96 protein-coding genes and 1 tRNA gene are annotated in these 113,113 nt (G+C 42.7%); 33 read left to right on the top strand and 64 right to left on the bottom strand.

The genetic code is table 11. The features are described 5' to 3' along the window. The first annotated feature begins 316 nt into the window (after positions 1–316). On the top strand, positions 317–517 hold the full coding sequence (locus tag CWD77_RS15495) for a hypothetical protein (protein ID WP_133120240.1): 201 nt from the start codon (positions 317–319) through the stop codon (positions 515–517). 345 nt (positions 518–862) lie between these two features. On the opposite strand, the gene CWD77_RS13495 is transcribed toward CWD77_RS15495, so the two are convergent. Both CWD77_RS13495 and CWD77_RS13490 read right to left on the bottom strand, forming a co-directional pair. Continuing rightward, entirely contained in the window at positions 863–2,251 is a 1,389-nt protein-coding gene (locus CWD77_RS13495; RefSeq protein ID WP_101074113.1) for a RagB/SusD family nutrient uptake outer membrane protein, read from the bottom strand. Positions 2,252–2,264: 13 nt separating this feature from the next. Then, positions 2,265–5,336 carry a SusC/RagA family TonB-linked outer membrane protein gene (locus tag CWD77_RS13490; protein ID WP_101074112.1) on the bottom strand — a complete coding sequence of 1,024 codons (3,072 nt, stop codon included), beginning with the start codon at positions 5,334–5,336 and terminating at the stop codon, positions 2,265–2,267. 637 nt (positions 5,337–5,973) lie between these two features. On the opposite strand from CWD77_RS13490, the gene CWD77_RS13485 reads away from it, so the two are divergent. Beyond that, positions 5,974–6,657, top strand: a complete 684-nt coding sequence (locus CWD77_RS13485; protein WP_101074111.1) for a hypothetical protein — start codon at positions 5,974–5,976, stop codon at positions 6,655–6,657. Between the two features lie 347 nt (positions 6,658–7,004). On the opposite strand, the gene CWD77_RS13480 is transcribed toward CWD77_RS13485, so the two are convergent. The 9 genes from CWD77_RS13480 to CWD77_RS13435 all read right to left on the bottom strand — a co-directional run bounded on the left by CWD77_RS13480 (position 7,005) and on the right by CWD77_RS13435 (position 26,013). Continuing rightward, the gene (locus CWD77_RS13480) at positions 7,005–7,448 is read right to left on the bottom strand and encodes a Calx-beta domain-containing protein (RefSeq protein ID WP_101074110.1); all 444 of its coding nucleotides are present in this window, start codon (positions 7,446–7,448) and stop codon (positions 7,005–7,007) included. 43 nt (positions 7,449–7,491) lie between these two features. After that, positions 7,492–8,973 carry a RagB/SusD family nutrient uptake outer membrane protein gene (locus tag CWD77_RS13475; protein WP_101074109.1) on the bottom strand — a complete coding sequence of 494 codons (1,482 nt, stop codon included), beginning with the start codon at positions 8,971–8,973 and terminating at the stop codon, positions 7,492–7,494. A gap of 20 nt (positions 8,974–8,993) precedes the next feature. Further along, positions 8,994–12,131, bottom strand: coding sequence for a SusC/RagA family TonB-linked outer membrane protein (locus tag CWD77_RS13470; RefSeq protein WP_101074108.1), 3,138 nt, complete (start codon positions 12,129–12,131; stop codon positions 8,994–8,996). A 2,002-nt stretch (positions 12,132–14,133) separates the two neighbouring features. After that, a complete protein-coding gene (locus tag CWD77_RS13460; RefSeq protein ID WP_101074106.1) occupies positions 14,134–15,630 on the bottom strand; it encodes a SusD/RagB family nutrient-binding outer membrane lipoprotein in 1,497 nt (498 codons plus the stop codon). An 18-nt stretch (positions 15,631–15,648) separates the two neighbouring features. Beyond that, entirely contained in the window at positions 15,649–18,960 is a 3,312-nt protein-coding gene (locus CWD77_RS13455; protein WP_101074105.1) for a SusC/RagA family TonB-linked outer membrane protein, read from the bottom strand. Between the two features lie 814 nt (positions 18,961–19,774). Then, positions 19,775–20,236, bottom strand: a complete 462-nt coding sequence (gene tnpA / locus CWD77_RS13450) for an IS200/IS605 family transposase (protein ID WP_101074104.1) — start codon at positions 20,234–20,236, stop codon at positions 19,775–19,777. 1,473 nt (positions 20,237–21,709) lie between these two features. Beyond that, positions 21,710–22,891 (bottom strand): alanine racemase, encoded by a 1,182-nt coding sequence (alr, locus tag CWD77_RS13445; RefSeq protein ID WP_101074103.1) that lies wholly within the window; start codon positions 22,889–22,891, stop codon positions 21,710–21,712. A 99-nt stretch (positions 22,892–22,990) separates the two neighbouring features. After that, the gene (locus CWD77_RS13440; RefSeq protein ID WP_101074102.1) at positions 22,991–23,701 is read right to left on the bottom strand and encodes a hypothetical protein; all 711 of its coding nucleotides are present in this window, start codon (positions 23,699–23,701) and stop codon (positions 22,991–22,993) included. A gap of 1,181 nt (positions 23,702–24,882) precedes the next feature. Continuing rightward, positions 24,883–26,013, bottom strand: coding sequence for an amidohydrolase (locus tag CWD77_RS13435; RefSeq protein WP_101074101.1), 1,131 nt, complete (start codon positions 26,011–26,013; stop codon positions 24,883–24,885). Positions 26,014–26,564: 551 nt separating this feature from the next. Between CWD77_RS13435 and CWD77_RS13430 the strand changes: the two genes are divergently transcribed. Next, positions 26,565–32,630, top strand: a complete 6,066-nt coding sequence (locus CWD77_RS13430; RefSeq protein ID WP_101074100.1) for a PAS domain S-box protein — start codon at positions 26,565–26,567, stop codon at positions 32,628–32,630. A gap of 147 nt (positions 32,631–32,777) precedes the next feature. Continuing rightward, positions 32,778–33,497, top strand: a complete 720-nt coding sequence (locus CWD77_RS13425) for an SIMPL domain-containing protein (RefSeq protein ID WP_101074099.1) — start codon at positions 32,778–32,780, stop codon at positions 33,495–33,497. A gap of 57 nt (positions 33,498–33,554) precedes the next feature. Here the strand turns inward: CWD77_RS13425 and CWD77_RS13420 are convergent, their stop codons facing one another. The 7 genes from CWD77_RS13420 to tnpA (CWD77_RS13390) form a co-directional block, all read right to left on the bottom strand. Beyond that, on the bottom strand, positions 33,555–34,145 hold the full coding sequence (locus CWD77_RS13420; RefSeq protein ID WP_101074098.1) for a peptidoglycan DD-metalloendopeptidase family protein: 591 nt from the start codon (positions 34,143–34,145) through the stop codon (positions 33,555–33,557). Positions 34,146–34,157: 12 nt separating this feature from the next. Next, positions 34,158–34,463 (bottom strand): type II toxin-antitoxin system RelE/ParE family toxin, encoded by a 306-nt coding sequence (locus tag CWD77_RS13415; RefSeq protein ID WP_101074097.1) that lies wholly within the window; start codon positions 34,461–34,463, stop codon positions 34,158–34,160. Beyond that, positions 34,460–34,648: a hypothetical protein gene (locus CWD77_RS13410; protein ID WP_101074096.1), complete on the bottom strand. Its 189-nt coding sequence runs from the start codon at positions 34,646–34,648 to the stop codon at positions 34,460–34,462. The genes CWD77_RS13415 and CWD77_RS13410 overlap by 4 nt, the downstream gene beginning before the upstream one ends. A gap of 200 nt (positions 34,649–34,848) precedes the next feature. Further along, on the bottom strand, positions 34,849–35,922 hold the full coding sequence (locus CWD77_RS13405) for an alanine racemase (RefSeq protein ID WP_101074095.1): 1,074 nt from the start codon (positions 35,920–35,922) through the stop codon (positions 34,849–34,851). Between the two features lie 59 nt (positions 35,923–35,981). Further along, positions 35,982–36,437, bottom strand: a complete 456-nt coding sequence (locus CWD77_RS13400) for a GNAT family N-acetyltransferase (RefSeq protein WP_101074115.1) — start codon at positions 36,435–36,437, stop codon at positions 35,982–35,984. Positions 36,438–36,509: 72 nt separating this feature from the next. Then, positions 36,510–37,949 carry a sodium:solute symporter family protein gene (locus CWD77_RS13395; protein ID WP_101074094.1) on the bottom strand — a complete coding sequence of 480 codons (1,440 nt, stop codon included), beginning with the start codon at positions 37,947–37,949 and terminating at the stop codon, positions 36,510–36,512. A 570-nt stretch (positions 37,950–38,519) separates the two neighbouring features. Next, positions 38,520–38,984: an IS200/IS605 family transposase gene (gene tnpA, locus CWD77_RS13390; protein ID WP_101074093.1), complete on the bottom strand. Its 465-nt coding sequence runs from the start codon at positions 38,982–38,984 to the stop codon at positions 38,520–38,522. A 725-nt stretch (positions 38,985–39,709) separates the two neighbouring features. Between tnpA (CWD77_RS13390) and CWD77_RS13385 the strand changes: the two genes are divergently transcribed. The 5 genes from CWD77_RS13385 (at position 39,710) to lat (ending at position 43,458) form a co-directional block, all read left to right on the top strand. Further along, a tRNA-Met gene (locus CWD77_RS13385) sits at positions 39,710–39,782 on the top strand. Between the two features lie 60 nt (positions 39,783–39,842). Then, complete coding sequence (locus CWD77_RS13380) at positions 39,843–40,091, top strand: GIY-YIG nuclease family protein (protein WP_101074092.1); 249 nt, start codon at positions 39,843–39,845, stop codon at positions 40,089–40,091. A gap of 109 nt (positions 40,092–40,200) precedes the next feature. Further along, positions 40,201–40,440 (top strand): GIY-YIG nuclease family protein, encoded by a 240-nt coding sequence (locus CWD77_RS15845; RefSeq protein ID WP_206018028.1) that lies wholly within the window; start codon positions 40,201–40,203, stop codon positions 40,438–40,440. A 354-nt stretch (positions 40,441–40,794) separates the two neighbouring features. Next, a complete protein-coding gene (rocD, locus tag CWD77_RS13370) occupies positions 40,795–42,060 on the top strand; it encodes an ornithine--oxo-acid transaminase (protein WP_101074091.1) in 1,266 nt (421 codons plus the stop codon). A gap of 57 nt (positions 42,061–42,117) precedes the next feature. After that, complete coding sequence (gene lat / locus CWD77_RS13365; RefSeq protein ID WP_101074090.1) at positions 42,118–43,458, top strand: L-lysine 6-transaminase; 1,341 nt, start codon at positions 42,118–42,120, stop codon at positions 43,456–43,458. 151 nt (positions 43,459–43,609) lie between these two features. On the opposite strand, the gene CWD77_RS13360 is transcribed toward lat, so the two are convergent. Then, entirely contained in the window at positions 43,610–44,329 is a 720-nt protein-coding gene (locus CWD77_RS13360; protein ID WP_101074089.1) for an SDR family oxidoreductase, read from the bottom strand. A gap of 213 nt (positions 44,330–44,542) precedes the next feature. Between CWD77_RS13360 and CWD77_RS13355 the strand changes: the two genes are divergently transcribed. Next, positions 44,543–45,445, top strand: a complete 903-nt coding sequence (locus tag CWD77_RS13355) for a cytochrome c (RefSeq protein ID WP_101074088.1) — start codon at positions 44,543–44,545, stop codon at positions 45,443–45,445. Between the two features lie 62 nt (positions 45,446–45,507). Here CWD77_RS13355 and purL read toward each other — a convergent pair whose 3' ends face one another. Then, positions 45,508–47,745: a phosphoribosylformylglycinamidine synthase subunit PurL gene (gene purL, locus CWD77_RS13350; protein ID WP_101074087.1), complete on the bottom strand. Its 2,238-nt coding sequence runs from the start codon at positions 47,743–47,745 to the stop codon at positions 45,508–45,510. 204 nt (positions 47,746–47,949) lie between these two features. Here purL and CWD77_RS13345 point away from each other — a divergent pair, with 204 nt between their 5' ends. Genes CWD77_RS13345 through CWD77_RS13330 form a run of 4 tightly spaced genes read left to right on the top strand, consistent with a single transcriptional unit; the run spans position 47,950 to position 50,505 of the window. Next, complete coding sequence (locus CWD77_RS13345) at positions 47,950–49,119, top strand: cysteine desulfurase family protein (RefSeq protein WP_101074086.1); 1,170 nt, start codon at positions 47,950–47,952, stop codon at positions 49,117–49,119. 2 nt (positions 49,120–49,121) lie between these two features. Then, positions 49,122–49,658: an LOG family protein gene (locus CWD77_RS13340; protein ID WP_101074085.1), complete on the top strand. Its 537-nt coding sequence runs from the start codon at positions 49,122–49,124 to the stop codon at positions 49,656–49,658. Beyond that, positions 49,645–50,121 carry a DUF1499 domain-containing protein gene (locus CWD77_RS13335; RefSeq protein WP_133120239.1) on the top strand — a complete coding sequence of 159 codons (477 nt, stop codon included), beginning with the start codon at positions 49,645–49,647 and terminating at the stop codon, positions 50,119–50,121. Before CWD77_RS13340 ends, CWD77_RS13335 begins: the two co-directional genes overlap by 14 nt. Before the next feature lie 12 nt (positions 50,122–50,133). After that, a complete protein-coding gene (locus CWD77_RS13330; protein WP_101074083.1) occupies positions 50,134–50,505 on the top strand; it encodes a hypothetical protein in 372 nt (123 codons plus the stop codon). Positions 50,506–50,554: 49 nt separating this feature from the next. On the opposite strand, the gene CWD77_RS13325 is transcribed toward CWD77_RS13330, so the two are convergent. Further along, complete coding sequence (locus CWD77_RS13325) at positions 50,555–52,438, bottom strand: AMP-dependent synthetase/ligase (protein WP_101074082.1); 1,884 nt, start codon at positions 52,436–52,438, stop codon at positions 50,555–50,557. Between the two features lie 170 nt (positions 52,439–52,608). Between CWD77_RS13325 and CWD77_RS13320 the strand changes: the two genes are divergently transcribed. Next, on the top strand, positions 52,609–53,121 hold the full coding sequence (locus tag CWD77_RS13320) for a Fur family transcriptional regulator (RefSeq protein ID WP_101074081.1): 513 nt from the start codon (positions 52,609–52,611) through the stop codon (positions 53,119–53,121). 65 nt (positions 53,122–53,186) lie between these two features. Here the strand turns inward: CWD77_RS13320 and CWD77_RS13315 are convergent, their stop codons facing one another. Genes CWD77_RS13315 through CWD77_RS13305 form a run of 3 tightly spaced genes read right to left on the bottom strand, consistent with a single transcriptional unit; the run spans position 53,187 to position 57,336 of the window. After that, positions 53,187–54,077 carry a cell division protein FtsX gene (locus CWD77_RS13315; protein WP_101074080.1) on the bottom strand — a complete coding sequence of 297 codons (891 nt, stop codon included), beginning with the start codon at positions 54,075–54,077 and terminating at the stop codon, positions 53,187–53,189. An 11-nt stretch (positions 54,078–54,088) separates the two neighbouring features. After that, positions 54,089–56,053 carry a putative porin gene (locus CWD77_RS13310; RefSeq protein ID WP_101074079.1) on the bottom strand — a complete coding sequence of 655 codons (1,965 nt, stop codon included), beginning with the start codon at positions 56,051–56,053 and terminating at the stop codon, positions 54,089–54,091. Beyond that, positions 56,050–57,336 (bottom strand): competence/damage-inducible protein A, encoded by a 1,287-nt coding sequence (locus CWD77_RS13305; protein ID WP_101074078.1) that lies wholly within the window; start codon positions 57,334–57,336, stop codon positions 56,050–56,052. The genes CWD77_RS13310 and CWD77_RS13305 overlap by 4 nt, the downstream gene beginning before the upstream one ends. 111 nt (positions 57,337–57,447) lie before the next feature. Here CWD77_RS13305 and pgsA point away from each other — a divergent pair, with 111 nt between their 5' ends. The 7 genes from pgsA to miaB all read left to right on the top strand — a co-directional run bounded on the left by pgsA (position 57,448) and on the right by miaB (position 63,594). After that, the gene (pgsA, locus tag CWD77_RS13300) at positions 57,448–58,038 is read left to right on the top strand and encodes a CDP-diacylglycerol--glycerol-3-phosphate 3-phosphatidyltransferase (protein WP_276307525.1); all 591 of its coding nucleotides are present in this window, start codon (positions 57,448–57,450) and stop codon (positions 58,036–58,038) included. Next, entirely contained in the window at positions 58,035–58,514 is a 480-nt protein-coding gene (locus CWD77_RS13295; RefSeq protein WP_101074076.1) for a phosphatidylglycerophosphatase A family protein, read from the top strand. Before pgsA ends, CWD77_RS13295 begins: the two co-directional genes overlap by 4 nt. 113 nt (positions 58,515–58,627) lie before the next feature. Beyond that, on the top strand, positions 58,628–59,296 hold the full coding sequence (gene pyrE, locus CWD77_RS13290; protein ID WP_101074075.1) for an orotate phosphoribosyltransferase: 669 nt from the start codon (positions 58,628–58,630) through the stop codon (positions 59,294–59,296). Further along, positions 59,284–59,763, top strand: coding sequence for a hypothetical protein (locus CWD77_RS13285; protein ID WP_101074074.1), 480 nt, complete (start codon positions 59,284–59,286; stop codon positions 59,761–59,763). Before pyrE ends, CWD77_RS13285 begins: the two co-directional genes overlap by 13 nt. 32 nt (positions 59,764–59,795) lie before the next feature. Further along, on the top strand, positions 59,796–60,653 hold the full coding sequence (locus CWD77_RS13280) for an FKBP-type peptidyl-prolyl cis-trans isomerase (RefSeq protein WP_101074073.1): 858 nt from the start codon (positions 59,796–59,798) through the stop codon (positions 60,651–60,653). A 73-nt stretch (positions 60,654–60,726) separates the two neighbouring features. Then, entirely contained in the window at positions 60,727–62,076 is a 1,350-nt protein-coding gene (locus CWD77_RS13275) for an autotransporter outer membrane beta-barrel domain-containing protein (RefSeq protein WP_101074072.1), read from the top strand. A gap of 156 nt (positions 62,077–62,232) precedes the next feature. After that, positions 62,233–63,594: a tRNA (N6-isopentenyl adenosine(37)-C2)-methylthiotransferase MiaB gene (miaB, locus tag CWD77_RS13270; RefSeq protein WP_101074071.1), complete on the top strand. Its 1,362-nt coding sequence runs from the start codon at positions 62,233–62,235 to the stop codon at positions 63,592–63,594. A 145-nt stretch (positions 63,595–63,739) separates the two neighbouring features. Here miaB and CWD77_RS13265 read toward each other — a convergent pair whose 3' ends face one another. From CWD77_RS13265 to CWD77_RS13245, 5 genes are all read right to left on the bottom strand, one after another. Beyond that, entirely contained in the window at positions 63,740–64,561 is an 822-nt protein-coding gene (locus CWD77_RS13265) for a DUF4382 domain-containing protein (protein ID WP_101074070.1), read from the bottom strand. A 143-nt stretch (positions 64,562–64,704) separates the two neighbouring features. Beyond that, positions 64,705–65,592: a hypothetical protein gene (locus CWD77_RS13260; protein ID WP_101074069.1), complete on the bottom strand. Its 888-nt coding sequence runs from the start codon at positions 65,590–65,592 to the stop codon at positions 64,705–64,707. A gap of 11 nt (positions 65,593–65,603) precedes the next feature. Then, entirely contained in the window at positions 65,604–66,785 is a 1,182-nt protein-coding gene (locus tag CWD77_RS13255; protein WP_133120238.1) for a glycogen-binding domain-containing protein, read from the bottom strand. 62 nt (positions 66,786–66,847) lie between these two features. After that, positions 66,848–67,555 (bottom strand): early set domain-containing protein, encoded by a 708-nt coding sequence (locus tag CWD77_RS13250; RefSeq protein ID WP_101074067.1) that lies wholly within the window; start codon positions 67,553–67,555, stop codon positions 66,848–66,850. Between the two features lie 2 nt (positions 67,556–67,557). After that, positions 67,558–68,124, bottom strand: a complete 567-nt coding sequence (locus CWD77_RS13245) for an RNA polymerase sigma factor (RefSeq protein WP_101074066.1) — start codon at positions 68,122–68,124, stop codon at positions 67,558–67,560. A gap of 232 nt (positions 68,125–68,356) precedes the next feature. Between CWD77_RS13245 and CWD77_RS13240 the strand changes: the two genes are divergently transcribed. The 3 genes from CWD77_RS13240 to CWD77_RS13230 are packed head-to-tail and all read left to right on the top strand — an operon-like array spanning position 68,357 to position 70,803. After that, the gene (locus CWD77_RS13240; RefSeq protein ID WP_101074065.1) at positions 68,357–69,646 is read left to right on the top strand and encodes a sigma-54 interaction domain-containing protein; all 1,290 of its coding nucleotides are present in this window, start codon (positions 68,357–68,359) and stop codon (positions 69,644–69,646) included. Further along, positions 69,633–70,148 (top strand): LptE family protein, encoded by a 516-nt coding sequence (locus CWD77_RS13235; RefSeq protein ID WP_101074064.1) that lies wholly within the window; start codon positions 69,633–69,635, stop codon positions 70,146–70,148. Before CWD77_RS13240 ends, CWD77_RS13235 begins: the two co-directional genes overlap by 14 nt. Positions 70,149–70,176: 28 nt before the next feature. Further along, complete coding sequence (locus CWD77_RS13230; RefSeq protein WP_101074063.1) at positions 70,177–70,803, top strand: hypothetical protein; 627 nt, start codon at positions 70,177–70,179, stop codon at positions 70,801–70,803. Positions 70,804–70,816: 13 nt separating this feature from the next. On the opposite strand, the gene CWD77_RS13225 is transcribed toward CWD77_RS13230, so the two are convergent. The 11 genes from CWD77_RS13225 to CWD77_RS13175 all read right to left on the bottom strand — a co-directional run bounded on the left by CWD77_RS13225 (position 70,817) and on the right by CWD77_RS13175 (position 81,148). Continuing rightward, positions 70,817–71,452, bottom strand: coding sequence for an MBL fold metallo-hydrolase (locus tag CWD77_RS13225; protein WP_101074062.1), 636 nt, complete (start codon positions 71,450–71,452; stop codon positions 70,817–70,819). 68 nt (positions 71,453–71,520) lie between these two features. Further along, positions 71,521–71,733, bottom strand: a complete 213-nt coding sequence (gene rpmE, locus CWD77_RS13220; RefSeq protein ID WP_101074061.1) for a 50S ribosomal protein L31 — start codon at positions 71,731–71,733, stop codon at positions 71,521–71,523. A 158-nt stretch (positions 71,734–71,891) separates the two neighbouring features. After that, a complete protein-coding gene (locus CWD77_RS13215) occupies positions 71,892–74,393 on the bottom strand; it encodes an acyl-CoA dehydrogenase (protein ID WP_101074060.1) in 2,502 nt (833 codons plus the stop codon). A 12-nt stretch (positions 74,394–74,405) separates the two neighbouring features. Next, on the bottom strand, positions 74,406–74,993 hold the full coding sequence (locus CWD77_RS13210) for a TetR/AcrR family transcriptional regulator (protein ID WP_101074059.1): 588 nt from the start codon (positions 74,991–74,993) through the stop codon (positions 74,406–74,408). A 93-nt stretch (positions 74,994–75,086) separates the two neighbouring features. Further along, a complete protein-coding gene (gene trmB, locus CWD77_RS13205) occupies positions 75,087–75,764 on the bottom strand; it encodes a tRNA (guanosine(46)-N7)-methyltransferase TrmB (protein ID WP_101074058.1) in 678 nt (225 codons plus the stop codon). Positions 75,765–75,780: 16 nt separating this feature from the next. After that, positions 75,781–76,425, bottom strand: coding sequence for a pyridoxamine 5'-phosphate oxidase (pdxH, locus tag CWD77_RS13200; RefSeq protein WP_101074057.1), 645 nt, complete (start codon positions 76,423–76,425; stop codon positions 75,781–75,783). Between the two features lie 6 nt (positions 76,426–76,431). Beyond that, positions 76,432–77,013: a thioredoxin family protein gene (locus CWD77_RS13195; protein WP_101074056.1), complete on the bottom strand. Its 582-nt coding sequence runs from the start codon at positions 77,011–77,013 to the stop codon at positions 76,432–76,434. 152 nt (positions 77,014–77,165) lie between these two features. Continuing rightward, positions 77,166–78,215 (bottom strand): PA0069 family radical SAM protein, encoded by a 1,050-nt coding sequence (locus CWD77_RS13190; RefSeq protein ID WP_101074055.1) that lies wholly within the window; start codon positions 78,213–78,215, stop codon positions 77,166–77,168. A 200-nt stretch (positions 78,216–78,415) separates the two neighbouring features. Next, entirely contained in the window at positions 78,416–79,603 is a 1,188-nt protein-coding gene (locus CWD77_RS13185) for an aspartate aminotransferase family protein (protein ID WP_101074054.1), read from the bottom strand. Positions 79,604–79,621: 18 nt separating this feature from the next. Continuing rightward, complete coding sequence (locus CWD77_RS13180; protein ID WP_101074053.1) at positions 79,622–80,248, bottom strand: thioredoxin family protein; 627 nt, start codon at positions 80,246–80,248, stop codon at positions 79,622–79,624. A gap of 21 nt (positions 80,249–80,269) precedes the next feature. Beyond that, a complete protein-coding gene (locus CWD77_RS13175) occupies positions 80,270–81,148 on the bottom strand; it encodes a UbiA family prenyltransferase (RefSeq protein ID WP_101074052.1) in 879 nt (292 codons plus the stop codon). Between the two features lie 71 nt (positions 81,149–81,219). Between CWD77_RS13175 and CWD77_RS13170 the strand changes: the two genes are divergently transcribed. Continuing rightward, positions 81,220–82,119, top strand: a complete 900-nt coding sequence (locus CWD77_RS13170) for a 3-methyladenine DNA glycosylase (protein ID WP_133120237.1) — start codon at positions 81,220–81,222, stop codon at positions 82,117–82,119. A gap of 107 nt (positions 82,120–82,226) precedes the next feature. On the opposite strand, the gene CWD77_RS13165 is transcribed toward CWD77_RS13170, so the two are convergent. The 3 genes from CWD77_RS13165 to CWD77_RS13155 all read right to left on the bottom strand — a co-directional run bounded on the left by CWD77_RS13165 (position 82,227) and on the right by CWD77_RS13155 (position 84,203). After that, positions 82,227–82,541, bottom strand: a complete 315-nt coding sequence (locus tag CWD77_RS13165) for a type II toxin-antitoxin system RelE/ParE family toxin (protein WP_101074050.1) — start codon at positions 82,539–82,541, stop codon at positions 82,227–82,229. Then, entirely contained in the window at positions 82,523–82,765 is a 243-nt protein-coding gene (locus CWD77_RS13160; RefSeq protein ID WP_101074049.1) for a hypothetical protein, read from the bottom strand. Before CWD77_RS13160 ends, CWD77_RS13165 begins: the two co-directional genes overlap by 19 nt. 226 nt (positions 82,766–82,991) lie before the next feature. Then, positions 82,992–84,203: an anhydro-N-acetylmuramic acid kinase gene (locus tag CWD77_RS13155; protein WP_101074048.1), complete on the bottom strand. Its 1,212-nt coding sequence runs from the start codon at positions 84,201–84,203 to the stop codon at positions 82,992–82,994. Between the two features lie 83 nt (positions 84,204–84,286). Here CWD77_RS13155 and CWD77_RS13150 point away from each other — a divergent pair, with 83 nt between their 5' ends. Then, the gene (locus CWD77_RS13150) at positions 84,287–84,538 is read left to right on the top strand and encodes a hypothetical protein (protein WP_101074047.1); all 252 of its coding nucleotides are present in this window, start codon (positions 84,287–84,289) and stop codon (positions 84,536–84,538) included. A 4-nt stretch (positions 84,539–84,542) separates the two neighbouring features. Here the strand turns inward: CWD77_RS13150 and CWD77_RS13145 are convergent, their stop codons facing one another. The 3 genes from CWD77_RS13145 to CWD77_RS13135 all read right to left on the bottom strand — a co-directional run bounded on the left by CWD77_RS13145 (position 84,543) and on the right by CWD77_RS13135 (position 87,339). Beyond that, the gene (locus CWD77_RS13145) at positions 84,543–85,133 is read right to left on the bottom strand and encodes an exopolysaccharide biosynthesis protein (RefSeq protein WP_101074046.1); all 591 of its coding nucleotides are present in this window, start codon (positions 85,131–85,133) and stop codon (positions 84,543–84,545) included. A 171-nt stretch (positions 85,134–85,304) separates the two neighbouring features. Continuing rightward, a complete protein-coding gene (locus tag CWD77_RS13140; protein WP_101074045.1) occupies positions 85,305–86,723 on the bottom strand; it encodes an L-serine ammonia-lyase in 1,419 nt (472 codons plus the stop codon). Between the two features lie 145 nt (positions 86,724–86,868). After that, positions 86,869–87,339, bottom strand: a complete 471-nt coding sequence (locus CWD77_RS13135; RefSeq protein ID WP_101074044.1) for a nuclear transport factor 2 family protein — start codon at positions 87,337–87,339, stop codon at positions 86,869–86,871. Positions 87,340–87,481: 142 nt separating this feature from the next. On the opposite strand from CWD77_RS13135, the gene CWD77_RS13130 reads away from it, so the two are divergent. From CWD77_RS13130 to CWD77_RS13115, 4 genes are all read left to right on the top strand, one after another. Then, positions 87,482–88,321 (top strand): ABC transporter ATP-binding protein, encoded by an 840-nt coding sequence (locus CWD77_RS13130; protein WP_101074043.1) that lies wholly within the window; start codon positions 87,482–87,484, stop codon positions 88,319–88,321. After that, complete coding sequence (locus CWD77_RS13125; RefSeq protein ID WP_101074042.1) at positions 88,321–89,088, top strand: hypothetical protein; 768 nt, start codon at positions 88,321–88,323, stop codon at positions 89,086–89,088. Before CWD77_RS13130 ends, CWD77_RS13125 begins: the two co-directional genes overlap by 1 nt. Continuing rightward, complete coding sequence (locus CWD77_RS13120; protein ID WP_206018027.1) at positions 89,088–89,450, top strand: GntR family transcriptional regulator; 363 nt, start codon at positions 89,088–89,090, stop codon at positions 89,448–89,450. The genes CWD77_RS13125 and CWD77_RS13120 overlap by 1 nt, the downstream gene beginning before the upstream one ends. A 138-nt stretch (positions 89,451–89,588) precedes the next feature. After that, entirely contained in the window at positions 89,589–90,275 is a 687-nt protein-coding gene (locus CWD77_RS13115; RefSeq protein WP_101074040.1) for a hypothetical protein, read from the top strand. Positions 90,276–90,286: 11 nt separating this feature from the next. On the opposite strand, the gene CWD77_RS13110 is transcribed toward CWD77_RS13115, so the two are convergent. Continuing rightward, complete coding sequence (locus CWD77_RS13110; protein WP_240596823.1) at positions 90,287–92,053, bottom strand: ABC transporter ATP-binding protein; 1,767 nt, start codon at positions 92,051–92,053, stop codon at positions 90,287–90,289. A gap of 325 nt (positions 92,054–92,378) precedes the next feature. Here CWD77_RS13110 and CWD77_RS13105 point away from each other — a divergent pair, with 325 nt between their 5' ends. Next, positions 92,379–93,041: a porin family protein gene (locus CWD77_RS13105; protein WP_101074038.1), complete on the top strand. Its 663-nt coding sequence runs from the start codon at positions 92,379–92,381 to the stop codon at positions 93,039–93,041. 62 nt (positions 93,042–93,103) lie between these two features. Here the strand turns inward: CWD77_RS13105 and CWD77_RS13100 are convergent, their stop codons facing one another. The 12 genes from CWD77_RS13100 to CWD77_RS13045 all read right to left on the bottom strand — a co-directional run bounded on the left by CWD77_RS13100 (position 93,104) and on the right by CWD77_RS13045 (position 108,573). Continuing rightward, complete coding sequence (locus tag CWD77_RS13100; RefSeq protein WP_101074037.1) at positions 93,104–93,343, bottom strand: hypothetical protein; 240 nt, start codon at positions 93,341–93,343, stop codon at positions 93,104–93,106. Positions 93,344–93,632: 289 nt separating this feature from the next. Further along, positions 93,633–95,816 carry a S46 family peptidase gene (locus CWD77_RS13095; RefSeq protein WP_101074036.1) on the bottom strand — a complete coding sequence of 728 codons (2,184 nt, stop codon included), beginning with the start codon at positions 95,814–95,816 and terminating at the stop codon, positions 93,633–93,635. Positions 95,817–95,898: 82 nt separating this feature from the next. Further along, complete coding sequence (locus tag CWD77_RS13090) at positions 95,899–96,240, bottom strand: hypothetical protein (RefSeq protein WP_101074035.1); 342 nt, start codon at positions 96,238–96,240, stop codon at positions 95,899–95,901. After that, positions 96,224–98,176 carry a calcineurin-like phosphoesterase C-terminal domain-containing protein gene (locus CWD77_RS13085; RefSeq protein ID WP_101074034.1) on the bottom strand — a complete coding sequence of 651 codons (1,953 nt, stop codon included), beginning with the start codon at positions 98,174–98,176 and terminating at the stop codon, positions 96,224–96,226. The genes CWD77_RS13090 and CWD77_RS13085 overlap by 17 nt, the downstream gene beginning before the upstream one ends. Before the next feature lie 199 nt (positions 98,177–98,375). Continuing rightward, positions 98,376–100,619 carry a TonB-dependent receptor gene (locus tag CWD77_RS13080; RefSeq protein ID WP_101074033.1) on the bottom strand — a complete coding sequence of 748 codons (2,244 nt, stop codon included), beginning with the start codon at positions 100,617–100,619 and terminating at the stop codon, positions 98,376–98,378. 162 nt (positions 100,620–100,781) lie between these two features. Continuing rightward, entirely contained in the window at positions 100,782–101,528 is a 747-nt protein-coding gene (locus CWD77_RS13075) for a DUF5995 family protein (protein WP_206018026.1), read from the bottom strand. A gap of 293 nt (positions 101,529–101,821) precedes the next feature. Next, positions 101,822–102,154 carry a hypothetical protein gene (locus CWD77_RS13070; RefSeq protein ID WP_101074032.1) on the bottom strand — a complete coding sequence of 111 codons (333 nt, stop codon included), beginning with the start codon at positions 102,152–102,154 and terminating at the stop codon, positions 101,822–101,824. Further along, positions 102,151–102,594, bottom strand: coding sequence for a MerC domain-containing protein (locus CWD77_RS13065; protein WP_165779153.1), 444 nt, complete (start codon positions 102,592–102,594; stop codon positions 102,151–102,153). The genes CWD77_RS13070 and CWD77_RS13065 overlap by 4 nt, the downstream gene beginning before the upstream one ends. 62 nt (positions 102,595–102,656) lie before the next feature. Beyond that, the gene (gene scpB, locus CWD77_RS13060) at positions 102,657–103,436 is read right to left on the bottom strand and encodes an SMC-Scp complex subunit ScpB (RefSeq protein WP_240596821.1); all 780 of its coding nucleotides are present in this window, start codon (positions 103,434–103,436) and stop codon (positions 102,657–102,659) included. A 135-nt stretch (positions 103,437–103,571) separates the two neighbouring features. Then, complete coding sequence (locus CWD77_RS13055; protein ID WP_133120236.1) at positions 103,572–104,738, bottom strand: succinylglutamate desuccinylase/aspartoacylase domain-containing protein; 1,167 nt, start codon at positions 104,736–104,738, stop codon at positions 103,572–103,574. After that, the gene (locus CWD77_RS13050; protein WP_101074028.1) at positions 104,735–106,624 is read right to left on the bottom strand and encodes a glutamate-cysteine ligase family protein; all 1,890 of its coding nucleotides are present in this window, start codon (positions 106,622–106,624) and stop codon (positions 104,735–104,737) included. Before CWD77_RS13050 ends, CWD77_RS13055 begins: the two co-directional genes overlap by 4 nt. Before the next feature lie 20 nt (positions 106,625–106,644). Beyond that, positions 106,645–108,573, bottom strand: a complete 1,929-nt coding sequence (locus CWD77_RS13045) for a CBS domain-containing protein (protein ID WP_101074027.1) — start codon at positions 108,571–108,573, stop codon at positions 106,645–106,647. 167 nt (positions 108,574–108,740) lie between these two features. Between CWD77_RS13045 and CWD77_RS13040 the strand changes: the two genes are divergently transcribed. Then, positions 108,741–109,571 (top strand): hypothetical protein, encoded by an 831-nt coding sequence (locus tag CWD77_RS13040; protein ID WP_133120235.1) that lies wholly within the window; start codon positions 108,741–108,743, stop codon positions 109,569–109,571. A gap of 47 nt (positions 109,572–109,618) precedes the next feature. Here the strand turns inward: CWD77_RS13040 and CWD77_RS13035 are convergent, their stop codons facing one another. The 5 genes from CWD77_RS13035 to CWD77_RS13015 form a co-directional block, all read right to left on the bottom strand. Then, entirely contained in the window at positions 109,619–111,283 is a 1,665-nt protein-coding gene (locus CWD77_RS13035) for a serine hydrolase domain-containing protein (protein ID WP_101074025.1), read from the bottom strand. Between the two features lie 292 nt (positions 111,284–111,575). After that, complete coding sequence (locus tag CWD77_RS13030; protein WP_101074024.1) at positions 111,576–111,980, bottom strand: type II toxin-antitoxin system VapC family toxin; 405 nt, start codon at positions 111,978–111,980, stop codon at positions 111,576–111,578. Further along, positions 111,977–112,216, bottom strand: coding sequence for a FitA-like ribbon-helix-helix domain-containing protein (locus CWD77_RS13025; protein ID WP_101074023.1), 240 nt, complete (start codon positions 112,214–112,216; stop codon positions 111,977–111,979). Before CWD77_RS13025 ends, CWD77_RS13030 begins: the two co-directional genes overlap by 4 nt. Before the next feature lie 191 nt (positions 112,217–112,407). Next, on the bottom strand, positions 112,408–112,698 hold the full coding sequence (locus CWD77_RS13020; RefSeq protein WP_101074022.1) for a type II toxin-antitoxin system RelE/ParE family toxin: 291 nt from the start codon (positions 112,696–112,698) through the stop codon (positions 112,408–112,410). After that, positions 112,695–112,928, bottom strand: coding sequence for an addiction module protein (locus tag CWD77_RS13015; protein ID WP_101074021.1), 234 nt, complete (start codon positions 112,926–112,928; stop codon positions 112,695–112,697). Before CWD77_RS13015 ends, CWD77_RS13020 begins: the two co-directional genes overlap by 4 nt. Between the last annotated feature and the right edge of the window lie 185 nt (positions 112,929–113,113).

The following is a 113,113-nucleotide window of genomic DNA, read 5'->3' as shown; positions in this document are numbered from 1 at the left end:
ACGCTCTTTCCCGACTCTAAAACCACAGGTTGAAACCTGTGGCTATGATGTGGATCACGGCCACGCCGTTTGGGTTGGAAAGCAGAACCGTATCGAAATCCCTACCCATTCGTTGTAAAAGGCCCTGAACAAAATCACAGAAGGTTAAACCATATTGAATAATCCAGTGTCATAGACACGCTAACACATCATAGCCCCACAATTTATTGTGGGGATACAAAATGCTAAACAAACCCACAGAGTGCCGTAGGCACGATCCACGTGACCGGGGATTTCCTGGCTAAAGATCATGTTGTAATCCCAGACCTGACAGGGTTTGAATCTTGGTATAATTCATACCAAGCACGTGTTCCATACCTACGGTATTCTGCATTTCGTTAGCCTCACCTACCACAGGTTGAAACCTGTGGCTATGATGTTGGGCATGGCTACGCCATTGGGTGTGGATCGTAATCAATTTCGAATTATTACAGTCGTCTTATCCCAATCATTTTTAACTTTGAAAAATCATCCATAAAAAAAGTAAGATATATATTACACAACCCAGTGTCGCAAACACGATAACACAATATAGCTCCACAATTTATTTTGGGGATACAAAACACAGTCCCTTCATACCCAGTGCCAGATGCACTGCACAACTGATTCCCCTATCAAATACGGAATTTTTGTCATGCAACAAATATGGGTCTCGCTTTACGGGAAGCTCTCTGTCCATTTTTTAAACTCTAAATTTCATCACCCAATAGAGTAAATAAGTATTCAGAAATTCAACCATATCCATCCAGAATTTACAAGACATAAAAAAAACCCGCACCGAGTAATCGGAGCGGGTTTAGCAATTAAGCTTGAATAGATTAGTTTAGTTGTACCCTTCGTTCTGCGTCATTGCCGAATTGGCTCTGATCTCATTTTCCGGAATGGGCAGTGCTAACCGATAATCACCATAGTTTATGGTTTCACCTCTGGCCGAACTTCCGTCGCCCGGTACGATATCTTGTTCGGTTCGCATCAGGTCATACAGACGATGCCCTTCCATGGCCAGCTCCAGTCGACGTTCTAAAAGAACATCGTCCACTGTTGCAGCCGTGTATGGGGAACCATTTTCATAACGCTCATCAGCAAGCATATTCAATGCTTCTGTAGCCGTCATTTCGCCTGGCTCTCCATTTGCAAGAGCTTCTGCATAGTTCAGAACAACTTCTGCAAAACGAATCACTCGAACATTATCTGAACCAAGTTCGTCTGAATATTTGCTCACCATTCTATGGGTATCTCCATCAGAAGAGTAAAGGTCAAGTCTTACATCATCAGCAGCATGCGAACTGATCAGATCGTCACTCGCTTCAACATCACCATAATTTGTATCTCTATATATGCGGGAGATATTATCTGTTCCTAAACGGTCAGTATTGGTAAATGCGAGTTCAAAAAGTGAATTTGGTCCGCTGCCGGATTCCCAGTCAGCAACCAGATCTTCAGCAGATGTAATCTCGGAACCGCTGTTATTGATGATATCTTCAGCGATTTCCACAACCAGGTCATCTTGCCCCGTGTAGAGATAAAAACGGGTTTGAAGTGCCCGAACCGCCCAGTAGTTCATCTCAACCACATCAACTCTGCTTGGATCAATCAAATCAACGGCTGTTTCGAGATCGTCTTCGATATTAGCCAGCACGTTAGCAATCGCTTCACGTTCGGGCAGGAGATAATCTCCATCTGCTTCAGCTGCCGTTCTGTACTCTACTGAGTACGGCACACCATCGGCAGGGTCGCCGGCGTCAACATACTGCTGACCAAATGCCTGCAGCAAATTGAAATGTGAGAATGCCCGCAGTGCATAAGCCTGTCCTTTAAAGTGATCCACATCTGCATCAGATTCCAAATCACTTTGAATGGCCATATTTGCTCCGGCGATCGCCTCATAAAAGACATCCCAGACACCTAACGCATATCCGCTGTTTGTAGTGAAGTTGAATTGATCCTGCCCTACAAATCTACCAGAGTTGGCGTTAGACCATGCGTTATCCGACATCACATCTCCGGATACGTAAAAATCACGTCCGTAGAGTTCAACCCTGTTCAGGTCGTCATATACACCGTAAACTACGGCTTCCAGATCTGATACGCTCTCAACAGCTGTTTCTGTTGGAACGTTTTGATCCACAGAAGGCGACAAAAAGTCGTCACACCCTGTGAATACACCTGCTGCGATGAGCAGTGCTAATATATATTTACTTAGTTTTCTCATTGTTTAATCTCTTTTAGAAATTTGCTTTTAATCCAAAGGTCAATGATCTCATTGGCTGAGCATTCAAGTCGGTAAATCCGTCTGCTTTCTGCTCCGGATCCCATTTCAGATCGTCATCAAAGGCGTAGGTCCATAGATTTCTCCCGTTAAAGAAGAGTGTAGCCGATGATAGACCAACTTGCTCAATAAGCTGAGTTGGAATATTGTACCCAATATTCAGAGACTTCAGCCTTATGTGATCACCGTCATATAAAAATCGTGACGACGCGGCATTTGCCTGATTTGTTGAGAAAAGTACCGGACGTGGATTATCTGCAATGTCACCCGGTTCTTCCCAGTAGTCAGCTGCTGTTCCGTATTGGCCAAAGGCAGCATTAAATCCGCCGTTTCCGTCTGACCTCATATAATTAGCCCAGTTATCAAACACTTTGTATCCTAGTGCAAAGCTCATATTGGCCTGTACATAGAAGTTTTTCACATCTACGCGAGTGTTTATACCACCGTAAGTCGTTGGCTGAGCATTGGCTCCCTGGTAATAGGTATCCGCCTGATTGTAACTATTGGTAGTTGTGCGGCCACCTTCGCCGTCATCCATATACCATAGCGGATCACCGTTATCGGGATCAACGCCGGCCCATTCTCTCATGTACCACGCATTCACTTCATAGCCTTCAACAGCTGTGTATCGTGTTGCGGAAGTAATTTCGATTGGGTCACCGTTTTGATCACGGGGTAACTCTGTAATCTCATTTTCCACCAAAGTTAAATTACCGCCAAGATTCCATCCGAAATCCTGAGTACGGACAATATCGGCACTCAGTTCAAACTCAAATCCTTGATTGTAAAGTTCTCCAACGTTCTGGACCTGTGAATTATGGCCGGATACGCGCGAGAGTGGAACATTAAACAGAAGGTCGTAGCTATCTTTTCTAAAGAAGTTTACACCACCTTCCAGCATCTCAAATGCTTCAAAGTCGACGGATACGTCAAACGAATTCGCTTTTTCCCATGTCAGGTTAGGATTACCAAACTGAGTTGGCTGAATATTCGGCTGATCGTTATATCCGCCAAATCCTACCAGTGTCTGGTAGTTATTTAAACCAATACTTGCATTACCTGTCTGACCGTATGAGGTTCGAACTCTTAGAAAATCGAGCCCCTCAATATCTGCGAAGAAATCCTCTTCCGTAAGGATGTATCCTACACCTAATGACCAGAATGTACCCCATCGGTTATCTTCACCAAAACGGGTATTTCCTTCGTGACGAACACTACCGTCAACAATCACCTTATCGTCATATCGGTAGTTTACCAAACCGATGAACGACTGTACAGCCCAGTCGGTTGTGCTGGATCCTACAAACTGGGGAGATGCCGTTGTATTCAGGTTGTATAGATTTGCAGCAGCAATCCCTTCACCATAGGCTTCCAGAAAGTTATTCTTGTTCTTCTGGCTTTCAGAAATGAATCGGAAATCAAAGAGATTTTGCTCATTTGCCTGATAAATATAATTCAGACTGTTTCTCCAAACATAGTTGAAGTTACGGGTGTTGATGTCATCAACCGCACCTCTTACATCTTCACCGTCTCCGTAGAACGGATTATCATAATATTTCTCTTCCGTTAACAGATAATCCAGAGAGAGGTTTGATGAGAATGCCAGATTATCGGTGATCTCAAAATCCAGATTGGTATTGTTGATCACGCGAATATTACGTTTTCTATCGATATCTGTATCCTGAACATACACAGGGTTGAAAATATTCGAGGATAAACCCAGATTTGGAGAACCGTCTTCATTGTATGCGTTATCAGTCGGCAACATGAAGTATTCAGCCAATACAGGGCTTCCAAAGTAACCGGCACCTTCAAGAATTCCATCCTGTTCAACAAATGAACCGGAGAAGTTATTTGAGAAGGTTAACCGTTCATCAAATTGATGCGTTAGATTTAACTTACCGGATAGTCTTTCCAAACCGGAGCCAATAGCCTGACCCTCCTGTTCAAAAAAGCTGGCAGAGGTATAAAAAGTCGTTCGGTCATTACCACCTTGCGCAGCCAATTGGTACTCTTGCTGTATGGCATTGTCATTTCTAACAACATCACCCCAATCCGTACTTGTCTCACCATCCCAACCGCTTGGGAATAGAAGTGCATCAACTGATGCTCTATCGGAAGGAGCACCTAAAGACTCAAGGTAATTTCCTGCTGAGTCGTAAAACAACTGATCCCATTCATTGGCATTCAAAGTACCCGGCCCGTCTACGGCACGGTTATTCACACCTCTCTGCATAGAGAGAGAGTATTGAACATCGCCGGAACTACCGCTTTTGGTTTCAATAACAATAACACCGTTAGATCCTCTGGCTCCATAAAGAGCGGTAGAAGAAGCATCTTTTAGTACGGTCACTGACTCTATATCATTAGCACTAATGCTTGATAGCACATCCAGTGAACTTGTAGCCGTTGATTGTGCATTACTCCCACTTTGAACAGGTACACCGTCAATTACATACAAAGGTGCTGAGCTGGCGTTAATGGAACTGATTCCTCGAATTCTCGCCTGCTGTACTGCACCCGGGGTACCGGTTGAAGGTGAAATATTAACACCGGCAATATTTCCGCTTAATGCTTCATTAATGGATGAAACAGGTGCATTTTCAAATGATTCTGAACTCACCTGAGATACAGAGCCTGTAAAGTTCCGGTCAGAAAAATTTCCGTAACCTGTTACCACAACTTCATCCAGTCCGGCTGAATCCATGCTCATTTCCAGATCATAGACATTCTCGCCTTCTGAGATTTCAATGGTTTCTGTTACAGTAGTATAACCAACGTATGAAAACCGCACCTCGTAGGTACCGGTTGGAATGTTGTCGATCATATACATTCCTTCAATATCCGTTGGAGCTCCGCGCTCGAGATCCACGATCATTACGGTTGCACCTACAAGCGTTTCACCTGTAGACTCGTCAGTAACGGTACCCGTAAGGGTTCCTGTCTGTGCATGTGCCAGTCCGGCAAATCCGGAAATAGCAACAAGCAGCAACAGGCTCGTTAATGACTGAAGTATCTTCTGAATCATAACTTACCTCATATGATATTTTGATTAGTGCAGAACAGAATCGATGAATGATTAGAGTGAACGATTTGATCACAAATGTTCTGCATTTTGGTTGATTTATATAGATGATTTTTTCCTCCTTATAGCGGAGTGTTTTAATGCTAAAGGGGTATCATTTGATAGATAGATTGATGTAATAATTACAGTTTACAGAACATCAACCTCGAGGCAAGTATAGTTTTCGGTCAACCCTATGTCAAATATAATTCAACTTTTAAGTCCTAAAGAAATATTCAATTCAAACTTGTAAAAGTGTATTAAACAACTACTCAAATATTTGAATTGCAGACAGATAGCTTTTTGAAACGTTCACTTATTTTAAATTTTTACCTGATTTGTTTCACAATCTTTAATGTGAATAAAAGAGAGTAAAAACGAAGTCACAAAAGTTTCTGTGGATAAAACAGAATCACTTTGCTTAACTCCGGATCTATATAGACTCATCCTAATAATTAACTTTTATTTACAGACATTTTACTGCTGTATTAATATGTTACGTCCTGATTTATTGGTAATTTAGCACACAACTATTCAGCAAGGAGCTGGCCAATTCATTATCACAACTCTTACTTTTATATATCTACGATCGAGCATCACTATGAGCATTAAATCTTTCTTCATTTGCGCTGCGGCTTTTCTTTTTATCATTTCCTGCAATAACAACACCACACAAGTTCTGCTTCAAGATGAAACGGATACTCATCTCCAGGCACGGGAAACTTCCGTGTCTTTGCTGATTATTGAACCCGAACCCCTCTACAACTATTTCCCCGATCACGTTTATGGTGCCCTGCGTCCCACTGAAAAAATGATTTTTGATAACGATTTACTTCAACTGTTTCGCCAGCAAACCCAATCTCCGGTAGTTGGCAAAAAAGTAAGTGAAGACCTGGTTCCGGATCAGCTCGAAAGCCGAAGATTTGAACTGGAAGCTGGCCCCATAAATTTAATCAGTCCAAAACAGGGTACAGACTTATCAACATCTAATATTAATTCCAGATTTACAGTGATTCTGGATAAGTATCACTTTTCCTCTTATCAGGTTGAGACGGGTGGAGGATCTTACGCCGGCCATGAAGGAGATCCACAAAACAGGATCAGATTAGACACTGCATACATTATTTGGGATAATGAGCAGAAAAGAGAGATCGGCTGGGGCATGGTGAATGCCAGCCATATTTTATATGGTGATGATGCAACCACCAGTTATCAAAATGTTATCAAATCCGCTTTTCAAAAAATTATTAAAGTAAGTCCATTTATAAAAAGTGATAGTGTTTAAAACCGGATCGGCTTAGCACCATTAAAAATGATGACAGTTCTCTGAATTTTAAAAGCCGGCTTTAGCATTGAATTAAGAAATATCTGCCGGAACCTTCACTGGCAACTTGTGGTAACTCCACAACCATACGAACCAAAGTTTCTTATTTCAGCTTCATTCATCCAGGCGAAACGCCGTCAGCTGTAGTAATCAAAACTCCTTTCAGTCTACTTACAGCCCAGTTGCTATAAAGTATGCGTCCGCACTTCTTCAAATTTCAATTGCTTTAGATAAAAACGTATAAAAAAAGGCTGCACTCAAATGAATGAGTACAGCCTATAGAATTATTCCTTTGTTACGGAATCAGGTCAATCCTGAATAAAGATTCTGGATGACTTGTAGTTTTCAGCAACTTCAACGCCATCTCCACCATCAAGATTGAGAATCAATTGAACTTCTTCTCCGTCAGGTACACTGTCGGCAATCAATTCAATGACGATATCAACCGTGCTGGTTCCGGCCTCTAAAGTAATGGGTGATGGTGTAGACACATTGTAATGTGTACCTGCCACCGCATCACCTTCAGTACTGAAAGAGACTGCTAAGTCGCTGTCACGTTGTTCTCCAATTAATTGGATCTCAATAGACGTTGAACCGTCATCGTCACTCACTTCCCTTTCATCGGGGAAGAAAGCGACCTGTGCCGGTCCGTCATAGGTCTTTTTCGTATCGCCTTCATCGAACAAGTCGTTCATATCACAACTCGCGAATAGAAGCGGCAAAAGTGCGATTATTAATAGTTTTACTTTCATAGGATAAAAAGATTTAGAAATTATCTTTGATGATTATGAGAATTTAGTATCCCGGATTTTCAACAAGAAGCTCATTGACATTACGGAGTCCTGAACCAAGCTGAGGCAAAATTCGATAATTTTCCGCCCTCATTTTAATGGACCCGTCTGGATTCCGGATATCTCTTTGCAGTCTCTTCAGGTCATAAAATCTGTGACCTTCAAGAGCAAGCTCTCTCATTCTCTCATCAAGAATGAAATCTTCAAATGCAGTCATGTCAGTCAATGCAGTAGCCGGTACAGTTCCACCATTTCTGGCGTCCAGCAGATCTTGCAGTGGAGCAACTCCGGCTGCCGGGCTATCTACATCCTTAGCAGCAGCTTCGGCCCAGATCAGGTACATTTCTGCAAGTCTCATAAATGGAAGGTCATCTACATGATTTCCTTTATCTCCATTAAATTTAACCAGTGAAAAACCATTGTCATTAACAGCATCACAACCGGTTGGTTGGTTTAAAGCTATTCTCTGAGCTTCAACACAATCTCTGTACCAGCCAAGTCGGTAGTCACCCGCTTCATACTTATCAATTAAGAATTGAGTAGGGAGCTGTGCCAGGAAGCCGGTAGATGTATAGGTACCGGGTCCGTCGTTATTCCAATCGCCATTCTCTGTAGATGGATCTACCACCACTTTAAATAGGGCTTCCGGATGACCGCCGGTGTTTTCGTTAAACATTTCGGCAACACCGTCATCAGTATTTTCGAGAGATCTGCCGCTATTTGTGATTGCATTCTGAGCAGAAGTGACAGCGTCACCCCAGTTACCGGCATAAAGATGAACTCTTGCCAGCATACCATCTACAAATGCTTCGGTAGCATAACGGTTATCTGAATTAATACCCGATAGCAAAGCTTTTGCATCCGTTAAATCAGTGATAATCTGATTATAAACTTCAGTTACCGAGCTTCTTGGGCGAAGGTCAGCATCAGTTACGTCAAGTACCGGTTCTGTTCTGACGATTACACCTTCTTCCCATGGATCTTCGATTTCACCCTGGCTAAAATTACCCGGATCATATCCGAAAACTTTTACCAGATTGTGCATAGCAAATGCCCGAAGTGCTAATGCCTCACCTCGATACCTATCGTAGGTAGCGGCCGGTAGTACATCGGGTTCTACAGCTCCAATCATAAGATTGGCATCCTGTATCACTTCATAATGTGCATTCCAACTGGCAATGTGTGCCGTACCTACATTTTGAACCGCCTGGTTCAATGCTTGGTAACGGGTAGAACCGGGACGGTTACGGGTTTCGTCCGTAAACGCACTGGGTCCAACAAAGTACTCAGTTTGGTAGGCAAAACTACCGTGAATTTTTCCATACATCGAGGCTCGCAGTCCTTCAACTCCATCAGCAGTTGTTAAGACCTGTTCACCTGATACGGATGTAGATGGCTCTACATTCTCCAGCATATCGTTACAACCCGTATAAGCAAAAAGTAGGGCTATAACTGCAGTAAACTTAATTAGATTACTTAATTTCATAGTGTTCTTCAATTTTTTAATTAAAACCGAATTTCAATTCCAGCATTTACCTGACGCTCGGTCGGATAGGAAGCTGAGGTTGAGTTGTTGTAAATATCTGTCGGGCTAAAAGCTACCTCAGGATCATACCATGGCCATGCCGTCCAAGTCAACAGGTTTACGGCAGAAGCGTAAACTCTCACGTTGTTCAAACCAATCTCTTGCGTGAGATTTGCAGGGATCTGGTAGCTGAGTGATACGTTTTTCAATCGAATATAACTTGCGTTATACATTGACTGTGTACTCAGCTGTGTTCGGTAGTTTGCCGTACCGGGGAAATCGGTTCCTGCTAACATAGCACGTGGGTAGTATGTTATGTCACCGGGTTGTTTCCATCGGTCTTCAACCTCTGTTGTCATGTTCATCAGGAAGTCCGGAGTACGTGTAAAGTAGTAGTCCGTACCGGCAAATGCCCACTGACCAAAACTGAACTGGAAGAATGCATTCAGCGTCAAACCCTTGTAGGAAAGTGTGTTTCCAAAACCACCAACCGTGTTCGCTACACCGTCTTTGTATTCAATGGCGTCATCAGCCTGAACCGGGTTGTATGTGATGTTTCCATCAGCATCATACCACATCGGACGTCCGTCGGCAGGGTTTACACCGGCCCAACGAGGTGTCTGAATCAAACCAATTGGTTTTCCTTCTTGCAGGGAATCAAATGTATTGTCTTCCCGGATAGGTGTACCATCAGGCAGTTCCAGAATTTCATTATCAACAACTGCAATATTGAATCTTGAAGTCCAGCTAAAGTTGTTAGTAGAAACATTTACTGTACTTATTTCAAACTCAATACCGGAGTTTCTGACTTTACCTATGTTTTCGGTAATGGAACCATAACCACTATCGCTCGGAAGTGGCCTACCGAAGAGAAGGTTTTCATTATCTTTCTGGTACCAGTCAAGAGAACCAAAAATTCTTCCTTCAAACAGTTCGTAATCCAAACCTATGTTAAGTTCTCTGGCTTCTTCCCAGCTCAAATTCACGTTTGCAAGCTGAGTAGGTCTGAGGCCGGTATTTCCATTATAGGAACCTGCCGCAGAATAGAGTCCTCTGGATGCAAAGTTACCGATGTTTGAGTTACCGGTTACACCATAACCTGCTCTCAACTTCAACTCATCCACAAATCCAACTTCAAAGAAATCCTCTTCAGAGATTCTCCATGAACCGGATACAGAAGGGAAGAAACCCCATCGTTTCTCATTACCAAAGCGAGAGTGACCGTCGTAACGGGCAACTACGTTCAAGTAGTACTTCTCATCGTAGTTATACTTCGCGTTTGCAAAATAGCTTCCCCGTCTCCATTCAGTTTTAATACCTGAGGCATTTGTCGGAGTAGCCGTTGCACTCAGTACTTTAAAGAATGGGCCCGGAAGTCCTTCACCGGTGGTCAACATACTTTCTGAGAAATCTCGTCTGTACTCAATACCTACAAGACCCGATACATTATGAACTCCATCAAATGTTTGTCGCATGTTTGCTACCAAACTTGTATTGAAGTTTCGCACATTTCGGTTGGCAAAGCTTACCCAGCCACCCTGGCCCGGAGCTGCAATAGCCGATCTCCACTGCTCATCTTCTGTATTTCTGTAGTCCATAGCAGCTAAACCGTTAAAGTTCAGCCAGTCTGTAGCCAAGTATACTACGTTCAAGTTTGAAAGAATCTGAGTTACAGAAACATTTCTTTCTACTTCGTTTTCTTGAACTGCCGGGTTGTTTGGAAGACCAAAACGAGTACCGGGGTTATATTCACCACTTGCAGAATATGGGAAACTCATCGGTGCCTCAAACATCGCCTGTGATGGAGGACAGTTAATAAAGTTACCATCCTGACATACACCAAACTGTGTACTTCTGGAAACGTTTGTACCCACGGATGTGCGGAAACGATCATTAATTTGATGATCAAGATTGGTTCTCAAATTCAAACGTGAGAAGTCACTCTTAAATGCCGTTCCCTCGGTATCTTCAAAACCACCGGAAACACGGAATGTAGTTTCTTCGTTACCACCTGAAACTGATAAATTGTAACGCTGAGTTACACCTTCATCAAAAATAAAATCCTGCCAGTCTGTATCACCCAAATTGGTTGACACTCCGGTAGATTGTAGTGCATCACTTATTGATTGCCCACTATTTCTTGCAGTAAGATAAGCAGATCTGTCTTCGTCAGTCCAATCTGGTGAGAAAAAGAAATCCAGAAGAGAATTCCTTCTATTTTCTCTGTATGCATCAAAGTCAGGCAGTGCACCTGGAAATGCATACTCCAATCCTTCGGCTAAATAGTCTACATATTGATCTGGTGTAATATAATCTACGTTACGAGCCAGTGAACGAACCCCGGTTTCAGCACGTGCAGTAACTTGAGTAGAACCGGCACGACCTTTTTTGGTAGTGATAATTACAACACCGGCAGCTGCTTCAGCACCATAGATAGCTGCAGAAGATGCATCTTTCAGTACCTCAATAGACTCAATATCATCCGGGTTAATTGTGTTTAATGGTGATGTACTGGTCAAACCTGATTGCTGGGCAAACGAGATCTGAACTCCATCAACAATATAAAGAGGTTCAGTAGCCGCGTTTACAGATCCGTTACCACGAATGTTTACACGGAATGCACCCCCGGGGTTACCGGATGTTGATGTAACATTAACACCGGCCGCTCTACCCTGAAGTAGGGATTCGGGGTTCTGCAGTGTAACATCCTGGATATCCTGTGAACGTACACTAGAGATAGAACCGGAAATTTCACGCTTTGTTTGAACCGCGTAACCGGAAACTACCAGTTCATCCAGGCCAATCGCTCCCACTTCCATTGCTATATCGAGAGTGGTTGTTTGTCCTGCATTCACCTGAACGGTTTCTCTATAGGTTCGGTAACCTACAAATGTAGCAGTAATATTATACGTGCCCGCCGGGATATTTTCGATTTCGAATTCACCGTTAATATCACTGGCTGCACCTCGTTCTAGTTCAACGACCAATACACTAGCACCGGGAAGAGATTCCCCAGATTCGGCATCAGTCACTGTTCCTGAGATCGTCCCTGACTGAGCAAGGGCGAGCTGCGAGGAAAGTAAAACCATAATGGATACGGTTAGTAACTTTTTTAACATACGTAACCTCAGTTATTTGATGTTTTAATTAATGGTCAGATTATCAGCCAAACACTCTAAATCAGAGTGAACAACTATTAGTTTTAGAGCGATTGAGCCAAGTAGATCTGTTCACTGTTTTTACAGTTGATGGAATCTAATCGAAGAATTTACAATATCAAAATTTTGTTAATCTTTTTTTAACATGGCAATAAACTTATAATTCCCTTTAAAAGATATATTTAAAGCACTTACAGACTTTACAGTTCTTATTCCCTTAATTATATTTTATTTAATCTTGTAAACAGAGCGTCGCCTTACTCTTTGATTGTTAATCTGTGTAAATGAAGTGAAATCATTAAAATTTTTGGACTTAGTGAACTACAGCCATTGATAGCCAAACAAAATCAAATACAGTCCGGTTGATATGTTCCGGTTTAAGAAGTGCCCCTTGTTTTCAATTGTCACCAGAATATTCACCTCTATAAATATTGGTTAAGAATCACATAAACCATCTGCCTGATTAATGGTTGGGACCATTCATGTTTTAGTTTTACCCATCTCATGGAATCCAGTGTCGTAGTCACGATAACACATCTTAGCCCCACAATTCATTGTGGGGGTTGAATGGCCACCCTAATTCTCAAGTGCCGTAGGCACGGCTTAAATAATGCAAATTGGTTGTTTTTAAAACAGGAATACAACCTTCCTGTATGTCATGCCTACGGCATTCTGAATTGTCTAACCATTTCCCAATCCACAGGTTGAAACCTGTGGCTAAGATGTTTGGTCATGGCTACGCCATTTGGGTTGTGCATGGTAATTCGAATTTCATAGATAATTTAAATTTATGAAGAATGGTAAAAGCATGACTTAACAAACTATCCGAGGTGTTGCATCTATATTTTTAAGCATTATGCTATTTTAAACCCAGTGTCGTAGACACGATAACACATCCTAGCCCCACAATTCATTGTGGGGATTTGAATGAGCACCCTAATTCTCAAGTGCCGTAGGCACGGTGCACATGGCCGGTATCTTCCAAACCCGAGATTATTTATAAATCCCAGACCTGACAGGTTTTTGAAACCCGTCAGGTCTTAAATGAATTAACCCCAAACAAGTGTCTCATGCCTACGGCATTCTAAATATATTTTTCATTTCAAAGACCACAGGTTAAAACCTGTGGCTAAGATGTATAGCCATGGCTACGCCATTTGGGTTTTGCATGGTAATTCAAATTGCCTATATAATTTAAAATTATGAAGAATGGTAAAAGCATGACTCAACATACTTCCCGATGTATTGAATCTATACTTTTAAGCAAAATGCTGTTTTAAACCCAGTGTCGTAGACACGGTAACACATCCTAGCCCCACAATTCATTGTGGGGGTTGAATGGCCACCCCGATTGTTCAGTGCCGTAGGCACGGCTTAAATAATGCAAATTGATTGTTTTAAAGACAGGAATACATCCTTCCTGTATGTCATGCCTACGGCATTCTGAATTGTCTAACCATTTCCCAATCCACAGGTTAAAACCTGTGGCTAAGACGTAGGCCATGGCTACGCCATTTGGGTTGTGCATGGTAATTCAAATTGCCTATATGATTTAAAATTATGAAGAATGGTAAAAGCATGACTCAACATACTTCCCGATGTATTGAATCTATACTTTTAAGCAAAATGCTGTTTTAAACCCAGTGTCGTAGACACGGTAACACATCCTAGCCCCACAATTCATTGTGGGGGTTGAATGGCACCCTAAGTATTCAGTGCCGTAGACACGGTGCACATGGCCGGTATATTTAAAACCCGAGATTGTTAATAAACTTCAGACCTGACAGGTTTTTGAAACCTGTCAGGTCTTAAACCTCATTTTAATTGATTTGAAAAACGAACCCATTCATAAACAAAAAAAAGCCGCCCCGAAATGAATCGGAACGGCTTTTCAATTTAATTACCTTAAACAGAACCCGTTAGGTTTTAAAAACCTAACATGCCTGAAATAAAGGTTTATCCCTTAATCTACATCCCACCAGATTCTGGTATTAGGCGAATCAGGTCCCTGAGCCTGCACAGCAGCTTCGTAGTTTTCCTGATTCAATGTGTTTTCAGAAGATGGGTATGTAAATCTGACCGGAATTTGTGGATCAGTTCCTACACCAAACTGATTAGGTGTAAGTTCTGGTTGACCAAGTCGTCTCCACTCAGCCCAACCTTCGTATCCATGCGGAAAGAGGGCAATCCACTTCTGAGTGCCTATCTGTACGTCCCAGTCGTCTGTTCCATAAGCAACTTCAGTTTGAGCAATGTAGTCTGCAAAATTTGTATCATCATACACGCCCCACTGTTCCCACGATGCTTCAATACCATCGTAGTAGTAGTCTGCTGCTGCTCCTGTAATCCATCCACGCTCTACAGCTTCTGCCATTGCAAAGTGCATTTCTGCCACTGTAATGATAGGAAGCGGCGCGCTTTGATCTCCTACTCCGGGGCCACCCGCACCGATTGCAGATCCCGGGAAGGAGATTTCCGCATTTTCTAATTCTCCTGCGTCTTCAAGGAACGGCATTCCTCGAATCTCATCGAATGTTACCACACCATCATCATTTGAATAATTCGGTGCAGGATTCGCATAGACGAGGATCCGGTCATCTTCCAGTCCCTTCATGTAATCTGCAATTGTTTCACTGATTGCATAGTCTGTTCGGGTCTGAAATCTTGAATACCATGGATTTTCATCATCTGCGTTAGATTGATATGGATATAAAACATCACTGTTTATCAATCCATCATCAACTGCATCCGCAAATTCAGCGGCGGGGTCAACACTTACATCACCGCCAACATCTGCAATTCGCAGTGCAGCTCTGGCTCTCAAGCTATTCGCAAATAGAACCCACTGTTCCATATCACCGCTAAAAAGAATATCACCACTTACTCCGGCTTCAGATAATTCAATCTGATCAGCCGCTTCTTTCAGTTCAGTAATGATGGCTTCGTAAATGTCTTCCTGGGAATCGTAGGCAGGTGAAAAATCTTCTTCCCCCTGCAACGCTTCACTGTAAGGAATCATCCCCCATCGATCGGTCATCATCTGATAAAAATAAGCCTTCAGAATACGAGCAACAGCAATTTGGTTTGCATTGCTACCTAATGCTGATGCTTGATCTCGAGTTTCCTCATCTGTATTGAGGTCTATGATGGTCTGCAAATTTTGTATTGGGTCTGTGTACCAAAAATAAAAACTTGCATTCGTAGTTCGATACTCTTGTGCATCGGTATACTGTGTTTCAGCTATGTACTGAACATAAAGAGTACCGTTCACAGCACCAATCACATCACTCATATTTCGTTGTGAATCTGTCAGCAATTGATCAGGGCTCACTTGAGAAGGATTATTTGGATCATCATTTAAATCTCCAAAATCATCACAACTCATAAAAGATACCCCAATTAGGGTCACCAACATTAAGCGTTTGATCGGTTTCATAAAATTTACTTTTAAATTATTCATAATTCTTTCCCCGTCAGATTAAAAGTTAAGATTAACGTTAAATCCGATAGATCGGGTACCCGGCAGTCCGCCACCTTCCCAGAAACCAAAACCGTTGGCGTTGTTCTGAATGGCAGTTGGGTCAACTCCGCTGGTGCTGGAGTAAATCAACAGTGGATTCCTTAAGTCGAGCGATACAGCAGCTCTGCTGATAGGAGTTCTATCAAGTAGACTTACAGGAAGGTTGTATGTGAATCGAAGTTCACGAAGTTTAATATAGCTCGCATCTTCTAACCACGCTTCCTTGTTGTAGAACTGATCAATACCCCAGTTTGCAGCATTACGCAGGTAAGCCACTTCGTTACCGTCGGTGTCTACACCTTCTATCAATACTCCACCTGTATTAGCGCTTGTTTGATCCAAAGGAAGGGATGTATACGCAACTTCATCGCCATCACCATTGATATATGTTGTATTACCATTTGAATCAACTAAAGGATCACGCATTGGGTTTCCAAGAGCGTTGTTTCCAACGGTATTAGCGGTCAATCCGGAGTAGGTTCCAAACATTCGTGAAATGGAGTAGAATTTACCGCCCTTCTGGAAGTCAATAAAAGCTCCAATTGAGAAATCTTTGTAATTGACACCCAAATTGAAACCACCATTCCAGTCAGGTAAGATATTTCCTAATGGCTTGTTATACTCTAATGCATAAGTACCATTGGAATTTACAATTCTACGACCTTCATCATCCAGTAAATAACCACCATAGGCACCTGTTGTTATTGCCTCACCCCACTCTTCTCCTTCAACCGCAAAGAGTTGAATACCAAATGATGCGTTTTCAAGTAAACGACGCTCAATACCTTCTGTCAACTCATCTACAACAGATTTGCTTGTTGACCAGTTTACGTCAACCTCTACACTCCAATCAGAAGTTTGCACAGGGGTAGCACCTAAAGCTATTTCCCAACCTGTTGTTGTAAATTTACCGGCATTCACTAAAGTTGATTCATAACCACTGGCGCCTGAAACATCCAGTTCTAAGATCTCATTTTCACGTACTGAGTTGTAGTAATTCACATCTGTTCTCAGACGACCATCCAGGAATCTCAAATCAATACCAAACTCATAATCAGATGAGATGGCTGGTTCAAGGTCCGGATTGAAAAGAGTATTAGGAACCGACTGAGTAGGCAAACTACCGAATGGAGTTCCACTATTAAACGTTTGGAACACACGGAAAGGATCCAGGTCATTTCCTACCTGTGCAATCGATGCACGAAGCTTACCGAAGCTTAATATGTCCTGATTTGCAAACATGTCGAACTCAGTAAATACCAAACTACCGGATACACCATAGTAGAAGAATGAGTTGTTGTCTGCAGGCAGTGCAGAAGACCAGTCATTTCGTCCGGTTAGATCTAAGTAAACTAGATCCTGGTAACCGATTGTTGTGGTTCCGAATAAACTTCTTACCTCTTTCTGTTCATTGTAGTTAGAAACCCCAGGACGATCAATAGAAGCATCAATGTTAAAGAAGTTTGGCACAGAAAGGCCACCTTGTGTTTGCTGTTGCAATGAACTGTAGTTTTGGGTAAGAATATTTCCGCCAAAATAACCGCTAACTGAAACATCCTGGAAATCTTCCTGATATCGAAGACCGGCTTCATAGTTCACTTCACGACGTGAACGCTGTGCGGTGTAGAACCAGTCCTGCTCCAGTCCACCTGTGGCAATTCGGTCTTCCACGTTAAAGCTATAGGTATCCAAGTGAAGTTTACCTTGCAGTTCAATATTCTCGTTCACGTTGTATGACAACTGGTAGTTACCATAGATACGATCCCGATCATCATTCTGTTTGTTTTCATTAATGCTGAAAAACGGACTATCCCAATAGAGCGGACGAGTATCCGTATTGGAACGGATGTTCCAGGACATCAGTGTTCCGTCATCTGTACGGTACTGACGTAGTTTATCCATATCCAACTGTCGCTGAAACCACTGGTTAAATGACTGAACAGAGTTACCCTGAACGGCGGAATACCCGGTTGCAGGACGTCCTTCCGTTGCTGTATTAACGTAGTTAAACGCAATTCTGGATGTGAACTTATCTGAGTGGCTTAACGCACCGTTAAAACTCAATGACGTTCTATCGAGCTGTGAATTAGGAACAATACCGCTGTTAGACGTATTGGTCAAACCTGCACGGAAAGATGCGTTTGATGAACCGCCTGTAATAGAAAGGCTGTTCGACATTCTCAAACCTGTCTCAAAAAAATCACGGACGTTGTTTTCTTGTGGTACCAAGGGAACCTCAGTTCCGTAGTCGTTCTGTCCGTCACCGGTAAAGTCGTGGTCAAACCAAGACCACCACGGCCGGTACATCGTACCATCCATTTTTGGTCCCCAGCTCTCATCCGCAGCGTAGTTCAACCCGTTGTAGGTCTGTCCGTCACGCGGGTCGGTATACTGAATAAAGTTTTGAGTGTACCCGCCGGCATATTCATTCTGATATTCCGGTAGGATATACACATCTTCAAATGTGGTATTGTGATTAAACTCAACCTGAAGCGGTATATTTTCACCCATGGATGCATTTTTGGTTGTAATCAAGATTACACCATCGGCAGCACGGTTACCATAAAGAGCCGCGGCGGCAGCACCCTTCAGAACTGATACACTTTCTACATTTTGAAGGTTTAGGTCAGATGCAAGGTTACCCAAATCACGACCTGTTGTTGAACCACCTTGGTTTGTCACAAAAGACTGGTTGGCAATAGGTGTACCATCCACTACAAAGAGTGGCTGGCCATCAGAAAGTCCGTTCGCACCACGAATACGGATTCTTTCAGAACCGCCAAAGCTTGTACTTCCTACAACCTGAACACCTGCAACTTTACCGGCAAGCGCACCAACAATGTTATCCTGTTGAACACGCGCAAGCTTTTCTGCGTTGACGTCCTGAACAGAATAACCCAAAGAACGCTGCTCGCGGCTAACACCGAAAGCTGTAACCACAACGTCGTCAAGCAGACGAACATCCGGGTTCATTTGGAAATCAAAAGTAGTGTTATTTGCATCAACGGTAATTTCCCGTTCCAGCGTAGTGTAACCTACAGAACTGATACGAACGTTATATGTACCGTGTTCAACATTAGCAATGCTGTACTGACCATCCATGTCAGTAGCATCACCTGTTTGCAATTCAACGATGAAGACGTTCACTTGTGGAATCGGTTCATCGGTATTTGCGTCAGTAATCGTACCTGTAACTGTGCTCGACTGCGCAAAGGCAAAAGAGACAGAAACGAGTACCATCAGAGAACTTAATAGTAGCTTTTTAAGCATACCTGTACCTCGTGTTTTGTTTTGGTTTTGATTGACAGGGTTTTAGGGAGGGAGTTACAGTTAATTTATACAGTAACTTAGGTTCTATTTTCCCATAATCAATAGAATTCCATCTTTAAATTAGAGCCTTCCCAACAACCTTAACGATTTTAACAAAGTTTATTTACTTATCAAACGTATAGATGAAATTTATAACGCCGTTATTATAACATGTTAAACATTGGTTTGCAACAATTTAGACCTATTCGGTAAATAGATTATCAAACTAATCATAAAAACCTTACGCGATATTGTGCATTTATGAATGTAAATCTCGGTAAACAGGTTTAGACCTGACGGGTTTTAGAAACCTGTCATGACTGGGATAATGCCCAAACCAAATGGCGTAGCCATGACCCACATCCTAGCCACAGGTTTTAACCTGTGGTATGTGGATTGCGAGATCCAGTTAGAATGCCGTAGGCATGATGCACAGAGATACCTTTTTACGGATTATTTGATTAACCATTATCCTGTGGTCCGTGCCTACGGCACTAAATAATTCGGAGGACTATTGAACACCCCACAATGAATTGTGGGGCTAAGATGTGCTGGCGTGTCTAACGACACTTTAATGCAGTACATAATCCAAATCCATCCTTTACTTCAAAATGAAAATGCATTTGAAAGAATGGCACTTCAATCCAAGTAAGTGCCTAATTAACCAAATGGCGTAGCCATGTCCTATATCCTAGCCACAGGTTTTCAACCTGTGGTATATGGAATACAACATCCAGTTAGAATGCCGTAGGTATGGTGCACAGGATTCACGTATTCAATCCAATCCGGTAAAAATGAATTTATCATCATATTGAACATTGAATGATTTGAGAAGCTTCTCGTACTCCTCCCTAAACGTCATTTTTCGATGGTGCTCTTTTTGATTCCGGACATATCTGTAGACGTCATTTTTTTGTGATTCGCTATACGAAAAACAGCCAAATCCTTTTTGCCAGGAAAATCGACGCACAGACAATCCATTATCATTGATCCATTTTGATGATTTCGCTTTCACCGATTGCATCAATTCTGATTCAGAAATTGATGGCTGTTTTTGGAAAAAACAATGAATATGATCCGGCATACCATTTACTATTAAGGATTTACCACCTGATTGATTTATTAAATTTCCAATAACAGAGTGTAGCTTATATTCCCACTCCGGGCTTATCAATGCTTTTTTATTCTTAACTGCAAATACGGTATGCAGATAAATTTTGTGATATGTATTTGCCATTTCTCCTCTCCCCTTAGGTTAATTGTTTAAAATATCTCTCTTTACCTCTTAATTTTATTGAAAAAAGAGATTATTGTTAAATATATCAATCGTGCCTACGGCACTTTCTACTATCGCCATCTATGAAGAACCCCACAATGAATTTTGGGGCTAAGATGTGTTATCGTGTCTAACGATACTTTAATGTATGATTGCTTCCAATTCTCAATAGATCTTATCTACAACAACTTTATACTGACTACTAAAAAATTCAAGATTAAATCTAAAAACAGGACTCTATCAAGTGACGTGATCATGTCCATATACTTCATTTATAAAGAGACTGGTTGATTAACACAGATCCAATGGCGTAGCCATGAATTACATTTCAGCCAAAGGTTTTAACCTGCGGTATGTGGAATACAACATTCAGCCAGGATGCCGTAGGCATGATGACCAAAGATATCTTTTGCCGGATTATTTGATCAACCTACATACTGTGGGCCGTGCCTACGGCACTAAATAAATTCGGGAGACTATTGAACACCCCACAATGAATTGTGGGGCTAAGATGTACTGGCGTGTCTAACAACACTTATTTTAAATCACGTGTTACAAATATTTAGACTTCAAAAAATGGCAAAATTAAATAACGAATTTAGGTCATCTTCCATTTTAGTACGATTGTTAAACCATACGAATGAGACATCTTCATGAATCTATTATTAAATTAGACAGCTTAATTAACACAACCACAATGGCGTAGCCATGACCCACATCCTAGCCACAGGTTTTAACCTGTGGTATGTGGAATACAACATTCGGTTAGAATGCCATAGGCATGATTCACAGAGATACCTTTTTACGGATTTCTTGATCAACCATCTTCCTGTGGGCCGTGCCTATGGCACTAAATAAATTCGGGAGACTATTGAATACCCCACAATGAATTGTGGGGCTAAGATGTGTTGGCGTGTCTAACGACACTTATTTTAAATCACGTGTTACAAATCTTTAGGCTTCAAAAAAAAGGTAAAATTAAATAACGAATTTGGGTCATCTTCCATTTTAGTATGATTGTTAAACCAATACGAATAAGACATCTTCATGAATCTATTATTAAGTTAGACAGGTAGTTTAACACAGATCCAGTGGCGTAGCCATGACCCACATCCTAGCCACAGGTTTCAACCTGTGGTATGTGGAATACTACATCCATTTAGAATGCCGTAGGCATGATTAACAGGAATATCCTTATCCGGATTATTTGATTAACCATTATCCTGTGGGCTGTGCCTATGGCACTAGAGAATTCGTGAGACTATTGAATACCCCACAATGAATTGTGGGGCTAAGATGTGATTCGTGTCTAGCGACACTTTATTGGAATGAGGCTCAATAGATCTTTCGCATTTGTAAGCTGAATAAATCAAGATCTAAGACCTGACAGGTTTTGGAAAACTGTCAAGTCTGGGAACCCCAATTATATTCTCCTTAATCCACCACAACCCTCGGGATTGATGCCGGCAGGCGAGTCAAAATCTCGTAATTCAGGTTGTTGGTCATCTCACCGAAAGAAGCTACGGTAATCTCATCATCTCCCTGGTGACCGATCAGGACAACTTCATCCCCTTTTTCAACACCCGGAATATCTGTGATATCTACTGTAATCATGTTCATATTTACCAATCCGGATACATTTGCTCTCACTCCTCTAATCAACACGTAACCGGAGTTGGTTAGATTTCTCCCAAAACCGTGAGTATATCCAATGGGAACCGTGGCAATTCGCATATCACGCCCTGCCATATACACATTTCCATAACCGATAAAATCTCCGGCTTTCACCCATTTAGTACTCATCACCTCACTCTTCCAGGTCATCACCCTGCGAAGCGGATCTTGCTCTTCCTCAAAATCATTAGCCTTGGCGTGATGCATGTATGTCTCCCGGCTGGGCCAGAATCCGTACTGGGCAATACCAATTCGAACCATATCGTAATGCATCTTAGGCATGGTTAAAAATGCCGCAGAACTGGAAGCATGAACGGGAGGCATCTGATCAAACATTGATTTGGCCATTTCCACGGCTTCTCGAAAGGTTTCATTCTGTTTCTGAATCCTGAAGTAGTTTGCCACACTTTCAGCCCCCGCATAGTGTGTGCAGATCCCTTTCAAATCAAAAGATTCGGGATTGTCATTAATCTTCTGGAATACTGTTTCCCATTCCGGCTTCTCAAATCCTGTCCGGTGCATACCGGTTTCGATCTGAAGATGTACCCTGGCTTTTTTTCCCAATTTACCTGCTTCTTCAAACGCCCTGTCCAGGCGTTCCATCTCAAAAAGATAGACCTCAATACCATTTTCAATTGCCCAGGATAGTTCCTCATCCCGTATCATTCCCATAATCATAACATCCGTATCGGGATTTGACCTGAACTTCAGCACTCCTTCAGCCTCATCTGCACTGAATACAGAAAAGTGATCAATCCCGCATAATTCAGCCAACGGAATAAATGAGGAGATCCCATGACCATATGCATTCCCTTTGATTACCGAAGAGATTCGCACGCCATTTTTAGCCCTGCTTTGTAAAAACGAGAAGTTCTGTTCGAGTGCGGAACGGCTAAGTTCAATAAGTGACGGCTGAAGGGATTCGGACGGAGATCGTTGCATGTAGAGTGATAGCTGATAAATTTTCAATTCCTTGTACCTGACTGCCTTCCGATTGCGGTCAGGTTTTACATCGATTCGAACAATGCTTTGAGTTTATGGCTATTCGGCCAGCGAGTTGTAATAGTCCACTAAGCGGGCTATATCCAGCCTGTTTGAAAAGTCTAAATTCTGTTGATCTGCAAATTGTTCCAATTCATCTTCAAAACGATCGAAATTTCTCATTACCCTTCTTTGGTTGGGTCTTCGGATTCTGTTAAAATCATCGTTACCCACCTTCAGGTAAAACACCTCGTCCGTTACATATCGATCTTGTTGCGTTGCCTGTCCATAACTGGCAGCGTCTTCGAAGAAATTTGTGTTGTGGCGAACGACAAATGTGGCTTCCCCTTCGGAAACTACTTCAACAAAATCGTCCTCGGAAATCCCGCGCAGATCAAATCCTTTTTTGAATTGGTGCACCTTTTCATTTGCTGTAAATTCAAAAGATTCAATTTGTTCGCCGCTGACATTGAATGCAAGATTACCGCTCATAAAATCGATACTCTGGGTATGTGTATTGTATCGAATTTGCAGTGGACGCGTAGAGTACCCGTTTTCAAGAGAGACAATTCCTTCATAAAAATCCTCGAAAAGATATGGGGATCCTTCGGTATTGGTTGCTCTGTGAACCGGAATTTGATTTGAATCCAGCATATTTCTCATTTCTGATGATGAGATATCAGCTTCATTTTGAACCTGCGAATAAACCGGTGTTGTTAGCATTAGCGTTGCAAATAACAGAGTGGTAAATGTTGTAATAGCTATCTTCATAAGTAACCGATGTTAATCAATATTTTCAGGTGCTTTGGACCTATATAGTTAAGAAGAATTTTTGAATTCTGTAAATGAAACGTTAATAAATCAGATCTTCGTATGAATTTAGTAGTTCCTCGTTATTATGTAGAGTCTAATGTGCGGGACTGATAAATAGAGACCTGACAGGTTTTGGAAACCTGTCAGGTCCGCAATCACTCGTAAACTAAATGGTGTAGGCATGGTGCACAGAAATTTCGTTTCCTGGTTTAAATATCCATCCAATATCTTGTGAGCCGTGCCTACGGCACTTATCTATCCGAGAAACTATTGAAGACCCCACAATGAATTGTGGGGCTAAGATGCGCTGGCGTGTCTAACGACACTTATTTTAAATCATGTGATAAAAATCTTTAGACTTCATAATAATAGCAAAATCAAATATCGAATTTAGGTCATCTCCCATTATTGTTAAACCATAAGATTGAGACACCTTCATGAATCTATTTTTATATTAGATAGCTTAATTAATACAAAACCAAATGGCGTAGCCATGACCCACACACTAGCCACAGGTTTCAACCTGTGGTGTGTAGAAAGCAATATCCAATCAGAATGCCGTAGGCATGGTGCACAGAGATATCTTAATCCAGATGTTTTATCCAACCTACATTCTGTGGGCCGTGCCTTCGGCATTGGACAATTCGGGGGAGATTGAATACCCCACAATAAATTGTGGGGCTAGACCACGTTTACGTGTCTAACGACACTTTAATGCAGCATATAATCCAAATCCATCCTTCACTTCAAAATGAACCTGCTATAAAAGAACGGGGCTTCAATCCAAGTCCATGTCTAACTAACCGAATGGCGTAGTCATGACCCACACACTAGCCACAGGTTTCAACCTGTGGTATGTGGAAAGCAATATCCATACAGAATGCCGTAGGCATGATTCACAGAGATATCTTAACCCAGATGTTTTATCCAACCTACATTCTGTGGGCCGTGTCTACGGCATTTATTTATCCGGGATATTATTGAAGACCCTACAATGAATTGTGGGGCTAAGATGCGCTGGCGTGTCTCACGACACTTGATGGGTATCAGGCATGTCTGATCTTTCATGTTCGAGACCTAACCAAATCTTAATTTAAGACCTGACAGGTTTTGAAAACCTGTCAGGTCTGGAATCCGGATTACTCGACCAGATTTATAAACATCTTAACGCCCGCACTTATCAACTCATCATTAAAATCGTACTTCTCGGAATGAAGCGGGGGATGCTCTTCTCCCGTACCCAAACCAAATAGCGTGATCGAGAACTTCTTCCGGAACTCCCCAAAATCCTCACTCCAGGGGAAAGGTGCCTCCGCCTTCTGCCACTCCAGCCCTGATTTTTCGGCAGCATCAACCACCGCTTTTACACCCTCTGAATGATTCACCGTTGCAGAAAACGGCTCCACCAGATCTACACTGATTTTACCCTCAAATGTTTTTTGAAGCTGCTGAACTTTACTCTTCAGTTTATTCACAGCGCCTTCCAGCTCCTCATCCGATGAAGATCGAATGGTAAAACCAACATTTCCCTCTCCCGGACTGATCCCAAAAGCCCTCTCACCTAGTTGTGTATACGTTGTTACAATTTTATTGATCGAACTTAAACTCCTGAACTCATCAAACTCCTGATCTGCGAACAAAATAAGCTCCGCGATATATGAAGCCGGATTCACACCCTGTTCGGGGTAAGCGGCATGGCTGGACTTCCCCTTAAATTTTACCTCAACACCCGTGGAGGCAGCTGCAAAAACATCCTCTTTTACAACTACCTGGTTCACAGGAAAACCCGGTAGATTATGCAATGCAAATGCTTCATCTGCATTCACTTTTTCAAACTTTGGATCCTTCAACATTCTCTCCGCTCCCTCTCCGGTCTCTTCTGCCGGTTGAAACATGATCCATACCTCCGTTTTACGTGGACGATTTTTCCCGATTTCGCGGGCAAAGCCAAGCAGTATTGCCATATGCCCATCGTGGCCGCAACCGTGCATCACCCCGTTTTTTCCTGACCGGTAGCTCAAGTCAGTTTCCTCATTCACAGCAATGGCATCCAGCTCTGCCCTGAACAGAACTGTTTTTTTTACTTCAGCGATTGCATTGAACCTGGCCACAATTCCCTCCCCACCAATGTTGGTAATCAGTTCATCTGGCTTTAGCTCTTTCAAAAGATGAATAACCCGATTGGCCGTCTCTTCTTCAGAACCAGACAACTCCGGACTTGCGTGTAACTCTTTTCTTACTCTTCTCAACAAATCTAAATCCATGGACATAATTTTGTAATCATTGACACTTCAAGATGATAGCAGTAATAGTATTGAGGAACAATCTTTCACTTTTTTTGTAACAACAGTCCACTTCACTCGTCCTACTTATTAATAAGAAAACCTTGAAAAACTATCATAAATGTAAATAGTGAACATGATAATGATGCAAAAATGTCATTATCATTCATAAGGTTAAACCTTGAGACCTATTATACTGGATTGCTTGTTTTTCAAAGTCGCAGACAAATTAATGCTTTAGCAATCATACCGTTACATAATTGTAATTCTTGCCTTTAGAGATCCGGTAGAGTTATAAATATCGTTCTGAATGTATAATCGTTTTGAATCAAATGGCTGGATCACCATTTAATTAAGTGATCTTCGAATACAAATAATTATCCGTTTAAATCAAAAGGTTTAGTCTAGAGGGATCTCCAATACTTATTATTTTCAAGCTAAAATCAGATAGGTTTATCCTTTATCTTTTTTTAGATTTTCTAATTAAATAAACCCATGATAAGATGTCACTTAATCGACACTATCAATCCTGAAATATTATGAATTCACACCATTTTTATGAATCTGTTTTTGAGGCCTTGCCTATCCCCGCTCTGCTAATTAAGCCGGATGCACCTCAATTCGGGATTCTTGATGTGAATGAAAACTTTTTCCAGATCTACTCCGATCCAGATGCGCAAATTATTGGCCAACCTTTCTTTGATGTTTTCCCGGGTAACCTTAACGACCCCAATGACCTAAACGCAAAAATTCAGCTTAAATCACTCAAAACCGTAATTGAGAGTGGAAAACCACACGATTTAGAAGTTCAAAAGTATGAATTTAAGAACCGGAAAACCGGTGAGAAAAAGTGGGCCTACTATAAAATAAAGAACACGCCCATCGTAGATTTAGACGGCAATGTTGAGTGCATTTTACACTCGGTTCTTGATGTCACTTCAGAAATCAATCATAAACAGAAAACCGAAAAAGATGAGAAGCGTTTCCGTTCATTGGTGGAAAATGGAAGTGATGTACTCTTTATACTGGATAAAGAAGGAAATCCAACCTATATCTCCCCTAACATATCAAATGTTCTTGGATATAGTGTTGAAAGTGCCATGAATTTTAAACCGGGTGAGATAATGCATCCGCAAGATCTTCCTCAAGTGATGAATGAGATTGATGTTGCCCTTTCCAATCCCGCTATGCCGATTACTGTTACACCGGCCCGAATGCGGCATAAAAACGGATCATGGCGCTGGATGGCAGGTACGATCACCAATATGCTCCACGATCCGTCGATTAATGGAATTGTCGATAATTTCCGGGATATCACAGAAAAGGTTGAAGCCGATAAAAAGCTCCGTGAATCTAACGAGAAGTTCCAGTCTCTTGTTCAATCCATTGACGGTATTTTTTGGGAAGCGGATGCCAACACATTCAACTTTTACTACATTAGCCCACAGGTTGAAGAAATTTTGGGTTATACTCCCGAACAGTGGCTAAATAATGAAGGATTTTGGCAGAATAATATTCATCCTGCCGACCGAGATGATGCTATTGAATATTATCGTCTTGAAGCAGATGAGGGACGTAACCATGAATTTGAATACCGTTTTCGAAAAGCAGATGGTAATTATATCTGGATGCGGGATGTTGTAACGGTTGTCTCAAAAAATGGAGAGCCCGATATCATGCGTGGATTTCTTCTTGATATAACCCACCAAAAAGATCTTGAAGCTCGACTGATCGATGCCTATAACCTTGCAAAAATTGGTGACTGGGAGCTAAATCTTATCGAGCACACTCTATCCTGGTCTAAATATGTAAAAGAGCTGCACGATGTCCCAAAGGATTATGAACCGGACCTGGAAAGTGCCATCAACTTTTATGAAGAGGGCGAGAGCCAGAAAAAAATTGAACAGGCTGTTGCATATGCCGTTGAAGAAGGCAAAACATTTGATTTAGAGTTAAAAATCATTACCGCTAAAAGGAATGAAAAGTGGATACGAACTGTAGGAAAACCCATTTTTTCCAATCATGAATGCGTAGCCATCTACGGAACTACACAAGATATAACATCCAGAAAAAAAGCCGAACTTGCAGATCGAAGCAACCGACTGAAGCTACAGAATATTCTGGATCAGGCAATTGATGTGATTTGTATTATTGATGAAGATGGACGCCTGGAAGTTGTGAGCAGTGCTTCTGAACAGGTTTGGGGATATAAGCCGGAAGAATTGATCGGCACCCGGTATATGGACCTGATTTATAAGGATGATAAAGAGCATACCCAAGAAGTTGCCGCCAGTATTATGCAGGGTAACGACGTTACCTACTTTGAGAATCGCTATGTTCACAAAAGTGGAGAAATTGTCCCTATTGTCTGGTCTGCCACATGGAGCGATGCGGATCAGAAAATGTATGCCACAGCGCGGGATGCCCGTGAACTTAAAAAGGCACAAAAAGAACTCAAAGCAACCGAAGAACAGCTGCGGAATATTGTAGAACACAGCACCAACATGTTCTATACTCACGGTGTGGATGGTGTTCTTACCTATGTAAGCCCACAATCCGAACACTTCCTGGGTTACAAACCGGAGGAGACAAAACGCCGGTGGTTAGATTTTATAACCGATCATCCCGACAATCAAATTGGAAGCGAGCGAACTGATAAAGCGATTCAAACCGGTAAAGTGCAGCCACCGTATGAGCTGCAACTCGAAAAATCGGACGGCCAGCTTATTTGGGTTGAAGTAAATGAAGCTCCCCTGCTAAAAGATGGCAAAACCGTGGCAATCGTTGGGTCGCTTACTGATATCACGGATCGGAAGCACTACCAGCAGCAGCTGAAGCGAAGTCTGGAACGATATGACTATGTATCCAAAGCATCGCGCGATGCTATCTACGACTGGGATATTGAATCGGATAACCTGCATTGGGGAGAGGGGTTTCAAAAACTTTTTGGGTATGACATAACTGAGGATTTATTCCCTCTTGGAGATTATACCAAAATGGTCCACCCGTCAGACCACCCTGTAGCGCAAAAAAGTTTGGATGAAGCTCTCCAATCGGATAAAACGTTCTGGAGCTGCGAATACCGCTTTAAGAAAAAAAATGGCACCTATGCATATGTGATAGAGAACGCATATATCATTCGCAACGATTCCGGAAAAGCCATCCGGATGGTTGGGGCTATTCGCGACATCACCGATTCTAAAAGGCAACAGGTTCAAGAGGAACTTAAACAAACAGTTTCTCAATTCTTCAAATCCGGCTTAAAACTGAATGAATTCATGCCCGATCTGCTCGGTAAGTTAGCTCAGGAAGGAAATTACGATTTCGCAGAATTCTGGCTTAGCACATCCGACCAATCATCACTGGTCCTGAGTTCAACTCATAACCGGAATGGAAAAGGCTCAAAGTTTCACGAGCTCAGCAGTGATGTAAAACGCTTTAAATATGGGGAAGGACTGCCCGGCAAAATATGGAAATCTAATAAAGAGATTCTTTGGGATAATATTGGTCAACACCCAAATTTTGTTCGGTCAGATTCGGCAAGTAACGCCGGGCTCCACTCCGCTTATGGCCTGCCACTTTTAAGTAATGATCAATTTATAGGAGTTCTTCTTTTTGGCAGCAATAAACCGGCGTCTGAATTTGAACAGAACATCTACAGGTTCGATGGGCTTTCAGAGTCACTTGGAAAAGAGATTCAACGAAAAATTCAAGAAGAAGAGTTCTTTCTTCTGTTCCAAAGTGCTCCTGAAATTATTGGAGTTGTAGCTCCCGATGACCGTTTTATTCGTGTAAATCCCGCTTTTTGTGAAATTACAGGCTACACCGAAGAAGAACTGACATCCAAACCGTTTACCTCTTTTATCCATCCTAAGGATCTTGAGAACACTAATAATGAGCAATTTGATACTTTTACCGGAAAACACATTGCCAAAAACCTGGTAAATCGGTGGCGTACAAAATCGGGTGAATATCGCTGGATATCCTGGAATTCATCTCATCTTTTTGGTGACGATCATCTGGTATTTGCTTTTGGAAGGGATGTAACAGAAACTAAAAAACTTGAAAAACTTCTTGACCAAACAAGTGAATTGGCAATAATTGGGAGTTGGGAGCTGGATTTTCGTAAAGATGTTGAAACACTGTATTGGTCAAGAACAACACAAGATATACTGGAAGTAGATGATTCCCATACCCCAACAATTGAGGACGGACTGGGATTTTATGAACCTGAAAGTAGGATTCTGATACATAATGCGATAGAAAAAGCAATGCAGGATGGAAGTTCTTTTGACCTTGAACTGCAGCTCAAAACCGCGAAAGGAAATATTAAATGGGTGCGATGTATAGGCGACTCCGAGTTTAAAGATGATAAATGCATTCGAATATATGGCAGTATCCAGGACATCACAGAGAAAGTTATTGCCGAACAAGAGATCTATGAAAGCGAACTACGCTTCAGGTCATTGGTTCAGGACAGTGGAGATTTGATCGGGATTCTGGACGAAAACGCTTTCTATACTTACGTTGCTCAAAACTCAGAAGCCATTTTAGGTATTCCGGCAGATCATTTTATTGAAAAACACGTTTCAGAATTTATCCATCCGGACGACCTTCCACGAATCGCAGAGATTATTGGTACCATAAAGAATCAGCAACGGTTCGAAATCGATCCGTTCCGATTTCGCGACGGATTTGGCAGATGGCGCTGGATCGAAACCGTTATCACAAATTCTTTAGATAACCCGGCCATCAACGGCTATGTGGTAAATTCAAGGGATGTGACACGCCAAAAAGAACGCGAAGAGAAACTGAAAGACCTATCCCTTGTTGCTTCCAAAACAACCGATGTTGTGATTATTACAGATGCAGAGGAGAAAATTACTTGGGTGAACCGTGCTTTCGAAGAGCTGACTGAGTACACACTGAGTGAAGTTGAGGGAAAAATTCCCGGAGATTTTCTACAAGGACCTGATTCAAGTGAAGAAACGATTGCCACATTCCGAAAAGCCATTGACAAACACGAATCAGTAAGCTCCATCATACTAAACTATACCAAGTCCGGTAATCCCTACTGGCTGGAAGTCAACATCGATCCGATTCTGGATGAATCCGGAAACTGCACTCACTTTATTGCTATTGAGAGAGATGTTACTGATAAAATTGAGAAAGAAATTACTCTCCGGGAAAGCCTTGAACGGTATGATATTGTATCCAAAGCCACCAGCGACACCATCTGGGATATGGATTTGTCTACCGGTACGATGCAGTACAACAATAACATCCACAACATGTTTGGGTTTAGCGTGGATGAGGTTGAAAATATATCCGATTGGTGGAGAAATCATATCCACCCTGACGACCGTGCTTACGTTAACCAAATGTTCCGAAAAGCGATTACAGACCGAACCGAAAGATTTCAGCTTGACTACAGGTTTAGATCCCGGGATGGCAGCTATAAATACATATTCGACAGAGCTTTTGTTATGAAGGATGAGTCGGGCGAACCGATTCGAATAATCGGAGCAATGCAGGATATTACCCAGGAAGTAGAAGAGCAGGAGCGACTAAAACTACTGGAGTCCGTCATTACAAACAGTAATGATTCCGTTGTGATATCGGAAGGAGAACCGAGCGATGGGCCCGGCCGGGAAATTATCTTTGTCAATAAAGCTTTTACCAAGCTGACCGGTTACACCAAAAAGGATGTTGAAAGTCATACACTTGAAATACTGAATGGTCCCGAAACAGATCGCGAAAAACTGGCGCTATTAGGGGAGCAGATGAACAATAAGGAGATCTCAAGAATGGAGCTCTTGAACTACAAAAAGTCAGGAGAAAAATTCTGGATCAGTCTTTCAAGCGTACCCGTGTTTGATAATCAGAACAACTGTACCCATTGGGTAACAATTGGGCGGGACATAACTGATGAGAAAAGACGGGAAAAAATTCTAAAAGACTCTCTAAAAGAGAAAGAAACACTTCTCGCAGAAATCCACCACCGGGTAAAAAACAACCTGGCCATTGTTTCCAGCCTGATGCAGATGCAGGCCATGAACAGTGATAGTGAAGAATTGAACCGTCAGCTGCTCGAAAGCGTGCTCCGGATAAAATCAATGGCCGGTATTCACGAACAGCTTTATCAGGCGAATGACTTTACCCGCCTTCAATTCTCTGATAGCCTGAAGAATTTAACACGGAATATTATCGATACACTGCAAACCGATATGGATATTGAGCTGAAGATAGACATTGAACCGATTGAGTTAAATATCAATCAAAGTGTACCCTGCTCGTTGTTAATGAATGAAGTAATTACAAATATTTTAAAACACGGTTTTGAAGGAAGGAAGAAGGGAATCATTCAACTTAAATCGCATGAAGAAGAGGAAATCGTTTCGATTCAAGTGATTGACAACGGTGTGGGATTACCCGATGATTTTGAAACCATGAAAAACAGCTCCCTGGGACTCGAGCTGATCGAATTGTTAACGGAACAACTGGAGGGAGAAAACAGATATTATTCGAATGGAACCGGTACTGTTTTCGAACTCTGTTTCAAAAAAACAGACATTAAAGGTTCAGCAAGTGCGTTTATTGATTAAATTTTAAACGCATTTTATTAAGTCGATATCATCATCCTGAACAAAGTGAAGGATCTGTGATTCATAGATTATGAATGGCTCCTTTTGACGGTTTTATAAAGCCTCTGAAAGGCAACTCTCAAAAATATTTTAAATCGAAATAATCAAATGAATAATAGTAAAGATTTAGGTTTCATTGTTTTAGGGATTTCCATCTTGCTTGGTCTGGCAACTCTGGGTTATCTGTTAAAAGATGCTGCTGTTGAATTCAAAAGTTTTGAGCGAACCGTAACAGTAAAAGGTCTGGCCGAAGAGGAGCACCTGGCAGATATTGTAATCTGGCCCATTCAATTTACAGAAGCAGGGAACAGTTTGGATGGAACTTATCAGGCATTGGAAAACAGTGCTGATAAAGTGCGTAGCTTTTTGACGGATAGCGGAATTGAAGAAGATGAAATCTCATTCTCAACACCGCTATTGACTGATCGATCCGCACAGCTTTACGGTGGCAACGAAAATTTTCAATATCGGTATATTGCATCTCAAACGGCCACAATCTACTCAGAAAATGTAGAACAAGTTCGAGAGATCATGAGTGGATTGGTTGATCTGGGAAAACAGGGTGTTACACTCAGCGGGAATGAGTATGAAATCCGCCCTGAATATATCTTTAACCGATTGAATGAAATAAAGCCTCGAATGATCGAACAAGCGACGAACGAAGCACGTCAGGTCGCCGAAAAGTTTGCCGAGGATTCCAACAGCCGGTTAGGTAAGATTAAAACGGCCTCTCAAGGGCAGTTCAGTATCATGGACAGAGACAACAATAATCCACACATTAAAAAAGTACGGGTTGTTTCTACGATTGTATACTACCTGTCGGATTGAGTTTGGTGGATTTTAAAAAGACCTGACAGGTTTTCAAAACCTGTCAGGTCTGAAGGGTTAGTAAATTTCACCCAATAGAATTCGCGGATCGGGATAGTGTTTCAATGCCTCTTCGAGTTCTTCATCCGAAACGACTCCCGGCATATCCGCCTCACCGGGATCTTCAATACTGATCTGATAATGCAGATGCGGAGGCCAGTTTCCATTCTCCTCTTCGGCTCCAAGTTCGCCAACTTTTTCTCCGGCTTCTACCTTTAGTCCCGGTTTTAGATGTGAGATGCTTTCAGGCGACAGATGGCCGTACAGTGCAAAATATATTTTCCCCTTCAGGGTATGCTTTAGAACCAGCGTTCCTCCATAATTCCCCTGCTGTTCATGATTTGCAAGGTAGGCAACCTCACCGGAAATCGGAGCAAAAACCGGTTCTCCGGCCGCTGCCCAAACATCAATGCCCATATGAATATTTCGGCGATTTTCGTATTGAGGTGCCAGGTACATGTTCTGTCGCTTCTCGCTGTAACCGCCAACTCCCCAACCGCCACTTTGTACAAACCGGGTCATTACCTCGGGATCATATCCGTTTGAAAAATCAAATACTTCATATTCATCCGGCAGGTTCATCACCGGTTTAATTTTTGTTTTAGTCATCAAATACTAAGACTAATCTTCTAATGGTGAGTTTCTATTAAAATCTCGGGCTTGATGAAGCACGCTTAAAACTTCAATTCTTTCTTTCGAAAAGTTTAAATAGTAGATAATTCTATAAGGATGATGAAAAACCTCACGTATTTCTTCCTGATTCATTTCAGGTACAATTCTTCCCGACAGTGGTGATACAGCAGCTTTTTCTGCCTGTGATATAATCTTCCTTAGTGTCTGCCTAGCATAAAATGGAGAATCCAACGCTATGTAAGCATAAATTTTATCAAGTTGATCTTCTGATTTTTCAGTCCAGAAAACCCTCATTTTTTTTCAAGAAATTTTTCTTTAATAACAGAGTGATCAACAACATTACCCTTCATTGAATCCTCTAAGCCATCTTCTATAGATTGGCGAACATAAATGCTGTACATCACATCATTCCAATCTGCATCATCCGGTAAACCATCAAGTAAGTTCGCCATCTCCTTTTTTAATTGAGGTAGATCCATAATTCTATTTTTAACACTTTAAAATGATGATTAGATAGAAATTCACGTCTATTTTAGACATTGTCTTAAATAAACAACGAATTTTAAAATAAAGCTATTACACAAAATAAAATATCAGACAGGGATTTTGGAGTTTCTCCGCATTTTAAAAAATCCATTTTACTTCATTTCTCGCTGAAATACACAAAAAAACATAAATCTCAATCCGCAACTCTTTTTTCGATATAGTCTGAGCTCATCAGACCGAGAGCCCCCATATATTTGAGCTTAAACCGAATTTCATCTCCCACCTTGTACCCTTCCGGATTGGTTCCCACATCCAGAATAAGCATGTCTGAGCTGGCATCCAGTATTCTTATATTTTCATTCACCGGAATCAGATAGTCGGGTTGTATATCAAGTACACCGATATCAATAATGGCTCTGTATGAAGTTTTTCCAAAATCATCCTGAGATACTTCAATCTTTTTCCCCTGAGGATTCACTCCCAGCTCGCCGGATGGGACTACGGGTTTCTCTGAAATTTCAATCACCTGAGTGTAGAGCTCCATCACCTGATCGCTCATACCCTCGATAACTCCGTCAGTGAATAGATCTTTTCCAAAAAAGAGTGCCTCTCCAATCCTGAAGTGGTTAATGCCATCAGGCAGCTGATCTCTCATCAAAAGAGGAATGGTAACCGTTGTTCCGCCCGATACCAGTGGAATATCCTTTTTAAACCGTAATTCAATAATCTGTTTGTAAAGTGCCAGCTGAATCAATTTATCACCATCAGGCATTACACCGTGCATGCAGTTCAGATTTGTACCCAGACCGATCACTGAAATTCCGGGGAGCTTAAACACTTTTTCATAAAAATTAATGAGATCCTCCCGCATCACCCCTTCACGAAGGTCTCCCATCTCGATCATGATGATTACTTTATGAGTTTTATTCTGCCTTTCTGCTTCTTCAGAAAGCTCATAAAGAGTTGAGAGTTCAGTGTTCAGACTCACATCTGCATACTTCACCACATCTGGAATGATATCCTTGGGTGGCGGTTTGATGTAGATGGTCATCGTATTGGAATTGATCTCCTTAATCCTACGAAGGTTGCTGATTCTGGAGTCGTGCACCTCCCCAATTCCCAGGTTAATCACCTCTTCCAGAAAAGCCCGATTCCCGCAGAGAAGTTTGGTTGTTATGCCCCACTTGACGCCATTTTTTTTGAATAGTGAGTCTAGAAACTCAAAATTGTGCTTCAGCTCACTTCGATATAATTTTACGTATGCCATAAATCAGTTCACAAAAATTCAATGTCAACAGTACGTCTTTTACAACAAATCTTACTTAACTATTGATCACTCTTTTTTAGTCTCATCTCAAGATATTTATTGGTGAATCCAAACTTCTCATAGAGAAATTTTGCAGGATTCTCGGGCTCAACATGAAGAGCAATATCGCCCTCAGTCTCTTCGATTATTCGCTTCATTAAGGATTTTCCAACACCCTGTCCCCTGGTTTTTTCATGAACTGCAATATACACCAAAATATGCTCGGGTATATAACCGCCCATGTTGGTATTATTGATGATAACGACACCCAAAATCTCATCTTTATCGTGGGCAACAAGGATAAAACCGCCCTGACCTTGTTTGTCTCCGTAAGCATAGGCGATACATTTCAGAATAGCCTCTCTTTCATCTCCATACTGATCCAGATGATCATAAAGAAAGTCTGCAATCTGATCCCTCGAAAACCGGGGTTCACTGTCTTTATCGTTTTTTATGATGGTATATTCAATGTTCATTTTATAAAATTTTGAATGATGAATTCGGAATGTTGAATTAGATTTTATCCAATTCAACATCCAATTTGAAAATTAATCATTTTTATTTTCATTCGTCATCAGGCTCACAGCAATGAATGAAATTGCCGAAGCTGAAATTCCAAATACGTTCGGGTCTAAATCATACGGCAGTTCTACTCCTGAATATCGTAAACCGATGGTTGTAAAACCTCCCACAAGCATCGCAGTCATGGCGCCGGTCGGTGTACTTTTCGACCAATAGAGCGCTCCAATTACAGGTACAAAAAGTCCCGACACCATAAAGGCATAGGAGTCAAGCATTAAATCGAGTACGTTGGTCATTGTTCCTGCCAGCAATAGCGCCAGTGCACCGATAATAAGTGTAACTACCTGAGAAAGTTTCACAAACTTAGAACTGTTGGGATCAAAAGGGGTAAATCGGCCAATAATATCCGTAACTACATTTCCTGAGGAAGCCATCAAGCAGCTATCCGCAGTGGAGAGAATTGCCGAAAAATATGCGGCCATCATCACACCTAAAAACCCTACCGGTAGCACAGTTCTTAATAACATGGGCAGGCCCGTTTCCGGATCCGTATCTGATATGTCGGCTGCACCCAAATATTCAAACATCCCCTGATCGGCTCCAACTTTTGCGAAAAGTCCAAGCAGAACACCTAAAAATGCCATAATTGGCCATTCGAACACACCGGCGAGATACCAGGCACGTTTTGCTGTTTTTTCGTCGTGGCAAGCATATATCCGCTGATAGAGAGTCATTCCAACAAACCAGATTGGGATGATGGTGACTGCCCAATAAACAAGCTGCTGCCAGCTAACATTGGTAAGTGACAACATCTCCGGATCAACAGTGGCACGGATCGCCTCCAAACCGCCAATTTCTATATAGGCAAAGGGAATCCCAACGAATATCAGCCCAATCATCAAAAGAGCCCACTGGATTGTATCGGTGTAAATGACCGCTTTCAATCCGCCCAGTACAGTATAGGCAACGGCAACCGTGCCCATAATGTAAAGAGCCATGGTTTGATCCAGGTCAGCAAATGTTCCACTTGCAAGTTTGGCGCCAGCCAGCATTTGTGAACTGGTAAATCCTGCATATCCAATTGCTGATATAATTGCAGCTACAAATGCCACATTCGGTGAGTAGTAGTGTTCAAATACCTGGGGAAATGTGTATGCGTTATCAAAAGCTCGATTCTGTTTTACTTTTGGAATCAAGAACACGGCTGCAAGCCAGGCGCCGATCAGGCCGGTAAACAGCATCCAGGAACCGGATAGGCCCATCACAAAACCGAGTCCTCCTAAACCAATGGAAAAACCTCCTCCCACATCTGTGGCCACCACAGAGAGCCCCACGTGGTAGCTCTTCATATTTCGTCCGCCTACATAATAATCATCGCCGCTTTTATTCCTCGTAAAAAAGAAATATCCAAATGCGAGCAGACCAACGATGTAGAGTATAAATATGGTAAGATCAACGGGATGCATGGAACACCGTTACGATTGGCTGTTGATCGGTGTACTCACTCATGACAGATAATTTAAAGTCAGATTGAAAAATTGCCCTTCTGTTTTCTAATACGCCATAAGGTAAGGGCTATGACGATGAGCTTCAAATTTGGATCCGGAATTCAGTGTACTGCCCCGCCGGGGCAGTGTCAGAAGTAACGTGCTACATTCTGTTACAAATATAATGCCCCGTCCGCGGTATTAATTGGCTGTGTCTCACTTTTATGATAAAAATATATTCCAAAAGAGCTGTATGTTTTTACATAATCTACTTGATATTATTCTGAGTTTCATATCAAATACTCTACCTGTTTCTCAATTGCTTGGCATTCTCATGCATAATGAAAATGCTCTGATGATACGTTCAGTTTGAGAAACACCTGTCTTCTGAAATAGTTTTGTGCTTCAACTAAAATACCCCACCCTACCCGGGCAGCAACCTTTAGTATTCACTTTATTATAATTATAGAAAATGCTCCGGAGGAGCAGTAGCTTTGTAATAAACCGCACTCCGAACTTCTCCCTGCACCGGAGATGCAGTACACCGCTTTAGTAAGCAACAGGTTTAAAGATAAACTTCTCATCATACTCCACACCATACGCCTTCAGTAACTCAATATACTCTTCCTGAAACGACTTCTTTCTGTGATGTTCTTTTTGATTCTGAATATAGCGATAAACCCTATCGATATGACTTCTGCTATAAGAAAACGCACCATAACCCTCCTGCCATCTGAATTTCACACGAACCAATCCATTGTCATTAATCCATTTTGATGTCTCTCCCTTGACTACTTTGATGAGTTCTGACATATGATCTACCGGCTGAAACCCAATAAACATATGAATATGATCGGGCATGCCATTAATGGCAATCATTTTATGTGATTTATTCTGAATAATTCCCGTCATGTACCTAAAAAGTTTAGTCTCCCAGTCAGGGTGAATGATACTTCTCCGGTTTTGAACGGCAAACACAAAGTGGATATAAAGTTGAGTGTACGTATCAGCCATAAGATCCTCCTTTTATTCTTTTTATAGTAAGAGGCTAAAAAGACGATTTCCTTACAGACTTTTTGTACTGCACCGCCGGGGCAGTTACTGTAGTGACGGGGCAGCTTCTTACAAATATAATGCCCCATCCGGGGCACAAAAAAAGACTGCATCTAGTTTTCTAGTTAGAAATTCTAATCTGTAAGGGATAAGCTGACATGAAGCCATAGTTTGGTATCAATCTAGGCTCCAACTCATATACCTACCCGGAGCACGAAGTAAAAAAAGCTATGAACAGCATCAAATAAACAAATTGAACACTTTTAAAGCATGAAAACACTATAAGTTGCTTTCTGAAATATTCCGAAGAGGATATATCTGAGTTAGATCAGAAGCTGTAACCTTACTTTAAAGGAGCAACAAATTTTAAAAAAAGAACCTCAGCCCTACCCTTGCTCCGGAGGAGCAGTAGGTTTGTACAAAAAACACGATCTTAAATCCTGCCTGCGCCGGAGGTGCAGTACCTCCTCTCGATATTGTATAAGATTACTAAATCTCCTTTTTGAGTAAAAACATCACCCTATGATCAAAATAAATTCAGTGTTTTAGATGTAGGTTTCCATGAGAAAAAAATACAATTAAATTCCAATCTCATGTTGACATGGTGAGATAGAAATCCTTATCTTAGGAGTCTAGTTGAGAGATAGTAATGACATCGTTCAAAACTCAACAACACATATTGACATCGCGGGGTGGAGCAGCTGGTAGCTCGTCGGGCTCATAACCCGAAGGTCGTAGGTTCGAATCCTACCCCCGCCACTTTAAAAAAAGCTCAATTGCTCGCGCAGTTGGGCTTTTCTTGTTTTAGGCTCCAACATCATGTTTACTGTATACATCCTACAATCGGAAAAATATGACAAAATCTATATTGGCTATACATCTAATCTTCGGCAACGATTCAAGGCTCATAACAAACTTGCCACGAAAGGCTGGACAGTTAAATACCGGCCATGGAAAATTATTCATACCGAACTGTACAAAACCAAGGAAGATGCTTTAAAAAGAGAAAATATGCTTAAGGGTGGACAGGGACGAAAATGGATTCGTGAAAATTTATTAAAGAGGTAGTTCATCGGGCTCATATCCGCCTGAGGCGGACGTTGGTTCGAACCAGCCACTTTTAGAAAAGCTCAATTGTTCACACAGTTGGGCTTTTTTTGTTTTAGGCCCCAACATCATGTTTACTGTATACATCCTACACTCGGAAAAATACGACAAAATCTATATTGGCTATACATCTAACCTTCAGCAACGATTCAAGGCTCATAACAAACTTGCCACGAAAGGCTGGACAGTTAAATACCGGCCATGGAAAATTATTCATACCGAACTGTACAAAACCAAGGCAGATGCCTTAAAAAGAGAAAAATGCTTAAGGGTGGACAGGGACGAAAATGGATTCGTGAAAACTTCATGAAAGGATAGCTCGTCGGGCTCTTATCCGCCTGAGGCGGACTTTGGTTCGAACCCACCACTCTTAAAAAAAAGCTCAATTGCTCACGCAGTTGGGCTTTTATTTTATCCAGACGTATTGAGAGGAAACAAACTCGCCTTTACCTTACCTTTCACTCTCAAAACCTACTCTTTAGGTTATACTGATCCGAACCAAATGTAAACTTTACATGCACGGTTCTCACCTATCTTTCAACTTTAAAACTTATAGGCATGGTTCTCTCATAATTTGTAAAGAAAATCGTTACCTGTCGCCCCTCAACAGGGTATTTGCTATCTTACGCACAAAGAATAACACAAAAACGACTTTTCAGATTTTATGCTTTCCACCAAAGATGCTATCAAACTCGAGGATAAATACGGAGCTCATAACTATCACCCCCTGCCGGTTGTTTTGGCAAAAGGTGACGGTGTTTATGTATGGGACCCTGAGGGAAACCGGTATTTCGATTTTCTTTCGGCGTACTCTGCCGTCAATCAGGGGCACTGCCACCCCCATATTATCGGAGCACTGAAAAAACAGGCTGAAACACTCACATTGACGTCACGTGCATTTTATAACAATGTACTTGGTGAATATGAGCAGTTCATCACAAATTTCTTTGGTTTCGATAAAGTACTGCCTATGAATACCGGTGCGGAAGGTGTGGAAACCGCCATCAAAATTTGCAGAAAGTGGGCGTACGAAGTGAAGGGAATCCCTGAAAATGAAGCGAAGATCATTGTCTGTAACAATAACTTCCATGGGCGGACTACCACCGTCATTTCATTTTCCAATGATCCGGATGCAAGCAAAAACTTTGGGCCTTACACTCCGGGCTTCGAAAAGGTTGAATACAACAATCTGGACGAGCTCGAAGAAGCTCTTAAAGGTGAAAATATAGCAGGCTTCCTCGTTGAACCTATTCAGGGTGAAGCCGGTGTAATGGTACCTGACGAAAACTATCTGAAAAAAGCTGCTGCACTCTGTAAAAAGCACAATGCCCTGTTTATTGCAGATGAAATTCAAACCGGTATTGCCAGAACCGGATCTCTGCTTGCCGTTTGCGGAAATTGTACGTGTCAGGGCAGTTGTGAACGCCAACCCGATCACTATGTAAAACCCGATATCCTGATTCTCGGAAAAGCACTTTCTGGCGGAGTCTATCCCGTTTCAGCTGTTTTGGCCGACAACGATGTTATGGATGTCATCAAACCGGGTCAGCACGGTTCAACATTTGGCGGAAATCCGCTTGCTGCCCGCGTAGCTATCGCGGCGCTTGAAGTAGTACAGGATGAAAAACTATCACAGAATGCCCGGAAACTGGGGGAAATCTTTCGGGAAGCCATGAATGAATTAAAGGATGAATGTGAACTCATCAATCTTGTTCGCGGTAAAGGGTTACTCAACGCCGTACAAATAAACGACTCTCCCGACAGTTCTACGGCCTGGAATCTGTGTGTAAAGCTGAAGGATAATGGCCTGCTAGCAAAGCCGACTCACGGCAATATTATTCGCTTTGCCCCTCCTTTAGTTATGAATGAGGAACAGCTTCAAAAATGCATTCAAATCATTCGGAAAACTTTCCTTGAATTTGAAGCTTAAAAGCCTCTACTTACCAACAAACTGGAGCTAAAAATTAAATTTTAAACAACACATTACATGAAAGGGATACAACCGAAAAACGTACGCTCAACTCTGCAAAAACATATCCTTGCTGATGGATATGAAATGGTTCTCGACCTCAAAAAAAGTAAGGGAGCTTACCTGCACGACTCTGCTTCCGGTAAAGATTATCTGGATTTCTTTACCTTTTTTGCATCTAATCCGCTGGGAATGAATCACGACAAACTTGCCGGAGATCCGGATTTTGTTGCCAAACTCGGACAGGTTGCAATCAACAAACCATCCAATTCGGATGTATATACCGAAGAGATGGCTCATTTTGTAGAAACATTCTCCCGTGTGGGAATTCCCGATTACATGCCCTATGCATTTTTCGTTTCCGGGGGCGCCCTCGCCGTAGAAAATGCCCTGAAAGTTGCCTTCGACTGGAAGGTTCAGAAAAACTTCAAAAAAGGTTATCGGGTTGAAAAAGGGCACAAAGCTCTCCATCTCGACAAAGCCTTTCATGGCCGCAGCGGTTATACGTTGTCATTAACCAATACCGATCCGAATAAGGTAAAATACTTCCCGAAATTTGATTGGCCCCGAATTCACACACCGGCTGCTAAATTTCCACTGAATGCAGATAATACAAAGCAGGTTGAGCTGGAAGAGCAACAGGCGCTGGCACAAGCTCGTCAATACTTTGAAACATATAAGGACGATATCGCCTGTATTCTTCTTGAACCGATCCAGGGTGAAGGCGGTGATAATCACTTCAGAGTAGAGTTTCACCAGGCCCTGCGTGACCTCTGTGATGAATTTGATGCTCTGTTGATCTATGATGAAGTTCAAACCGGTGTTGGCCTGACCGGGAAATTCTGGGCTCACCAATATTATGTGAAACCGGATATTCTTGCATTCGGCAAAAAAGCTCAGGTGTGCGGTATCCTGGCAAGTGACAGAATTGATGACATCGAAACCAACTGTTTCCACGTCTCATCCCGAATTAACTCAACCTGGGGCGGTAACCTCGTTGACATGGTTCGGTTCGACAGAATTCTTGAAGTGATTGAAGAGGATGAGTTGGTAAACAATGCGGCTACTGTTGGAAATCATCTGCAAGAACAGATTGAAGGCCTTTCAAATCAGTTTGAACATATCTCTAATCCACGAGGAAAAGGACTCTTCTGCGCAATGGACCTTCCAAACAGTCATGCGAGGAATGAAGTTGTCAAAGAGTGTATGAACAACAACCTCATGATTCTTGGCTGTGGAACTAAAACTGTGCGATTCCGTCCACCACTGACCATTAGTAAAGATCAGATTGATGAGGGAATCGACATCATCAAAAAGAGTTACAAAATAGCTATTGAGAAGTGCCCGGTTGTTGGATAGTAAGGATATTATTCGTGGCACGACTTGGAGTCGTGCAACGAATTAGATTGAAACTTTGAGTAATTATCCATCAGACCGCTAAAGTCGGTCAGATAGGTTAACACATCTTATTTCATCCGTCTGAACGCTTGGTGCGGTCAGACGGATTTTTTTATACCATCTGGTGGGATTCGGGCTGAATCGTGATTTCGTTCAGAACTGAATCATCCGGTTGTGAAGCGGAGTAATAGACCGCCTTTGCCACTTGTTGTGGAGTCAGCATCTTATCCTTTTGAACCCGCATGTCAATATTTGGATTCTCCCAAAAATCAGTGGCCACTCCACCTAAAAAGAGTAGTGAAAATTTAATTCCTGACCGTTTATTCTCCTCTACCAACGCCTTGGTAAACCCAGTTACAGCAAATTTTGAAGCAGAATAGACGGAGGTATTTCTCATCACCGCTTTTCCTAAAATTCCCGGAAACATGATGATTCGTCCTTTTTTGGCAGTTGCCATATATCTTGCGATGGTTTGAGTAACCAAAAATGTTCCATAGACATTTACATCAAATACCTCTTTGGCGTCATCCGGTTTAATATCGAGCAGAGGCTGGATCAAACCCAATCCAAATGCATTCACCAGCACGTCAATTTCTCCCAGGTTCTCATTTACCTCACGAGCCATATCCGATACGGATCCTAAATCGGTTACATTCACCTCAATTGCGAATGCTTCCCCTCCATTATCATTAATCTCTTTAGCCTTCTCCTCAGCTTTTGCTTTATCACGGGCGGCCAATACCACCTTTGCTCCTGCTTTAGCAAACAGATCCGCAGATGCTTTTCCAATACCACCTGAACCGCCAACAATAAGTACAACTTGGTCTTCCATAAAATCCTTTTTGTTTTAAAATTTTCACTTCTCTCAATTCGATTGAAATATAAATCGTTCGTTGAAATCCTAAATATTCCACTTCCTTGCTTTATCAGATCCGGAGATTTTTTTAAAAATCAGTATTTCATGGTATTGCTGATGTTCAACTGATTAAGTAGTGTAAAAACTGTTAAAGCATTTACGTCAAACAAGTTAGAGGGAAATTGGATCATGAAAATTGTGAAATGGGGGTTAAACACGATTGCCGTTCTGATACTGATCATTCTGATTGCATCATCGGTAGTCTATCTTATAACGGAAAGCCATAGAAACAGGACATACCGGGTCGAAGTAGAACCTTTGGAAATCGACAATAGTGTAGAATCCATAGAGCGAGGGGAGCATGTTGCAACAATTCGAGGCTGCATCGATTGTCATGGTGAAAATCTGAAAGGGGATGTTTTCATTAAAGATCCGATTGTCGGACAATTTATTGCTACAAACCTTACAAGTGGGGAGGGAGGTATTGGGAATAGTTACTCAGACGAAGACTTGATCAAAGCCATCCGGCATGGAGTAAATCAACAGAATAAATCCGTCATCTTTATGCCGTCTCATGAGTACAATCAGATCGATTCAAAAGATTTAAGCTCCTTAATTGCTTATATCCGAAACCTGGAACCGGTTGATAATGAGCTTCCTGAATCAAAAATAAATCTCCCCTACCGGTTAATGTATCTGCTGGACAGTGAAATCCATCTCTTTCCGGCTAAGTTGATCGACCACAATCTGCCGGTTCCCGAACCCGTAGCTGAACGTTCACCGGCAGAACTTGGGAAGTACCTTGCCGCTACCTGTACCGGATGTCATGGTACCGGATTTTCGGGTGGAAAAATACCGGGCGTGCCTCCGGATTGGCCGGCTGCAACCAATTTGACACCTGCCGGCTCTATGGGAAACTGGACAGCCGACGACTTCCTCCAAACAATGAGAACCGGTATTACGCCTCAGGGCAGGGAATTGCCAAAAGAATATATGCCCTGGCAAGTCTTTGGCACTATGACTGATGAAGAGCTGCAGGGGCTGTTTGCATATTTCCAATCTTTACCGGCCAGAGAAACAGGGAATAGGTAAAATACCTGAACAATTTAAGCCGGTCTTACTATCATCGATAATAGAATCAACTTAGCAATGGATTACTGCTCCATAGCCTTTGGAAGAGTCGACTCATAGACGTCAGTAATTTTTGATACCGGTAAGTTCACAGTCTGGTTTATCGTGAATGTATTCCCACTCACAACACCAATAGCATGAAACGGAACGTTACTTTTGCCCATTTCAGCTTCCAGTTTAGCCACGTTTTCTTTGTCTACCGTAACAACAATTCCTGATTGTGCTTCACTGAAAAGAACTTCATAAGTTCCGCCACTCATTTTTTCAAGGGACACGTCAGCCCCAAGTCCGGAGTGAATAGACATCTCGGCAAGCGCAACTACTAAACCGCCATCCGATAAATCATGAGCCGCGTTCACTACTTTTGAATGAATCAGATTCAGAACCGTCTGTTGCAAATTCACTTCCAGATCAAGATCCAGCTCCGGAGCATTGCCGGTAGTGAGACCATGCACCGCTTTGATATATTCTGATCCTCCCAATCCTTTTCTATCCGCACCGAGATAATAAATTATATCTCCTTCATTTTTAAACTGAGGTGTCATGGTGTGATTTTCGACATCCTCAATCAACCCTAACATTCCGATCACCGGAGTCGGGAAAATGGCTCCGTTCGGGTTCTCATTGTATAAACTTACGTTTCCTCCTGTTACCGGAGTATTAAGCGCACGACACGCATCTCCCATGCCGGCCAGTGCCTCGCTAAATGTCCAATACACTTCCGGTTTGTAAGGATTCCCAAAGTTGAGGCAGTTGGAGATTGCCACAGGCTTTGCGCCACTGCAAACCACATTCCGCGCAGACTCGGCAACTGCAATTTGTCCGCCTCGTCTTGGATTTAGGTAAACATATCGGCCGTTACAGTCGGTTTTCACAGCCAAACCTTTCTTAGTTCCCTTGATCCGAATCACACCGGAATCCGAAGCACCGGGAGCGTTAACAGTATTGGTTCGAACGGTAGTATCGTACTGCTCATGAACCCATCTCTTGGACGCCACATTGGGAGAGGCCAGTACTTTCAAAAATGCTTTATTTACATTTTCCGGATGTTTTAGAGAAGAAAAGTCGAAATTTTGAACTTCATCTATGTAAGCCGGCTTTTTTCTTTCACGTTCATATTGAGGAGCACCTCCGCCCAATACCAGAGAATCGGCAGGAATTTCCGCTTTTACTTCACCGTCTTTGATGTAGGTCAGTTTATCCCCTTCAACCACTTCACCGATAACCACGGCATTTAGGTCCCACTTTTCAAATACGTCAATAATTTCCTGTTCGCGTCCTTTTTCAGCTACTACCAGCATTCGCTCCTGGCTTTCGCTGAGCAGTAGTTCATAAGCGGTCATGCCCTCTTCGCGCATCGGCACTTTATCCAAATCGAGGCGCATTCCCTTTCCGCCCCGCGCCGTCATTTCAGACGAAGAACTTGTAATTCCGGCAGCACCCATATCCTGCAGTCCAACAATAGCGCCGGTTTTCAACGCCTCGAGACTCGCCTCAAGCAACAATTTTTCAGTAAACGGATCGCCTACCTGAACACTCGGCCTCTTCGCCTCACTCTCTTCGCTGATCTCTTCGGATGCAAATGTTGCCCCATGGATTCCATCCCTTCCGGTACTTGCTCCCACAATCAGTACCGGGTTTCCAACCCCTTCGGCAATGGCCGACGCCGTTTCTCCGTGCTTCACAATCCCAACGCTCATGGCATTAACCAGCGGATTACCTTCGTAAGCTTCATCAAAGTAGATTTCACCGCCTACGGTTGGAATTCCGAAAGAGTTACCGTAATCAGATATTCCCCGCACAACTCCATCCAGTAAATATCGAACACGCGGGTTATCCATCGATCCAAATCGCAGTGAATTGAGTGAAGCTACCGGACGAGCACCCATGGTAAAAATATCTCGGTGAATTCCACCTACACCGGTTGCAGCTCCCTGATATGGCTCTACTGCAGATGGGTGATTGTGACTCTCAATTTTAAACGCACACGCCAGTCCATCGCCAATATCCACCAGTCCAGCGTTTTCTTCTCCGGCATCAACCAAAAGCTGATCACCTTCGCGAGGTAATTTCTTGATCTCCAGAATTGAGTTTTTGTAAGAACAGTGCTCACTCCACATCACCGAATAGACACCCAGCTCCGTAAATGTTGGCATTCGGCCTAAGAAATTCTTGATCATTTCAAATTCTTCCTCATTGAGGCCATGTTCTATGGCAAGATCGAGCGTAACTTCAGGTTCTTTAGGGACAGTTGTAGACATGTGAACTTTTCTGTGATTATGAAATTTGATATGGTCGTAAAGGTAAGAAAAGTTCAGCTTTTGATCTCTCTAAATCCATCATTTAATATGTGATTACAAAAAATCTGAGAAGGTTTACTTGAATTTGAATTCACAACTGCTTTTCATGATCAATTTGAATATTTTATGTTTGCTCGATAAAACCATAAATGACAAATCAAACTTATGGACCCTGTCTATTTTGATAACGCCGCCACCACTCCGGTTGACAAAGAAGTTCTCGAAACAATGCTGCCCTACTTCAACTCTCAGTTTGGGAATGCAGATGCTGCCCACCAGATTGGCCGGAACTGCAAAGTTGCTGTAGAAGACGCAAGGGAGAAAGTTGCCAAACTCTTAAATGCGGAACCATCTGAAATTATTTTCACCAGCGGCGGTACCGAAAGTGATAACGCTGCCATTAAAGGTGTTTTTTCCGCACTGGGTCCGGCCGGAAAAACGGAGATTATCACATCTCCAATCGAGCACCACGCCGTTACACATCCGGCCGAAGCTTTAAAAAGGCAAGGCGCTAAAATCATTTATCTGAAGCCAAATAGTGACGGAGTTATCACGGCGCAACAAGTAAAGGACGCCATTACCGACAAGACAGCTATCGTCTCCCTGATGCACGTCAATAATGAAATCGGATCGATCAACCCAATTAAAGAGATTGCTGACGTTTGTAAGGAAGCAGGCGTCCCCTTCCATTCCGATACGGTTCAAAGTATCGGTAAAATTCCGGTCGACGTAAAAGAAATTGGCCTGAATATGCTCAGTATCAGTGCTCACAAACTTTATGGTCCAAAGGGAATTGGCATACTCTATGTGAAAAACGGCACCCCCTGGATTCCCTGGCTGCAGGGTGGCTCTCAGGAGCGACGCCGGCGTGGAGGAACTTCTAATGTACCCGGAGTAGTGGGCCTCGCCAAAGCGATGGAGCTGAGTATTGAAAACATGGATTCCAATACCGGAAAATTCCGGAAACTAAGGTCATCACTACTTGAAGGACTTAAAGATAAGTTCCCCAATCAATTTGTGATTAACGGCCCCGAAAATGAAGGTGTTCCACACATCTTAAACATCGGATTTAAATCCAACACGGATCAGGGACTGGATGGAGAGATGTTACTTTTGAACCTGGATATTGAGGGTATTTGTGTCTCTAATGGGTCGGCATGCACATCAGGGGCAACTGAGCCTTCACATGTTCTACTTGAAGTTGCGAAAAATGAAGCCCTGGCCAACTCCAGTATTCGTATCAGCTTTGGCAAACAGAATAACGCAGAGGAGGTTGCATTCTTTCTGGACAAACTGGAAGGTGTTCTCGATCGAATGTTAAAGGTAGCGTCCTGAAAATGAACATCTGCGTCTATTGTGGGTCATCACCCGGAAAGAACAATGTTATCATTGATCAAGCCAAAGCATTTGGGAGAAGTCTGGCCGAAAAAAATCATAACCTCATTTATGGCGGATCCTCCCTGGGAATAATGGGTGCCATAGCTGATGCAGTTATGGTAAATGGTGGAGAGGTGATTGGGGTAATCCCTGAAAATCTATTCAGCAAAGAAGTGGCTCACCGTGGAATTACCCGATTGATCACCGTTAAGGATATGCATCAGAGAAAATCTCATATGGCTGAACTCGCTGACGCATTTGTGGCCTATCCCGGAGGGTTTGGCACGATGGAAGAGCTCTTTGAGATTATTACATGGAATCAGATTGGAATCTTAAATAAACCCGTCACCATAATGAATATTGACGGATACTATGATCCGTTGATTGAAATGATAGATCATGCCGTAGAAACCGGTTTTATTAAACCTGCCAATCGAAAAATAGTGCAAGTTGCCGAAACGATAAATCAATGTTTCGAGTTTTGTGAGCAAGCGTAACCGAAATAAGAAGTTCAGATATTTACTATCCGGATTCATACTCTTGACTCTCATGGCTTTGATTTTCCCACTCCAGGGTTCTCGTCCGTCCAATTTTACATCCGATGCCGATCATCATAAACAGATTGAGCCTTGCCCCGATTCCCCAAATTGCACATTGGTTTCCAAAACCTATTCTCAGGAAACAGAGACACTATTTCCTGCTGTATCAGATGTTCTAAAAAACCTGGATCCATATCAGCTCAGTTTAATCTCTGATGAGCATCGAATTGAAGCTGTTTTTAAAATTCCTCTCTTCGGCTTTAAAGATGACGTACATATTCTTGTAGAAACAAAACCGAGTGGATCCATACTCCATATCCGAAGTGCAAGCAGGGTTGGACACTCCGACCTGGGGGTAAACAGACGCAGAGTAAAACAGATTCTGGACAAAATTGAAGCAACTCTTAACCATTCTAATTAAACCATTTACGTCGTGCCTAAATTATCTATCAACATTGGTATCCTGTTAATCATACTGGGATTTTTTTCATACATCGCAACTGAAATGGTGAGTTTTACCGCACTCATCCCATCTCTATTTGGGATCGTATTTGTAGGGCTTGGGTTACTGGCTAAAAAGTCTGACAACATGCAAAAGCATTCGATGCATGCGGCAATGCTGCTGGCGCTTTTGGGATTGGGCGGTTCATTCACCGGATTGCGTCAGATCACAGTGGCTCTTTTTGGTGGGGAAATGCCGGTCCGATTTACCGCAGCTTCCAGCCAGGCGGTAATGGCTGTACTCTGCATTTTCTTTCTCGCTTTTGGAATAAAATCATTTATTGATGCAAGAAAGAATAAGTAGGAATTGATTAAGAATACCGGGCAGTTTTTAAAATTTGCCCGGTTTAAAATCAGGCTTGATCTCCTTCGAAAATATCTTCGATCAGGTGACCGTATTTCTTCTCAATAATTCTTCTTTTCACTTTCAGAGTCGGAGTCAGCTCTCCCGTTTCAACAGTGAATTCGTTGGGAATCAACCTAAAATCACGCAGCTTCTCATGTGAGGCAAGCTCCTTGGAAAAGGAACGGATCTCTTTGTTGTAAAGATTTTGAACAGCTTCATTTTGAAGAAGCTCTTCAATTCCTGAATATTTGATATCGTTCTGTTTGGCATACTTTTCAATAGCTTCAAAGTCCGGAACTATCAGGGCAGCCATATAACTTCGTTTCTCCCCTACAACTACCAACTGATCAATCCATGGACTTGTTTTAAACATATCTTCAATAGGTCCCGGGTAGATATTCTTACCCCCGGCATTTACAATCATATGCTTAATTCGATCGGTGATTTTCAGGCGACCGTTTTCAAACTTACCCACATCACCGGTATGCAGCCAACCCTCCTTATCAATCATCTCATTTGTGGCTTCCTCATTTTTCCAGTAGCCTTTCATTGTGTTCGGGCCTCGATTTAGAATCTCACCCTCTTCAGATGTTAGATCTGAGGGGTAATCTTCTCCGCTCAGCTGCGCTATAATCTTGCTATCCTCCAGGCGCTGAATACCCACAGTTACGCCATTGATAACCTTACCCACGGTACCCATCTCCTCTTCACCATATCGGTTACAACACATCACCGGTGAGGTTTCAGTCAATCCGTATCCTTCCAGAATATTTAAGCCGGCTGACATGAAAAATGTACCAATATCGGCCGGAAGTGCAGCTCCACCGGATACGAAAAATCGAATATTTCCGCCGGTACGCTGTTTTAGTTTGTCAAAAACCAGTTTATCAGCAATTTTCTTTTGCATACTAATTAACCCGCGCTCGCCCTGCCAGTATCGTTTACCAATATCCAGTGCCCACTCAAAAATGGATTGCTGAATAGCCGAACCCTCTTTCACATTACTCATCACTAGGTTGTAGATCTTTTCAAAGAGCCGTGGCACACTAATTACAATTGTTGGATGAACCTCCAGCATATTCTTGGCTACCGTATCCACGCTTTCTGCGTAATAGATCTCGGCTCCTCCCGCCATCATCGCGTAGTATCCGCCTGTTCTCTCAAAAGAGTGGCAGAGCGGCAAAAACGACAAACAGCGGTCAGTCTCGCCAATACTAATCGCCTCGTGAGCCGATTTTACATTACTAACAATATTTCTGTGAGTGAGCATCGCCCCTTTCGGATTCCCCGTTGTTCCTGAAGTATAGATGAGCGTGGCTACATTTTCAGGTTCTGCTTCCAATGCCCGTTTTTTAATTGTCTCACTATTTTTAGGCTCAGACTTAACGCCATCAACACAGACTGTATCAAAGAGTGAAACAAAATCATTCTCCATATACTTCTGTACTTTTGGCTCATCAAATGCCACCACATGCTTCAGGTCCGGACAGTTATCAAAAACCTCTACCGCTTTTTTCAGCTGGATACCGGTTGACACAAAGAACAATTTTGCCTCGGAATCTTTCAGAATAAATTCACACTGTTTAGGAGGCAGAGTTGTATAAAGAGAAACATTGATTGCACCTACCATCTGAATTGCCAGGTCTACAATTGCCCACTCGTACCGGTTCTCACTCAAAATGGCTACACGGTCATCTTTTTCGATGCCAAAATCGATCAAATAACTGGCCAATGCATTCACATCGTCGCGTACCGTACTCCAGGTAACCGTTTTATAATCGGCATCAGGTGCCGGTTTAAAAGCAAAAGCAGTTTTAAGAGAATTTTCGTATTTTTGAACTAGATTTTGATAGAGTTCCGTCAGAGTTTCAAAAGCAACGAGCGTTGGCATATCTTTGAATTTTGTTAACTGGTAGATTGCTGTTAAGATAACATATTACCCAAATATTATAGGGTTATTAATTATCCGGGCAATTTCATTTAGTTTTTGTGGTTCTGATAATACATATTAAATTCGACTCTATTCAAATACATTCACTGCAGAATTAATTTCGTACCGCTATGGCACATCCGGCCCAGGAAGAAACAATTACCTTAGTAAAAGAAATTTTCAGAACCTATCTGAAAGAGAGAAACCAGCGTCAAACACCGGAACGGTTTATGGTATTGGAAGAGATCTACCGCGCAGAAGGTCACTTCGACGCAGATGATATCTTTTTCAATATGAAAAATGCGGGCACCCGGGTGTCGAGGGCAACGGTTTATAATACACTGGATCTTTTGATTGAATGCGGTCTCGTACAGCGACAGCAGTTCGGAAAGAATCAATATTACTATGAACGATCGTATGCTTACCAGCAGCACGATCATATGATCTGCAAAGAGTGTGGAGTAGTCATTGAATTTTGTGATCCCAGAATCCTGGAGATTCAAAAGTTAATGGAGCAAATTCATGACTTTAATGTGGACGGACATTCACTTCACCTGTTTGGAACATGCCGAGACGAAGAAGCTTGCCAAAAGAGAAAAGAGAGCGGTGATAAGATCAAATCATTAAAAAAGGAAGAAGCTTAAACCACTTCTCACTTCTTTAGAAAAACCCGGTTTGGCAATCACTATCATTGCGAAGAGTACGATTTTCAATTTGTGGTATAAACCTTGGTTTCTCTAATAAATTTGCGTGCAGCCCACCGGCTTCCCCACCACCCCATGATGATAGCAAGTAAAAGAACGGCCGCCAGTAAGAAATACCATCTTCCAAATGGCCAGGATAGTACTCCCAGCTGTGGCACAATTTGAGGCACAACCCACTCAAACAGAATATAGATTATTGAGGCAGCAAGTGTACCTGCTATCACACCCTGGAAAATCCCTTCAATTAGAAAAGGCCGGCGAATAAAGCTGTTTGTTGCACCGACTAATTTCATGGCTCGAATCAGGTCGCGTTTGGCATAAATTGTTAAGCGGATTGTGTTGAAAACCAAAATCATGGCCACAAAAAGGATAAAAGCCCCGATTGAACTGCCTATGATAAACAGTGTCTCCGTTCTGGACTCCAGCGTTTGTAGCAGTGCCTGATTGAATCGTACTTCATCTACCCCGCGATAGTCAGACATCTGCTGAACAAGAGAGTCAATTTGAGCAATTTCAGCATTCTCATTCACTTTTACCTTAAAGGATGCCGGTAAAAACTGAAGGTCTGCCAGTGCATCACTGCCGATACCAAAATCCTGCTGAAAAATTTTCGAGGCGCTGTCTCTTGAGATATAAGAAAGTTCTGCTACGATTGTCTCTTGTTCAATTCTATCTCTGATCTCCTGCGTTGTCTGATCGTCTACATTTTGCAGAAAAACTTCAACTTCCACCTGCTGTTTTAAAATCTGTATCACTTCAAATGCATTAAAACCAACCCTTGATAGAACTCCTACAAGTAGCACCGCAACAAAAAGTGAAAATATCGACGTAAATGCCGCCAGGCGTGCTCGGCTTAATCCGGCTACTCCTTCTTTTAATACATATCCCAAGCTCATGTTTTGCTCACCTAATTTGTAAATAATATTCTAAGTCCCAATCGAAAACGACGTTCGGGCATGGGGTAACCGGTCGACTCAAAGTAGCCCGGCTGATTCACACCGTCAAGTACATTTTCCCACTTTAACAACAACATAAACCATCTTATTCGTGCCGATATATCCACATCCATTCTGTGATAGGAAGGATTTACTGTAGGATTTGTTCCGTGCTGCCATCGATTCAGCGGTGTGATATACTCTGCCGTACTAAATGCCTGTGGTGAAAAAACTCCTGAAACACCTGCCGTTACAAATGTTGCCCTATCAAAAAGATAGCTTTTCCAGTACAGATTTCCTTTCAACCAAATTCGATCTCCGGATAATTCCAGTTGCTGATTGATCGGATTTTCTGAATCATTCAAAAACTTTTTATACACCGCTGATAACTCACCTTCGAACAGCCGGCTGTCCAGGCCAATCCATCCGGTTCCACTCAAATGAGTATATGGATCAATATTGGTAAAACGGTTCTCATCATCAACAAATATACTGTTTTCATTCAAACGAAAGTCACCTCTTACACCTGTACTGAGCCAATCCAAAACCCGAACTTCTGCTGACCCACCCATCGTGAGTTCCTGCTCATTTTGAAGCTGGGAATTTCCATCATAAATATCTGAAATCCAATAGAGAGACTGTAAATCAGGAGCTCTGTTCATCACACCGCCAAATCCGGAGAGCGTAATTCGGCTATCCGGGAAAAACGTGACTCTTCCCGACAGTTCAGAACTAAAACGACTATCATCCCAGTACTCACTTACCGCATAACCCTGAATGTTTAACCAGGATAATAAACGGCTATTCAGATCGGCTTTGGCTCGGCCACCAAGCCAGTTGCTTTTTGAAAGATTCCTATTGGTCGATTCACTCAGCCAGTTAGCACTTCCCTGAACTGTAAGATCTGTACCTCCATAAGTTAAATTCTGACGTACAAATAGTTCGGTCTGTTTAAAATCCGTTGAAAGCGAGTCCGCCGAATATTCTAGCGACCATTTATTGGTTTGATAGTGAAGCCCGAACTCCGTTCGTACAGCACTGTTAATATCAGGTCGATATTGCGCCTTTAAATAGATATCGCTCGATGTTTGATTGGAAGACGCATTATTTTCAATCGGTGTTTCAACAAACCGGTTAAACGTAAAAAGCAGAGGGTCATTCACTATATAGCCAAATGATTCTTCCCGATCGATTGCATTATTAAGATACATGGTTTTCAGGAGCCATCGATTCGAGAGTTGATGATAAACCCGCACGGCAGCCTGCCTGCCTTCAACATCAGATCGATTGTAACTGCCACCATCTCTTCTGTCCCAGAATGACAACTCCAGGTTGGTATCGGATCGAAAATTTTGGGTAAACACAAAATCGAGATTACGATAATTGTATTTACTCTCGTCAAAATTCAGATAGGTTCGGGGTTGCGTTAAATAGTGATCAATCAATCGAATTTGACCGTAATATGAAGCCCCATAATCTGCTTCTCTGTACTCCTTGATCTTTCGAATTGGAATTCGATTCCAGTGAACAGCGCCGGTCAGCGGATCATTGATACTCATCCCTTCCAGCTCCATATTCAGGTGTCTGGTTTCAAATGAGTGCAGTTCCAGCCCGTCCGGCCGACCGGCAGTACCGGTTCTGTAGGTTATTGCTCCGCTCTTCCCGTAAAAGCGATCAAACAGATTCACCATATTAATCCATCGAAGACTACTGTCCGTTTCTGCAACATCCATGGTTTGTTGCATCTTGTATTTCCAGACATATACAGTATCCGGAATTTCCGGTTCGGGTTCTTCGATCAGGGTGGAATCCGCATACGTAGAATCAGGAATGGTATCCATTACGGCCGGTTCTGGCAGGGTATCCTGTTGAACAGGCGGAATAGTATCCTGTACAGAAAAACTGAACGCCGTCCATATTGCTAACAAATAGATCAAACCGTCTGAGGTTTCAGTTGATATGGCAGCTCTTCCAGCTTCAGTAGTCTTCTTCGAATCGTTTCAAGTATAATCATAACCGTCCGCTCCTTGTTGAGTAACCGGTCATTACTGAGAACCGTTTTTAGTGCAAAGTGATCCCCTTTAATCCAGAAACCCATCCATACCGTGCCTACCGGTTTGTCCGGAGTCCCTCCGTCGGGTCCTGCAATTCCGGTTGCCGAAACGCCAATATCGGCATTCATAGCTTCGGCCACACCTTTGGCCATTTGCAAAGCTACAATTTTACTAACCGCACCGGATTTCTCTAAATCTTTTTTTGATACCTTCAAAAACCCCTCTTTAATCTCGTTTGCATAGGCTACAATTCCGCCTTTCATGTAGACACTGCTTCCCGGAATATCTGTTATTTTACTGGATAAAAGTCCACCGGTACAACTTTCTGCAGTGGCAATTGTCAGTTTATTATCGCTTAACAATTTACCGGTCACCGCCTCCAGTGTAAGGTTTTTTCCCTCACCAAAAATTACGGCTCCTACTTTATCATAAAGATAGTTCTTAAGGGTCTCGAGTTTACCCTCTGCCTGTTTAACATCCAATCCATTTGCACTGATTCGAATTGTAACCCCGGATACACCCGGTAAATAAGCAACTCCAACGCCATTGTTTTCAAATTCGTTAAGATCACCAATATGATCGCTGAGTGTGCTTTCCGGCACTCCGGAGGTTTTAAAGTATTGTGTAGCCCATGCTTCTCGATCGGGAAACTTTTCATGGAGTTTAGGGATCACTCTTTCTTCCATCAAAAACTTCATTTCTGTTGGAACTCCCGGTAAAACGACTAAAATATTTCCCTGCTCCTCAAACCACATTCCCGGAGCTGTGCCTTTATTGTTGAATAGTACATCACAATTCTTTGGGACCCATGCCTGCGCTGCATTTGACCGGCTGAATTCAAAACCACGCCTTTTAAAGATCGACTTTATGAAATCGAGAACTTCGTTGTTTTCGATCAGTTCCGTATCGAAAAGATCAACCATTACTTTTTTGGTGATATCGTCGTGTGTAGGGCCGAGGCCTCCGGTCACAATCGTTACTTTTGCTTCAACCAATGAGCTTTTTACATTACCAAAAATAAGATCGTAACTGTCAGGGATTGTGGACACCTGTTCAACATAAAAACCCTGCTCTGTCAACAGTCCGCCTAACCACGATGCATTCGTGTTGACCGTGTCTCCAATCAGAAGTTCATTTCCAATAGAAATTATATGCGCTTTTTTCATAGAGTTGGAAAATAGGATTTTGCAGGTGATCAATGAAATTTTGTATTCTGTTCGCACACCTTTTCAGGGAATTAATATATCATTTGTTAACAGAGAACTTTACCTTTTGGTGTGGAAAAATTACCAAACATACTCAGCACCTTGAGAATGGGCATGGCGCCCATTTTTTTGCTTCTTTTTATTCAGGAAGACCTCCTGCTTCGCGGTATCAGTTTAGTCGTTTTTGCTGTAGCGGCAATTACTGATGCGCTTGACGGGTACTATGCCCGGCGTTATGATGTTGAGAGTGAGTATGGAATTTTCATGGATCCATTGGCGGATAAATTTTTAACGTTTGCCGGATTTGTATGCCTTCCCTTCCTCGATCCTACCCAGTTTCCCTGGTGGGCAGTTGCAGTCATTGTTTTTCGGGATCTCTCCATTACCGGTCTGAGAATTTATACTAAACGGAAAAACATTACCCTTCAAACCAGAAAAACCGCTAAGATTAAAACCGCTATCCAGATGGGCTACCTCTATGTGGCTCTGCTATTTGGTTTTCTGCTACTGTTTGATGGAGCCGTAGGCAGGTTTGTGCTGAATATCTACAGCCTGGATCTCTTTTTCTGGGGAATGGTTGTTGTTGTTCTAATTACCGTCTATTCAGGGATTGAGTATCTGTTTGTAAACCGATCTCTGTTTAAGAGTTCTCCCGTATCATGAGATTACTCAAACTTACGCTTGGTACATTTTTTGGTTCCGGTCTACTTCCAAAAGCTCCCGGTACATGGGGCAGCCTCTTCACTCTGCCGTTTATTTATGCTGCATATTTAATTCATCCTGTTTTTGGTATTGCCGGATTTGCAGTAATTGCATCACTTATTTCACTGTGGAGTACGGATGTCTGTGTAGGTAAGTATGGTGACGATCCGGGGCAATTTGTGATCGATGAGACGGCCGGCCAAACCATGGTATTTATCTTTACAGCTTTCCATTATGATACCACAGCCAATTTAATTCTACTGTTCGCCGGTTTTATCATCTTTCGGCTCTTTGATATTTTCAAACCGTTGGGAATCGTTCGATTAGAGAAATTGCCCGGAAAAATTGGTATATTAGCCGATGATTTAGCAGCAGGTGTATATGCACTTATATGTTTAGAGCTGCTAAAATCATTATTGGGATCACTTCTGATTTAAGATTTCCCTGAAAAAATATAATAACAGACAGTTAACACGAGTTTCATAACTTGAACATTGAAATATCAGTCTAAACTGTAAAGACGAAACAAGAGTTTAGAATCATTAACAACATGGTAGAAGAAACACATACAATAAATAAAATCGTAGATAAAAACTTTGCCAGGGAACTGGCCAAGCATCTACTTGAAATTGACGCTGTAATCCTGCGGCCTAATGACCCTTTCACGTGGTCATCCGGTTGGAATTCACCGATATATTGCGATAACCGGCTAACATTACGCTATCCAAAAATCAGAAAAAAGATTTCAAAAGCTTTAGTCGATATCATAAATCAGGATTTTAGTGATGTAGAAGTTATTACCGGCACGGCAACGGCCGGAATTCCTCATGCCGCATGGGTTGCAGAAAATCTGGATAAACCACTGGCTTATGTTCGTGCAAAAGCAAAAGCCTACGGTTTAGGCAATCAGATTGAAGGTGGTGTCGACAAAGGTCAGTCTACCATTGTCATCGAAGATTTGATCTCAACCGGCGGTTCCGCGGTTTCCGTTATTGAAGCCCTACAGTTTATTGGTGCCGACGTTCGTGGAGTGTTAAGCATATTTACCTATGGCTTTCAGGCTGCCATCGATCAATTTGCAAAATTAGACATTCCGGTATATTGCCTTACAGACTACGCAACACTTATCGAAGTGGCCCTTGAAGAGAGTTATATCAAAGAGAGTGATCTGAAAATGTTGAATGCCTGGAGAGAAAATCCGGCGGAATGGCCAAAATAAACCCCGACGATCTGATTGAATTCACGGCCGCAGCAGCTGCTGCAACCCTTACAACAAGCCGGAAATTCATCAGAAATTACAACTACTACAAAAAAAGAGCCGGTCAGTCCGAAATTATTTTCAAAACTGACCTGCTCGAACTTTGTCATAAAATCAGACTTGACCTATTTGGTCTTCAAAATTTGCTGGAAGATGAGACGAAACATCGTTCTCCTTTCATCGTTACACTTGCAAGTCAGATCAATGATGCTTTTGAAGAGCTTCATCGAAAAATTCTGTTTTACGATCCGGACTTGATTGACCAGTCAATCCCGTTAATTGACCATCAAAGAACTTTCTGGAGTCAATATACTGACGAAAATTTCTATGGGCCTCAACTTGGTAACGACATCGAACACTCCATTTCATCAGAAGTTATTGAACTGGAAACATCTATTAGAAAATTACCATCATCAGCAGAACTTTGACACATTACACTAATTATCTACCAAACTTTTTTATGAAATATTCAATACAAATTATTCCCGCACTGCTTGCATTTCTACTTTTTACAGGCTGTTTAAATTCTCCGAATGACCCCAATGAACCGGTTGATGAAACTGATTTTCTTGAAGAAAATGCTCAAAAAGAGGGCGTAACCGTTACTCCCAGCGGACTTCAGTACCGGGTTCTGCAAGAGAGCGAAGGCGAAAATCCGTATAACGGCGCTGTTGTTTTCGTTGAATATGAAGGCCGCCTCATAAACGGTGATGTTTTTGTTCGTACAACCCAGCTCGACTATTTTGCCCTTTCGGATGATATCATATCCGGGATCAATGAAGGAGTTCAACTGATGGAAGTGGGATCTGAATATGAATTAGTGATACCGTCTGAGTTAGGTTATGGCGACAACCCACCGCCAGGAACACCTATCCGGCCGGGCTCTGTTCTCATTTTTGACATCACTCTTGACTCTTTTTTACAGCAACCTAGCCAATTCCTGACCGATAACGCCGAACGGGAAGATGTGCAGGTAACGGAGAGTGGATTACAATATCGAGTGATTGAAGAAGGTACAGGTTCCACTCCCGGAGAAAACAGCCAGGTGAGAGTAAACTATACCGGATCATTTACAAATGGCTATGTTTTTGAAGAATCACAGAATGGAACCGCTCAGTTTAATTTATCTCAAGACCCCGAGGTTACTTCCAATCCAGTAATACCGGGCTTTTCTGAAGGTATTCAGCTCATGAGTGAAGGCGCGGTCTACGAACTTTTTATACCGGCGGATATTGGATATGGTACAGACACTCCTAATGGAATCCCTGAAGGAGCAGTTCTTATCTTTGAAGTGGAACTTATTCAAACTGAAACGTAGTTTAGCTCAAAACTACAAACATCATTCTTTTCAGCCTATAAGGTTCAAAAAGATTAAAACCATTTATTCCGTCATGCGAAAATTCAACTTCCCGGGAATTGTTCTCCTACTTGTAGTTTTTATGTTTTCGTGCGACGCGGAGTCGATCACGCAACCTCCTCAAGATTCCGATGATCCCGAGCCCGAGTTTTCATATGGCGGCTCCAACGACGATTTGGGAAAAACCATCATACAAACAGAAGATGGTGGTTTTTTGATTGTTGGAACCACAACTTCGGACGATGGCATTTTCTCCGGTCAGGCTCGCGGTAATCGCGATGTTTTTGCACTTAAACACACTTCTGACGGCACACAACAGTGGGTAAACACATATGGTGGGTCCAACAGCGACTGGGCAATGGATGTCATTCAGGATTCGCAGGGTAATTTTGTCATTACCGGCTATAACCGTTCGGATGACGATCAGTTTCAAAATTCGAACCGTGGCGAAAACGACATTTTTCTAATTAAGATATCTCCTAACGGCAACCTGATCTGGACTCGTACTTATGGCGGTGCAGACGAAGATTATGGATATGCGCTGATTGAAGGTCCAAATGGTGGATACCTGATTACCGGTTCAACCCGATCGGTTAACGGTAACTTCTCAGGTCGTTCCAACTTTTCTAAAGATATTTTTGTCATGCTCACAGATGTTAGCGGTCAAATTAATTGGCTCGAAACCTTTGGTGGAGCAGAAAATGATGAAGCAATGGATCTGACCATCGGCCCGAATGGACAGATTGCCGTTGTTGGCTCATACTCATCTTCCGACAACGATTTCAGTGGGCGTCAACCCGGAGAAAGCGGGGCTTTTCTTATGAAGCTTGAGCCAAATGGTATTTTCAATTCTCTTTACACCTACAGTGGATCCGGAGCCGAATTAGCAAACTCAATTGTAACCACGTCAGATAATGGATTTGCCATAGCCGGCCGATCCTCTTCAAATGATGGAATCTTCCAAAACACGAACAGCGGCGGAAATGATGCTTTTGTTCTCAAAACAACAGATTTTGGATCCGTACAGTGGCTCAACACGTATGGGGGAAGCAACTCAGATGGATTAAATGGAATTACTGAAATTGAAAACGGAGATATTGTTGCGGTGGGTCAAACACAATCAAATGATGGAGACTTTGATGAGCTGAACATAGGTGATACGGATATTTTTATGGTTAGCCTTGGATTAAATGGATCTCTGAACTATTTGAACACCTATGGCGGTGAACTGGATGAAATGGCGGAATCCGTTATCGGATTATCTAACGGCAATATCGCATTCACCGGTTGGACCCTCTCCAATGACGGAACTTTTACAGGCCCTCAAAAATCCGGCAGAGATATATTCAAACTCATCACCACTCCCGATGGTGAAATTGAGTAACAAATCGTACACCTTCCTTTAAGGCTACGAAATCAGAATTAAGATCCTGATTCTGTTATGACATCCATTTTTTAAATTTGTATCTTTTGAAGCTCTATTACGGTCACGCTTGTCCGTTATTTTTTTCATTAACTTTTCTTTTTCAATTCCGCTGTTATGAGTGATAAACGATTTTACATAGAGACTTACGGATGCCAGATGAATATGGCCGACTCTGAAGTAGTCAACTCTATTCTAATGGATGAAGGAATGAGTCCCGTTCATTCTGCAGAAGAAGCAGATGTTATTTTTGTGAATACTTGCTCTATCCGTGAAAATGCAGAAACACGGGTATGGAATCGGCTCAAGGAGTTTCGGTCGCTTAAAAAAGAGAAGAAAGACTTAACAGTTGGTGTTCTGGGCTGCATGGCCGAGCGCATCAAAGAGAATATCATCGAAAAAGAACAGCTGGTCGATATTGTTGTCGGACCGGATGCATACAGGGATATTCCAAATTTGCTTAAAGAAGTTAACGACGGACGCAAAGCCGTTAATGTGCTCCTGTCACTTGAAGAAACCTATGCTGATATTACTCCGGTTCGAACCAGTGGCAACGGCGTCACTGCTTTCGTTTCAATTATGCGCGGATGTGATAATATGTGTGCTTTCTGTGTTGTTCCCTTCACAAGAGGTCGCGAACGAAGTCGTCCGTTGAGCAGTATAATGGATGAAATCAGCCAGCTAAATGATCAGGGATATAAAGAGGTCACCGTTCTTGGGCAGAATGTAAATTCCTATCAATATGAAGACATTGATTTCACAAAATTGATGGATGAAGTCAGCAAGGCAAATCCGGAAATACGGTTCAGATTTTCATCTCCACATCCAAAAGATTTTCCGGAGCCACTGCTTCATTTAATTGCTGAACGCCCGAATCTTTGTAACTACATTCACATACCGGCACAGGCAGGCAGTGACACCATGCTGGAGAGAATGCGCCGGCCCTACACCCGCGACCAGTACTTAAAACTGATTGACAGAATGCGGGAAATCATTCCCGGGGTATCGCTATCAACGGATATCATTGCAGGTTTTTGTGATGAGACCGAAGAGGAGCACGAAGCAACCATGTCACTCATGAAAATTGTAGAGTACGACCTTGCATACATGTTTGCATATTCTGAACGTGAAAGAACTCTTGCCGCACGTAAGTATGAAGACAATGTGCCTGAAAAAATAAAGAAGAGAAGATTGACAGAGATTATTAAACAGCAAATGGCCATTCAGGAGAAAAATAATAAAGATGAAGTGGCCCGACGCCATCTGGTATTGGTTGAAGGAACCAGTAAGAAATCAGATGAGCAGCTTTCAGGCCGAACCGACACCAATAAAATGGTTGTGTTCGACAAAAAGAATTTCAAAAAAGGTGATTACGTAGAGGTTGAAGTTACCGACTACACTTCCGCTACCCTGATTGCAAAGCCAATACGTAAAAGTTCAATTGCTGAGTTTTATAATCAAACTGTAGTTACAGCCTGACGACCAACTTAAATATTGATATAAAAAAAGCTCCGGGACCAACCGGAGCTTTTTTTTGTGTTCTCTGATCTGTCTCGAACCAATTCGCACACTGCAAGTGCTTTGATTCTTACAAATCGGGTCTCTTACTTTAACCGTCTACTCTTTAGTTACCTTCTACTGTTAACTCAATAGTTTCCAGGTCTGTAGTCTCACCTACCGTAACTTCAACATTCTCGAGATACTCGCTTCCAAAACCGTCTTCTCTCGGTTCAACAGAAACGTCATAAGATCCGTCTTCAAGTCCAACCAACAGAAATTCACCGGACTCTTCATCAGCATATGTTGATGAAAGCGTATCTTCTCCGGCAATTGCAAATACAGCTGCCCTGGCATCTGCTGGACTTACATTTCCTCCGATATTTCCGGTAAGAGCTTCATTAGAAGCGCGAATAACCGGCTTGAGGATATAGTCTATGGCTGGTGATTGACCCGTAGTGTGTACAGATCGAAGAGCGTCAAAATCGAGCAGGAGTGTGTAAACAATACCTTCCTCAATTTCTGCATTTACGTTCAACTTCACACCGGTTTGACTACCGCTTGGTATAAACAGATCGTGTGATTCACCGTCTACAACAACATTGTTGTTGTCTCTGCTTAAGATCAGACGAATTTGCGGATAGAGTCCTTCTTCTAATTCAGCTTCACCGATAACTTCAAAAACTCCATTAGTCAGTTCAAGTAGATTGAACTGCTCACTGGGTTCACTGATCACTTGCCAGCCTTCATCCTCGTTCGTTGAGTTATTAACTTCTACTCGTTCGATAAAGACATTAACTTCATCGTAGTCAGCAGGGGCGTCATGAAGCTTGATTTCCATTGTTCCCATTCCTGGAGTACTGTCTGTAGAACAGCCCACAAATGCAAACATACCTATAGCCAAAACGGCCATTAATGTTTTGTTGAATATGTTAGATAGACTTTTCATATCTGTATTTGATTGATTTATTATTAAGATTGTTTATCGAAAAAATCTTTCACTTAGTCATGTGACGAGTCAAGAACCAATCCGTTACAATTTTTTTTTGAATTTTTAAAAACAAAAAAGGGCGTCTTAAAACGCCCTTTTACTTAATTACCTCCGGGTCTTCCCGGCCTGTCATTTCTTATACCTCCGGGTACATTGCCCGGTGGGCCACCCCCAATCTCTCCGTTAAACAAATTTTGTAAGATTCTTTCACTTGGCAATCCTCTTTCTAACTGCTGCATTAAACCTTTGCCAACGGCCGCCGCCGGAAGCTGACTTCTGCGCTGAGCCATATTCATAGCTGCCGGTAATTTTTGCATATCCCCCGCTTCGAACCCGCTCTGTAGCGCTTTTAAAACAATCTTGGCATTTTCAGATGCTGCCGCTGCCCCATCAGGCAAGTCACTTAAAATATTGATTGCAGCCAGTAAACCGGAAGGCCTTACTCTTTCCATATTGCCATCAGCAACATTGTTAAGAGTTTCTGTTAATACATCCTCATTTACATTTTGCATCATCGCTTTAGACCCTGCCTTGACCATCTCATTTCTATATTGAGGTTTGGATAACCGCCCCTCCTCTTTCTGAATAAACTGATCTACTTCAGGGCGCTCCATCCATCGATCCACCAATTGTGCAGACCTGGAAGCATTATCACGAATAGACGACAACACGGGAGACATCCGCTGAACCGAAACACCTTTCGATATTCCTTCGAATACTTTTTCAAAAATCATTTCATACGGCAAGTTATCCCCTGCCATTTCAACGGCCGGCTGCAGTATTTTCATAAACTCCTGTTCACTCAAACCGTGTGACTCTATACGGCTTTGAACTTCCGCAATTCTATCTTGCTCAATTCCGGATGCAGTTGCCCGCTCCAATAAGCCTGATAATGTTTCCTGTGCAAATATGTTGACAGGAAACAGTAGAAGAAGTACCAACCCCAAAGAAAGGACCCCTTTTCTGATATGTCTGTATCTTTTATTCATAGTTATCTTACTTAATCAATAAAAATCAATCCGTTTTCTCCACCAAAACCATCCGAAACTGTAAATGTATCTTCAGATAGCTCAAGCCACTTTTCTTCGCCATCTTCAATCAGTAAAATCTTGTACTCATACGCTCCGGCTTCCAACGAAAGCTGAGCTACAAATCGTGACTTTCTTTGTTTAGAAAGTGGAATACCTGGCTTTTCCCAGTCATTAAAATCGCCAACTATATATAATTGCCCATCTCCGCTATACTTTAAATTCAACAAGATGGTTTGAGAACCATTTTGACTCAGCTCAACATTGGCTCCACTAGTATGACGATTACTATTGAATAAGGTTACTCGAAAACCTATGGAAGCATGAATATCTGATACAGATTCCTCTGTGATCGTGGACAAATAATTTAAATAATCTGTGTTTACTGACATTTCAAGAGTTGGATTAACCTGATACTTAATTCCTGCCGAACCTCTGAACAAAATATCTGCTTCATCTTCTTTAGTATCTTCGTTTCCGGGCCCGCCAACTGGAGGGAAACCACCTCCTCCGCCTCCATCTGTCACTATTTGAAACCTGTATCGTTCCAATCCGGTACGAAGGTTCAAATTCCAGTTTCTTGAGATATTAAAATCTGAGGAGATGCGAGCTCCAAGGCTCTCTGCAGGATTATCCAGATCACCAAATATACCTGCTCTTAACTGCCATTTGAAAGTAGGCCAGGTCTCAAACTCAATACTGTAGTTATTGAACTGTTCAAATCCTGATGACTCCGTGTCGATATCACCGCTCTCTTTTCTGAATGATGATCCGGCTTTCAGGTTGATTTTTGTAAACAGCGAAGGAGAGAAACTAAGAACAGGTTGAATCCAAAGAATTGATCGATCAACCAGTGTTGAATAGTAACTTCCTCCCGTTTCAATTCCGGCACTGAATCTGTCATTCAGCCGATAATTTGAGTTCAATAACATAAAAAGGGATGACCAATCATCATTATCATCCAAAAACTTGCTGTAGGATGCTCCGGCTGTCAGGTCGGATGAAAAATTCCCACTACTCAGGAAAATGTTACCCATTGGAGTTAAAGTCGAGTAACCGGTATTCATGTCGCGGTTCCATTCGGAAAGCATTGGGTTTAGATATGAATTGGTCGTATACCCCGTTCTGGAATCAAGCAAAAGTATTTTATCCAAGCTTTGGCTAAGGCCTGTTAATGGAATTAAAGCTAATAATATTACTGCCGGCAGCCATTTAATCATATAAATAGCACGGCATTTTTATTACCAAATCCATCATCACGCTGTACATCGGCTAACGGATCTGTAAGCCACTCTTCTCCATCTTTTACAAACATATAGTCATGCTCTCCTCTAACCACGGGAATCATACCGGTCCAGACAATTTTATCATAAATGATCTCCCTCGAAAGATTTACCGGATCCCAATCACTAAAATCTCCGGCAACTGCAATCGATTCTGCATTTTCGTCAAAGTAGACAAAACGAATCCATACTTCGGATTCCTGTTCAGATACAAGCTGTACTGATTGATCCTCACCAACCATTGACGCAATATCTGACTCTGACCGATCCTGTTCATTCAGCAAGAGATAGCCAAAACTGAACGTAAATAAAATGACTGCGGCTGCAGCATAAATGGGACGCAGGGTTACTTTTCTAGGCTCAAACAGTGACATCCCTATTTTTGAAGGCCTTTTTTTATTTTCATGTTCAGAAGAAATCCTGTTCATCACCGAGCTGCTGAAATTTTCGGGGACAGCAAATGACTCCGGATTTGGGTCACTTGCAAATGACTGAGTTAGTGTCCGCTCAAAATGGAGCATCGATCGTAATTCAGGATCATCGGCAATCATATGTAATGCCCGGCTCTCCTGTTCATCATCCAGTTCCCCATCCAGAAAAAGCCTAAATAGCTCATCCTTTTTTAAATTCTCTTTACTCATGATTACACCTTATTTTCCAGTAGTGATTTAAGTTCTTTTCGAGCTCGGTGCACCCGCACTTTTAAAGCACTTTCCGATACACCGGTCTCTTCAGACATTGTTTTGTAACTCATTCCGTCTCGATACTTCATCAAAAACGGCTGCGAGTAGTCATCCGATAGTTTCAATAAAGATTGTTTTAACAGGCGCCCCCACTCTTTGATCTCCATCTTCAAGTGAGGAGTTTGCTGCTCAATAAGGTCGGAATCTAAAAATCCTGATTCCATTTCACTGAATCGTTGATTCTTTCTTCTTACATTTTTCGCATAATCACGACAGTGATTCATTGCAATCGTATAAAGCCATGTAGAGAACTTCGAATTTTCATTGAACTGATGAAGTTTCTCATAGGCTTTAACAAAAATTTCCTGAGCCAACTCTTCTACCTCATCCTCATCCTTCTCAAATCGGCGTACTACATGAAAAACCATCGATGAGTATCTTTCAACTAAAATCTCATATAAATCCTGTTTTCCATTCAGAATTCTATTAATAAGTCGAAAATCTTCGTTTTGAACTGATCTACTCATTCAGATTACTACTCATAATGTCGCCCCTATCAAGCTATTAATGTAAGTATGACGACTTAATTAATCATTGGTTACAAAATTTTTACAAATAACGATATGTATAATTGAATTCTAAACTGCTCCGAAAGTTTCAAGTTATAATTATCCACTATCTTTCATTGATAATCAAATCCACTCTATGCCAAGAATCAGAACTTTATTACCTTTAAGGTCTAAATAATAAAGACATATTATGGACAGAGAAGCATTACAAGAGCGATACGGAATTATCGGTGAATCGACGGCTATTAAGCAGGTGATTGACAAAATCATGCAGATTTCTAAAACGGACATTACCGTTTTACTGCAGGGTGAAAGTGGAGTTGGGAAAGATGTTACCGCACGTGCTATTCACTCACTGAGTAAAAGAAATCGTAATAATTTGGTGATCGTAAACTGCGGTGCAATCCCTGAGGGCATTATTGAAAGTGAACTATTTGGTCATGAAAAGGGCTCATTTACCGGTGCTCACGAAGCGCGTAAAGGTTATTTTGAAAAAGCGGATGGCGGCACCATTTTTTTGGATGAGATCGGTGATACACCCAAAAATATTCAGGTTAAACTGCTTCGTGTTTTAGAAAGCGGCGAATTTTTTAGAGTTGGCTCCAGTAAAATGTTTACCGCAGACGTGCGCGTAATTGCAGCTACTAATCAAGATCTATGGGAGCTTGTACAGGATGGCAAATTCCGTGAAGATCTCTATTACCGACTCGACACCGTAAAAATTAAACTTCCACCACTTCGCGATCGCCAGGACGATATCATACCCATATTCAGAAAATTTGTAACTGAATTCTCATCAAAATATGATTCTGTTTTCCAGGGATTCTCAGATGAAGCCAAGGATCTGCTCATCTCCTACCGGTGGCCCGGTAACATTCGCGAACTTCGTAATGTAGCTGAGCAACTCGTTGTACTCGAGAAATCACAGTTTATTGACAAAGATCGACTTCAAAAATATCTGAAAGGTCGACAACATCTCGGATCTACGGATAACCTTCCGGTTCTCTCTCGAAAAGAGTTTACAGACGATGAGGATGATGATTTTGAAAGCGGCTCCGGAACAGACATGGGGATCATCTATCGAGCATTATTAGAGATGCAAGGAGATATTTCCGATCTGAAAAAGATGTTGGCAAAGTTTGTCTACTCTTCTTTTTCAGATAAAGAGCTCAAAGCTCTGCCAAGTGCCGTGCCACGCGATATTGATCCGAATGACATATCAGGCCATATTTATCGCGATTCATCAGATAAAGACTCTCTGGGAATCTCAACACCGGCTGAACCGCAGGAAGATGAAGACCATGATATTATTCAGGATTTCTTCTCTGACAAAGAGATTCCTTCCATTGAAGAAGCTGAAAAATTTCTAATTGAACAGGCATTAAAACGCTTTGAAGGTAACCGAAGAAAAGCCTCTGATGCACTTGGTGTCAGCGAACGAACTCTTTACAGAAAGTTGGATCAGTATGATTTACAGTAAAAAGCATCTATTAATTATACTGGCACTCTGTTTATCGATAGCAGGATGTATCAGTTATAGTTTTACCGGCACGTCCATCCCTTCCGATGTACGAACCATTCACATTCCTTTTTTTCCTGACCAGTCTCAAAGTGGTCTTGGCGATTTAAGCGACCGCCTGAACCAGGCTCTTATCAATCGTTTTGTGAACCAGAGTCGGTTGTCTCTCGTGAATGATCAGGAGTCTTCAGATGCGTATGTTGAAGGTGCCATTCAAAATTACACGAACCGCCCCTTTAGTGTACGTGGAGATGAACAAGCCAATATCAACGAAATTCAAATTACTGTACGGGCAACGTTTCAGTATCAAAAAGATGACGAGCCTCTTTGGAATAAAAACTTTAGCGGAAATGCTACTTACAACACATTGGAGAACCCTGTAGACGGTGAAATAGAAGCAGCAGAAGCCGCTCTTCAACAGATTGCCAATAATATGTTCAATGATGCTGTAAGCAATTGGTAAATCATCTCTTCTTTACATACTTTTGGTCATGCAATTAACGGCAGAACAAATACCTAAATCTCTACAAAGTTATGTCGAGCAGTTCGAAACAGACCCGAAGACTGCCATTGAACGATTGGAGAATCACATCAGTAAAAGAAATTCCGGTGCGATAGGGTATTTTTTTCTGGCTTGGTTCTATCATCGGAATAATCAGAAAGCAGAAGCCGTTCAAGCAGCACTGAAGGCTAAAATTCATGCTCCCGGCAGTAAGCTCATGGAGAGGCTTCACTATATGATGGCACACCCTCACCATTTTGAGGCCTGGGAACCCGAACGAACCCGCGAACCATTTAAACGACAAAACCATAACGACAGGGGGCATCCCATTCAGGATCTCGATTCACTCATTGCAAAACTCTCTTCTGCTGAGAAAAAACGCATCAAACCTGATTTATCGGATGATGAGCAACCGGATTTAAGTGAAGCCAGTAATCAAGTAGATGATATTGTTACCGAAACACTGGCGGTAATTCATGAAAAGCAGGGGAATTTCAAAGGTGCAATTGAAACCTTTAAAAAACTTCGAAGAACCAACTCTTCAAAAAAGGAGTATTACGATGAGCAAATTTTCAGGCTTCAGCAAAAAGTAACCCAAAATAAAAAAGAGAAGTAATTCTCCTGATATCCTATCCTTTCACAAAGTTATTGTGGGACTTTTCGTATCCAATACTGGTGGCCGGTCCATGACCTGAAAGCACTTTTGTATCGTCCGGCAGAGTATATAGCTTCTCCCGAATCGATTGAGCCAACAGATCAAAATCTCCTTTATACAGATCCGTTCTGCCAATGCTTTCCCTGAACAGCGTGTCTCCGGCAATTAAAGTTTTTTGATCCGGAAAATAGAGAGAAACATGATCAGGAGAGTGGCCCGGAGTGAAGAGAACATCAAATGAGAACGGACCCACTGAAAAATCCTTTTGCTGTGCCAGCTCTTTTGGAGTAAAATCAAATCCCGATGTTCTGAAACCAAATCGAGTTGCCTGATCGGGGTAGTTTTTCCATAAATAGAGATCACTGTGATTCAGGTAAACCGGCACATCAAACTCTTTCAGCACCTTATCGAGCCCCATGATGTGATCGACATGAGCATGAGTCAGGCAGACAGCAATCAAATCTGCACCGGACTCCTTAAGATCATTTTTAAATACAGAAAACTCTCTGGGATCAAAAAATCCCGGATCGATCAAAATGGCTTTTTGATCAACGGTTAGCAGATAGGTGTTCTCGGCGAATGGCCCTACGGTGTACTGTTTAATCTCCATGGGAAAGCAAATAAAAAAGGATGTAATGACAATCACTACATCCTTTAAAATTGTTGATAAAAGAGGTCTTACTTCTTTGCGTATCGTTTGTTGAAACGATCGATTCGACCTGCTTTTTGTGTAATTTTTTGATTTTTATTGTAGAACGGATGGTTTTTAGAATCTACCTCACTTTTGTAGATACCATCGGATACGTCCATGGTACTTCTTGTAGTCATCTCAGTACCATCACTTAAAACTACTGTGATTTCCTTGTAATCGGGATGAATTCCTTTTTTCATAATCTGATCTGGCGTTGGTTGAAACTTCAATAGAAGTCAAAGATACGGGATCATCCACGCTTTTGCAATCCTTTAGCTAAAAATGAAATCAATCACTAGTTGAAAACAATCCGGAGATTTTGAAACCATCAAAATTACTCCGGACCTTCTCTATTGGCTTAAACCAATACAGTTTCGCCATCCTCTTTACGATATCCCATGGGAATTTCTCCCTCAGATACTGCAGATCGGTTATACTCTTCCAGGGTAAATTCATCCACTAATATAGCATCGAAGCGAGCCTCTTCGGTCTTACGAACAACTTCAGCTTCCTCTTTCGTAATAACCCCTTTTTCAAGTGCAGGTTCGATCTGTTTGAGAACATGTGCTTTTTTGATCTCACCCGATTTGGTTGCTTTATACAATTTCTTGTAGACCGGAAATGAGTCTTCGACCACTTTCATTGCATATTCGTACCTGCCAAGTGCTTCATCAGCTGATTCAGGCACATATATTCCTGTTGTCAACCGATCTCGCTGATCGCCCCTAACTTGCATTGCCTGAGCAACTTTTTGACCTAGTTTATCAGATGGTTTTTTCCCAATCCGGTTCATTCGAGACCATAAACCAATCGGACCTCTAAAGAGCCAGCTAAGACCGGGAACATCGATCTCTGAATAAATTTCATCAAATGCCTTTTGAATTCTGTAGAAAGCATGCTGCATAGACCAGTGCAGGAATATTTCATCCTCTTTTTTACGGCCTTCTGCTTCAAATCGTCTCAATGTTGCAGTCGCTAAAAGCATCCAGCTTAGAATATCTGCATAACGCCCGGCCAGTTTCTCTTTCATCTTCAGTGCTCCACCATATGAGCCAAGTGCAATATCTGCCATAAACGCGAATGATGCTGATGCCCACGCGAGCTTACGATAGTATTTTGCAGCAGGCCCGCTCACCGGTGAGGAGGCCAATCTTCCGCGAGTTGCACTGAGTAGAAGTGATCGAACTGAATTCTTAACTACATGACCGATATGCTTCCAGAATGCGTCATCAAACTGTTTTACGTCTTTATTCATCAACGCTTCGATCTCCTTCAGTGCGTAAGGGTGGCTTCGAATTGCCCCCTGACCGAAAATCATAAGAGTTCTTGTGAGGATATTTGCACCTTCAACCGTAATGGCAATGGGCATGGAAACATAACTGTGAGCAAATATATTTCGGGGTCCCATAGAAATGCCGGCACCACCTACAATATCCATTGCATCGTTCACAATTTCCCGACCCAGTTCAGTGAAGTTATATTTAGCAATAGCAGTTACTACAGCCGGCTTTGCCCCTTTATCTAATGCACCACAAATGTAACCCCTGGCAGCATCCATCATGTAAGTATATCCGCCAATTTTGGCCATGGGTTCTTCAATACCTTCAAATTTACCGATATTGAGACCGAACTGTTTACGGATTAGCGCATAGGCTCCTACCGCACGGGTTGCTGTTTTGGCCCCGCCAATTGCCTGTGCCGGAAGTGATATACCCCGACCAACGGCCAGCGATTCCATCAACATTCTCCAGCCATTTCCGGCTCCTTCAACTCCTCCGATGATAGCATCAACAGGTACAACCACATCCTTACCACGGGTTGGGCAGTTGTAAAACGGAACTCCCAAAGGATCATGACGCTTACCTAATTCTACACCTTCGGTGTCACTTGGCACCAAAGCGGCGGTAATTCCCAAATACTTGCCTTTGCCCAGTAAATCATCCGGATCGGACAGCTTAAATGCCAAACCGATTACAGTAGAAATTGCGGCAAGAGTGATATATCTCTTATCCCAGTTCAACTTCAAATATAGCTTACCGTCATCACCCTTAAATACTTCGCCATGACTTTGCATTCCGCCCGCATCTGAGCCGGCATTCGGCTCTGTCAAAGCAAAACATGGAATCTCTTCTCCTTTAGCCAACCTTGGCAGGTAGTGATCTTTCTGTTCTTTTGTACCGTAGTGCATTAGTAGTTCAGCAGGTCCAAGAGAGTTCGGAACCATTACGGTTGTAGCGAGTGGTCCGCAGCGGGAGGCGAGTTTAGCAACGATAGCACTGTGAGCATTTGCTGAAAAACCGTATCCGCCATACTCCTCCGGTATAATCAAACCGAAGAAGCGCTTTTCTTTCATAAAATTCCATGTTTTATCATCAAAACCTCTTCGCTGAAAAACTTCCCAGTCAGACACCATGGAACAGAGTTCTTCAACAGGGCCATTCATAAATTCACGCTCTTTTTTGGTAAGATCAGGATAGGCCTCACTATTCATTCTCTTCAGATCCGGACTACCGGAAAAAAGCTCACCTTCAACCCATACCGTACCTGCGTCAATAGCAGTCTGTTCCGTCTCTGAAATTGCCGGGAGTATTTTCAATGCCTCCAACAACTTCATAACCGGGCCGGAGAGCAATACTCTGCGGATCGCCTTAACATTAAAAATGATAGCTAAAACCAGGAATGTTGATATTAGCCAGACGGGAGCTCCCAAACCGGCCAATGCCACCAGACCAGCTACCGCCCAGATCCATAGGGGCGCTCCGGTAAATCCAAATATTAAAAAGACGAGAACAATCCCTGTCCAAACAGCCCATGTGGCCATCTCATTAAAAAATCCTAGTTGATCGATTAAAGCTTCCATAACTGACTCCTTTTAAGCGGGTGTTTTTTGAATAATAAATCCTTGTATGATGTGATCTTTGGCTAGATCCAAAAACCGTTCATTCGAAATTCGGGTATCCAGACGCTTACCCAGAATTACAGAAACAACTCCATGAATCTGTGCCCAAAGTGTATAGGCACTTACAAGCGGGTCCTCAACATCAAAAAGCTGTTGGTCCTTTCCACGCTGAATAATTCCTGCCAAAAGCTCATAAATCTGCCTGATATGCTGAAATTTCTCTTTAGGATATTTCGGCATCTCTTCCGGGCGAACCATATAGATAATTTCGTACTCCTGTGGGTTATCCAGTGCATACCCAACATAGGCATCTGCCAAAGACTCCAGCTGCTCGACCGGACTGGCAACCTCATCCAGTGCATCTCTCAAAACCTTGGTTAAATTCGCAATACTCTCTTCGACCAATGCTAGAAGCAGATCATCTTTATTTTTAAAATGCAGATAGATGCTTGTAGCTGTAACGTCTGCTTTCCTGGCAATCTTACGCATCGACATTTTGCTGAATCCATGTTTCAGCAGAAGTTCTTTGCTTACTTCTAAAATTTCTTCTCTTAGAGACATACAACTCAGGTTAACACTGTTAAGTTCACAGTATCAATTTATCAAATCTCATTAGAATGTCAATACCGGAGCCTAAAATGTTAATATCGATGTTTACTCACTTGCGGAGCCGTTCAGCCTAAAAGAGACATAATGAATAGTTTTTCCCTCTTGAAGATGTTTTTTCTCATAAAAGGTTTTGATAGACAGTACAGGATCATCCGGTTTTTCCTGATAAACATTATCCAGTTTTTCTTCAATTTCACACCTTTCCGATGTAATCGTATCCAAGGTAAAATCGTACAGTAAATCTGAATCTGTCTTTAAATGTATGGTGGAATTCGGGGAGAGAATTTTCCTGTAAATACTTAAAAACTTTGGTGAGGTTAGTCTTTTGGATGATTGTGAATCTCTAAGATAAGGATCAGGAAATGTGATCCAGATTTCGTCCACTTCGCCCTTTTCAAAATAGTCTGCCAGGTGATCGATGTAGATTCGCATAAAATGCACGTTCGGCAACGGTTCCTCGAGTGCCTGTTTTGCACCTTTCCATAAACGCCACCCTTTTTTATCTATCCCAATAAAGTTTTTATCCGGATTTTGTCGGGCAAGATTTACCGTGTACTCTCCCTTACCACAAGCCAGTTCAAGTACGATTGGGTTACTGTTTTTGAATATCTCCTTATGCCAGGATCCTTTCGGCTTCGGTGTACCGTTATCAAAATCTGTGTATTCAAAAACATTTGAGAATCGATCTACATCCTCAAATTTTTGAAGTTTATTCTTAGCCATCCCGTTTATTAAATAATTATGGTGCTAACCGTTGTCTGTTCCATTTGCCGGAACTCTGCTGATAGAGTATCCGATCGTGGAGTCGTCTTGGCCTTCCCTGCCAGAACTCAATCGTTTCAAGGATGATTTTATAACCACCCCAATAATCCGGCCTGGGTATCTCACCACCTTCAAATTTTTCTTCAATCTCTTTGAATCTGGCTTCCAACTCGGTTCGATCAGCAATCGGCTTACTTTGATCTGAGGCCCATGCACCTATCTGGCTCTCCTTGGGTCTGGATCGAAAGTAGTCTTCACTCTCAGCTGCAGTCAGTTTTTCTACTTTACCGCTAAACCTGACTTGTCTCTCCAGTTCTGCCCACCAAATTGTGCAAGCTGCAACAGGATAAGCATTCAGCTCCTTAGCTTTTTGGCTCTCATAGTTAGTAAAAAAAGAAATTGAGTATTCGTCCAATCCCTTCAGGAGCACCATTCTTACATTTGGTGTTTCGGCCCCGGTAACGGTTGCCAACGCCATTGCATTGGGTTCCACAACTTCAGACTCAACGGCTTCTTCAAACCACTTTCGAAAAAGCTCAATCGGATTATCCGGAAGGTCAAGATCCACGAGACCTCCTTTTTTATACTGTTTACGTAAATCTGCAATTTTAATATCTGTCATAACAGATTATCCAAAATATTCCGGTTCATTGCCCTTTTTCCATTTAATATTACAACCAATACTTGGCGTCTGATCTTCCGGTACTTCTTCTCCTGCAAGTACCTGATCGGTTGCTTCCCGCAGATCTTTTCCTGTAACAGGTTCATCATTGCCCGGCCGACTATTGTCGAACTGTCCGCGATAGACTAACTCATGTTTTTCATCAAACAGAAAAAGGTCCGGGGTGCATGCCGCTTTATAGGCTTTCGCCATTTCCTGAGTTTCATCATAGAGATAAGGAAAAGGATATCCGTACTTGGCCGCATCCTCTTTCATCTTCTCCGGACTGTCATCGGGATAATTTTCAACATCATTCGAGCAGATAGCTACAATTCCGACTCCTTTCGGGAGATAATCTTTTGCATACTCCGTCAGCCCCTCCTTAATTTTTTTCACGTACGGACAGTGATTGCTGATAAACATCACCAACAAAGCTTTATTACCCCGATAATCTTTTAGCTGAACCGTTTTCCCGGTCACCGTATCCTGAAGTGAAAATTTGGGAGCCTTTGTTCCAAGCTCTAACATAGTTGAATTAACTGCTGACATGTTGAAATCTCCATTTAAATTGAATTTCTGTTCTGCTTTCTTAACAGTTCATCGGCTTGATGCATTCAATAATTCGATTTGAAGATATTAAAATAGTCAGACCGTTTCTGATTCAATCCTGAATTATGATAGATGAACGATCAAAATGTTCTTCAGAAAAGATTCATCTGCCCGTTTGATGGGCGTTTAAATTCTGAAGTATTAAGAGGAGGAACCGGCTGATCCAAACCCAGTCTCTTTTTGTGAATATGAATAAGTTGTTTGATCTGACTGGAATATGGCCCCACAGTCTGAAATCTCTCCCCAAATTCTGAACGGTTTAGCTGACCGTCTTTTAAACTTTTTATTCGGTTCAAGACCTTCTCCTTTCGATCGGGAAAGTGATCCTCCAGCCATTTTGAAAAGAGATCCTTCACCCCATACGGGAGCCTGACAATTGTGTATGCCATCGATGAGGCGTCGGCACTGGCAGCCGCTTCCATCATCGGTACAATTTCATCATCTGTCAATCCCGGTATAATCGGAGCAATATTCACATTCACCGGGATACCGGCTTGAGTGAGCTCTTCAATCGCTTTGAGTCTTCGGGCAGGACGCGAAGTTCTAGGCTCCATAACGTTAGTGATTTCAGGCCTGAGCGAGGTCAGCGAAATCGTTACCCGCACAGCACCGATTTCAGCCAGTTCTTTCAAATAATCGATATCACGGGTCACCAGGTAGTTTTTGGTAATGATCCCCAGAGGATGAAGACAATCTGCCAAAATCCTAACACAACGACGGGTAATTTCTAATTCCTTTTCAATGGGTTGGTAAGGATCTGTTACACCGCTCATCACCAGCGTCTGAGGTTTCCAGTTTTGATCAGCCAGCGATTTCTTCAACAGTTCAGGGGCGTTGTATTTGACTACAATTTTTGATTCAAAATCAAGTCCGGCACTCATTCCCAGAAATTCGTGTGTTGGTCGTGCATAACAGTATACACATCCGTGCTCACATCCCCGGTATGGATTCAGGCCCACATCAAATGGAATATCCGGACTTTGGTTTTTGGATATAACGTTGGCTGTATGGTCCTTCAGAAGCTGAGTTTTTGGCTTCTTGAGCTGACCGGTTTCCGAATCGATCTCATATTCGAGATTCGTTTTCAGAAATCGATTTTTTGGATTTTGAGCGGATCCCCGCCCTTTGATTGGCTGACTCATATACACATATTCTATACATGTATAATGTATGAGCTAATCCGGGATTAATCAAGGAGCATATCACTCCTTTGCCACATAAAGAGTAGAGCTCTAAGATTCACGAAGAGAGAATGTAAATCAGATTTTTTTCTCGCAGATGTACGCTGATTAACGCAGAAATTCTGCGAGACTCTGCGGAAAAATCTGCGAGAAACCAAACGTTAAGCGAATTTTTGGACGGCAAACTGAATTGTATGCAATGCATCATTCAGTAAATCCTGCTCAATAATCAGTGGTGGAGCAATACGAACGAGCGAGTTGGAGTGCAGGGTCCAGCCGAGGATAATTCCTTCTTTAAAACATTCATCAACAACTTTTTGTGTAAGATCAGAATCCCGAAGTTGAAGGCCGATCATTCCTCCACGGCCACGTACTTCATCAATTCCATCTCCAATTAAAATCTCCCTTGCCATCTCTTCGATCATCTTTGCCTTTGAAGAGAAGTCACCACTGAGAAGAGTTTCCAGATTTGCATGGGCGGCCGCACAACAGACAGGATGTCCGCCAAATGTGGTGACGTGATTCAGAGGCGGATTGTGTTTAAACTCTTCAAATATTTCTGATGATGAGACAAAGGCTCCCATAGGCATACCGCCGCCCATCGCTTTGGCAAGAGATAAGATATCGGGTATAACATCATAATATTGAAAAGAAAAGAGCGATCCCGTTCTAAAAAATCCAGTCTGAATCTCATCAAAAATGAGAAGGGCTCCCGTCTCATCACATCGCTTGCGAATCTGTTTCAACCACTCTTTATCCGCTGGAATCACACCGCCTTCACCCTGAATCGGTTCCATGATTACCGCAGCAGTTTTTTCATCAATCATGCTCAATCCGGCAGGATCATTAAAATCGATAAAATGAACATCGGGCAGGAGTGGCTTGTAGGGATTACGATACACGTCCCGGCCGGTCACGCTCAGCGAACCGTGGGTATCCCCGTGATAGCTGTTTTTAAATGCTACAAATTTATGTCGGCCGGTATACTTTTTAGCCAGCTTAAGCGCTCCTTCATTGGCCTCCGTTCCGCTATTCACAAAGTAGACGCGATCAAGTGAATCAGGCAGCTGATCAGTCAGCAGCTGGGCGAAACGACTCTGCGGTTCCTGGATATACTCACCGTAAACCATCACGTGCAGATGTTTATCCAGCTGCTTTTTGATCGCATCGATCACATTCGGATGGCGATGTCCCAAACTGCTCACAGCTATTCCGGATATCAAATCCAGGTACGATTTTCCATCTTTTGTATGGATATGACAACCCTCAGCATGATCTATTTCCAGCCCCATTGGAAAGTCGCTGGTTTGAGCTACGTGCTTATAAAATGAGTCTGATAATTCCGACATGCTCTGTTCTTTTAGGATCTACCCGTTTTCCCATCGATCGATTAGCGGCAACAACTCTTTTTGCGTTGATTCGGTTTTGTCATCCGCATACCATTTATGAAGCGTTTCGGAGATTTCCCGATAATCTTCTCCATCATTTAATCGCCAATTATCATACATCTCCTGTGCTTCGAACGGACGCGGTCCCCAATCCCCTAAGACATCATGCGAATTTGCATCCAGAACAACCAGTTTCGGGATCGACCTGCTTTTTCCATTGGTCAAAAATTCATCCATGATATCCAGATGCTGATCTCTCAATATCAACTTCATCTCAATCAATTCGTTCTGATCGGCCATTTTTTGCAGTACAGGTAATATCTGCGCGGCATCTCCACACCAAGCCTCCGTTAGCAAAAGCCAGATCATCGGTCGCTCAACCTGCTTCAAACGTTCTTTCAATTCAGGATTAAGCTCAGTTGTTTTATCGAGACGCTTCATGCGAAACGTGTTCATTTTGGTGTAGTGAAGCATCGCCTCGGAGTGATTTTCTCCGGTAGTTTTCTTTTCGGCCATAAGTTTATCGATCAATTTTCTGTATTGATCGTATGTGTAAGCATTATCCAGTACTTCTCTTGTGATAGGTGCTGTTTTTACTTCTGTCATAAATATTCTGTTGATAGGGGTTTATAAAACTGATACGCTAATCCATTCATACCGAATGGCGTTTAGTATGATTAAAAAAATTACAAATGAGAGTGACGCCAGGAACTTCATCTTCATAACACGGCTGTACTCACTTTCCATTCCTTTCAGCCTGAGCAGTAAACGGAGTAAAATAACTCCTGATATTGAACCCAAGATGAAGAAAAACACAGCTGCATAGGGTTGAATACGAAGTAATCCGGCACTCAATAAAATCAGACCAAAGAGATACGAATTAATAAAAAAGAATTTTACTCCATCAATACCATATTCTACTGCAAATGTTCGGTCGCCACGCTTTTTATCCTGCTCAATCTGATAGATTTGTGATACCGGATAGAGACTCAACAGTATTAAAGATGCTCCAACCGCCGAAATAATTACGGGCCCGGTAATATTTCCTCCTGCGGCAATTGCTCCAAGGAAAACAGAATTGAGTCCGGTGCTCACTGCAATGGCCAGTAAACTGAGTTGAGGGTGACTTTTCCATCGTGCCAGCGGTGATGAATAGAGCCAGAAAAGAAGCAGGCTCACACCATAGATTATAAAATAGAAGACTCCAAAGAGTGCTGACCAGAACCAGCCTAAACCCATCATAGTGAGTGATGCAGTTCTCATCCAATCTGTCATTTTAGGAGGATTCTTCAGTCCGCCAATTGGTCCTTCATCTTTATCCCAAAAGGAGTTAAATGCGGTAGCCCCGCCAAAAAGAAGGAGATGTACATTCAAAAACTGCATCCAAAATTGGCCCGCATTCATCTGATCTGCCATCAGACCTCCCAACAAAAATCCACCCGACAGTATAAATAACTGGTAGTGGAGCCGGAGATGAAGCAGAAAATGACCGATTTCTTTAATCATGACAGAGTAATTTGAAACAGTTTACAGGAATCAATTTCGCATCGCAAGCTAAAGAGTGATATTTTTGTCCCATGGAAATTACGACAGACAACATAACAGCTGATGATAAATTTATAGCTGAAAGCGAATGGAAAGTCCTCATGCGCTCTCATGAGCACAAACTTGCCGGAATACTTGATCCCTATCTCAAAAAAAGATCCATGCAGCAGAAGGATCCCGTTCTCGATTTCCTCTTTGAATACTATGCGTTTCGCCCTTCACACCTGAAACGGTGGTCGCCCGGAATTGGAGTTTCTCTCGGGTTAAGTGAACATTCAGACCTTCCGGAAGTATCGGAGCTCAGTGTATCAGATCAAACAGCTTTTCTTGATCCGAATCTTTTCCCTACCAAAAGACTCAAATCACTTCGTTGGACCCTTCAGCTGTTGAAAAACAGTTCCAACAAAAAACCTCTCTTCGGATGTTTTGGCATGCATGAATGGGCAATGGTCTATCGCGCCGGAGAAGTTAGGCACGAACAGATTCCGCTTCGGCTTTCTGATGATGAAATCGCGGAGTTTGTGGAATCCCGACCATTACTCTGCACCCACTTTGATGCCTTTCGATTCTTTACCGAAAAAGCGAAGCCGATGAACCGGAATGAGCTGAACCGGGATAATTTTGAAGACATGGAACAGCCGGGTTGTCTGCACACCAATATGGATCTATATAAATGGGCCTATAAATTTTACCCCTGGATTTCGAGTGAAATCCTTCGAAAAACATTCTTCAATGCGGTTGAAACCCGAAAAATAGACATGCAGGCGAGTCCGTATGATGCCCTCGAATTTGGTTTGCAACCGATAAAAATAGAGACCGAAGAGGGAAGAAAGGATTATCTAGACAAACAGACCAAAATTTTTGAACGATCGATGCCGATAAGACAAGATCTGATCGAGGCGATGGAAGATTTGTTGGTGCGGGTGGAATAATTTAATTGAACAACAAACCCTTGGAGGGTTATACTAGATGCTAAAATGGGTCGATGTTTTCGATGGATTGTTTTGTGTCTGCTTCTTTAACTCAAGGCATTAAAAAATTATTCTTCTTTTCTCAGCTCTTTGATTAGTTTTTTGGGATCTTGCCTGTTATCCCAAAAGGCGGTGATGACAATATTATTTTTGATTATTTTATAAAAAATGCTGAAATGCCCAAGTGATAGAACTCTTGTGTCTGGATAATCAGCTTTTTGACCTGAATACGGATGAGATAATAATTGATCTATACGTTCTTCGGATTCATAAAGTAGAGATAATGAAAAATCAGAAGACCCGGTTTTTTCAACCCAGTACTTTAAGATAAATCGACGTTGTTTTGCTGCAGTTTTAGTCCATATTACTTCTCTCGAAGCCATTCAATATCATCTCTATTTAACTCTCTTTGTGATATCAACTCCCCTTCTTCAATATCCTGATCACTCATCTTCAACATACGATTCTGCTCTTCAGTAAGAGACACCACATCTTCCTCAGAAATCGATGATTCCATTAACTGATCAATCCGGGCAAGAAGTGTTTCATTTTTGCTTGATAAGATCTTATCGATAAGTCGGTGCTTGATCTCTTTTTCAGAACTCATAAACTGATTTGTATTGTTAGACCAATAATCTATAAAAGTAAACGATTAATCCAACATTGAATTATAATGTTTACAGAATGCAATCGAAAAATCTCGATATTACTTAATTCAACTCTCGTATCGACAATTAGGTCTTATTATTTTTTAAAGAACTAAAAATTTTACTCAAAACCCTCCAAGGTTTCGAAACCCTTGGTGGGTTTCTTTGGAGGTTTAACGGCTTCTTTTAAGCCGGAAACGAAACCTTTCCAAAGTGGATATTTTGATCTGACCCGTATTTCGTTTGGATATTGAACCCATAACCAGCTACGGTTTCATTTGCCAATACTGCAAAAATCACGGCTTCCTTTGCATCCGGTGAAAAACCAAGTTCGGCGAAGGAACGAACTTCCACCTGATCCAGATAGTTTGAAATTCTTTCCATCAAAAAACGATTATGCGCACCTCCCCCACTGGGATAGACCGTGACCGGCAATTTTTCCGGTAAATGATGTTGAATATTCTGAGCGATCGTTTTGGCCGTCAGTTCTGTAACCGTAGCCACCATATCCCTTTCAGAAATATCGGATCCTGAAAATCCAGCCAGTTCTTCTTTCCTTTTAATCCATTTCAGGTTGAAATACTCCGGCCCGGTTGATTTCTCTTCTGAACTTCGGAACCACTCGTCCTCAAGCATTTTGTTTAACAATGGTTTTATCACATTCCCGGACGCTGCAATCTTCCCGCCTTTATCAAACGGTTTGTCAAACCTCGATTTTACGACAGCATCAATCAACGTATTTCCCGGCCCGGTATCTGTTGAAAACTTTTTTAAATCCTTCACTTCCGCTGCCGGCATGAACGTGTAGTTTGCAATTCCACCAATGTTCAACAAAATCCGGTGCTCTTTTTTATCACCGAACAACCAGTCATCCACAAGAGGAGCCATGGGTGCACCTTCTCCACCAAATGCTGTATGCTTCTGCCGAAAATCGCTAATGGTAATAATTCCGGTATTTACTGCTATATGGTCTCCATCCCCGATTTGAAGCGTTGAGTTCATTGGAGTCTCTTCACCATTCAGATCACGGTTTGGCAGGTGATAAATTGTCTGACCGTGACTCCCGATACAGTCCACTTTCTCCGGTTTGATGTCCCACTCAAAAAGTGATTCAATAATCATATCCGCATGAAGCTGCCCCAGCCAAGTATGCACATAGCACAGATCTTTCAGAGAAACCTGATCAACAGATGTAACTTTCCTGAGCTTATCCCTGTCGTTTTTGTGGTAGGGTTTGGTAACAAATTTCAACAAACTCACTTCGGTCTCAGGTCCACTCCCCTCAATCTCACAAAGTGCAATGTCTAATCCATCGAGCGAGGTACCCGACATTAACCCGATTACCAGGCGGGACTCCTTCTCTGCAATTCGTACTAATTTTTTAATGGATGGATTCATATTTTGACCTCATTGAGAAATTAATCGTGCGATGCCCAAACAATATCGCAATCAATCTCTAAAATATAGATCGAAAGGAACAGATGTCAGAACAAAATGAAGAAGAGGCTCTATCGGCTTGGGAAAAAGATGTGGACTTTTTAGTTAACATCCTGAAGGAGAGTTTCGAGTCGACCGAGGTGAAATATTCCGTTGATGAGCATAACAACATTCTCTACGTGGAACTGGAGGGTTTGCAAGACTACCCAGATGATGAAATTGTTGAGATTGCAGAACCCATTTTTGAAACGGCCGATCTCGATTTTGAAGACATCATCCTGCTGCCACTATCATAGGTTACTATATTACACTGATAATGATGACTGCTATAGCAACCGTTAAAATCAGTGCAAGAACCAATAACAAACCGTCTCTGGCAATCAGTGCCAAACCAAATACCGTCAGGGCAGCGCCGGCAGCATTCGCGCTAAAGGGCACAAACTCCATGATCGGCATCACAGAAGCGATCATTAAACAAACAAAGGCGATCACGTAAACAGCCGTATCTTTGACCAGCATCCTCAATCTGGGTTTCAGCAGCTTATCGATCCATCTTGCCGGTGATTCCAGCCACTGAATCCCTTTATCCAATTTCTTGCCGGATATTGATCTGTTTAATAAAACCTTTGGCAGCCAGAAATGCTCCTTTCCAAACAGTAACTGTACAGAGAAAAGAAATACAATAGCTCCCAGTACAGTTGGCATGCCGGGGATATCTCCAATAATCGGAGCAAGTGTAGCCAATCCGGCAATTAGTAACAGTGGCCCATAAGAACGGTCCCCCACCATCTCAATGATCTCTCCAACTGAAATATTTTCTTCTTCTTGAGAAAGCTTTTGAATCCTTTTTAAAAGCTCCTGAAGTGATTGAAATTCTTTTTGCTCATTCATAGTCGTCAAATCTATGAGAATCTCCACACTATTGAAAAACCCAAATGATACTTTAAATGGATTTCCTATGAGGTGTTTAAGAAAGTGCTTCAGGAGATAAAATCACATCAAATAAAGAAAGGCTTACACATTATTTTGAACCACTCTTCAGCTGTTTCCAGTTGCACTGAATCAGCATTCACTGAGGCTGATAGGAATATTCACCGCCAGACCGCCATCGGAGGTCTCTTTGTACTTGGTGTTCATATCCTGGGCGGTCTCCCACATCGTTTTTACAACAGCGTCGAGCGGAACTTTTGCTTTATCGGGATCACTGTGCAGGGCAAGCTGAGAAGCCGTAATCGCTTTGATCGCTCCCATCGTATTTCGCTCAATACACGGAACCTGAACCAATCCGCCAATCGGGTCGCAGGTCATTCCCAGATGGTGCTCCATCGCAATTTCTGCCGCCATCAGGCATTGATCCACGCTACCGCCAAGTGACTCCGTTAAACCGGCAGCTGCCATCGCGGATGAAACTCCGATCTCTGCCTGACACCCACCCATCGCAGCGGAAATAGTCGCACGTTTTTTAAAAATGCTTCCAATTTCAGAGGCCGTCATCAGGAAATTGCTCACCATATCCTTGCATAAATCTTTCTTGAAGGTCACCAAATACTGCAGTACTGCAGGAATCACGCCGGCAGCGCCGTTGGTCGGTGCCGTTACCACACGACTAAACGACGCATTCTCTTCATTCACGGCAAGGGCAAAGCAGCTTACCCAATCGAGGATGTACGCAAAATCATCACCGCCATTCCGAATCGCCTCACGCCATTCGTGGTAGTCACTGTACTCTTGATGATTGAGTAATCGATTATTTAAAATGGAAGCTCGGCGCATCACCTGGAGTCCGCCCGGCAGATAACCTTCAGTATGGCAGCCACGGTAAATGCAGGTACACATGACCTCCCAGATTTTCAAAACAGCTTGTCGGGTCTCCTCTTCTGATCGCCACTCCTTCTCGTTCAGAGCAACAACACCCGAAATGGGCAGACCGGTCTCTTTGCAGGCGGCTTTTAAATCGGCTGCCGAATTAATCGGATAGGGCAACGGAATGTCATCGGTCTCAGAGCGATCCTCCTCGCCTTCCTGAACCACAAAACCGCCACCCACCGAGTAATAGGTCTCTTTCTCAAGCGTAGTATCCTTAAATCGACAGAGAAATGTTAATGCATTGGGATGAAAGGGTTTGATCTCGTCTTTCAAAAAGTGAATGTGGTTCTCCGGATTAAAGTCGATCCAGTCTTTTCCACCAAAGTTAAGTCTCTTCTCCTGTCTGATTTTGTCGACAGTAGGATCAATTTGATCAATCTCAAAATCTACCGGATCTTTCCCGCTCAAACCCAACATCAAGGCAATGTCTGTTCCGTGTCCCTGACCGGTTTTAGCCAGTGACCCGAAGAGCTGAACCTCCAGATGATCGATCTCATCCACCCGATCCCCAATCACATCAATAAAACGTGATGCAGCTTTCCAGGGACCCAGCGTGTGAGAACTGCTCGGGCCGATCCCAATTTTAAACATGTCCAGTACTGAAATGGACTCCATAATGGTAGACGTTTAATTCTTAAAAAATGACTTTCGGGCAGAAAATAAGCTCTTTTCAGACTTTCTCCATACTCTATTTCTATGCATGAAGTTAACGATTTCAGAGTCTGGAAATTCTGATTACGAGTTAAGGCAGTATTAAATTTTACTCCATACAATCTTCTGTTCGGCGAGTATCAACGATGGAAAAAATCTTCCATTCACCGGCCTTACGGATCAGGTTCATACTGTTTACTCCGCAGTGACTGAACTCCACTCCGCGATAAAAATGGTAATCCATCCAGGCAGTGGCTAAATCTCCATCCACATTTACGGAAATATAGAGAATCTCCTCAATCAGGGTTCCCGGTTCAGATCCCTCAACTGATTCAATAAAACTGCTGATATCGGTTTCATCCAGTTCAGTTCCGGTTTCGGTGGATTTAACGGTATGCAGTGTCGCATTCTCATCCAGTACGGATCGCAGTACATCGCCGTCTGCCGACTCCATTCCTTCAAATAACGTCATGATCGTTTCACGAACGTCATCTGATTCATCCATCGATTCTTCAAATGATTGAGCCATTATTGGAGAAGTGGATAAAAGTATCAGCAGGAACCAAGTGAGCTTTTTCATTATGTAGAGATTGATTTATTGGTCAAAGGATTTTATTCATCACAAGTTACAAATCGGGAATGTTATTTCTTAATTCGTGAAAACATTTGGATTGAATCTACTGTATTAGTATACTCATACAGTAATAAACAACCTAACTCCTATGATTCAACTCAATAACATTTCATTCTCCTTCAAAAAAGGAGAACCACTTTTTAACGATTTGAACTGGTCACTTCAGCCCGGAAAAACGTACGGCCTTCTTGGACTGAACGGCGCCGGAAAAACGTCTCTTTTCAACATCATCTCCGGAATGCTCTTCCCAAGTGATGGAGCGTGTACGTTTGATGGAAACGTCGTCAGAAATCGAAATCCACAGTTTTTAAGCGAGCTTTTCATCGTACCGGAACAGTTTGAACTTCCTGCGATGAGTGGCGACCAATATACTCAGCTTCATGCTCCGTTCTATCCAAGGTTTGATGAACAGCTGATGGAAAGGTCACTTTCGGAGCTACAGGTCAATTCTAAAAAGAAGATCTCAGAGCTCTCATTTGGTCAGCAGAAGAAGTTTCTGCTCTCGTTTGCCCTGGCAACACGCACCAAACTGCTTCTGCTGGATGAACCAACCAACGGAATGGATATCCCATCCAAAAGTCAGTTCCGGAAGCTTCAGGCCTCGCTGAATCAGCCCGATCGCTGTACGGTGATCTCCACACATCAGGTTCGGGATCTCGGTTCGATGATTGATCATGTGACAATCCTGAAGGATGGTAAAATTATATTCAATCACTCACTTGACGAGATTTTTGAACATCTCTCATTCATCAAAACGGAATCGGATCAACCCGATAAATTTATCTACTCAGAGGAAGTTCTTGGAGGACTGCACACGATTCAGCCGTTCAAAGATGGCGCCGGAAATGAGTTTGACCTGGAGCTGCTGTTTAATGGTGTGATTCAGCAACCGGAACAGATCAACAAACAGTTTAACGGAGGGGAATAATGAAGACCATCAATCAAGTAAATGGATTTTCAAAAGAGCGGTTTTTGCAAGTTGTGAAACGATTCTGGGTTCTGAATCAGAAAAAGTGGCTGATCGGGTTTGCCGGTGGTATCGGGATTCTGGTTCTAATCTACCTGCTCAATTCTACAGGTCCAACTGCAAATGTTAATTCGGGAATTGCAGTCGTTGGAGTAGGTCTTACACTCTACAAATTCGGAGGGTATTTTCTCACTTCCGGAATTTTTGATGAGTTGGGCAAAAAAAGTTCCGCCTCTCAGATGCTTACACTTCCGGCCAGTACATTTGAGAAATTCCTCGCCGGTTGGTTTCTCACCTACTTTCTCTACACTTTTGTAGTGGTTGGCTTGTTGTATTTGATCGGAATAATTCTTGGAGTTAATCCTGTTCTGACATCACTGCAACTTTCTGATCCGAATGTCGATGCATCCAAAGCTTATTTCCTGGATGCACTACTTAGCTATACTGCTCTGCATAGCGTATTTTTTCTCGGCTCCACTTTCTTCAAAGGCAACAACTTCCTTAAAACGCTTCTATCGATTGTTCTCTTTTTCATTGCAATTGGATTGATTGCACTCGTAATTCAAATAATTTTCCCGGGAGAAGTTACTGAAACAGTCTTTTTCCCAACTCTTATGGGAATCAGTAAAACAATGGTGTTATGGATTGGAACATTGTTTAAAATAGGTACCGCTGCTCTCTTCCTATTCCTCTCCTACCGTCAACTTCAAAACCGGCAAATTGCGTGATGGACTACTCTGAAAATAAGCCGATTTACATGCAGATCGCCGATTACTTCTGCGATCAAATCCTCAACAAAAAATGGGAGTCCGGTGATCGAATTCCATCGGTGAGGGAGATCGCGGTTAAGATGGAGGTCAACCCCAATACAGCCATTCGCGCCTTCCACTACTTGCAAGATGAGGATGTGCTCTACAATGAGCGTGGCGTTGGATATTTTGTATCTGACAATGCGTACGATCAAGTTGTAGAACTAAAACGAGAAGAGTTTATCCGCGACAAACTGCCTCACTTCTACCGGGATATGAAAGTACTTGGATTCAGCTGTTCAGATCTGGAAAAGCTTTATCAAAAACATCATGGGGAGTAGCCGGCCTGATCCAACCCTCCAAGAGTTCGGAACCCTTGGAGGGTTTAAGTCCTGTTCCACCGTTGACTTATTTCTCTAAAAACCACATAATGAATAGGTAGCTAAGTCATATCTATTCAACCATATAAAGAAAAAATCATGAGTGAGGAAGGCAGGGATTTTGGAAATGAGGAGGAAAATGAACCCGATATCTGGGATGAACACTGCTGGGAGGAATTTTTCAGGGAGTCGGATAAACGAACAGATAAATATATTCTGCTACTTGAACAGTACATGGATCATCCCGATCGCGACAGGATTATAGCCGAGCAGATGGGGTGGACTCATCTGCCGGATGATGACGAAGATGAAATTGAAGATTGGGCGGATGAATTTATCATCGAAGAGTATGAAGAGGGGGAAGCTTGGAAACGCCTGACCGGCTATGAGCCTACCGATTTTGATCAGTTTGAAGATCTACCGCTTTATCAAAAAGCACATGATTTTGCTGTTGATGCCAAAAAGATGCTTAACAAAGATTTTGCAGATCGAAACGACGAATCCATTCAAACGTTCTCTCGCTTCGTTACGATTCCTCCGGCTAAAATTGCCGGCGGATTCAGCTTTGGATTTGATAGGGACAGCATCGGCGGAAACATCGCCAACTGTAAACGTGGCCTGAACGCTGCAAACAAAGTGCTGGACGCCCTTTATGAGATCGGTGAAAAGGAGCTGCTTGATCGTGAACTCTATCTCGATTACTACAGCCGAGCCAAAGAAGTACGTGATGAGTTAGCTATCTATATTGTAGAACTGCGAGAGCGATTTCGGCGCGGGATTTCTTAAATCTATCGTATTCAGATTTCATTATCGGTAACCGTCTCTTTGTGAAACTGAATATCATATAGTCGCCTGTATAGACCGTTTTGTTCCAGCAACTGCTGATGGGTTCCCTTCTCTAAAATCCGGCCATTATCCATTACCAGAATGGTTGTCGCGTTTTGTATGGTTGAAAGCCGATGTGCGATCACAAATGTGGTACAGCTTTTCATCAAGTGATTTAACGCCAACTGAACTGCCGCTTCAGATTCAGAATCGAGAGATGATGTCGCTTCATCAAGCAGTAAAATGTTGGGGTTTTTTAAAATGGCTCTCGCGATGGCCACACGCTGGCGTTGTCCCCCACTGAGCTTAATACCGCGCTCTCCTACCATAGCTTCGTATCCATCCGGATGCTCCATGATGAAATCGTGTGCCTGCGCAAATTTCGCTGCATCTTCCACTTCCCGATCTGTTGCATCCAGTCTGCCGTATCTGATGTTTTCCCGAATGGTGCTGCCAAATAGCTGGATATCCTGTGGAACAATCGCTATCTGATTTCTAAGTGACTGCTGCGTTACTGTTGAGATATCCGTACCATCAAATCGTATTGTTCCTTTCTGCACGTCATAAAATCGTGGAATGAGTTTGAGCAGTGTGGTTTTTCCTGCCCCGCTTGGGCCCACCAATGCAACAATATCGCCCGGTTTGCATGAAAAGTTTATATCGCGAAGTACGGGTTGATTCTCCTCGTAGTGAAAGGAAACATCTTCAAATGAAACGGCTCCTTTTACATCCCTCAACTCCACTGCGTCGGGATGGTCCTCAACATCCGGTTGCTCTTCCATCAAGCCAAAGATACGCTCCGACGCACCTACAGCACTACTAAAAACGGTATAAACCCTCGACATTCCCCCCATCGACCGCCCAATGTTGAAAGCAAAAAAGATGAACGCAACCAGATCACCGGCAGAGAGTCGGCCGGCCAGCACCTCGGTTCCACCATACCAAAAAATGACAATCATTGTGCTCATAAAAACAACGCCTACCGATGACCAAAACAGATTGCTGAACAGCACTTTTTTCCGGGCCGTATCAAATAGGGTATCCACTCCGGTGTTATATCGGCCAACTTCGTATGGTTCACGTGCAAAAGACTTAACGGATTCGATTGCCCCAAGTGCCTCTTCTGCAATTGCTGTAGTATCTGCCAACCGATCCTGAACATCGCGGGATAGCTTTCTAATCAGCTGACCAAAATACCGAACAGCCAGCGTAATAACGGGTACTGTAACAAAGATTATCAGGCTTAACCTCCAGTTTAGATAAACCATTAAAACAACGGAACCCACCAGGTTGATACTTTGTGTAAGCCCTTCAGACAGTGTACCGGTAACGGCATCCCGGATGGCGGCCACATCATTTGTGAGACGGGATGTGATTTCTCCCAGACGCTGATTGGAGTAAAATTTGAGACTCAGCCGATTAAGATGTTCATAAAGGTTTTTCCTCAGGTCTGCGACAATTTTTTCGCCGATCCAATCCAGCGAATAGCTTCCCCAGAAACCAAGCAGTGCTTGCGAAATGAAGAGTCCGATGAGTACACCTGTAACCCGGTTAAGAAGTGCCATATCACCATCATCAAACACGGCATCCAGCAGCTCACGTAAACCCAGGGGCACTGCCAGCCAGACAAGCGTTGCCAAGACAGATGCTATTAAAGCAACGATCAGCTTCTTTTTATAAGGCTTAACATACGCCAGGATTTTCATGTACTGACGGAAAGAGGATCGGTCGATTTTCAATGGTTTATTGATGAGTTATTCTTAGTTGATGTAACCTTCTGATCGGTAAGAGCGTTCTATAACGCACTATTATCAACTATATTTAAAAACTACAAGTTATCCCCTACGATAAATTCCAACCTATCAGTCAAATTTTCTGTCAACCAAAAAGACTCACTCCCACCGCCCGGCTCGTTGTTCACGCCTCATTTCTCCTGAATCGACCCTCTCAATCAGCCGTTTCTATTTATTTTTTTTTTTTTTCATATACTCTTTATTAACAGGATAGTGTGTGAAAATTTTTGAATAACAACATTATCATTCATCAGAAACCCAATTTATCATCATGGTCAAAACTGTCTACGAAATTACTCAACTGACTCTCTCCTTCATAACTCTGCTGCTAATTATTGGGTTCACATCCATAGACGTTCAGGCACAAGATGTTTCTTACGGCCTGAAGGGAGGAATGAATTTCACAACTCATTACGATTCCGATTTTGAAACTGATGCCATTGCCACTTTTCGAATTGGAGCTTTTACCAATGTACCTTTGGGAAACACACCTTTCAGCTTTCAGCCTGAAGTTTTCTATTACCAGAACGGTTCAAAATCAAGCTTTCAATCCGATGACATTGTATATACAGGAACATATCGTACAGATTATATCAAAGTACCGCTGCTACTTGCATATTCGCCGGACGTATTCAAGCAACTTCAGACAAAATTCTTTACCGGACCCTCTGTTTCATTTTTGATCCGCTCAAAGTTTTCAGAGTCTTCCCGTGATATAGACTTGGCAGACATGACGGACAATGTAGAAATCGGCCTCCTTGGTGGGTTGGAATTGAAGGCTCCCTCTCTATCTGAAAGAATAAGCCTCGAACTTCGGTTCAGTCGGGGTTTATCAGAAATTTATGATTCAGGTTTCAATTTCTTAAGTAACAGTGAATTTTCAAGGCCCAATCGAAACACTGCAATTTCAATCCTGTTGGGATTTACGTTCTGATGACACGGAAAGATTGAACTGTCGAATCTTAGGTTAAAATCATCACTTATTTCCAGACAGACTTACTCCCATTGCCTTGCCTGCTGTAACCGAAGCAGTTCACCGGAGTCGATCATCTCCTGCAAACGCTCATTACGTTTTGGAGATTTGCTGGTCAGATGCCACTCTCCGCAAAATTCACACTGGTACACGTTTTGCGGCCCCTGATCCGGTTTGAAATTGCGATGGATATGAATATCAATCAGGGAAGTTTCTGCCAGGAACTGTGTGGAGTATTGATTTTTTCCGGTGGGACATTTCATGCTTGAAAATTATTAACCTATAAAAGGAGACAAAATATTCATACACCCTTGTTCTATCTGTAAGTAACTACCAAAAATATACTTTGATGTCGCTGTTGGTTTCGCAGAAAATACTTAGAGTGAATGTTAAAGAATTTCTCAATCCGAATAGTTCTTTACAATCTACTACACTCAGTATACAAATACCTTGATGGAAAGTGGCCTGCATAATAAAAAAGCCCGGGGAGAAGATCCCCCAGGCCTTATTGAAAGCTAATTTAATAACATCTTAAGAACCGTTGATTGATTATCAATCTCTGGAGCTTTCCAACTCTTCCACAATTCGTGATGCATCATAGACATGCCGGAGTGCCTCAAGCATTCCTCGCACATCAACAGATACGGCACGTGCACTGCGATCATCAAGAATAAATGTGCTTGACCCCATACTCTCCACGTTACCATCGAAAGCCAGTCCAACAACCTCCAGATTGATATTCACAACAGGTGAACCCGAATTCCCGCCAATGATATCATTCGTGGATACAAAATTAACAGGTGTGGAAAGATCCATTGTGGAAGTAGGGGTGGCCCAGCGTTCTGGCAAGTCCCATTCAGATTCATCTGTATGTGAATGATAGCGATCGTACATACCATAAAACGTTGTGTAGGCTGGAGCTACAGTTCCGTTATACTCATAACCGGCTACAACACCATCCTGAATTCTGGGAGAGAATGTTGCATCTGGCGGGATGCTAGTTCCGTAAACAGCAAACCACCCCCGGCCAAGCCGTGTCTGAAGCTCATCTTCTTCCTGTGATAGTTCCCGCATGCGCTCGGAATTCTCAAACAGAGGATCGCCAAATGTTCTGAAATAAGATACAGCCGGATCTGATGCTGCGGTCTCGGGATTATCAAGTAGTACCGCTGTTTGTTCGGATGAGGCAAACCCGGAATTTTCAATCAACCGGTCGGCAACGGTTTCATAATCCTGTCCATTTGTGATCTCCATTAAGTATGGATGATCAGCACCAAGTCCGTCAGCAAGAAAGTTCAAATGGGAAATAATTAACTGTTTTTCAAGATACGGAGGTTTGTCGCCAATGCTTTGAATCTGGTTCATTAAGGCTGATTTTCTTTCTTCATCATCCTCTATGCGATCCATCATAGCGTACAAATAGGCTCGTTGCAGCAATGCAGCAGAAGCAAAAGAGTTCGGTGAGAGACCCAGTGATAACTGAGAATACGGGGCAAGGGCAGCTTTTTCCTCTTGTATCTCAGCAATCCGTTCAATAATTGGAATGTAGGTATCCCGCAACTCGGATGAATCATTCAAAGCCTCAATAAAATTCTGTTCGTTATCAACCCGCCGGCCCATCAGGTACTCATCATTATGAGCCATAATTTGCCCTCCCATAAGTTTTTGGGAGTTCTTTAGGCCGAAAATGGTATTTCTTAGCTGCTGTGCCTCCGGAGTGGACGAATCGTATTCAAAATATGCCTCCAGACCTTCTATAATTCGTGTGAACAGGCTTGTACGAAACGGAAGGTCGTACGTGCCGGTGTAAGCAAGCTGAGCTACAGTATTAAGACGGGTCGTCCTTCCGGGATTACCAATCATAAATACGCCATCTCCTTCTTCAACACCGTCTTCGGCGAACGGAAAGTAGAATTCAGGTTCATAGGGCTCGTCATCCACATAAACACGGAAAAATGTCATATCCAGGTTATAGCGAGGGTAGGTAAAATTGTCTGAATCACCCCCGAAATAACCGATTTGTAGTTCCGGAGCCATCACCATACGGATATCGGTGAAGCGTCGAAAGATATAAGCGGAGTAGCGTCCGCCATTAAAAAGCGAAACAACCTGTACCTGCCGGTCACCATTATCAGAAACCTCTTCACTTATTTCGGCCTGCACCCGGTTGATCGCCTCCTGTCGTGCTGCTGCCTGCATATCTGCCGGAACCGCATCTACTTCTTCAAGAATTCGGTCTGTAACATCACGGATCTCTACCAGTTGATCCACATAATAATCCTCGATTTTACGTTCATCAGAAAGCGTGGGTGCGTAAAAACCATTGTCGAGTGTATTCTCACCCTCCAGTGCAATTTGAGTGGTTTGATTTCGACCACAGTGGTGATTGGTCATGACCAATCCCATATCTGATACGAACGAACCGGAACAACCGGGAATACGAACAGCGCTCATACGGGCGTGTTCAAACCATGCTTCGTCAGGATCGAACTCATAGGTTTCAGCAAAATAATCAACAGGTGCATATTCGAAGGTCCACATCCGGCCATTATCCAAGATAGAGGACTCGACCGGCTCAAACTCCGGCAAAAGAGTTTCAGTAGTATCCTGAACCTCGGATTCCTGAACCGATGACTCCTGGGCCGGTACCGTTGCCTGCTGTGGAGTTGCACAGGCTGTTAGCAGAAACAAAAATGCTATGATGGGTGTGAATAGATGGGAGGATGACTTCATCATACAAATCAATCTTTAAGTTGTGATTTGGAAGCAGCACTATGTAAGGCAAGCTTCTTAAAATAAAATTGTGTTAGTAGGTAACTTATCGGATAAATATGAAAATTGGAATAGATAATCTTTGATGTTTTTGAGTCGTCGAGAAATCAAAATTTTGGGCGGGGGCTTTAGGCATACAAATAAAACTTTCGGACGAATTCTTTTCACCCTTCGATTCACCATTCAGGATCCTTACGATTGAATAATCAATACTTGAATTCATTGAGCGATTACTTCCTTCATCAATTTTCGATTCTTCGCCGGTCTGAGATGATACTATAAATTCGTGAACAAACTCATTATCGAACGAAGTTTCAGGCTGAGCCTGATTCAATACTGCATCTGCCTGCATGCCATAGGTAGAAATTCCCTCACTCCCATAGCTCATGGCGCCAGTATTTTGGCGGGAGCATGTCCATTACTTCGAGTGTTATGGTATCGGTGAAGGTTCTGCCATGGCGGTCGGTGCTGGTTATGCGGATGGAATGTACGCCATTTGGAAGTTCAGGAAGGTCTGCCCGCCAGAGGTGCATATTTCGGTCGGCGATGGATCCCTGTGGCTGAGGCGGCGCCGGACCAAATCGTGAACCCTGAAATAACTCAAAACCCTGTGCTCTCTCCTCTCCAAGCTGACTTTCAAATGCAAATCTCGCTACCGATAGCTGGCGTGCCACTACAAATGGATCAGCGTATTCGGCACCGGTCCGAACGCCTTCACCCTCCCCTTCCTGGGTACGGGTAAGTTCGAGTTCGGTGCCGTCGGGAAGCTCAGCAACCACTCGTGTTTCTGCAGAACCGGCCCAAACGTTGGCTGTCAGCCATACACCCTCTTCAAAATCTTCCGGGGTCAGGATTTTAGTGTCCGGCAAGTCATTGATGGAGTACGGCGGCACCTCGTTCCTCTCGCTGCGGTCCTGACCAACCCAATCCATAATAGTGCTGAACCAGTGACGAAAACCGGGAGTGTTTACGCCGATCCACTGGCCACGATCCCGGCTCAATCCGGTACCGATATAAGTCTCTTTGTAATCTGGCCCCTCAAAATCCAGGTTCAGATATCCCATCGGTGCGCCCAGTCGCTGGAGTGCCATGGGTACGCCATCCACGTTAAAATCACCGCGGTACCAGGCACCGGATGCTGCACCAGCAATGATGTGACGAAACGGCAACGGACCAATACCGGTCTGCTCAGTCCAGCCTTCAAAGATCTCTCCGGGCGACAAATTTTCCAGTTCGTGCGTGTGGCCTGACAATGAGAGCGCCTTTCGTCCCTCTACAATATCATGTATGCGATGAAGTTCGTCCGTTTGGTGCTGTCCGCTTGTCGCATCCACAAATGACACAAAAGGGATGTGGTGCATCAATACGATCAGACGATCCTCCGGTGTGCGATCTACCAGACCCTCAAGCCAGGCAAACTGCTCCTCGGTTAGCCGTCCGTTGTAGCTTGGCCCGCGATCTTCCGCACAATTCATCCGACCGGCCGCCACAGACTCTTCTCCGCATGGATAGTAGACGTTATCCAGTGCAACAAACAGAACCTCACCTTTTTCAAACGCATAATAGTTAGGCCCGTAAATCCGACGCCAGCTGTCTGATTTATCTTCGTTCGTACGCGCATCAAAGTCGATATCGTGATTTCCGATCACCATCCATTGGGGCAGGCCCGTTACTGACGAAATATTCAGGATCCGATCGAGCAGTCCCAGGTCGTCGCCTACAACATCACCGAGATAGATCATGCAATCTTCCGGCGTCAGTCCTGCATCTACAACATCCGCTATCACACCATCTCGAAGCCAGCTCACCTGTTCATTGGAGTAGGCCTGAGAGTCGCCCAACACAGCGCAGGTAAACGAATCGTCGGCTGTATTTTCACGGGTGAGCGGAAAATTAACCTCTGCCGGGGCCGGGCCTGTATCGGGCAGCCCGCCAAATCTCATATCATAACCCGTACCTCCTTCTTTGTAGATATAAAAAAACTGGGGCACCATCCGCTCGTCGGTTGGAACCCGCCACCCTGAAGGTTGTACAATGGCCAGGTTCATATCATCTTTGACATTGATTTCATATCCACCTTCATCGTCGGTACTCACCCAATCCACTCCATTTGAGACCAGTACTCCTTCAACTCCCTTTTCACCTTGATCCAACAACCCGTTTTTATTGGCATCGTGGAAAACGCGACCTATTACTGTATCATCATCCGATCCCTCTCCGATGATTTCAGGAGCGGCAGTCCACTGCTGAGAAAAGACCGGATTCGTAAATAGTAAAAGCTGGAAAAACAGAGCTGAGATGATTACTCGGATGACAGTTTTCATATTAGAGCAGGATTGAATTTTGAGTTATATATGAAAAATAACGATCTCAATTTTACCATACAGTTATGGTTTCGTAGTCGATGTTGATCGTACTGCTATCATTCAAAATCAATCAACAATATAATTTTTTGATATCAAACACTTTTAGAAACCCTCCAAGGGTTCCAAACCCTTGGAGGGTTGGGTATTAATAACTATATCAAAACTCCCATCGTAACATCACATTCAGATTTCGGCCCGGCATGGGAGCGTCGCGGTTTTCAACCCGGCTCAGGTGATCGCGGTATCGCTCATTCAAAAGATTGTCGAGGCGCAAACTAAACGTTAAGCCTTTCCCAAAGCGATACCCGGCATCTGCCCCAATCAGAAGATATCCATCCGTGGGTTCTTCATTCGGAGCGACCTTCTTCTGCTTATTCACAACTCTGACACGTGGCCCTGCATAGAATGATCCATTGTCGTACTTCACCTCAATACTTGTTCTGAACGGTGGAATAAACGTGAGGTTGTCCCGGTCTCCCGATCGCTCCCGTCCTCTCACGTAATCAAACCCCAGACTCGCGATCCAGTTATCTGAAAGACGCATATCGGTAGTAAATTCAAAACCGTACATCAACGCATCCTTTGACCGGTACTCAAAAACCGGAAGTCCGGAAGGTTGGTGCGTCTCTCTTGTCGGCGAAAAGTCCACAAAATGATCAATTTTGTTGGCGAAGAGTGAAAACTGTCCGGATACACGGTTTGAACTGTACTCAACAAAAGTATCCGCACCTAAACTGAATTCATTCTTCAGCGATGCATCCCCAATATCAAATGAACCGGCTGCGGCATGAGGTGCAAAGGAGTAGAGCTCCTCAATGGTTGGAGTACGGTAGGCTCTTGCAAATTGCAGACCGGCAGTCCAATTGGATGACGGAGAATAATTCAGCCCCACTGCACCTGATACGATCAGATCTGTTCGATTCTCAAAATCAGCTGCATTGGTAAAAAGTTCGTTGGTTGTCACAAACGTCTCTTTAAACTCCAGACGAGTACCGGCTTTCAAAGTCAGAGAATTGGTAAGACTCAGCTCTTCATAGAGATACCCTGCAACAAAATAGCCGTTGGCATTGGGAGTAAGGGCATCCCCTCCACCCACTTCAATTTCTGAGTAGTTAAAACTCAGGCCAACTGCTCCCTCCAGTTTTCCAACCGGCCGGTGCCTCAACACCAGCGAACTGCTTAACGATTGCTGTGCAAATGAGATCCCAATATTCTCCGTGATCTCCTCGTCCTGTCTCCCTATTTCAAATTCATCATGTTTGTAATCGCTGATATGAAGACGCAGCTCGGCATGATCAATAAACCGGCTCAACTTCATTGTAGAGATACTTTGAAAATTTGTGCGGTTCATTCGTATCTCAATGGATTCATTTGGGTCATCAATCGATTCCGGTAAGCCATAGGTGTAGTCCATTCCCGATATGGACAGACCGGTTTCAAAGTCACCGATTCGGTAGCCGACGCCACCGCCAAAACTGATATTCTGTATTGCAGTATCCGAAAGTCTGCCATCGGGTGTACTGAGGTCGCCACCATCCCGGTAAATCATTCGGCCTGTTACTGCAAAACGATCCGTACCGTATTGTGTGCGAAGAAGACCAGCCCCCATTTTGTTCACCGTTGAAGCGTGGCTGGCCATTGAAGATGATGTACCGTTTTCCCATTCTCGCGGCATATCGTTACTAAACATATTCACCACTCCCCCGATTGCACTTGAACCGTAGAGCAAGCTGGCCGGTCCCCGAATTACCTCCACCCGATCCATCGCCAGCGGATCAAGAGCCACGGCGTGATCGACCGCCGTTCCAGAAAGATCTCCCATCCTCTCTCCGTTCTGCATCACCAGCACCCGGTCACCGTCAAATCCCCGAATAACCGGACGTGCAGGCGCAGAGCCAAATGATCGAGTTGTCACTCCCGGAGTTCCGTCCAGAATTTCACCGAGGCTGGGAGCAGCTTTTTGCTGAAGCATCTCCGCATTCAACGATTGTGCCGGTTGATATTGAATATTTCGGCCAATTGGAGAGCTGGTTACGATTACGTCATCAGACTGTATAGTCTCGATTTCCATCTCAATCAGAAGATTATTCTCCGCAGGAAATTCAACCTTACGGTTTACGGTTTTAAAACCAACTGAAGATATGATTAGGGTATAAACACCCTCCTCCAAATCCGTAAATTCAAATTCTCCATTTCTATCCGCCGAAATTCCCAAATCATCCTCCGCCAAAATTACAGTGGCACCGGGGATTGGCTCTGAAGTAGACTCTTCCACAATTTTCCCAGACAAATCTAAATCTACAGGGTTTGCTTCCGATATTTCTATCCCTGATAAAAGAATAATATTGACAATAAAGATCATTACAGAAACAGTAAAATTCATCTTATGGTTGCTGCTCATAACTATGTATTTATTTGAATAACTTAATTTTTAGTCAAGACTAAATTTATAGTTATCCAAATCAATTTACAACATAGAAATAAAACCATACCATTTAGATTGGGAGTAGAAGTGATGATAAGTCAACAATGATTTATCGGACTATAAGAAAAGCCCTACCCATCAGATCATACGAACCAGATTGGTTTGCAGCGAACGGAATTCTCCCCATCGAATGATCTTGATGATGAAAGAAACAAACGGCCCGGTTTGAGTAAGGCGTTTTGCCAGGTCAGCGATTTTAGCATCCCTTTTTTGGATGGCGAGTTCTTTATCCTCTGCTGTTAGATATTTATGTGCAAATTCCCAGGCACCATCCCGAGCAACAACAATGCTGAAATTGACCAACATCTCATCAGCTCCATGAGCTAAACGAATCATCGGACCAAAGAATAGAGAGATCCCGCTTATATTCGAGGTAACATCGTCCACAAGTGAGGCAAGAATGGCGTTGATCCGGTTGTAATCATTGTGAATGATTTCCAGGTTTTCACTCTCCACCGTCTGTGCGGCTGCAATTCCAAGGTCCAGATTGATGTGGGCATTTATACCAAGAAGCAGATGCTGCATTATGATAAATCGATTTGATTCAGCCGCTTCAAATGCCCGGTGCCAGCTTTGAGTTAACTCATCTCCTGAATCGTTATAGTATGCATCAAACGCATCAAAAAAACGCTGAGCGAAAATGGTATCTAATTTTTCCATTCGCTCGTTGTCATCAAAATTACCGGCCTCAATCTCCTCTTTGATGCAAATCGTTACAAGCCGGTACAGTACGGCAAAATAACCGGCACGGAGATTTTCCCGGCTGCACTGTTCAACAATTGCATCCATTTTTTGGATTACGTCGTCAATAGAGTACATGCTCATAATTTTTAGATGAATTATTTGCCGATGTTTTTAATGACTTTCCTGCTTTATCTTCATACATCGCATATAAAGCAGTTCAATTACTACTTCGAAGAATGATCCGGACCCTCACAATCTACCTGTCAAGTACATCCCACCAGATGCTATTTACCCGATGTTCTCAAAAAATCTGCAATTACCTTTTGGATTTTTTGACGGCCTTCACAATTACGGTTAATCAATTATGCCTTTCAAGTGCGTCACCAAGTTATACCTACGACGATCTCATATCAGGTAATTCTGGACATAAGTTATTAGGGTTGACTCTCAACACAAACCGAGCACTCAACCCACTCCTCGCTTGGAATTTCACGAATGGCCTTCGGACTGCTTCCTCTCTCAAAAACCGGCTTAAACAGAATCTCTCCCTCATGTTTCGATGTACCGCAAGTGTGGCAATTCACTTCATGATCAGTTTTTATAGGCGTATACCCGCTGATTACCCATCCGTCATGATTTTGATGTGTTGCTAAACTTTCGAGGGCAGCACGTACTGTCTGAGACTTATTGCCCTCATAAAATTTATCAGCAAGTTTACTCAGCAGTTCAACGGTTGAATTATCCAGTGTGAAATTGAGTCTTTTCATGATGAATGTATTTTATTTTCTTCCTCAGCAACCGGGTGATGTTTATGTGATGCAACCTTACAGGTTCGATGGTGCTTATAATTTTTCCAGTGCCCCACTATCAGAAGTATACTTCCTATAAATGTTGTCGTAGTTTCGAACCAATACCCAATCCAGAAGTGGCCGAGAAGCCACCCGAAAGTGATTAGCAAGAAGCCGGCCCCAAGATAGCGAACAATTTTAGAGTCGTAGTGACTTCTTCGGGATGCATAGTATATCGTCGGGGCAATTAAAAGAATAAATACCGGATGAGCCCAATCGTGCAGTACAGGTGATAACGATGTCAGTGGCAACAGCGCAGCAATTATAGGTACAAAAAGGCAATGAATGGCACAGATTACAGAAACACTGATGCCAAACCGATCCCACAGAACTGATGCTGTGATACTTTTTTCAGACAAGGATTTTATGTTTGAGTCTTGATTTTAGTGTGTACTAAAATACACACTTTTCAATGACAATTTCAATCCCCCTGTTTTGGCTCATCCTGCTCACCACTTACCTCATCTGATTCACCCTCTTGATCATCTGTTGTTTGCCCTCCATTATCATTGGGTGACTCATCATCTTCATTAAACTTCTCCAGAAACTCTTCCAGAATCTCATCGGCCTCATCGCTTTCATCAATCTCCATTTGCCGCTCCATCAGCAATCTGCGGTGTTCAGCCATGTCGTCATCCTTCAGGATTTCGTCAATTTCGCGAGGTTTTGGAAGTTCCGTCACGGAGTTGATCCCAAAATGCTTCAGAAAATAGTCGGTGGTTTTATAGAGCAGCGGTTTTCCCGGAGAATCGGCACGGCCTGAAACTTTAACCAGCATCTTTTCCAAAAGCTGCCGTAAAATATACCCCGAATCCACGCCCCTAATCTGATCCACTTCCGGTTTTGTTATAGGCTGGCGATACGCTACAATGGCCAGTGTTTCGATGGCCGACTGAGAGAGTTTTCGATAGGCATTTTCGTGCTGAAAAATACTGAGCCATGGATGGAATCGTGGCTGAGTTACAAATGTATATCCACCGCCGGTCTTTTCTATTCTGAAGCTCAGGTCATTCTCCTCGTAACGGCTGTTCAGCTGATCAACTATACGTTCAATCACCCTTTCATCCGGTTCAACCTCCTCTTCACTTTCATGAATAATAGAAGATAGTTTATCCCATGGAATTGGATCAGGGCTGGCAAAAATCAGTGCTTCAACGACAGAGGTTAGCCGCGTACCGTCAACAAATCGAAAATCTAACATGATCAGGGTTTAAACATTATGTAGTGATCTTTGAATTAAGAAGATACCGTGAATTACAAAAAGGAAAAAGTGGATCCTCACCCATGCACCCACTCAAGCATTCAGAAACTGAGCTCAGTTAAAGCAGTAGAGTTCTCAGCGACGATAGCACACAAAAGTACTGCTGTCCTTCTCCGTAACCCGATATCCCAATAGGTGGAAGATTTTTTTAACAAGAAACATCGCCACATCCCGATTGATCTCGAACGTCTGATGATCTACTTTTCTGACACCGGGAAGAAACTTTAAGATACTGTGTATAAAACTTTGTCGGAGCCAGGCAGATAGTGTTAACCAAAAAGGCGATACTTTTTTGATAATTAAAAACCCGTCGTTACCTCTCTTCTGATAGAGCGGCATAAAAATTCTGCCCGTTTCGGGGGCTTTGACCAATTTATTATCGTGATAAGCAAGTGGCGTACCTATATCAACAGGATCAAAATTTTTGAATCCCGGCATCATACTGAACGTTTCAGAATCATCAATAATGTGATGATATCGAATATCAAAATAGGTGTCTGGCACATCTGAATATGCCCTGATTTTTGTTTCATATTCACTCAGTTCAGTCTCTTCGAGCTTTATCATATCATTGTAGTGCAAGAGAAGCATAATGAACGCTTCACTACGAATTACGGAATTCCTGGATGTATGTGCACCGGCCTCAAATCCAATTGCGCGATAACCCAGATTGTTGATATAGCTTAAAAGCGTACCATGGATGCTCTCCTCAATCCCGAGTATTTGAGGTACAGGAAATTTCCTGGCTACTGACCTGTTGGCCAGGGTATCGTTCAATAATATAAAGGCGCAACTTTCGGAAGAGGTGGTGTGCAGATCGGCAAAAATAATTTCTTGATGATGCTGATTGTGTTTTGAAAGAATATCTTCAATCGCAGATTTTATGCTCAGGCTCTCCAGATGCTCAACCGGTGTTGATTCATTCTGTTGATTCGAAAGCGAGAAATCTTGTTCGGTATTGAATTTTTCCCATAATCTGTTCAGATCTGTGTCAACATATCTCACACCTTGGGAGAGAGCTTCCATATTTCCCGTAATGGCATACAGCGAACCATTCACGATATGACTCTCTTTCAATAAACTGCCGATTACTCTATCTACAGCTTTTACGCCTGCGGTTTCATTTCCGTGGAGACCTACAAACAACACAACAATGGGACCTTCGGATGAATCTGATCCCACGTGCTGAATTCTTTTCGAACCAATAGCATTCGATTTTAGCGTCTCTGTATCCTGAATCATTCTGTATTTTTTATCTTTTCCCAAACCTCAAAGGTGTCTTTATCTGTGATAATACCAACAAGCCGGTTATTCTCAACTACAGGAAGGCAGCTTATTTTCTTATCCAGCATCAAAAGCATGGCGTATTTAATATCCTCATTGGGACTAATAACCACCGGATTTATCTCCATAACATCCGATGCGATAGAGAGTGGGTCATTTTCTTTGTTGGAAAGATAATTAATCAGACGGTTCTTTGTAATAATTCCTTTTAGTTCACCTTTTGAGCTTTCAACCGGTAGATGGCGAATCTTTCTCCACTCCATAACTTTAAGAACCAATTCGGCGAGATCATTTTCATGAACTGTAATCAGGTCGGTGCTCATTACATTACTCACCACATCATAGCGAATGTTAATTTTGCCAAGCTCCTCCAGATACGCAATTTTCCAATTGCAAGATGGCTCACCTGTTTTACGTCGCTCATGCATCAGAGCCGTAAGGGCAATCGTTGCCTCTTCACGACCCAGCTTTTTTTTGAGTTTACGGTAGCTGTTTACTGTCCATCTCGATCCGGTAAGATAATTGGACGCCTTCTTTTTTATAACCCCCAAATATCTTTCAATATCCTTTTCATTTACTCCTAAATTCTGCAAACCTTCCCGTGCTACAGGAATCAGTATATCAAGTATCAGGTTTTTTGCCGAAAGATGCCGATTTTCCCATACCATACCACTTTGAATGCCCCACATCGCCGCTTTGTAAAAATTTTCTTTTGCATCCTCAAATGCATGCTCTTCCCATTTACCTGCGAAATGTTCAGGCATGTTGCTCATTAATCCAACCCAGAATGCAAGATTAGCCATTTCATCCGTTTCTGTAGGTCCGGATGGAATATACCGGTTTTCTATTCGCAAATGCGGCACCCCGTTAGTAATGCCGTAACACGGTCTGTTCCATTTGTAGATGGTTCCGTTGTGCAGCTGCAGTGCCTCAAGTTTTGGAATTCCGCCATTATTCAGAATACTCATGGAGTCTTCTTCAATGTGAGTGGAAAAGAGAAGTGTATGACGAGCGATATCATTTTTGAATACATCGCCAACACCTTCAATCCACCTGTTACCAAAGGTTACCCGTTGTTCTCTTTCACGAAAACTGTAAAGCTTACTGCGCGTATCGATACTTTGCTGGAACAGTGCAATTCTGGTCTCTGCCCAAAGCTGTTTACCTAATAGCAGTGGTGAATTGGCCGCCACCGACAAAACAGGACCCGATATCATCTGAGCCCAATTGTACATATCCGTGAATTTTCCTGGATCAACCTGTAAATGACACTGAAAACTTGTATTGCAGGCTTCAAAAAGTATATTGTTATGGGAGAGAATGAGTTCATCCACACCGACTATATAAAGCTCGAATTCTTCGCCCCGAAGTTCAAAAAGAATATCCGCAAGTGCTTTATATCTCTCCTTTGGCGTAAGGTATTCCATCTGAACTGCCCTGAAATCGATCGATGGCAAAATACCTGTAAGAATAATCTTTTCGTCCAGTTTTGAAGCCGCATCTTCCGCTTGTTCCAAAAGAACCCTCAGCTGCATCTCCACCTTTGCAAAACAATCGGGTCCGGTTTCTACAGGATCCAGGTTGATTTCGAGATTGTACTTGGCAAGTTCTGAAGTAAAATGGTCGTCATTGATAATTTGGAGAACACTCGATGCATTTTTTGAGGGTTTAAAATGACTGTCGACCAGACAGAACTCTTGTTCCGCACCGATTCTAACTACCCCTTTCTCGAAAAGACCCAGCTCCATCATTCTTTCAATAGCCTCCACATCGTGCAGAAGATGCTTTAAGAAGTGTTTCCTGTTTTCAGGATTTTTTGCTATTGAAAGTTTTTGCTGCCCCATGACCTTTTGTCTTTACATACCTACGAATTTAGTGATTTCTTTTTATCCAGCACCCTGAGCAGACGCTTGGTAATCGTCATATAATTTTGTTCCGTAATCACACCCACCAGCCTGTTATTCTTAACCACCGGCAGGCACCCGATCTGCTGCTCATCCATAATTTCAATCGCCTGGAGAATTGAAGCTTCCGGATGTATGGTGATCGGATTTTTGATCATGATGTCATCGACTGATGTACTTTCTTTTGATTTGCCGTGAATAACATTGTTATAGTCTCTGAAAACTTTTCTCATCGTGATCAGCCCAACAAGGTGCTTGCTGTCATCTTCAACGGGCACGTACCGGATTCTTCTCCAGTCAATCAGATTCGCAACCAGTTCCAAAATGTCGTCTTTTTGCACCGTAAAAAGATCCGTTGTCATAAACTCTTCAACCAACAGTGTATGAGGCTGCCAGTTCTCCATATCATCAACTTTGGCCAGCCCCCAGCGATGAACCGGCTCGCCCTTTTTCTGATTTTTCACCATTGCGTTGGTCAGAGCCGTCAACGCCTGCTCGCGCGATACTTTCTTGGAAAGCTCATTATACGATTTCACCATCCAGAAGCTGCCTGTTTGCCCCGAATCGGCACGATCCTCAATTATATCGAGATAACTGGAGATGTCTCCTTTGTCTACACCGGCATTTTCCAAACCTTCCCTGGCAATAGGCAATAATTCCTCAGTAATCAGCTCCACAGCCGATACGCGTTTATCATTGATCCATCGGAACTTTGTATCCATACCCAGTTTTGATGCTGCAAAGAAGTTCATCCGAACATCGTCAAAGTCAAGCTTTTCATGGATGTTTGGATAGTGTTGACCCATGCCGTTCAGCAGTCCGAGCCAGAATGCGGCATTGGCAATTTCATCCGATACCGTAGGTCCGGACGGAAATACCCGGTTTTCAATCCTAAGATGCGGTTTCCCTTCACTGATTCCGTAACAGGGTCGATTCCATCGATAAACGGTTCCATTATGAATCTGCAGAGCTCTGAGTTGAGGGACCTTTCCCTCCTCCAGCAGTTTCTCAACATCTTCATCTACATTCGAACTGAGTATGACCCGGTATCTGGCAATGTCTTCTCGATAAATCTCCAGAATGCTCTCTTTGATCCAGTCATTTCCAAATGTTACCCTGGGACTCGAATCCCTCAAATGGTCTCCCACTGTTCGAGTATCTACCGATTGATGAAACAGCGCGATTCTCGTTTCACTCCACAAACGTTTACCAAAAAGTAGGGGTGAATTTACCGCCGATGCCAGAACGGGACCCGCGATAGCCTGAGCCAGATTGTACTTCTCCACAAACTCATTTGGGCTTACCTGCAAATGCACCTGAAAACCTGTGTTCGATGCTTCAAGAAGCGGTGTGTCGAATCGCATCAAAAGTTCATCTGCACCCTGAATACGTAAATCGTACTCTTCACCGCGAAGTTTATTAATGGCGTCACACAGGGCGCGATAGCGCTGGAGTGGAGTCAGATTTTTGATGTCCAGATCCGACTTCCGTATAGTTGGCAAAACGCCGGCAAGAGCTACATCTCCATCAAAATCGCGCATGACATCCCGAATTTGATCCAGCTTTTCAAGAATTTCAGTCTCCAGATTGCTCAGACATTTCCCTTCAAAAAGCTGTGGAGTCAGATTAGCTTCCAGGTTGAATCGGGCAAGTTCAGTTGTGAAACCGTTGTCGCCTAATTTTTCCATCAACTCCATGGCAATGGGTGACGGTTTCGCATATTGATCAATCAGGCAGACCTCCTGCTCCGCTCCAATCCGAACATTGTCGATCTCAAACCATCCCTCGTTCAGCATTTTTTCCATTGCACGAACATCACGCAGCAGATATTTGAGAAATTGCTGAGACTCCTCCTTCGATTCGGGTAAATGTACTCGCTCGTCGCCCATAGATTCATTTATTTTCTTGCCTGATGTAATTATTGAATAAATGCGGGTTAAAGCAAACAGTTTTTACAACCTTTCAACTCACAAATTCAAGAAGACCTCAAATAATAGTGGAACATTTTTCCGCCGGAGATGATTTAATAAGAAAACTAACATCAAATTATTTCGATATGGTCTTGAAAAAAATACTTTTTGCTTCACTTTTTTTTGCAGGAATAGTGACACTCTTTGCAGGATGCCAGGATTCGATTTCCGGTTTTGAAGAAGAACCGCCGCAGTTGCCTCCTACCGAATCCATGGATATGAGCTTCTCAACATTTGATACGGAAGAGGCTCAGCTTACCAGTTCTTCAGATTTTGAAGCTGAAAATGAACACTTCAGCCATTTTTCAAATGCTGCCATCCGGGCATTTGTGATGAAAACTGTTGTTGATCTGAATCTTGCCATACCCAAGGTACTTTTAACTGCTGCAACCCAGGCAGATCCCGAATTCAGTGAAGATAACGAGTGGGTCTGGAGTTATTCATCAAGCCATCAAAACCAAAATATGGAAGTTCGATTAGCTGCATCTGAACAGTCTGACGGACAAGTTGTATGGGACTTTTATGTCACAAATTCCGCCTTGGGACTGGATAATTATCTTTTATTCACCGGAATTACGTCACCTGAAAACCGAATCGGTACCTGGACTTACTACCGGCTTCTTGGAGAGAATGACGGAGAACCTGTTTCAGAATTAAGCTGGAATATCACTGACGAGAACCAAGCCAATCTGCAGCTGGAGGTTCTATCCAACCGAAATGGAAATCTTGGTGATACTATCAATTTCGAAAAAGATGGACATATAAAAAGTGCTATTTATTTTAATGCAGAAGAGGATTCCACGGTTGAAATAGAATGGAATTCTGACACAAATGAAGGGTACCTGATCGCGCCTGATTATAACAACGGAGAGAAAGCTTGTTGGGACAGTAACTTCGAAAACACGGAATGTGGTTAGTTTCTTAGTCACGGAACTATAAAACATTTATCAGTTCCGTGACTTTATTATTTCCTTTCAAACCGAAGATCATATACCCTGCCACTGCTGTAGATAAATTCATTTACCTCGTCATTTTCATCCATTACAAATCGGACTAAACCCCAACCCTGAGCCAAATATGTATTTTCGTAAACAGGCTCCAGTTCAAACATTTCAGCCGGACGCCGGTATGCCACCAATTGATCTCCCTTCAGCTCAATTCGGACTTCCGTTTCTGCATCCGGACTCGCATAAATTCCTGCAAAATCAGTCCAAGATTCATCAAATTCTTCCGCAGAGTTTTCAGGATTGAGAACCTCCTCTTCAAAACCTTCCCGAACAACCTGAATGTGTGGGTGGTCATCTCCGCGATCCACAAAGCGATAGAGAGTTTCTGAGCTGCCAACTCGAACTTCCGTTCCGGAGATTGGATGGAGAGTTGTATTTCCATTTAACCTCAGTTCGCCATCTTCCCACGTAATTTCTGTGGCCCGATAATTTCTCGGATCACTCCAGATTCCGGTCCACTCTTTAAGTTGCTCGTCACTCCGCTGAACAATTCCTTTTTCAGGTTGAGTTTCATCAGCATCCCGCTCTTCAAGAAAAACCTCCGAAACAGCACTGCCCAGACTTCCCGGACTGGCGCCGGTCACATTACACAGCAGAGCTACAGAAAGATCTACTTCCGGATAGATGCTCAGATAAGCTCTGTAACCGCTGGTTGCGCCGGTGTGAGTGATCTGACGATACCCGTGATCTTCATCCACACGTACGGCCGATGCATAGGAGATGGTTCTGCCACTCTCGAGCACTCCCTGTTTGATAAGTTCTTGATGAAACTCCTCACCGAAGTAGCCGGATTGAATGGCATACGTCCAGGCCAGCAAGTCACCGACTGTTGTAAGCAAACCGCCATTTCCGTGCACATTTTCAATCGGCCGGTTGATGGTGTACTCCTCATCTCCGGCCTGACCGGAATAGGCTGAACTTCTGCCTTTAACAATTCGGGTGTAGTCGTCCCGCCACTGAGTGGAGGTCATTCCAAGCGGTTCAAATATTTCACTATTGGAATAATCAGCAAATGGTTCACCCGTAATACGCTCGATAGCAATTGCCATCAGGTTGTAGCCGGTGTTGCTGTAGGAGTAGCGTTCACCCGGCGGTAAGTTGAGCCGTGACTGCCGGCTCACAATATCCAGAACATGATCGTGGTTGTGCGTTCGGTTAGATCGTCCCCAACCAGAAATGGAAGCTACACTTCCCCAGTCTCTTAGTCCTGACGTGTGGTTCAACAGATGGCGCCAGGTGATCGTCTCTCCATAGTCAGGGAGTTCGGGAATGATCTCCCTGACATCACCCTCCAATGAAATCTCTCCTTCAAGTGCCAGTAGAATCATGGATGCGGAAACAAACTGTTTGGAAACTGACCCTGCTTCAAAAATGGTTGAGGGGGTATTAGGTGTCGGATTTTCCAGGTCAGCCATCCCGTAGGCTCGCATCACCAATGGACGTCCCTCCTGAGAAACTCCAACCGCGCAACCGGGATTGGTTTCAGAATCCCAGTCGCTGAAAATGGAATCGAGCTGAGCAACTGCAGAACTGTCGGCATAGGTTTGAGAAAACAGATCCAATGGAGCAAATAAGAAGAGTAAACCGATCAGGTTTATCAGTAAAATTTTGAATGAGGCCATTGAGTACAAATGTAGATTGAAAAGTATCAGTTAATCGTGAACGACTTCTTAATCTAACAAACCTCCCCAATCAAACAAGGCTGTTTGCAATTTTTGACACACATTCAGACCTGTCTACTTTTGAAGATGATATCTGAATATTGTCTATTGGGAATGTAAGGGCGTGCGATTTAACCGACACGCGGATTGATTTTCAATTAGCAAGTAACGAAAGAAGAGTTTTAAAAATATGAACGCAAAGAAAAGCAGAGGTATATTCAAATAAATGTGCGGGTAAGGTTCCTGACCAAATTTACGACTCAACTACATTCTTTGGATGTTTGGCTATGTCTGGAAACTCTTGTAGAATTTGGTTGTCCATAGTAACAAGTTCAAGATCAAGGTCCTTGGCTAAGCTGACAAATTCACAATCGTAGGAAGAACAAGTCGAGTAACTAACATGATGAAGGACTTGCACTGAGTTCACCTGAAACTGTTGATCTTTCATTTGAAGTTCAGCCTTCTCCATAATCAGCAATGCTTGTGCTAAATCGATCAACTCTTTTCTTAAATACAGCGTTACTACATTTCGAAATTCACTTCTCCAAAGAATAGGGGCTACCCACTGTGGATCTTTTTGGAAGAGTAGGTCACAAAGATCCGTTGAATCTGATGGCAGCCAGAAGTGAGCAAGAATATTAGTATCTACTACGATCATGGACGACCCTGATTAATAGCAGATTCAATCTCTTCGGAAGAGAGGCTTCCTTTTGCCTTTTTACGCAATCGACGTGCTTCTTGCAAAATATCGTCAGTGGAAACCTGTTGAGGTTTAACAGCTTGCTCCAAACAGACAATAATTTCACTGTTGATACTGCGATGGTGTGCGTTGGCCTGCTCACGGACACGATCATAAATTTCCTTGGGAATGTTTTTGACTGTGATACTAGGCATAAGAGTTAGTTCCGTTATGGTTTCTATATGAAACTAAGAAGGGTGTGGAATTATTGCAAGATAAATGAAGGGTACTTAACGGTTTGGCAATTCTGCTGCGGGGCTGAATCAAAGCCAGTGACAACCAACCACAACCCGATCGCACAGCCTGCCCCGACCACTCGGGGAACCGCTGGTTATACTCACAGGTTTTAAGTTCGAGATTTCCAGTACCCCGGTTTACGCTTTAAATTCATTACAGCAAATATTGTAATCTGATCTTCTTCAACTGAGTAGATAATTCCGTAGGGAAAGCGCGACACTAAAAATCTTCGTTCAGTTTTTGTGATTTTGGTCCCCGAAGCTGGCTGCTGCTCGATTACATCCAATACTTTTTCTACCTCATCAATAAAAACATCACCTAAGCCAACGACCTGTTCCTCGTAATAGTCGGCTGCTTCAAAAAATTCTTTTTTGGCTTCCGAATGAAATTTAATTGTCACTTCTGAAGTCGTTTTCTTGCTTCATTAATGACATCCGAAGCAGAATGAAGAGAAGCTTCGCCCGATTTAAGTGACTCTTTTCTCTTTTGGACTTCATCAATCCAGGCCTGTTCAATTTCAGGATCAATTTTGCCATGAATGCTTTGCAGTAATTTATCAGCCAGACGCGCTTTATCTTTTTTGTTTAGACTCAGCGCTGAATTTTCAATCTCTTTTAAATCGGTAATCATAAGAAAAGTGTTTTGTTTACCTGAATGTAATTATTAACGATGAAAACCGGAAGAAATTAGATTTTTTGAAGTGGGCATAACGGTTTGGTGTTTAACCGGTTTTGCCATTCACTGCAATTAAAGTGATAAAAAGCAAGATATACCGCAAATCTGAAAATTTTCATAACCAAAACACTTTTCTTATG

It is taken from the genome of Rhodohalobacter barkolensis (assembly GCF_002834295.1).
GTDB classification, from domain to species: domain Bacteria; phylum Bacteroidota; class Rhodothermia; order Balneolales; family Balneolaceae; genus Rhodohalobacter; species Rhodohalobacter barkolensis.
Note: the sequence above shows the minus strand (reverse complement) of the source record. Positions and strands in the feature narration are given on the sequence as shown.

What these genes read in the sequence shown, in the direction of transcription:
- miaB (WP_101074071.1), top strand. Translation starts at nt 62,233, where the DNA reads ATGAGTGATAAACGATTTTACATAGAGACTTACGGATGCCAGATGAAT.
- CWD77_RS13285 (WP_101074074.1), top strand. Translation starts at nt 59,284, where the DNA reads ATGGCCAAAATAAACCCCGACGATCTGATTGAATTCACGGCCGCAGCA.
- CWD77_RS13090 (WP_101074035.1), bottom strand. Translation starts at nt 96,240, where the DNA reads ATGAGCTATGGGAGTGAGGGAATTTCTACCTATGGCATGCAGGCAGAT.
- CWD77_RS13260 (WP_101074069.1), bottom strand. Translation starts at nt 65,592, where the DNA reads ATGAATAAAAGATACAGACATATCAGAAAAGGGGTCCTTTCTTTGGGG.
- CWD77_RS13460 (WP_101074106.1), bottom strand. Translation starts at nt 15,630, where the DNA reads ATGAATAATTTAAAAGTAAATTTTATGAAACCGATCAAACGCTTAATG.
- CWD77_RS13160 (WP_101074049.1), bottom strand. Translation starts at nt 82,765, where the DNA reads ATGAGTTCTGAAAAAGAGATCAAGCACCGACTTATCGATAAGATCTTA.
- CWD77_RS13360 (WP_101074089.1), bottom strand. Translation starts at nt 44,329, where the DNA reads ATGGAAGACCAAGTTGTACTTATTGTTGGCGGTTCAGGTGGTATTGGA.
- CWD77_RS15845 (WP_206018028.1), top strand. Translation starts at nt 40,201, where the DNA reads ATGTTTACTGTATACATCCTACACTCGGAAAAATACGACAAAATCTAT.
- CWD77_RS13420 (WP_101074098.1), bottom strand. Translation starts at nt 34,145, where the DNA reads ATGACTAAAACAAAAATTAAACCGGTGATGAACCTGCCGGATGAATAT.
- CWD77_RS13240 (WP_101074065.1), top strand. Translation starts at nt 68,357, where the DNA reads ATGGACAGAGAAGCATTACAAGAGCGATACGGAATTATCGGTGAATCG.
- CWD77_RS13015 (WP_101074021.1), bottom strand. Translation starts at nt 112,928, where the DNA reads ATGATTACCGATTTAAAAGAGATTGAAAATTCAGCGCTGAGTCTAAAC.
- CWD77_RS13415 (WP_101074097.1), bottom strand. Translation starts at nt 34,463, where the DNA reads ATGAGGGTTTTCTGGACTGAAAAATCAGAAGATCAACTTGATAAAATT.
- scpB (WP_240596821.1), bottom strand. Translation starts at nt 103,436, where the DNA reads ATGTTAGATTTTCGATTTGTTGACGGTACGCGGCTAACCTCTGTCGTT.
- CWD77_RS13170 (WP_133120237.1), top strand. Translation starts at nt 81,220, where the DNA reads ATGGAAATTACGACAGACAACATAACAGCTGATGATAAATTTATAGCT.
- tnpA (WP_101074093.1), bottom strand. Translation starts at nt 38,984, where the DNA reads ATGGCTGATACGTACACTCAACTTTATATCCACTTTGTGTTTGCCGTT.
- CWD77_RS13045 (WP_101074027.1), bottom strand. Translation starts at nt 108,573, where the DNA reads ATGGGCGACGAGCGAGTACATTTACCCGAATCGAAGGAGGAGTCTCAG.
- CWD77_RS13150 (WP_101074047.1), top strand. Translation starts at nt 84,287, where the DNA reads ATGTCAGAACAAAATGAAGAAGAGGCTCTATCGGCTTGGGAAAAAGAT.
- alr (WP_101074103.1), bottom strand. Translation starts at nt 22,891, where the DNA reads ATGCAACGATCTCCGTCCGAATCCCTTCAGCCGTCACTTATTGAACTT.
- CWD77_RS13315 (WP_101074080.1), bottom strand. Translation starts at nt 54,077, where the DNA reads ATGAGCTTGGGATATGTATTAAAAGAAGGAGTAGCCGGATTAAGCCGA.
- lat (WP_101074090.1), top strand. Translation starts at nt 42,118, where the DNA reads ATGAAAGGGATACAACCGAAAAACGTACGCTCAACTCTGCAAAAACAT.
- CWD77_RS13210 (WP_101074059.1), bottom strand. Translation starts at nt 74,993, where the DNA reads ATGTCTCTAAGAGAAGAAATTTTAGAAGTAAGCAAAGAACTTCTGCTG.
- pdxH (WP_101074057.1), bottom strand. Translation starts at nt 76,425, where the DNA reads ATGACAGATATTAAAATTGCAGATTTACGTAAACAGTATAAAAAAGGA.
- CWD77_RS13195 (WP_101074056.1), bottom strand. Translation starts at nt 77,013, where the DNA reads ATGTCAGCAGTTAATTCAACTATGTTAGAGCTTGGAACAAAGGCTCCC.
- CWD77_RS13475 (WP_101074109.1), bottom strand. Translation starts at nt 8,973, where the DNA reads ATGAAATTAAGTAATCTAATTAAGTTTACTGCAGTTATAGCCCTACTT.
- CWD77_RS13275 (WP_101074072.1), top strand. Translation starts at nt 60,727, where the DNA reads ATGCGAAAATTCAACTTCCCGGGAATTGTTCTCCTACTTGTAGTTTTT.
- purL (WP_101074087.1), bottom strand. Translation starts at nt 47,745, where the DNA reads ATGTCTACAACTGTCCCTAAAGAACCTGAAGTTACGCTCGATCTTGCC.
- CWD77_RS13140 (WP_101074045.1), bottom strand. Translation starts at nt 86,723, where the DNA reads ATGGAGTCCATTTCAGTACTGGACATGTTTAAAATTGGGATCGGCCCG.
- CWD77_RS13175 (WP_101074052.1), bottom strand. Translation starts at nt 81,148, where the DNA reads ATGATTAAAGAAATCGGTCATTTTCTGCTTCATCTCCGGCTCCACTAC.
- CWD77_RS13075 (WP_206018026.1), bottom strand. Translation starts at nt 101,528, where the DNA reads ATGAGCATGTACTCTATTGACGACGTAATCCAAAAAATGGATGCAATT.
- CWD77_RS13180 (WP_101074053.1), bottom strand. Translation starts at nt 80,248, where the DNA reads ATGACAGAAGTAAAAACAGCACCTATCACAAGAGAAGTACTGGATAAT.
- CWD77_RS13040 (WP_133120235.1), top strand. Translation starts at nt 108,741, where the DNA reads ATGGTCTTGAAAAAAATACTTTTTGCTTCACTTTTTTTTGCAGGAATA.
- CWD77_RS13440 (WP_101074102.1), bottom strand. Translation starts at nt 23,701, where the DNA reads ATGAAGATAGCTATTACAACATTTACCACTCTGTTATTTGCAACGCTA.
- CWD77_RS13305 (WP_101074078.1), bottom strand. Translation starts at nt 57,336, where the DNA reads ATGAAAAAAGCGCATATAATTTCTATTGGAAATGAACTTCTGATTGGA.
- CWD77_RS13115 (WP_101074040.1), top strand. Translation starts at nt 89,589, where the DNA reads ATGAGTGAGGAAGGCAGGGATTTTGGAAATGAGGAGGAAAATGAACCC.
- CWD77_RS13070 (WP_101074032.1), bottom strand. Translation starts at nt 102,154, where the DNA reads ATGAAAAGACTCAATTTCACACTGGATAATTCAACCGTTGAACTGCTG.
- CWD77_RS13400 (WP_101074115.1), bottom strand. Translation starts at nt 36,437, where the DNA reads ATGAACATTGAATATACCATCATAAAAAACGATAAAGACAGTGAACCC.
- trmB (WP_101074058.1), bottom strand. Translation starts at nt 75,764, where the DNA reads ATGGCTAAGAATAAACTTCAAAAATTTGAGGATGTAGATCGATTCTCA.
- CWD77_RS13485 (WP_101074111.1), top strand. Translation starts at nt 5,974, where the DNA reads ATGAGCATTAAATCTTTCTTCATTTGCGCTGCGGCTTTTCTTTTTATC.
- rocD (WP_101074091.1), top strand. Translation starts at nt 40,795, where the DNA reads ATGCTTTCCACCAAAGATGCTATCAAACTCGAGGATAAATACGGAGCT.
- pyrE (WP_101074075.1), top strand. Translation starts at nt 58,628, where the DNA reads ATGGTAGAAGAAACACATACAATAAATAAAATCGTAGATAAAAACTTT.
- CWD77_RS13055 (WP_133120236.1), bottom strand. Translation starts at nt 104,738, where the DNA reads ATGATTCAGGATACAGAGACGCTAAAATCGAATGCTATTGGTTCGAAA.
- CWD77_RS13325 (WP_101074082.1), bottom strand. Translation starts at nt 52,438, where the DNA reads ATGCCAACGCTCGTTGCTTTTGAAACTCTGACGGAACTCTATCAAAAT.
- CWD77_RS13035 (WP_101074025.1), bottom strand. Translation starts at nt 111,283, where the DNA reads ATGGCCTCATTCAAAATTTTACTGATAAACCTGATCGGTTTACTCTTC.
- CWD77_RS13480 (WP_101074110.1), bottom strand. Translation starts at nt 7,448, where the DNA reads ATGAAAGTAAAACTATTAATAATCGCACTTTTGCCGCTTCTATTCGCG.
- CWD77_RS13380 (WP_101074092.1), top strand. Translation starts at nt 39,843, where the DNA reads ATGTTTACTGTATACATCCTACAATCGGAAAAATATGACAAAATCTAT.
- CWD77_RS13320 (WP_101074081.1), top strand. Translation starts at nt 52,609, where the DNA reads ATGGCACATCCGGCCCAGGAAGAAACAATTACCTTAGTAAAAGAAATT.
- CWD77_RS13395 (WP_101074094.1), bottom strand. Translation starts at nt 37,949, where the DNA reads ATGCATCCCGTTGATCTTACCATATTTATACTCTACATCGTTGGTCTG.
- CWD77_RS13495 (WP_101074113.1), bottom strand. Translation starts at nt 2,251, where the DNA reads ATGAGAAAACTAAGTAAATATATATTAGCACTGCTCATCGCAGCAGGT.
- CWD77_RS13430 (WP_101074100.1), top strand. Translation starts at nt 26,565, where the DNA reads ATGAATTCACACCATTTTTATGAATCTGTTTTTGAGGCCTTGCCTATC.
- rpmE (WP_101074061.1), bottom strand. Translation starts at nt 71,733, where the DNA reads ATGAAAAAAGGAATTCATCCCGATTACAAGGAAATCACAGTAGTTTTA.
- CWD77_RS13340 (WP_101074085.1), top strand. Translation starts at nt 49,122, where the DNA reads ATGAACATCTGCGTCTATTGTGGGTCATCACCCGGAAAGAACAATGTT.
- CWD77_RS13345 (WP_101074086.1), top strand. Translation starts at nt 47,950, where the DNA reads ATGGACCCTGTCTATTTTGATAACGCCGCCACCACTCCGGTTGACAAA.
- CWD77_RS13130 (WP_101074043.1), top strand. Translation starts at nt 87,482, where the DNA reads ATGATTCAACTCAATAACATTTCATTCTCCTTCAAAAAAGGAGAACCA.
- CWD77_RS13235 (WP_101074064.1), top strand. Translation starts at nt 69,633, where the DNA reads ATGATTTACAGTAAAAAGCATCTATTAATTATACTGGCACTCTGTTTA.
- CWD77_RS13225 (WP_101074062.1), bottom strand. Translation starts at nt 71,452, where the DNA reads ATGGAGATTAAACAGTACACCGTAGGGCCATTCGCCGAGAACACCTAT.
- CWD77_RS13265 (WP_101074070.1), bottom strand. Translation starts at nt 64,561, where the DNA reads ATGAAAAGTCTATCTAACATATTCAACAAAACATTAATGGCCGTTTTG.
- CWD77_RS13145 (WP_101074046.1), bottom strand. Translation starts at nt 85,133, where the DNA reads ATGAATGAGCAAAAAGAATTTCAATCACTTCAGGAGCTTTTAAAAAGG.
- CWD77_RS13435 (WP_101074101.1), bottom strand. Translation starts at nt 26,013, where the DNA reads ATGTCCATGGATTTAGATTTGTTGAGAAGAGTAAGAAAAGAGTTACAC.
- CWD77_RS13155 (WP_101074048.1), bottom strand. Translation starts at nt 84,203, where the DNA reads ATGAATCCATCCATTAAAAAATTAGTACGAATTGCAGAGAAGGAGTCC.
- CWD77_RS13030 (WP_101074024.1), bottom strand. Translation starts at nt 111,980, where the DNA reads ATGATCGTAGTAGATACTAATATTCTTGCTCACTTCTGGCTGCCATCA.
- CWD77_RS13280 (WP_101074073.1), top strand. Translation starts at nt 59,796, where the DNA reads ATGAAATATTCAATACAAATTATTCCCGCACTGCTTGCATTTCTACTT.
- CWD77_RS13120 (WP_206018027.1), top strand. Translation starts at nt 89,088, where the DNA reads ATGGACTACTCTGAAAATAAGCCGATTTACATGCAGATCGCCGATTAC.
- CWD77_RS13470 (WP_101074108.1), bottom strand. Translation starts at nt 12,131, where the DNA reads ATGTTAAAAAAGTTACTAACCGTATCCATTATGGTTTTACTTTCCTCG.
- CWD77_RS13405 (WP_101074095.1), bottom strand. Translation starts at nt 35,922, where the DNA reads ATGGCATACGTAAAATTATATCGAAGTGAGCTGAAGCACAATTTTGAG.
- CWD77_RS13355 (WP_101074088.1), top strand. Translation starts at nt 44,543, where the DNA reads ATGAAAATTGTGAAATGGGGGTTAAACACGATTGCCGTTCTGATACTG.
- CWD77_RS13295 (WP_101074076.1), top strand. Translation starts at nt 58,035, where the DNA reads ATGAGATTACTCAAACTTACGCTTGGTACATTTTTTGGTTCCGGTCTA.
- CWD77_RS13190 (WP_101074055.1), bottom strand. Translation starts at nt 78,215, where the DNA reads ATGAGTCAGCCAATCAAAGGGCGGGGATCCGCTCAAAATCCAAAAAAT.
- CWD77_RS13215 (WP_101074060.1), bottom strand. Translation starts at nt 74,393, where the DNA reads ATGGAAGCTTTAATCGATCAACTAGGATTTTTTAATGAGATGGCCACA.
- CWD77_RS13100 (WP_101074037.1), bottom strand. Translation starts at nt 93,343, where the DNA reads ATGAAATGTCCCACCGGAAAAAATCAATACTCCACACAGTTCCTGGCA.
- CWD77_RS13455 (WP_101074105.1), bottom strand. Translation starts at nt 18,960, where the DNA reads ATGCTTAAAAAGCTACTATTAAGTTCTCTGATGGTACTCGTTTCTGTC.
- tnpA (WP_101074104.1), bottom strand. Translation starts at nt 20,236, where the DNA reads ATGGCAAATACATATCACAAAATTTATCTGCATACCGTATTTGCAGTT.
- CWD77_RS13490 (WP_101074112.1), bottom strand. Translation starts at nt 5,336, where the DNA reads ATGATTCAGAAGATACTTCAGTCATTAACGAGCCTGTTGCTGCTTGTT.
- CWD77_RS13410 (WP_101074096.1), bottom strand. Translation starts at nt 34,648, where the DNA reads ATGGATCTACCTCAATTAAAAAAGGAGATGGCGAACTTACTTGATGGT.
- CWD77_RS13050 (WP_101074028.1), bottom strand. Translation starts at nt 106,624, where the DNA reads ATGGGGCAGCAAAAACTTTCAATAGCAAAAAATCCTGAAAACAGGAAA.
- CWD77_RS13245 (WP_101074066.1), bottom strand. Translation starts at nt 68,124, where the DNA reads ATGAGTAGATCAGTTCAAAACGAAGATTTTCGACTTATTAATAGAATT.
- CWD77_RS13230 (WP_101074063.1), top strand. Translation starts at nt 70,177, where the DNA reads ATGCAATTAACGGCAGAACAAATACCTAAATCTCTACAAAGTTATGTC.
- CWD77_RS13125 (WP_101074042.1), top strand. Translation starts at nt 88,321, where the DNA reads ATGAAGACCATCAATCAAGTAAATGGATTTTCAAAAGAGCGGTTTTTG.
- CWD77_RS13105 (WP_101074038.1), top strand. Translation starts at nt 92,379, where the DNA reads ATGGTCAAAACTGTCTACGAAATTACTCAACTGACTCTCTCCTTCATA.
- CWD77_RS13085 (WP_101074034.1), bottom strand. Translation starts at nt 98,176, where the DNA reads ATGAAAACTGTCATCCGAGTAATCATCTCAGCTCTGTTTTTCCAGCTT.
- CWD77_RS13425 (WP_101074099.1), top strand. Translation starts at nt 32,778, where the DNA reads ATGAATAATAGTAAAGATTTAGGTTTCATTGTTTTAGGGATTTCCATC.
- CWD77_RS13080 (WP_101074033.1), bottom strand. Translation starts at nt 100,619, where the DNA reads ATGAGCAGCAACCATAAGATGAATTTTACTGTTTCTGTAATGATCTTT.
- CWD77_RS13185 (WP_101074054.1), bottom strand. Translation starts at nt 79,603, where the DNA reads ATGTCGGAATTATCAGACTCATTTTATAAGCACGTAGCTCAAACCAGC.
- CWD77_RS13025 (WP_101074023.1), bottom strand. Translation starts at nt 112,216, where the DNA reads ATGCCTAGTATCACAGTCAAAAACATTCCCAAGGAAATTTATGATCGT.
- CWD77_RS13095 (WP_101074036.1), bottom strand. Translation starts at nt 95,816, where the DNA reads ATGATGAAGTCATCCTCCCATCTATTCACACCCATCATAGCATTTTTG.
- CWD77_RS13165 (WP_101074050.1), bottom strand. Translation starts at nt 82,541, where the DNA reads ATGGCTTCGAGAGAAGTAATATGGACTAAAACTGCAGCAAAACAACGT.
- CWD77_RS13250 (WP_101074067.1), bottom strand. Translation starts at nt 67,555, where the DNA reads ATGAGTAAAGAGAATTTAAAAAAGGATGAGCTATTTAGGCTTTTTCTG.
- CWD77_RS13135 (WP_101074044.1), bottom strand. Translation starts at nt 87,339, where the DNA reads ATGAAAAAGCTCACTTGGTTCCTGCTGATACTTTTATCCACTTCTCCA.